The organism is Methylobacterium gossipiicola (assembly GCF_900113485.1).
Classification (GTDB): domain Bacteria; phylum Pseudomonadota; class Alphaproteobacteria; order Rhizobiales; family Beijerinckiaceae; genus Methylobacterium; species Methylobacterium gossipiicola.
In genome coordinates this window covers 57,124-170,762 of record NZ_FOPM01000001.1, presented here as the reverse complement: position 1 = coordinate 170,762, position 113,639 = coordinate 57,124, and the positions used below count along the sequence as shown (strand labels likewise).

The window sequence follows — 113,639 nt, the reverse complement described above, 5'->3', positions numbered from 1 at the left end:
TTTGTCCCGTGTCATCGTCGCTCCTGTCACGTCGAGAGCATCGTCCCGCCGAAGTGGCTTTCGGCGGGGGCGATGCGAAAATGAAAAGGGCGAGCCGCGCTCCGAATTCCCGATCCGGAACGAGGCTCTGGCGTTCGATCCGCTCATAACGGCCCGAGCTTAACCGGCCGTTGTCGGCGTAGAACCTTGTCGTGACGCCACATTCTCGCCCGGTGTTGCTCGGCGGGCATAGGCGGGGTCCGGACCCGAGCGTTAGGTTCAGGGCAGACGTCCTGCCATTCTCCGTCGAGACCTCACCCATGTTCGCCAAGCTTCTCCTGGCCGGCGCCGCAACCATCGTTGCCGTGTCCAGCGCCTCCGCTGCCGATCTGCCCCGTCGCGTCGCGCCGGCGCCGGTCTATGCCGCCGTCCCCGTGTTCACCTGGACCGGCTTCTACATCGGCACGCACACCTCCTACGCCTTCAGCGACAGCCAGAACATCCGCACCATCGGCAACAACGACGCCTCGACGGGCCTGACCAACACCCGCCTGAACGTCGCCCAGGAGCGCCGCCCGTCGAACTTCCGCTCCGAGCAGGACGGCTTCGGCAATGTCGGCGGCGGCTTCGGCTACAACTATCAGTTCACGCCGGGCTCGGGTGTCGTCGTCGGCCTCAACACCGACCTGACCTGGACCGCCATCAGCAAGAGCTACGCCTATTTCGGCCCGGTCATTCCCGGCGTGAACACCGCGCCCGATCCGAGCAATCTGCGTCAGCGCCTCGACTACCTCGGCACCGTTCAGGGCCGCCTCGGCTACGCCTTCGACCGCATCCTCGTGTACGGCACCGGCGGTTTCGCCTACGGCAACACGAACTACCGCGCCGGCTTCCTCAACCCGGCCGGTACCCTGGCGTATGCTGGCAAGTACGACGACATCTCCACCGGCTACGTCTACGGCGGCGGCATCGAGTGGGCGATCCCCACCGACAACTTCCTCAACCGCTTCAACTTCATCGGCGGCCTCCTCGGCTCGACCGGCCTGACCCTCAAGGCCGAGTACCTGCGCTACGACCTCGGCAGCCGCAACGTCCTCGTGAACGCCACGGGCTTCGCCCCGGTCACCGGCTCGTACACCTCGCGCTTCACCACCGAGGGCAGCATCGTCAAGGCCGGCTTCAACTACAAGTTCGGCAGCCTCTGAGGCTTTGGGCGGGGCGGCCTTCGGGCCGCCCCGTATGACATCGTGTCCAGAAAAAAGGCCCTGCTCTCGCGAGCAGGGCCTTTTCCGTTGGGTCTAAGCAGACCCGTTCAGGTCCGCCAGGGATGGGCCGGCAGTTCCGTCGCGCCGATGGCGCTGGCGCCCGCGAGGGCCACGGCGTGGTCGTCTTCCACCGTCGAGCCGCTGACGCCGATGGCGCCGGACATCTCACCGTCCTTGTCCACGATGGGGATACCGCCCGGGAAGGTGATGAGGCCATCGTTCGAGTGCTCGATGCCGTAGAGCGGCCCGCCGGGCTGCGACAGGGCACCGATCTGCCCCGTGGTCATGCCGAAGAACACCGAAGTCTTGGCCTTCTTCTGGGAGATGTCGATGGAGCCGACCCAGGCGCCATCCATCCGGTAGAAGGCCTTCAGGTTGCCGCCGGAATCGACGACGGCGATGCACATCTGCGTCTTCAGTTCGACGGCCTTGGCGCGGGCCGCTTCGATGGCCTTGTGGGCGTCTTCGATGGTCACGTGCATGGGGTCTCTCCGTAGATCTGGGCCGCCTCGCCCGTCCCTTCCTCGACAGGAAGACGCTGCGCCCTGTTCCCGTCGATCCGGAACGGAGGAGACGATGCAATGAGCTCAACGCGAGAACGGCCATCCCGTTCGGGACGACCGTCTCTCCGATGCTCTTTCAGAGAAGGATTTACTTCGCGCTCATGGCGTTGGCCTTCTCGATCAGCGCCTCGGCCATGCGGATCGAGGCGATGTCGATGAGGCGACCGTCGAGGGAGACTGCGCCGCGGCCGGCCTTGGCGGCCTCTTCCATGGCGACGAGGATGCGGCGGGCCTTGGTGACTTCGGCCTCGGAGGGGGTGAACACCTCGTTGGCGAGATCGATCTGGCTCGGGTGGATCGCCCACTTGCCCTCGAAGCCGAGGGCGGCGCAGCGACGGGCCGCCGAGGTGTAGCCGTCCGGATCGGAGAAATCACCGAACGGGCCGTCGATGGGACGCAGGCCGTAGGCGCGGCAGGCGACGAGCATGCGGTTCTGGGCGAACAGCCACGGGTCCTGCCAATGGGTCTGGCGGGCGCCGGCCTCGTCCTTGTCGGTGAGCACGCTGTAATCGGCGTTGACGCCACCGATGACCGTGGAGCGGGCGCGGGTGGAGGCGGCGTAATCGGCCACACCGAACGACATGGCCTCGAGGCGCGGCGAGGACTGGGCGATAGCCTCGACGTTGGCCATGCCGAGGGCCGTCTCGATGAGCACTTCGAAGCCGATCTTCTTGGTGCGCTTCTTGGCCTGCTCGATCTGCGTGGTCAGCACGTCGATGGCGTAGACGTCGGCGGCCACACCCACCTTGGGGATGAGGATCATGTCGAGGCGCGGACAGGCTTCGACGATGTCGACCACATCGCGGTACATGTAGTGGGTGTCGAGACCGTTGATGCGGATCATCATGGTCTTGGAGCCCCAATCCAGGTCGTTCAGGGCCTGGATGATGTTCTTGCGGGCCTGCTCCTTGTCGTCGGGCGCCACGGCATCCTCGAGGTCGAGGAAGATCACGTCGGCGTTCGAGGAGGCCGACTTCTCCATGAAGGTCGGGTTGGAACCCGGAACGGCGAGCTCGGAGCGGTGGAGGCGGGGCGTCGCCTGCTGGACGAGGGTGAAGCTCATGGGTGTTTCCTTCTCACGTCGGTTACGGGCGATGGGACGCCCGGTGGCGCGTCACCTTACGGCGCGCGGTGCGCGTTCGCGCGGTCCGGAGGGCGTCGCCGTCCCCCGGTATCCTGACAAACCCTCTAGCCCGTCGCGCCGAAGCCGACGGCGATGCAATTGATCGACAGAAGCAGGGCGGATTTCACCGCCTCGCGCTTGTCCTCGTCCTCCTCCGCGCGGAAGCGGCGGAGCAACTCCACCTGTTCCCGGCTGACCTGATTGATGGTCGGAAGACGACCGTTGAGGCGGTCGCGGAACAGGGGGAAGCGCTCGGCGAGTTCCGAGCCACCGCTAACGCGCAGGCACATCTCGCGGGTGAGGGCGTACTCGGCCTCGATCAGAGGGAAGATGGCATCGCGCGCGGCGGCGTCCGGCACGAGGCTGGCGTAGTCACGGGCGATCTCGAGGTCGACCATGAGCAGCGTCTTCTCGACCTCATCGAGGATGAGGCGGAATGGCTTCGATTCGGCGAACAGGCGCTTCAGCTGCGCCTCGCCCTGCGCGCCGCGCACGTCGAGGAAGCTCTTGAGACCGGAACCGACGCCATACCAGCCGGTGATGACATGCCGGTTCTGCGACCACGCGAACACCCACGGGATCGCCCGGAGATCGGACAGGGAGCGCGCGCCGAAGCGGCGGGCCGGGCGCGAGCCGATGTTCAGCAGCGCAATCTCGTCCAGCGGACTGGCCGCCCCGAAATAGGTCACGAGGTGCGGATGCTGGATGAGATTGACATAGGCCGCCCGCGAGGCGCCCGACAGGGCTTCGAGGCAATCGTCGAACTCGTTGCGCGGCAGGCCCGCAGCCTCGCGCTCGGACTTCAGGGCGTGTTCGAGGACCGATGAGGCGAGAAGCTCCATCTGGTACGCCGCCGTACCCCGGTTGGCGTATTTGAACGAGACGACCTCGCCCTGCTCCGTGGTGCGGAAGCGCCCCCGGATAGACCCGGGCGGCTGGGCCGCGATGGCCCGGGCCGTCGGCGCGCCGCCGCGGCTGACGGAGCCGCCACGGCCGTGAAAGAACGCGATGGGCACGCCCGCCGCCTTGCCGAGGGCGGTGAGCTTGTCCTGCGCCTTGTACAATTCCCAGTTCGACGCGACGAAGCCGCCGTCCTTGTTCGAATCCGAGTAGCCGATCATCACCTCCTGCACCCCGCCCTGCCAGCGGGTGGAGCGGCGCACCACGGGAATCGAGAACAATTCCTTCATGATCGCGGGGGCAGCGCGCAGGTCGTCGATGGTCTCGAACAACGGCACGATAGGCAGACAGCAGATCTCGGTGCCGGCGGCGTCGAGGAAGTTGCCGGCTTCCTTGGCGAGCAGATACGCGCCCAGGATATCCTGCACAGAACGGGTCATCGACAGGATGAACGAGCCGAAGGCCTCGCGGTCGAGCTGCTCGCGCATCTCGCCGACGAGGGCGAAGGTCTCCAGGGTCTCGCGGGCGTCGTCGGGCAGGCCCTCGAAGCTGCGCTCGCCCTTGCGGGGCTTGGCGAGTTCGTCGAGGAGCCACTTCTTCCACTCGGGCGAATCGAGCTCCGGCGGGGTGCGGTTCTGGCCGTTGGCCTCGGTCCACAGGGCGTGCAGGGTCTTCGTCGTGCGCGTGGTGTTCTCGCGCAGATCGAGGCGGACGGTGGAGAACCGAAAGATCTCGACCATGCGTCGCACCGGCCGGACGAGGTCGGTGGCGAGCGACGGGCATTTCGCGTCGATCAACCCCTGCTCGAGAACGCGCAGGTCGTTGATGAGGGTGTCGGCGCTCGGATAATCCGGCCCCGTGGAGCGCTGGCCCTGGTTGCGCTGGATCGTGGCTTCGAGCTTGCGCAGGATGCAGGTGAGGAACTGGCGGTAGGCCTCGCCGGGGTTGCGGCTCGCGATGGCGCGGCCGTCGCCGCTCTCGGCCAGCATCTGGGCGAGTTCGGCCTTGAACGAGGCCGGCACCGGCAGGGACCGCTCGGTCAGCGACAGGGTGCGGCCGAGGGCCGTGACGCCGTCGCGGTAGCGGCGCAGGGACGCCAGGGCGTTGCGCTGCAGGGTCGTGCGGGTGACGGAAGCGGTGACGTAGGGATTGCCGTCGCGGTCGCCGCCGATCCACGAGCCGAACTGGAAGAAGGCCGGCACCTCGAACTTCTCGTCCGGGTAATACTGCGAGAGGCTTTCCTCCAGGGAGTAGAGCACCTCGGGCAGCATCTCGAACAGGGTCTCGTCGAAGAAGTGCAGGCCCCAGGCGACCTCGCGCTCGACGGTGGCCTTCTCGAGATGCAGCTCGCCCGTCATCCAGACGAGTTCGATCTGGTCGCGCAGCTCGTTCATGAGGCCGTTGCGCTCGCGCTCGGTCCAGCGCGGCAGCTCCAGCTCGCGCAGCACGAGGTAGATGCGGCGGAACTTCTCCAGCACGGTGACGCGCTTGCCCTCGGTGGGGTGCGCCGTGATGGTCGGGCGAATGCGCAGGTCCTTCAGGAGCGCGTGGATCTCCGCCGCCTTGATGCCGTTCTTCGCGGCCTCGGCCAGGACGGCGTGGAAACTGCCGGAGAGCGCCTCACGGCCCTTGGTGCGCTCCACCTGCCGGCGCCGGCGCATGGCGGCGTTCTGTTCGGCGATGGACAGGAGCTGGAACCAGATGCCCTGCACCTGAAGGGCGCGGGCCAGGAGTTCGGGCGAGAATTCCGAGATGTTGGCGCGCCCGTGCAGCACGTCCTCGAGTTCGGGCTCGTGCCGGCGCGCCACTTCGAGGAGGGCATGGAACAGGATGTCGAGGGCTTCCTTCGACGACGTGCCGGTGATGACCGGCGGCGCGAAGGTGTGGTCGATGGCACCGACCGGGGCGTGCAGGGTATCCGTCATGGGCAAGGCCACCTCGAAAGGATATTTTTGCCGATCGACCGCGACGGAGGCGGGCGATGGAAGGGTAACCGCCCCGGCAGCATGAAACTCACTGCGGGGACGATCAAGTGTCGGTTCGGGACCACACGGCCTACGCGCGATTGCCGCTCCTTCGGCAGCCATGGCCGTGCCGACCCGGGATCTCGCGGGACGCACCGGTGCCCCCAGGGAGGGGGAACCGGTGCGCGTCCGGCGGCAGGATCCGCGGAGGTTACGCCGCGAGCTTGCGCATCACGCTCGCCACCGTCGAGCCGAACTCGCCCGGGCTCGGAGCGACGGTGAGGCCGTAGGAGCGCATGATCTCGGCCTTCTCGGCGGCGGAATCGCCCGTGGCCGAGATGATGGCGCCGGCGTGACCCATGCGGCGGCCCTTCGGCGCGGTGAGACCGGCCACGAAGCCGATGACCGGCTTCGTCATGTTCTCCTTGATCCAGGCGGAGGCTTCGGCCTCCTGCGGGCCGCCGATCTCACCGATCATGAGCACGGCCTTGGTCTCGGGATCCTGCTCGAACAAAGCGAGATGGTCGAGGAAGGACGAGCCGTTGATGGGGTCGCCACCGATGCCCACCGAGGTGGTGATGCCGATACCCTGCTCCTTCATCTGCGCGGCGGCCTCGTACCCGAGGGTGCCGGAGCGCGAGATCACGCCGACATTGCCCTTGAGGTAGATGTGGCCGGGCATGATGCCGAGCATGGACTTGCCGGGCGAGATGATGCCGGCGCAGTTCGGGCCCACCACCATGGTGCGCTTGTCCTTGGGGTAGCGCCGCAGGTAGCGCTTCACCCGCATCATGTCCTGGGCCGGGATGCCGTCCGTGATGGAGCAGATGAGGGCGAGGCCCGCATCGGCGCCTTCCATGATGGCATCGGCGGCAAAGGGCGGGGCCACGAAGGTGATGGAGGTGGTGGCGCCCGTGGCCTCAACGGCCTCCTTGACGGTGTTGTAAACCGGCACGCCGAGATGGGTCTTGCCGCCCTTGCCGGGGGTGACGCCGCCGACGACGTTGGAGCCGTACTCCATCATCTCACGCGCGTGGAACGTGCCCTTGTCGCCCGTGATGCCCTGGACGATGATCGGGGTCTTCTCGTCGATCAGAATGCTCATCGCGGTTCCTCCCCGGTCTCAGTTGGCGTTCTTGGCGGCCGCACAGGCCTGGACGGCCTTGGCGGCGGCGTCGGACAGGCTGTCGGCGGTGATGAGGTCGAGACCACTCTCGGCGAGGATCTTTTGGCCGGCTTCGACGTTCGTGCCGGCGAGGCGGACGATGAGCGGCACGTCGATCTTCACCTCGCGCGCCGCCTGGATCACGCCCTGCGCGACCCAGTCGCAGCGGTTGATACCGGCGAAAATGTTGACGAGGATCGCCTTGACGTTGCGGTCCGACAGGACGAGGCGGAACGCCGTGGCAACCCGGTCCGGCGAGGCGCCGCCGCCGACATCGAGGAAGTTCGCCGGCTCGCCGCCCGCGTGCTTGATCATGTCCATGGTGGCCATGGCCAGACCGGCGCCGTTGACGATGCAGCCGATCTCACCCTCGAGGCCGATATACGAGAGATTGTGCTCGGCGGCCTGGGCCTCGCGCGGGTCGCCCTGCGAGGGATCGTGCATGTCGGCGATGTTGCGCCGGCGGAACATGGCGTTGTCGTCGAACGACATCTTGGCGTCGAGGGCCAGAACCCGGTCATCCTTGGTGACGACGAGGGGGTTGATCTCCAGCATGGTGCCGTCGCAATCGCGGAACGCCCGATAGGCGTTCATGATCGTCTTCACGGCGGCCGAGACCTGGCGAATGTTGAGGCCGAGCTGGAACGCGATCTCGCGCGCCTGGAACTGCTGCAGGCCCACCGCCGGCTCGACGACCACCTGAATCAGGGCCTCGGGCTCGTTGGCGGCGATCTCTTCGATATCCATGCCGCCGCGCTGGGAGGCGATGACGCGGACGCGCTCGGCCTTCCGGTCGAGGACGTAGCCGAGGTAGAGTTCACGCTCGAACGGATCGGCGGTCTCGATGTAGACGCGCTGCACCGGCTTGCCCTCGGGGCCGGTCTGCAGGGTCACGAGGCGCTTGCCGAGGAGGTCCTTCGCCGCGTCGCGGACCTCGTTGTAGGTCCGGCACAGCTTGATGCCGCCGGCCTTGCCGCGCGCACCCGCGTGGATCTGCGCCTTCACGGCCCAGAACGATCCGCCGAGTTCGGTCGCAGCGTAGACGGCCTGATCGGGGCTGAAGGCCACCGCGCCCTTGGGAACCGCCACGCCGAAGCCCGCGAGCAACTCCTTGGCCTGATACTCGTGAACGTCCATGTACGATCTCCTCGACGTTTCCTCGGAGCGGACCTTCTCGTAAATTTCACTTCGCGAAAAGGGCCTTGCGGTTTATATTTTTTTACATTCTCGTTGAGTCTGCCTTGAAGGCAGCTGGAATGCTTCTGAATCCTGATGAATCGTCCCGCTGATCTTGGCGTTGGGTGCGGTGCGTTCACGTAAAGCTGTGGATCATTCGATCCATTTGCTTGCGGTGCGGAAAGTCATCTTCCCGCACCGCAACGGCATCAGTTCACCTTGGCCTTCACGACCTCGTAGATCGACTCGTTGAGCGGGCCGGCGGTGCCGAGCAGGCCCTCGAGTTCGGAGAGGCGCGCCTCGGCGAAGGCGCGGTCGTCGAGGCCCTTGGCGTTGACGTAGACGTTGAGGGCCGCGCTGCGCAGGCCGGCATGGGCCGACAGCACCGCGACGCCCGCATCGGAGATCACGTTGAGGTTGCCCTTGTCGGCGACCGTCTGGGCCAGGTCTATGACCTTGCGGCAGGCGCGGCAGCATTCGAGGGGCACATCCGTGGCGACCTTGAGGGCCGCCTGAATCTTCTCGGCACGGACGGCCTTCTCTTCGTCCGTGGTCTTCGGCAGCCCGTAGGCGCCCATGACCGCGTCGAAGGCCGCGACGTCGTCGGCGATCATGCCGGTCAGCTCGGCGCGGAGCGCCTCGGACTGCCCGAGGATCTCCTTCAGCTCGGCCTCGACCTCGACATACTTCTTCTTGCCGATGGTGAGGTTGCACACCATGCTGAGGAGTGCGGCGCCCATGGCACCCGAAATCGCGGCGGCACCGCCGCCGCCGGGGGTCGGGGCCGAGCTCGCGAGCCCGTCGAGGAAGGCTTGGATGGTCTCGTTCGCCGCCATGGCTCAGGCCATCTTCTTGGCGAGGGCGTAGATCTCCTCGGCGTCCAGCACCTGCTCGGTGCTGTCGAAGAGCTGGCCGACGCAGGCGCGATGCAGCTTGAGCTTCAGACCGCCGATGCCGAGCGCCCCGAACACCTTCTTGCCGTGGCGCTCCTTGCCCTTATCCATGGCGTCGATGCCGCCGAAGCCGAGCGGCGGCTGGGCGTTGTAATCGGCCACGAACTCGATGCTGGCCTCGTCCTTCCAGTCGGCTTCGGACAGCAGCTCGATGCCGATGGCGCCGGCCGAGAACACGAGGTTCTGGCCCTTGACGATGGCGGCGCGCGATGCGGCGTCTGGGGTGGCGGCGGCCGAGATCTGCACGTTGAAGCGCTTGTTGATCTGGTCGGCGGCGGCCTGCGCCTTGTCGAGGGAGCGACCGCACAGGATCACGGTGGCGCCTTCCTGGGCGAGCAGGGCGGCGGAGCGCATGCCGACGGGGCCGGTGCCGGCGAGCACGACGGCCTTCTTGCCCTCCAGGGAACCGGCGGCCTTCTGCACCAGGGCGACGCCGGCGGCGGCGGTGGTGTTGGACCCGTTGGAATCCAGCATCACCGAGACGCGGAACGGGCCGAAGAAGCGCTTCTTCACCGCCTCGAACACGGCCTCACCGGCCGCCATGCTGCCGCCGCCGACGAAGATCGCCGTGGACTTCTTCTCGGAGCCGCCGCGGGTGTAGATCGTGCCGTCGACGAGCGCCCCGACGTTCTCCGGGGTCACGTTGCCGTAGCCGGTGATGTGATCGGCGCCGCCGTCATAGCCGACGACCACGTCGAACACGCTCGGCACGGAGTCGGTGTCGAATTGGAACAGCAGTTTTTTCATTGTTCTTGATCCCTGTTATGACCGCGCCGGAGCACGGCTGGCGTTTGGTATCGTCCCGATCGCGGCTCGCACGCGGGCGTTAGACCACGTTCTGCGGCTTGCCCGCCACGAAGGCCTCGACGTTGTCCACGAGCTGGTCGGCCAGGATCTGCATGGCTTCCTTGCTCGCCCAGGCGACGTGCGGCGTGACGATGAGGTTCGGCAGGTCGAGTTCGCACAGGATGTTGCCGTTCTTGGGCGGCTCGGTCACCACCACGTCGAAGCCCGCGCCCCCGATGGTGCCGTTCTGCAGCGCCTCGGCCAGGGCCTCCTCGTCCACGAGGCCGCCGCGCGCCGTGTTGATGAGAAGCGCGTGCTTCTTCATCTTCGCGAGCTGTTCGCGGCCGATCATGTTGCGGGTCTCGGGCGTCAGGGGCGCGTGGAGCGTGATGACGTCGGACTGCGTGAGGATGGTCTCGAAATCGACGAGCCCGTCCTGCGGGAACACGTCGTAGGCGATGACCTTCATGCCGAGGGCTTCCGCCCGCTTGGCGATGGACTTGCCGAGCGCGCCATAGCCGACGATGCCCAGCGTCGAGCCGGCGATGTCGTGGATCGGGTAATCGAAGTAGCAGAACTGGGTCGATTTCGCCCAGTCGCCCCGGCGCACGGAGTTGGCGTAGGGGACGATGGCCCGGCGCAGGGCGAAAATCAGGCCGATCACGTGCTCGGGCACGGTGTTGAAGGCGTAGTTGCGGATATTGACCACGGTGATGCCGAGGTCCTTGGCCGCCGCCTTGTCGACCACGTCGGTGCCCGTCGCAGCGACGGCGATGAGCTTGAGGTCGGGCAGCTGCTTCAGGGTGTCGGCGCGCATCGGCACCTTGTTGATCAGGGCGATCTCGGCACCCTTCAGGCGCTCGACGATCTCCTCGGGCGTCCAGGTCGACTCGTACTCGACGTACTCATGCGGAAAATTGAAGTCCCGAACCTTGGCGTCGAGGGATTCGCGATCGAGGAATACGATTTTCTTCGTCATGGAAGCCCTCAAGCTCGGTCCGGCCGAACCGCCGGCAGCACACGGTGGATCGATGGTGCCACCGGGACGACGGAGCGTCCCGGTGGCGTTCAGATCAGGCCCGGCGACCGGGCCTCGACGTCTCAGGCCTTGGCGAGGGGGTTCTCGCGCAGGTAGCTCGACGCGGCGGCGACGCCGGAACCGGGCGTCACCTTCACGCCGTGGTCGAGCATGGCCATCTCGGCGCCCGCGATGGCGCCCAGCAGCGACAGCTCGTTCATGTCGCCGACGTGACCGATGCGGAACACCTTACCGGCGAGCTTGTTCAGGCCGGCGCCCAGGGCGAGGTTGTAGCGAACGAAGGCGTGCTTGATGATCGCGGCGGCGTCGACGCCCTCCGGCACCACGATGGTGGTGACGGTGTCGGAGTTCCACTTGGCCTCCTTGGCGCAGGTCTTGAGACCCCAGGCCGCCACGGCCTGGCGGGTCGCTTCGCCGAGCACGTGATGGCGATGGAAGACGTTCTCAAGACCCTCCTCGTTGAGGCAGGCCAGGGCCTCGCGCAGGCCGTACAGCAGCGGCAGCGACGGGGTGTAGGGGAAGTAACCGCCGGGGTTCTGCTTCTGGTGGTCGGCCCAGTCGAAGTAGACGTGCGCGAGGCGGTCGTTCTTGCCGGCGGAGGCTTCGGCCGCCTTGAGGGCCTTGTCGCTGACGCAGATCACGCCAAGGCCGGCGGGCAGCATCAGGCCCTTCTGAGAGCCGGCGATGGCGCAATCCACGCCCCACTCGTCCATCTTGTAGGGAAGCGAGCCGACGGAGGACACGCCGTCGACGAAGAGCAGGGCCGGGTGGCCGGCGGCGTCGATGGCCTTGCGCACGGCGCCGATATCCGAGGTCACGCCCGTGGCGGTCTCGTTATGGACGACCATGACGGCCTTGATCTCGTGGTTCTTGTCGGCCCGCAGGGCTTCGCCGATCCGCTCGGGGTTGGCGCCCGTGCCCCACTCCTCGTCCTGCACGATCACGTCGAGGCCGAGGCGCTCGGCCATGTCGACCCACAGGAGGCTGAACTGGCCGAAGCGCGAGGTCAGCACCTTGTCGCCGCGGGCGAGGGTGTTGGAAAGAGCCGATTCCCAGATGCCCGTACCGGAGGACGGGAACAGGAAGATCGTGCCCTTGGTCGAGCCGAACACCGCCTTGGTGTCCTCGAACAGGGGCTTGGTCAGGGCGGGGAAGTCCACCGAACGATGGTCCTCGGACTGCACCACCATCGCGCGCATGACGCGATCGGGGATGTTCGTCGGGCCGGGCACGAAGAGGTGGTTACGACCAGGCCGTCTCGTTGCCGCCATGATATGTCTCCCATTCTATCAAGAACCGCGCGCGCATTCGAGCGACGCGATATCGGTGACGGAAACGCGGCCCCAGGGCCGCCCTTCCGGGTTGGATCGGTGACGAGAGCCCGGCCCGACGGGGCCGCTCTCTCGGGTGGGCAGGCTCCTACGCGCTCGCGGGTCGTCCGGATACCCGGCCCGCCCACTTGCCCTCAGGGATTCGCCCCACGGTCATCCGGCAGGGGCGCCCCACGACGGAGACCCCGGTCCCACGGGGGAACGAGGCGCCGTGCTGTCGATGGGCCGCAAGGCGTTCGAGCCCCTGGCCCCGACGACGGGGCACGCGGACCGCCGTAAAACGGGGCCGAAGGTCTCAAGCCCTTCCCGCCGGGGCGCGTTCGGGAAAACCGCGCTGCCCCGGGCCGTATAGGCGCATCCTGCCGTATGTCGCTGCCCTTGTTCACCTCACAGGGCTCCGGACGCGCGATCGTCTCGCGGTCCGGCGGGGCACCTTGGAAGGGACTATGCCTTCCTTCGCGCGGGAAGGAAAACCCGAAAAACTTCGCGAAACGTCAAATAATTTTATAGTTCATAAACGCATGCGATGCGGTGCCGCACGGGCGACCGCCCGGCGTCATCAAAGTGATACGGGAATCCGGTTTGGCTCGGCCCGATGCAGCACGGGGCGGAGACCACCATGGGTGACGATTCGGAGACAGCCATCCGCGTCCGGACCCTGTTCCTCTCGGACATGCACCTCGGAACCAAGGGGTGCCAGGCCGGGCTGCTGCTCGATTTCCTGCGCGATTACGACGCCGACGAGATCTACCTCGTGGGCGACATCGTCGATGGCTGGCAACTCAAATCCGGCTGGTACTGGCCCCAGAGCCACAACGACGTGGTTCAGAAGCTCCTGCGCAAGGTCCGCAAGGGCTCGAACCTCGTCTACGTGCCGGGCAACCACGACGAATTCCTGCGTGATTACATCGGGATGACCTTCGGGGGCATCGAGGTGGCGGACCAGCGCCTGCACGTGGCGGCGGACGGCAAGCGCTACCTCGTGATCCACGGCGACCAGTTCGACATGGTGGTGCGCCATGCCCGCTGGCTCGCCTATCTCGGCGACGGGGCCTACACGGCGGCCCTGTTCGTGAACACCCACCTCAACACCCTGCGCCGCCGCCTCGGCCTCGCTTATTGGTCGCTTTCGGCCTGGGCCAAGCTGCGGGTGAAGAACGCCGTGAACTTCATCGGCAAGTTCGAGGAATTGTTGAGCGCCGAGGCCAAGCGCGTCGGTGCCGACGGGGTGATCTGCGGCCACATCCACCACGCGGCCAACCGCACCATCGGGGGCCTGACCTACCTGAACACCGGCGACTGGGTGGAATCCTGCACCGCCATCGTCGAGCATTACGACGGCACCATGGAGGTGCTGCACTATCCCAGCATCCTGCGGGCGCGGGCCGCCCGCGAGTCCGTGCCGGCCGAACCGCGGCCCGACGGCGCCAGGGCGGTGGCGTGAGGACGGGCGCGTGAGGCTCCTCATCGCCACGGACGCCTGGGCTCCGCAAGTCAACGGCGTCGTGCGCTCCCTCGAACACATGGCGGCGGCGAGCGGGGCGCTCGGCATCGAGACGGTGTTCCTCACCCACCAGGATTTCGTTTCGGTGCCCCTGCCTGGCTACCCCGAGATCCGTCTCTCTTATGCCACGCGCAGCGCCGTCGCCCGGCGGTGGGAGACCTTGCGGCCCACACACGTCCATATCGCCACGGAGGGGACCGTGGGGTACGCCACACGGCGCCACTGCCTCGCGATCGGGCGACCGTTCACCACGAGCTACCACACCCGCTTTCCCGAATACCTCGCCGCCCGGGCGCCCGTGCCGCAATCCTGGAGCTACGCCTGGCTCCGGCGTTTCCACGGAACGGCGAGCGGCACCATGGTGAGCACGCCCTCCCTCGAACGGGAACTCGCGGAGCGCGGTTTTACCAACCTCATGCGTTGGACGCGGGGGGTCGACACAGATTTGTTTCGGCCCGATGCCACCGGGGCGGATGCCCTCGCGGGCTTGCCCCGGCCGATCTCACTGTTCGTCGGGCGCCTCGCCGTGGAGAAGAACATCGCGGCCTTTCTCAGCCTCGACCTCCCCGGCTCCAAGGTTGTGGTGGGCGACGGGCCGGACAGGGCGCGCCTCGCCGCCCTCGCCCCGGAGGCGCATTTCCTCGGCACCCGCACGGGCGCGGCCCTGGCGGCGATCTATGCCGCCGCCGACGTCTTCGTGTTCCCGAGCCTGACGGACACGTTCGGCATCGTGCTGCTGGAAGCCCTCGCCTGCGGCCTGCCGGTGGCGGCCTATCCCGTGACCGGGCCCCTCGATGTCATCGGCGGCACCGATGCCGGCGTGCTCGACACGGACCTGCGCCGGGCGGTTCTCGCGGCCCTGGCGATTCCGCGCGAACGCTGCCGAGCCGAGGCCCTGCGCTACACCTGGGCCGAGAGCGCGCGCCAGTTCTTCGGCAACATCGCCCAGGCGCATGATCGGCAGAGCGCGGCGTTGCCCCAGGCCTCGACCCTGGACCCGCGAAGGGCACGCCCTTCGAACCCCGGATTTCTCCAGAACGGCGGATGACTTCGGCGGGACGGGCTGGCAGGGTCCGGCCCCGTTGTGACACCGCGTTCCCCCGCCATGCCTCCGTTCGATCCGACCCTTGCGACAGACTACCCGGCCGTCATCGGCTGCGACGAGGTCGGGCGCGGCGCCCTGTGCGGCCCCGTGGTGGTGGCGGCGGTGTGGTTCGATCCATGCGCCTTTCCCGGCGAGATCCTGGCCGCCCTCGACGATTCGAAGAAGCTCAAACGGGTCGAGCGCGAGCGCCTGACGCCCCTCATCCGCGCCCATGCCCGGGTCGCCCTGGCGGCGGGATCACGGGCGCTGGTCGATCGCATCAACGTGCGCGCCGCCACCCTCGACGCCATGGCGCGCGCCGTCCGGGGACTGGGCCTCGACACCCCGGTGCTGGTGGATGGCCGCGACCCGATTCCGGGCTTTCCCCAGTGCCGAGCGGTGGTGGGTGGCGACCGGCTGGTGCCGCAGATCGCCGCCGCCTCCATCGTCGCCAAGACCGTGCGGGACCGGGCGATGCGTGCCCTCGCTCAGCGCCACCCCGCCTATGGCTGGGACAGCAATGTCGGCTACGGCACCAAGGTGCACCTCGCGGGGCTGGCGGATCTGGGGCGTTCCGCCCACCACCGCGTCAGCTTCACCCGCGCCTATCGATCCAGCGGTGCGCTGGAGCCTTGAACATCCCCTCGCGGCCCAAGTCTCGACCCAGTCGATCTCGTCTCAACTGCTTCAGGCGGCCACTGCGGGCGTGAGCTACCTCTCCTGAAACGAGAGGGACGGAACAAGGACCCCAATCGTCGTTCCGGCTCGCGATCAGCGCCCCCTCAGAGCGACCGACCGCTCAAAATCTTGCACCCCTTCCATTTCGGTTCCCGGGTTCCGCGGCTCTGCCCCGGGATGGCATTCCGAGGGCTGTCCGACCAAAGCCGAAATCCCAGATGTCATCGCCCTGCCCTTCAGGAAGGGAGCCCGTCGCGTTTCACCGATCCGTGGCGATCGACCGGAAACAAGATGTGGAGGACGCCCGCATGACCGTGGCGGCGGACGTTCAGAACAACGACAACTGGTCCGTCGGACGGGCAAAGAGATCCGTTCGCAGCCGTAGCCGTTCTTCCGGATAGCCGAGGCGGCTGCGGGCGAGGCGCATGCGCTGCACGATGAGGTCGGCGTAAGGCCCGGCTCCGACCATGCGGCGGCCGTATTCCGCATCGTGGGCCCGGCCGCCCCGCGCCTGACGCACCAGGGACATCACGTGGGCGCGCCGCCCGGGATAATGTTCGGCGAACCAATCGTCCACGAGGGCGTCGAGTTCGTGCGGCAGGCGCAGGAGCACGTGGCTCGCCTCCCGGGCGCCGCGTGCCCGCGCTTCGCCCAGGATCGCCTCGATCTCGTGATCGTTGAGCGACGGGATCACCGGGGCGGCGATGACCATGACGGGGATGCCGGCCTCACTCAGGCGTTCGATGGCCTCCAGGCGTTTGGCCGGATGCGGTGCACGGGGTTCCAGGCGGCGGGCGAGGCCGGGATCGAGGGTGGTGACCGACACGGCGACCTTCACGAGATTGTCACGGGCCAGATCCGCGAGGAGGTCGAGGTCGCGCACCACGAGGTTCGATTTCGTGACGATCCCCACGGGATGCCGGAACCGCGCAAGGACTTCGAGGATACCCCGGGTGAGGCGGTGTTCGCGCTCGATGGGCTGGTACGGGTCGGTCGCGGTGCCGAGCGCGATGGTGGCCGGGCGGTAGCCGGGGGCCGACAATTCGGCCGTCAGGAGTTTCACCGCATCCGGCTTGTGAAACAGCCTCGTCTCGAAATCGAGGCCCGGCGACAGACCGACATAGGCGTGGTTCGGCCGGGCGAAGCAGTAGACGCAGCCGTGCTCGCAGCCGCGATAGGGATTGACCGAGCGGTCGAACGAGATGTCGGGCGAGGTGTTGCGGGTGATGAGGGTGCGGGCGCGCTCGGCCGTCACCACCGTGCGCAGGCGCGCCGGCGTGTCAGCCGCCCATCCGTCATCGAAGCTCTCTCGCCGTATCGCCTCGAACCGCCCATCCGGATTGGCCGTCGCCCCCCGGCCGCGCCGGGCCTCCGCAGGCCGGGAGGTGGCCGCAAGACGGCGGATGCCGTCTCCCTCCGCGTGTCCCATGTCGCCCCCATCGATTCATCTTTTGGAACATATCATGAACAAACTCAAACGATCCTGCCCATAATCCAAGCATCGGCAATTTTACCCGTGGCGGATCGGCTCTGAGTCCGAAACCGCACGACGAGACGGCTTCAGTCGCAGCGAAAATACGTTATGCGCGGGCATGATTTCCGCTCTCATTCATGTGGCGCGGCCGGCCGATCCCGATGCCATCGACCCACTCGCCGACACCCTCGGCGCCCTCGTGGCCGGGGTCGCCGCCGGGCTCGTGGGCGACGCGGTGATCGTGGCGCCGAGCCACGTCGCCGCCATCCATACCGTCGCGGAGGCGACGGGCGCCAAGCTCGTCCTGCGCCAGCACGGGGCATCGCCGTGGTCGGCGGGGGCGAAGGCGGCGCGGCGCGATTGGATCCTGTGCCTGGACGCCGGCGATATCCCGGCCGAGGGCTGGATCCGCATCCTCGACCGCTTCATCGGCACCGCACGACCCGACATGGCCCTGGCCCGCCTGCGCCGGCCCCATGCCGGTCTACCGACACGCCTCGTCGCCCGCAGCGAAGGCGTCATCGGTGTGGGCGCCCCGCGCGCGGGCGACCTCGTGCGCCGTGAACGCCTGCTCGCCGGCCCACGCTTCGGAAATCGCCTGAAGCCGCGTTCCCTCGGCGCCCGCCTCGAACGGTCCTGAGCGTCGGCGGCTCCGCCGTAGGATCTTCGTCGGTCTCCCGGATCACGCCCCCGCGACCATCCGCAGGCGCAGGCGTTCGACGTCGTCGTGGTTCCCGGACAGGAGATCCGTGATGTCGCCGTCGAGCAGGGCCGCGACGTGGCGGCAGCGCGTTCCGTAACGCCCGGCCATGCAGGTGCAGCGCAGGCGCAGACCCGTCGCCCGGTCTTCCAGAACAACGTCGTAGCGGTCGCCGCGCCGGCCCTTGACGGCGAAGCGCAAGGACGCCGATTCGGCGCGGGGGCGATCCGCGAAGGCACGCGGCCGCGGCGCCCGGTCCGGCCCTTCCGGTACGACGGTGACCGGCAACCGGATGGCACGGGACAATCCGAGAATATCGGGCGCCCCGGTCTGCCGCATGGCCGCGAGGGCGATCTCGGCGCAGGCATAGGCGTCCTCGCCGGCATCGTGGTGTTCGAAGCGGATGCCGAGACGGGCCGCGACCTTACCGAGGCCGCAGCCCTCTTCGGCCGGAAACACCCGGCGGGCGATCTGCAGGGTGCAGAGGTACGAGAAGGCCGGCGGGCGCAGGCCGTGCGCCTGCAGCGACGCCCGCAATACCCCCATGTCGAAGCCGGCATTGTGGGCGAGCACGAGACCGCCCGCGAGGTCGGGCAGGAACTCGGCCATCACCTCCGGGAACAGCGGCTGGGTGCGCACATCCGCCGGCACGATCCCGTGGACGCGGATGTTGCCCGGTGAGAATCGCAACTCCGGCGGCCGGATCAAGCGCGATTCGCGCCGCACCACCGCCCCGTCCGCGATCCAGGCGAGGCCGACGGCGCAGGCGGAGTCACGCCGCTCGTTGGCCGTCTCGAAGTCGAGGGCGATGATATTCGGCATGGGGCCAGGAATCCTTAACCCGCACGCCCCGCCGCCTCAAGCACTGGCCACGAGGGCCAGCCACGCCTCCTCGCTCACCACCTCGACGCCGTGCTTCTCGGCGTCCTTGAGCTTCGATCCGGCCCCAGGCCCCGCCACCACGAGGTCGGTCTTGGCCGAGACCGAGCCCGACACCTTGGCCCCGAGGCGCTCGGCCGTGGCCTTCGCTTCCGAGCGGGTCATGCGTTCGAGGGAGCCGGTGAAGACGATCGTCTTGCCGGCAAAAGCCGTCGCCGCCACGGGCGTCGCCATGGGCTCGGTGGAAACGTGCGCGAGGAGAGCGCGCACCGCCGCGTCGTTGTGCGGCTCGGCGAAGAAGGCGATGAGCGAATCCGTCGCCACCGGGCCGATCTCGCCATCGTCGGCGAAGTGACGATAGGCGTCGCCGGGGCGCTGCGCCGCCGCCCGTTCGATTCCGGCGGCGGCGGCGTCCGGATCGCCGTAATGGGCGAGCAGGCTCACCCGCTGCGGCGCCGTGAGGCGGATGCGGCCCGGCGCCTGGGACGACTCCGGCGCGGCCTCGCCCTCCTCCGCCTCGAAGGCGTCGCGGGGGTAGCCGACTTCCAGCAGGCGGTCGCGGGTGGTCGGGCCGATGCGCGGAACGGCGGAGAGTTCGAGCCAGTCCGGCCCGGCCTGGGCGGCGGACGCCGCAGCGACGCCCTCCATCAGGGCCTCCATATCGGGAAAGCGCTTCGCCAGGGCCTTGGCAGTCGATTCGCCGATCTCGGGAATCCCGAGGGCGAACAGGAAGCGGTTGAGCGGCAGGCTGCGGCGGTCCTCGACGGCAGCTAGCAGGTTGTGGATCGCCTTGTCCTCCTCCTCGCCCTTCTTCTTCGTCGGCTTCTTCGGCGGGGGCACGCCCTCGGCCCGGCGCTCGGCCGACAGGGCTTCGCGGCGGGCGACGATGGCGGCCTTCAACTCCGCGAAATCGAGGCGGAACAGGTCGGCGGGCTGGCGCACGAGACCCGCCTCGAACAGCACCTCGATATAGGTCTGGCCGAACCCTTCGAGATCGAAGCCGTTGCGCGAGACGAAATGCTTCAGACGCTCCACCCCTTGAGCCGGGCAGACGAGACCGCCGGTGCAGCGGCGCACGGCGTCGGGCTTGCCCGTGCGCGGGTTGATCTCACGGATCGCCCGGCTGCCACAGGCGGGACAGGTCTCGGGAAACACGAAGGGTTTGGATTCCGCCGGGCGCTTGTCCAGCACCACATCCATGACCTTCGGGATCACGTCGCCGGCCCGCTGCACCACCACGGTGTCGCCGATGCGGATGTCCCGCCCGTCCCGGATCGGCTCGCCGTCGCCGCCGACCCCCTGGACGTAGCCCTCGTTGTGGAGCGTCGCGTTCGACACCACGACACCACCGACCGTCACGGGCCGGAGCTTGGCGAGGGGATTGAGCGACCCCGTGCGGCCGACATTGATCTCGATGTCTTCCACCACCGTGAGGGCCTTCTGGGCGGCGAACTTATGGGCCAGCGCCCAGCGCGGCGAGCGCGAAACGAAGCCCAGCCGCCGCTGCAGCGCGAGGTCGTCGACCTTGTAGACGACGCCGTCGATGTCGTAGCCGAGGTTGGCCCGGTCGGCCTCGATGCGCCGGTAATGCGCGAGCATGTCCGCCGCTCGCGCGCAGCGGACGGTGAGCGGGTTGACGGGCAGGCCCCAGCGCCGGAACGCGTCCATCATCCCGTGCTGGGTCGGCGCCGGCTGGGCCGACATCTCGCCCCAGGCATAGGCGAAGAACTTCAACGGCCGCGAACGGGTGATCTCGGGATCGAGTTGCCGCAGCGACCCGGCCGCGGCGTTGCGGGGATTGGCGAACAGGGCCTTGCCGGCGGCCTCCTGGCGCTGGTTGATGGCGGCGAAATCCGCGTGCGAGAGGTACACCTCGCCCCGCACCTCGCAGATCTCCGGCACGTCGTCGCCGAGAAGCCTCTCGGGAATGTCGTCCACCGTGGCGGCATTGCGGGTCACGTCCTCGCCGGTCTCGCCGTCGCCCCGCGTCGCGGCGGTGACGAGGCGCCCGCCCTCGTAGCGCAGGGACAGGGACAGGCCGTCGATCTTCGGCTCGGCGGTGAAGGCCAGGGTCTCGTCCTCGGGCCAATTCAGGAACCGGCGCACCCGGGCGACGAATTCCTCGACCTCCTCGTCCGCGAAGGCGTTGCCGAGCGACAGCATCGGCACGGCGTGCCGCACCTTGGCGAATTTCTCGGACGGCTTCGCCCCGACGGACGCGCTCGCCGCACCCGTACCGGCCAAATCCGGGAACTTCGACTCAATGGTTTCGAGGCGCCGACGCAAGGCGTCATACGTGGCATCCGTGATCTCGGGCGCGTCGAGTTCATGATAGAGCCGGTCGGCTTCGGCAATCTTCTCGGAGAGGGCAGCGTGCTCGCGCCGGGCGCCTTCGGCGTCGAGGTCCTCAAGGGAGGCGGGGGACGGCTTCGATGCGGGCATGGGGAAACGCTACGCCTGTAACGGAATTTCGCCCCCCGCCATACAGCACGCCGCCGGCCGCCGCATCGTCCCCGAGGTTTCGCATCGACATCGCTGTCGTGTGCGACCACACGTCGCCCAGCGTAACTTCCGGGGCCTCTGCCACGTAGATACGCCCGAACGGTCTCGAGCCGTTTGCCGCGTTCGGACCCCGCCATGCCCGCCCTCCCCGCCGTCTCCGCGCCCTGGCGCGACCGCGCCGGCCGCCTCTCCGGCCTCAAGCTCGCGACCTTCCTGGCCGCCCTCGCGCCGGGCCTGTGGCTCGCGGCCGCCTACGCGGCGGATGCGCTGGGCGCCAAGCCGATCACGGAGCTGCTGCACGGCACCGGCGAATGGGCCGTGCGCTTCCTGCTGCTGTCGCTGGCCGTCACACCCCTGCGGCGCATCGCGAACTGGCCGAAACTCATTCTGGTGCGGCGGATGCTCGGGCTCACGGCCCTGGCCTATGCGCTGATCCACCTCGGGCTCTACGTGGTCGATCAGAATTTCGTGCTGACCAAGGTGGTCTCCGAGATCGTGAGCCGGATCTACCTCACCATCGGGTTCGTCGCCCTGTTGGGCCTCGTCGTGCTCGGCGTGACCTCGACGGACGGGATGATCCGGCGCTTGGGCAAGGCATGGCCGCGCCTGCACAAGGCCGTCTACCTCCTTACGGTGCTGGGCCTCGTCCATTACTTCCTGCAAGCCAAGATCGACGTGTCCGATCCGGTGTTCTGGACCGGTGCGTTCCTGCTCCTCATGGGTTGGCGCGCCCTCCAGGCCCGGCGCTGGCCGAGCAATCCGCTGACCCTAAGTCTGCTGGCCGTCGGCGTCGCCCTGGCGACGGCCGGTCTGGAAGCGGCGTGGTACGGTCTCGCCTCCGGTATTCCGGCCGAGCGAGTACTCCAAGCCAATCTCGCGTTTCCGACGATGATCCGCCCGGCCTGGTGGGTCCTCGCCCTCGGGCTCACGCTCCCCGCCCTGAACGCCGCCCGCCTCGCCTGGGACCGCCTCGGCCGGGGCAGCGGACCGTCGCGGGGCCGGACCCGCGATGCGGTGGCAGCCAACTGACCCCAGCTTGCGGCGTCGCGCCCGCTCCCGCATGAGGGAGCGCCGACTGAGCCGACGAGGGGACGCGACGATGAGAACGATCCTGGCCGCGGGCGCAGCGCTCCTGCTCACCCTCGGAGCGGCCGAAGCCGAGTGCCCCCGCGCCGAACCACCGCCGGCCAAGGCACGTCCGGACAAGCCGGCCTTTCCGGCCAAGCCCCCCTGCCTCGACGCCAAGGGCGGCTGTCCCGGTTGGGAAGCCTACAGCTACAACGACGCCATCAAGGCCTACAACGCCCAGATCGCCGTCTACCGTCCCCTGGCGGAAGCCTACGTGAAGGCCCTGAATGCCTACGTGAAGGCGGCGTCGGACTACGCGCAATGCGAGGTGAAGGCGCTGCAGTAGCGCGCCGGGGCGTTCCTGCGTCGCTTGACCCCCGGCAGGGGCGATGCCACAGCCCGGCCGATCCCTTCCCCCGGCCAGACTGGACGGTTTGATGCCCGACTCCCTCGACCTCCTCGTCCTCGGCAATGCCATCGTCGACCTCATCGCCCGCGCGGACGAGGATTTCCTCGCCGCGCAAGGGGTGCCGAAGGGCACCATGCAGCTCATCGACGAGGCGCGGGCGGAAGCCCTCTACGACGCCATGGGGCCGGCCACCGTGGTGTCGGGCGGCTCGGGCGCCAACACGGCGGTCGGCGCCGCGCTTCTGGGCGCCAAGACCGGCTTCATCGGCAAGGTCCGGAACGACGAACTCGGCGGCCTCTACGCCCACGATCTCAAGGCCACGGGCGTGCACTTCCCCGTGGCGGCGGCGACGGACGGCCCGGCCACGGCCCGCTGCTTCATCCTGGTGACGCCCGACGGCGAGCGCACCATGAACACCTATCTGGGCGCCTGCCAGAATCTCTCGCCGGCCGATGTCGATGAGGCGACGGTCCGCAGCGCCCGTGTGACCTACCTCGAAGGCTACCTCTGGGACCCGCCGGCCGCCAAGGACGCGTTCCGCAAGGCCGTGCAGATCGCGCATGCAGCCGGCAACGCCGTGGCCCTCACCCTCTCGGACGCCTTCTGCGTCGGCCGCTACCGCGACGAGTTCCTGGGCCTGATCCGGGACGGCAGCGTCGACATCCTGTTCGCCAATATCGGCGAATTGCAGAGCCTCTACGAAACCGACGACGCGGAGGTCGCCCTCAAGGCCCTGCGCGACGAGCGCGACGCCCGCGGCAAGCACCTCCTCGGCCTCGTGACCCGCTCGGCCGACGGCGCCCTGGTGGTCAAGGGCGGCGAGATCCGCGCCGTCGAAGCCTCGCCCGTGCGCGAAGTCGTCGACACGACGGGCGCGGGCGACCTGTTCGCGGCGGGCTTCCTCGCCGGCCATGCCCGGGGCCTCGACAACGCCGCCAGCGCCCGCCTCGGCGCCCTCGCGGCGGCCGAGGTGATCCAACACATCGGCGCCCGGCCGCAGCACGACCTCGTGGCCCTGGCGAAGGCGCAGGGGCTGCTCTGAAGCAACCCGACACGGGAGCCCGGGATACCGAAGGGATCATCCCTTCGGCGGGTGTCTGGCAGAGCCCGACGTCCTTTCCAGGGCTCCGCCCTGGACCCGCGAAGGGCATAGCTCTTCGAACCCGGCCGCGCTCACAGCCGCAGCAGCACCTTCCCCACGGCCTCGCGGCGCTTGAGGATGCCGAGCGCCTCGGCGTAGTCCTCCAAGGGATAGACCCCGTGGACCTTCGCGGTGAGGCGCCCTTCCGCCACCCAGGCGAGAAGCTGACGCTGGTTTTCCGCGTGGGCCTCCGGCTCGCGGTCGACGAAGACGCCCCAGTGCACGCCCTGGATATCGATGCCCTTGAGCAGGGCGAGGTTAAGGGGAATGCGCGGGATGTCGCCGGCGGCGAAGCCAATCACGAGGTAGCGGCCCTTCCAGCCGAGGGACCGCAGGGCCGGCTCGGCGTAGTCGCCCCCGAGGGGATCGTAGATCACGTCGATCCCTTGGCCCTCCGTCAGAGTGCGCAGGGCCTCGCGCAGGTTGTCGGCGGCGTAATCCACCGCCTCCGTCGCCCCGTGCGCGCAAGCGACCGCGAGCTTTTCCGGCGACGAGGCGCAGGCGATGACCCGCGCGCCGAGGATCGCTCCGAGTTCCACCGCCGCGAGGCCGACGCCGCCGGAGGCTCCAAGCACCGCCAGGGTCTCGCCTGGCTGTAACTTCGCCCGGTCGCGCAGGGCGTGGAGCGAGGTACCGTACGTGATGGTGAGGCCGGCGGCCTGCTCGTCGGAGACGCCCTCGGGAATCCGGGTGAGGTGGCGCGTTGCCACGGCGATGCGGGCGCGGGCGGTGCCGAATTTCTGGTGGACGATGACCCGGTCCCCGAGCGCCAAGCCCTCCGCGCCGGGGCCGAGGGCTTCGATGACACCGCTGGCCTCGCCGCCCGGCGAGAACGGCAGCTCCGGCTTCACCTGATACCGCCCGGCGATGATGAGGGTATCGAAGAAGTTGAGCGCCGCCAGGGTGATCCGCACCACGGCCTCGCCCGGTCCCGCCACGGGTTCGGCGATCTCCGCGATGGCGAGGTCCTCGGGGCCACCGAGGCGGGTGCATAGCAGGGCCTTCATGGAAACGCGTTCTCCCCGATCGTCGTCGATTTCCCGCGCCTTGCACCGGACCGGGCCTCCGGCGCAACACTGAAGGTCGGCCGAGACGGTCCTCACGTCCGCGCGTAGGTGCCCGTCAAGCTGCCCTTGGCGAGCACGTGACCGCGCATGGCCTCGATCACCGCGCTCCGGCCCGGAGAGGCATCCAGGGCGAGGGGCGCGTCGAGGGCGTAGATCTGGAACAGGTAGTTGTGCGGCCCGTGCCCCGTGGGCGGATCGGGGGGCAGCCACTGGTCCTGCAGGAAGCTGTTCCGGCCGAGATCCTGTGCCTGATGCGCGCCGCCTGGGCTCGGCAGCGCCCCCTCGGCGAGGCCCCCGGCCTCCGGCATGAGGTTCCAGGCGATGAGGTGCACGAGGGGCCGGGGCGTCGGGCTGCCCGCATCCTCCACGAGGATCACGACGCGGGCGGTGCCGGCCGGCAGATTGTCCCAGGCGAGCGGCGGCGACGTGCGCTCGCCATCCTGGGTGAATCGGGCGGGCATCGGGGTGCCGTCCGCGAAGGCCGGGCTCGTCAGCCGCACCGTCTCGGGAACATCGGCGAAGTCGGCGTGATAGGTGGTCGAAGCGAGACCGGCCTTCAGGCCCGATAGGGCCTCGCCGACGGCATGGGGAATCTTCTCGAGCATCAGGGACCTCCGGATTGACCCGGTCAACGGCGGCCGGGGGCCGGAGTTCAGTCCCGCCGAGCCGCGATCATGTAGTTCACCGCCGTGTCGCGGCTCGCCCGCCACGACCCGTCGAGGGGGTTGAACACCACGCCGGTCGTATCGGTGACGGAGAGCCCGGCGGCCTCGACGTCCGCCACGAATTCGCGCGGCTTCACGAACTTGTCCCAATCGTGGGTGCCCTTGGGCAGCCAGCCGAGCACGTACTCGGCGCCCACGATGGCCAGCGCGTAGGAGCGCAGGGTCCGGTTCAAGGTCGCGGCGAACAGGAGCCCGCCGGGCTTCACCGCCGCGCAGGCGGTGGCGACGAAGGCCGTCCGGTCGACCACGTGCTCCACCACCTCCATGGCGAGCACGATGTCGAAGCGTTCTCCTCCGGCCACCACGTCCTCGATGGTCCGCGCCCGGTAATCGACGCCGACCCCGGCGGCGTCCGCATGGGCCCGCGCCACCGCCACATTGGTGGGGGCCGGATCGAGGCCGGTGACGCGCGCGCCGAGCCGCGCCAGGGGCTCGGACAGGACGCCGCCACCGCAGCCGACATCGACGATGGTGAGGTCGCTCAAGGGAAACGGCGCCCTGGGGTCGCGGTCGAAATGCCCGCAGGCGGCGTCGCGGATATAGGCGAGCCGCACGGGATTGAAGCGATGCAGCACCGCCATGGGGCCGGCCGGGTCCCACCACGTCGCCGCGATGGCCTCGAAGCGGGCGACCTCGTCGCGGTCGATGGAGGCAGAATGGGGTCCGGTCATCGGGTCCGTCGGGCTCGGGCGCAAGGGCCAAGGCAGGGGCGAAGGATGTGGGCGCATCGCGGCGCGAAAACAGTCCCGGCAAACGGTCACGGGGCGGGGCGCCCCGATTGTTGACAGGTCCGGGCGGCCCTTGTACCCGCCGAAGCCCTATCCGGTACAGCCGCGCGGCGACGCGGGCGGTCTTCAGGCTCGCTCGATCCCGGTTTCCCTTTCCACAAGAATCGACGTGGACGCTGCATGGCCCGTTTGGTGATGAAGTTCGGCGGTACGTCCGTCGCCAATGTCGAGCGCATCCGCAACGTCGCGGCCCACGTCGCCCGCGAGGTCGCGGCCGGCTACGAGGTCGCCGTCGTGGTCTCGGCCATGTCGGGCAAGACCAACGAGCTCGTGGCCTGGGTGAAGGATGCCGCTCCCCTGTACGACGAGGCCGAATACGACGCCGTCGTGGCATCGGGCGAACTCGTCACCGCCGGGCTGCTCGCCATCGCGTTGCGCAAGGCCGGTATCCCCGCCCGCTCGTGGCAGGGCTGGCAGATCCCGATCCTCACCTCCGACGCCCACGGCTCGGCCCGCATTGAGGGCATCGACGGCGCCCGCTTGGACGCCGGCTTCAAGCGCGGCGAGGTCGCGGTCATCGCCGGGTTCCAGGGCATTCACGACGCCACCGGCCGGGTCACGACCCTCGGACGCGGCGGGTCCGACACCAGCGCGGTGGCCGTCGCGGCCGCCATCGGGGCGGAGCGCTGCGACATCTATACGGACGTGGACGGCGTCTACACCACCGATCCGCGCGTGGTCCCGAAGGCCCGGCGCATGGAGCGCGTGACCTTCGAGGAGATGCTCGAGATGGCGTCGCTCGGCGCCAAGGTGCTCCAGGTCCGCTCCGTCGAACTCGCCATGGTGCACCGGGTGCCGACCACGGTGCGCTCGAGCTTCGACCCGCCCGACAATGCCCGCCCCGGAACCCTCATCTGCGACGAGGACGAGACCATGGAACAGCAGATCATCACCGGGATCGCCTTCTCGAAGGATGAGGCGCAGATCACCCTGCGTGGGGTCAAGGACAGCCCCGGCATCGCGGCGGCGATCTTCGGCCCCCTGGCGGATGCCAATATCAACGTCGACATGATCATCCAGACCGTGTCGGGCGACCAGTCGAAGACGGACATGACCTTCACGGTCCCGTCGGCCGATTACGACCGCGCCCGCCAGATCCTGAAATCCCAGGACGGCGCCATCGAGTTCGCCCAGATCGAGGGCGCGACCGACGTGGTGAAGGTCTCGGCCATCGGCGTCGGCATGCGCAGCCACGCGGGCGTCGCCGCCAAGGCGTTTCGGGCGCTAGCCGAAAAGGGAATCAACATTCGGGCGATCACGACCTCCGAGATCAAGTTCTCGGTTCTCATCGACGCGGCCTATACGGAGCTTGCCGTGCGTACGCTCCACTCGCTATACGGCCTCGACCAGGCCTGAGCGCCGCTCTCGAAACGCCGCCGCACCGGGGTCCCCGCGGGACACCGGGAGCACGCGCCGGGTCGGGGTGGGGCTTCGAAGACGCGCCCTTGCCACGCGCACGATTCTTGCGCGGCCTTTCGTGCAAGCCGAAGCCGGATCGAGGAGACCATGCCCGCTGCGCCTGGAGGACCGCGCCTTCTGTTGCGCCGTCTCCGCGAAGCGATGGCGGAGCCGGTCAGCCCACAGGCGCGCCTCGACCGGATCGTCACCCTCATCGCCGCCAACGTCATCGCGGAGGTTTGCTCGGTCTATGTGCTGAGCAACGACAACATCCTCGAATTGTTCGCGACCGAGGGCCTGAACCGCGAGGCGGTCCACCTCACCCGGATGCGCTCCGACGAGGGCCTCGTCGGTCTCATCGCGCAGACGGCCGAACCCCTGTCGCTCTCCGACGCCCAGTCCCACCCGGCCTTCTCGTATCGCCCGGAGACGGGCGAGGAGGCGTACCACGCCTTCCTGGGCGTGCCGTTGCTGCGCGCCGGCAATACGCTCGGCGTGCTCGTCGTGCAGAACAAGACCTACCGGGTCTATTCCGAGGAGGAGATCGAGGCGCTCCAGACCACCGCCATGGTGCTGTCGGAGATGATCGCCTCGGGCGAGCTGCAGGCGCTCGCCCCCGGAAGCGGCCCGGCGACGCGGCGCGCTGTCAGCCAGCGCGGCGTGGCGCTCGCCGACGGCATCGGCCTCGGGCACGTGGTGCTGCACGAGCCGCGCATCGTCATCAAGCAGCTCATCGCCGAGAACGTCGACCGCGAGGTGGAGCGCCTGGAGCTCGCCATCGGCGAGGTCCGCTCGGCCATCGACGACCTCGTGGAGCGCGGTGACAGCATCGGCACGGGCGAATCGCGCGAGGTCCTCGAGACCGTGCGGATGTTCGCCCACGACAAGGGCTGGCTGCGCCGGATGCGCGAGGCCGTGCAATCGGGTCTGACCGCCGAGGCCGCCGTCGAGCGCGTCCAGTCGGACAACCGCGCCCGGATGATGCGCCAGAGCGACCCCTATCTGCGCGACCGTCTGCACGACCTCGACGACCTCGCCAACCGGCTCCTGCGCACCCTCATCGGCCACGAGGGCAACGGCGAGCGGGTGCTGCCCGAGAACGCGATCCTCGTCGCCCGCTCCATGGGGCCGGCCGCCCTCCTCGACTACGACCGCGCGAAGCTGCGGGGCGTCGTGCTGGAGGAAGGCGGGCCGACGAGCCACATCGCCATCGTGGCCCGGGCGCTCGGCATCCCGGCGGTGGGCGAGATCGCCAACGCCACGGCGCTCTGCGACGCGGGCGACGCCATCATCGTCGACGGCGCCACCGGCGAGATCCAGGTCCGCCCCGGGCCGGAGATCGAGGCGGCCTACGGCGAAATGGTCCGCGTCCGCGCCAAGCGCCAGGAGCAGTATCGGGCGCTGCGCGACCAGCCGGCCGTGACCCGGGACGGGGTCGCCATCGGCCTTCAGCTCAATGCCGGCCTGCTCATCGACCTCGCCCACCTCGCCGAGACGGGGGCCGAGGGCGTGGGCCTGTTCCGCACCGAGCTTCAGTTCATGGTCGCCCAGCGGATGCCGTCGGCCGCCGAACAGCAGACGCTCTACGAGGCGGTGTTCGCCGCGACGGGCGACCTGCCCGTGACGGTCCGGACCCTCGACATCGGCGGCGACAAGATCCTGCCGTACATGCCGGCGCTGGAAGAAGAGAACCCGGCGCTCGGCTGGCGTGCCATCCGGATCGGCCTCGACCGCCCGGCCTTGCTGCGGGTGCAGTTGCGCGCCCTGCTCAAGGCCGCCGGCGGGCGCCCCCTCAAGATCATGTTCCCCATGGTGGCGACGGTGGACGAGTTCACCCGCGCCAAGGCCATCGTGGAACGCGAGATGGCGCATCTGCGTAGGCACGGCCATCCCCTGCCGAGTGTCTGCCGCCTCGGCGTGATGGTGGAGGTGCCCTCCCTGCTGTTCCAGATCGACGAGATCGCCCGGGCCGCCGACTTCCTGTCGGTGGGCTCCAACGATCTCATGCAGTTCCTGTTCGCCGTCGATCGCGAGAACCGCCGAGTGGCGGGGCGCTTCGACACCCTGAGCGTACCGGCCCTGCGGGCCTTCCGGCTCATCGCCGAGCGGGCGGCGGCGGCCGGCTGCCCGGCCACCGTCTGCGGCGAGATCGGCGGCAAGCCTCTGGAGGCCATGGCCCTCATCGGCCTCGGCTTCCGCCACCTCTCCATGTCGCCCGCCGCCATCGGCCCGGTGAAGGCCATGGTGCTCAACCTCGACGCGAGCGCCGTGGCAGACCTCATCGAGACCGAGATGGCGCGGGCCGGCGACGGCGAGAGCCTGCGGCCGGCGCTCAGCGCCTTCGCCAAGGCGCACGGCGTTCCCATCTAGCGGGCTTCACGCTCCCTGGACCGACCCGCCGCCACCCCAATCCACAGTTGAGAGTACCCCACGGGCGATGACCCCCATTCCTTCCGAGCGCCTCGACGCCATCCTGACGCGTTACGACATCGTGACCGCGACCCTGAGCGCCGGCTCGGCCGATTCCGAGACGTTCGTCCAGCTCTCGCGCGAACTGTCCGAGCTGGAAGGCGTCGTGGCGGCGATCCATGCTTACCGGGCGGCGGCCTCGAACCTCGCCGATATTCAGGCGCTGATCGACGAGCCGGGGGGGGATTCCGAGATGCGGAGCCTCGCGGCCGCCGAGAAGCCCGAGGCCGAGGACGGGCTGGAGGCGGCGCACCGCGCCCTGCAACTCATCCTGCTGCCGAAGGATTCGGCGGACGAGAAATCCGCGATTCTCGAAATCCGCGCCGGGACTGGCGGCGACGAGGCGGCCCTGTTCGCCGGCGACCTATTCCGGATGTACGCCAAATACGCCGACGCCAAGGGCTGGCGGGTGGAGGTGATCTCCGAGAGCGAGGGCACCGTGGGCGGCTACCGCGAAGTCATCGCCGAGGTGAAGGGCAAGGGCGTGTTCGCCCGCCTGAAGTTCGAGAGCGGCGCCCACCGGGTGCAGCGCGTGCCCGACACCGAAACGCAGGGGCGCATCCACACCTCTGCCGCCACCGTGGCGGTGCTGCCCGAGGCCGAGGAGGTGGACATCGTCGTCAACGATGCCGACCTCAAGATCGACACCATGCGGTCGCAGGGCGCGGGCGGACAGCACGTCAATAAGACGGAATCGGCGATCCGCATCACCCACCTGCCCTCCGGTATCGTGATCTTCGTCCAGGAGGAGCGCTCGCAGCACAAGAACCGCGCGCGGGCCATGTCGCTCCTTAGGGCGAAGCTCTACGACGCCGAGCGCACGGCCAAGGATGCGGCCCGGGCCGCCGATCGCAAGTCGCAGGTGGGCTCGGGCGACCGCTCGGAGCGCATCCGCACCTACAATTTCCCGCAGGCGCGGGTGACGGACCACCGCATCAACCTCACGCTCTACAAATTGGAAGAAGTGCTGGCCGGCGAGGCCCTGGACGAACTCGTCGATGCCCTGGTGACGGAGCATCAGGCCGAACTCCTCGCCGCCGAGGGCATGGCCTGACCGCGATGACGCCCGAGACGACCCGCGCCGAGGCCCTGCGGCAGGTCACGCGGAGCTTGGCCGAGGCCGGGATCGGCGACAACGACGCGCGTTTCCTCGTCCTCGACGTGCTGCGCCTCACGGGGACGGAGCTCATCCTCGGCGGCTCCCAACCCATCGGGGCCGCCGGGGCGGAAGCCCTGACGCAGGCCCTGGCCCGGCGCCGCGCCGGTGAGCCGGTGGCACGAATCGTCGGCGCCTGGGAGTTCTGGGGCCTTCCCTTCGGCCTCTCCCCTGACACCCTCGTGCCCCGCGCCGACACCGAGACCCTCGTGGAAGCGGCCCTCGCCCGCCTGCCGGATCGAACCTGCGCGGCGACGATCCTCGACCTCGGCACCGGCTCGGGATGCATCCTCGTGGCCCTGCTGAGCGAATGTCGCCGGGCCTTCGGGGTGGGCGTCGACCGCTCGGAGGCCGCGCTGGTCCAGGCCCGCGCCAATGCCCGCGCCAACGGCGTCGGCGGCCGAGCCGGCTTCGTGCGGACCGACTGGAGTGCCGGCCTCGCGGGGGCGTTCGATCTCATCGTGTCGAACCCGCCCTACATTCCCGCCGCCACCATCGCGACCCTGGCCCCGGAGGTGCGGGACCACGATCCGATGGCGGCCCTCGACGGCGGCGCGGACGGTCTCGACGCCTATCGGCGCATCCTCGCCGAGGTCGCGGCGGGGCCGCTCCGGCTCGCGGCGGGCGGCACCCTGCTGTTCGAGGTCGGCCACGTTCAGGCGGAGGCCGTGCGCGCCCTCGGTCGCGCCTCGGGCCTCGCCCCGGGGCACATCACCCACGATCTCGCCGGGCATGCGCGCGTCGTCGCGTTCACCCAGAACTGACGGCTTTGTCCCCCGGAAACCGTCCAAACGTCACAGGACCGCGTGAAAAAACGCTTGTTGGCCCGTGCGGGAGCCGCTAGGGTCTCGGGTAGATCGAACATCGATCCGTCGTGACGGATCATGGCAGGGGCAATGCCGGCTTTTGAGCCCGCTGCGCCTCTCGGCGATCTCCCACGATCAGGCCGGCGTGCAAACGAGACGACGCGCTGGCGCTCGATCATTCAGAGCCTGAAAACCGAAGAGCGCCTGAACGCGAGTGCGAGCCTCGGTGCACCGGGACAGACAACAGGCACGGCGTATTCCGATTCCGATCGCGGACTGGACGAACCGGATCCCTCGGCCCTCATTCCAGGGCCGACCGGGCCAGGGCCGGTTTCGGCTCGAAACGGCCGGGTTCCGGATCGCCTCACCACACGTTCCCGTATGAACGAGGGTCAATCGAGACCGATGAGACCAAATCAAAATCGACGGATGCGCGGGCGCAACCGCCCCAAGGGTCCCAATCCGCTGACGCGGTCCTACGAATCGAACGGTCCGGACGTCAAGATTCGCGGCACGGCCCAGCACATCGCCGACAAATACGCCCAGTTGGCCCGCGACGCGCAGGCCAGTGGCGATCCCGTCGCGGCGGAGAACTATTTCCAGCACGGCGAGCACTATTTCCGCATCATCTCCGGCGCGCAGGAGCAGAACCGGCAGCAGGCCGGCGGCTACGCCCGCAACGGCTTCGACGATGACGGCGACGAGGATGGCGGCGACGATCAGGGCGCGCCCCTCGGCTACGCGGCCCACGCCTACAACGACGACTACACCGACCCCAGCCAGCAGGCGCAGCCAAGTGCCTATCAGCCGCAGGGCTACGAGGGGCGGCAAGATTCGCAGAGGCAAGACGGTCCGAGACAGGACGGCGCCCGCCAGGACCATCAGCGCCAGGATTACGGACGGCAGGACGGTGGCTCCGACCGGCAGAGCCGACGCGACCGCTTCAACAACCGCAACGACCGCCCGCAGCGCTTCGACAATCAGCGCCAAGATGGATCGCGCCAGGATTACAACCGGCAGGACAATCCGCGCCCCGATTACGGTCGTCAGGATCAGTCGCGCCAGGACCGCGACCGGGACCGTCAGGAGCAGCCGCGTCAGGATTACGGACGGCGCAACGGGGCGGCACGGTTCGAGAACGGCCGCGGGGCGGACCCGCAGGATCAACCGCGTCAGGATGCGTCACGTGACGAGGCACCCCGACAGGAAGCCGTTCGGCAAGAGGCGGTTCGGCAGGAACCGGTTCGACAAGAACCGATCCGACAGGAGCCCGTCCGGCAGGAGCCGGCGCGACAGGAATTCCAGGCGCCCGAACCCCGTCGTTCGGCCGACGCTCCGCCGCGTCGCAGCCGCCGTCGCGAGGAAGCCGAACGTGCCCCGGCCGAGGATGTCGGGGCCCTGCCCGCCTTCCTCATGACACCGCCCCGGCCGATCCCGGCCGAGCGCGTCGCCGAACCCCGACCAACCGAGCCCCGTGCCCCCGAAGAACCGGCCGCCCAGGGCGCTGTCCCGGCAGCGAGCGAGGAAGCCGTGGCCGCTCCCAAGCCCCGCCGCCGCCGCCGCGCCCGTTTCGAGGGAACGGAAGGGACCGAACCCGGCCCCGTGGGTGCCGCCGACACGGCGCCCGTCACCGAGTAATCGGCCCGTCTCACGAATCAGGAAAGCCGCCCCGCTGGGCGGCTTTCCGCGTTCAGGGCTGGCTCCGCGCGCAGGCAGCGTGCCAATCCCGATACCCCTGGACCCGATGAACGAGGCGACGATGCCGCGCGGTCTCGCCGAAGGGGGCGAGGTCCCAGGTCCAGGACTCGTCGGGCCGAGGCAGGATCTCGCCGTGGAGGAGGTCGAGGCGGTCGGTCTCCCGACCATCGCGATCCTCCTCCCGTTGCTCGACGTCCGTGACGAGGCAGACGCGCGCGGCGAGGCGTGACAAACCGTCGAGATGCGCGCGAACGATCCGCCCCCCGAGGTCAGGGTCGGACGCCCCGGAGCGGGCCACCGGCAGGATCGGCAGTTGTGACAGCAGATTGGCGGAGATCACAAGATCGACGCTGCCGCCCCCGCCCTCAGCCAGGACCGCGCCGGGCCGTGTCAGGTCGGCCGTCACCAGGGTGACGTTGGACCGGCCGCGGACCGCCCAGCGCGTCGGCCAGGGATGCACGACATCGACGAGGCGGATTTCAGCGAAGCGAGCGGCCAGATGCTCGAAGGGCACGTCGTCGAGGAGCCCCGAACCGAGGACCACGCAGATCCGTGTCCGGGGCAATTCCTCGCACGCTTGCGCGACCACGGCGCGGGCCTGCGCGAGATGGGGAGCCCAAGCCGCACGGCACCGGCGCGAACGCGATCGGAGCAGCACGCTTTCCCGGAGGTGGCCGCCGCGTCGATGCGCCCAGGGCGCCGGGGTGGTCAGGTAGTGGAACAGGTCGATGAGCACGGCGCCCTCCTGTCCGGAGGGGTGGAGCGGGGGACCGGACGCGTCAAGCGACCTTGGCGATCGGCTCGTTCGTGTCCGGGGCGGTGACGAACCCGACGGACCGCCGCGCCGTGGCCACGGGCAGGGCCTGAAACGCCTCGAAGGCTCCGCGCATCTCCTCGGGCTGCAGGCGGCGGCCGGGGCGGGCCTGAATCAGGTGCTTGAGGGTGCCCCATCCAAGGTCGGCGGAGCGCGTGAGAAAGAGCAGACGGTCGAGGTCCGCCCGTTGGAAGGCTTGAACCGCCCGATCCGACGGAACGCCGGCGACGCGGGCCACCACCGCGAGGGCTTCGTCGATCCGGCTTTCGGCGACGAGGGCCACGATGGCCTGCTCGTCGCGGTCGATCCCGTTCCCGAACGACAACGGCTCGGGAAAGGAGACGCGACACCCTGTCGGCAGGGTTGCCCTGAGGTCGAGGAGTGCCCGCAGGACGTTGTCGTGTTGCGCCCGCTGCATCAGGAAGCGGAAACCGGCCTCCGACAGGCGGGCGCCCTCGTTGCCGGCAATGCGCCGCACGGCCGCGATTGCCGCCCGCGTGACCAGGATTTCGGTGATTTGTTCGCTGAGAATCCGGCGCCGAGACACCGCGTCGAGGTGTTCGAGGCCGGCTCTGCGAACGATGCGGACGAGATCCTCGTCTGCGAGGCGGACGGACCTGGCGAGAATCGGTCCGGCGACGATGCTGTCCGGATCGTAGGCGAGATCCCGCACCACGCTGCGCGGCGCGTTGGCGATATCCGCGATGGCTCCGGCCAGGATCGCCCGGCTCGCCGAATCGACGCTGCGGGCGAGGTGCAGCATGATCGCTTCGAACGGCTTCATCTCGGCCTCGCCGAGGTGGCGGGCGTGATCGCCGAACAGGGTCGTGATTCGGTCCAGCATCGCGCGGCGGTGCTGGTCTGTGCCGATGGCGACGGCGTGCTCGACGTCCTTGATAAGCGTTCTGGCCATGAAAACCGGGCTGCGTTGCGCTCGGTCCAGAGCTAGACACCGAGAGGTTTAGAAACTCGAACCGGAAACCATCGAATGGGTCGCGTCGTTAGCCTCGCGCCGGTCCACGGCTGACGTCCCAGCGGAGTTCTCGTGTCGAATCTCGTTCGCATCCTGCTCGCCATCTTCCTGCCTCCCCTCGCCGTCCTGATGACCGCTGGCATCGGATTGCAGTTCCTGCTCAACATCCTCCTGACGATTCTCGGCATCGTGCCGGGCATGATCCACGCCCTGTGGATCGTGATGCGGGATCGTTGATCCGCCGGGGTCGATTGCGATGATGGAGACACCATGAGCACGCGGGGCTTCACCGGGAGACCACCGCCGGAGGCGACACGGACCCGGTTGCCGCCGGGCCAAACCCGGACGGAGGATTTCCCCGTGCTGCAGATCGGTCCCAATCCCAGGATCGACCTCGAAACATGGTGCTTCACCCTGCGGGCCGGGTCGCGGCCCTTGAAGAGCTGGAGCTGGACGGCGTTCGAACGCCTGCCGCGCACCCGCTGGGCCGGCGACATCCACTGCGTGACGCAATGGTCGAAATTCGACACCCGTTGGGAAGGCGTGAGCGTCGACGACCTTCTGGCCGATGCCGGCGTCGAGGCCCCCACCGCCTATGCCCTCGCGGAGGGCTACGACGATTACACCACCAACGTGCCGTTCGCCGATCTCACCGGGGGCCGGGCCATGGTGGCGACGCATTACGACGGCGCCCCCCTCAGCCTCGATCACGGCGGCCCGGCGCGCCTCCTCGTGCCACACCTCTACTTCTGGAAGAGTGCCAAATGGCTGAAGGGCCTGCGCTTCACCCAGAAGGACGAGGGCGGCTTCTGGGAGATGCGCGGCTATCACATGTACGGCGATCCCTGGCGCGAGCAGCGCTTCACCGGTGATTGACGCGATCCGGCTCCCCTGGCGTGAGACCACCATCGTGGGCATCGCTCCGGTCACCCGCCGGGTGAAGAGCTTTCGCCTTGCCGTGGCGTTCGACCGGCCGGTCGTGGCCGGGCAGCACGTCGATGTCCGCCTGACGGCGCCGGACGGCTATCAGGCCCGGCGCAGCTACTCCATCGCGTCGGCGCCGAGCGACGACGGCACCATCGAACTCCTGGTGGACGGTCTTCCCGACGGCGAGGTCTCGGGGTTCTTCGACGGCATCGCGGAGGTCGGTGACACATTGGAGGTGCGCGGTCCCATCGGTGGCGCCTTCGTCTGGCGCCCGGAGGATGGCGGCCCCCTCCTCCTCGTCGGGGGCGGCTCCGGCGTGGTGCCCCTGTTGGCGATGCTGCGCCACCGGGCCGTCGCCGCCCCGGAGGTTCCGGCCCTGTTGCTCTACTCCGCGCGCGCCGTGGACGAGGTTCTGGCCCATGCCGAACTCGTTCGACGGGCCGAGACCGAAGCGGGCTTCCAGCTCATGCTGCACCTCACGGGCGATGGGGGCCGGCGCATCGATGCCGCCGTGATCGCGACGGCGCTGAAACGCCTCGGCGGCCCGCGTCACACCTTCATCTGCGGCGCCAACCCGTTCGTCACGGCCGCGTCCAACCTTCTTGTCGGGGCCGGCCTCGAGCCGCGCACCATCCGTACGGAGCGATTCGGCGGCTGACGGCCATCACGCGAACAGCCGGTCGGCGACCTCGTCGGCGAGGGACAGGCTCGACGTCAGGCCGGGGCTCTCGATGCCGAACAGGTGGACGAGGCGGTCCAGCCCATGCTCGGCCGGACCGTCGATGCAAAAATCCGCCGCCGGTTCGCCCGGCCCCGTGAGCTTGGGGCGGATGCCGGCGTAATCCGGCGTGAGGGCGCCGTCGGGCAACCCAGGCCAGTAGCGCCGGATCGCGTGGGCGAAGGTCTCGGCCCGGCCGGGATCGACGGCGTAATCCTCGGCGTCGACCCATTCGACGTCGGGGCCGAACCGCATCCGCCCGGCGAGGTCGAGGGTGAGGTGGATGCCGAGTCCCCCCTCGACGGGGGCGGGATAGATCAACCGCGAAAAGGCCGGGCGACCGAGGCAGCCGAAATAACTGCCCTTGGCGAGGACGCGGCGTGGAATGCGCGTCGGCGGATAGCCTTCGACGCCCGCCGCCACGGCCTGCGCGCCGAGGCCGGCGGCGTTGACCACGGCATCGAAGGGAAGATCGTCGTCGTTCACCCGCGCGTGCCAGAAGCCATCGGTCCGGATCAGGCGCGTGACCCGGCTCTGGAACGCAATGGCCCCGCCGCGATCCCCGATGTCCCCCTGGAGGGCGAGCATCAGGGCGTGGCTGTCGACGATGCCGGTGCCGGGCGCGTGCAGGGCGGAGACGCACGCCAGGGCCGGTTCGAGGGCGCGGGCCTCGGCACCGTCGAGGAGCGTGAGACCCGCGACGCCGTTGGCGAGGCCGCGCGCGTGGATCGCCGCAATGGCGGCGTGCTCGGCGGCTTGCGTGGCGACGATGAGCTTGCCGCAGGCGCGGTGCGGCACGCCGTGGCTGGCGCAGAAGGCGTAGAGGCGTTGGGCGCCCGCGACGCAGTGGCGGGCGCGCAACGATCCGGCCGGGTAGTACATCCCACCATGGATCACTTCCGAGCTGCGGGCCGAGACGCCCATGCCGATGGCCCCCTCGGCTTCGGCCACCACGACGGCGTGGCCGCGCAGCGCCAGGGCGCGGGCGACGGCGAGGCCGACGACCCCCGCGCCGATGATGAGAACGTCGCTCACGGGGCCCTGCCGCGCTCAAGGATTCATCGGATCAACGGGCGGATGATGAACACCGGAACGGCGAAGAACACCATGGCCCGGCGCGGAGAGGAGACTTAACTGTGCGAGAGACCTCCCATGCGCGCGCGGCGATGGCGCAGCCGTTCGGTTTTGGATACAACGTCCCGCATCCGTAACCGTTCGAGGCCGGAATCACGTCTCGGGGGATCGATTCGCGCGCGGCGCGGACACCTTCACGGGATTCTCGCCTGCTGCCCCAAGGCTCCTCAGTGCCCTTTCCGACCCTGCCGGCCCCGCTCTCCCGAGCTCTGGCCGCGCGCGACTACTTGGACCCCACCCCCGTCCAGAATGCGGTGATCGAAGCGGCCGCGCAGGGGCGCGACCTCCTCGTCTCGGCTCAGACGGGCTCCGGCAAGACCGTGGCGTACGGGCTCGCCTTCGCCGAAACCCTCCTGGATGGCGAAGAGCGTTTCGGCCCGGCCGGCGCGCCGCTGGCCCTCGTCATCGCGCCGACCCGCGAACTCGCCCTTCAGGTCGAGCGCGAATTGGCGTGGCTTTATGCCGAGACCGGCGCCCGGGTCATCGCCTGTGTGGGCGGCATGGACCCGCGCCGCGAGAGCCGCCAGCTCAATGACGGCGCCCATATCGTCGTCGGCACGCCGGGTCGCCTGCGCGACCACCTCGAGCGCCGCAACCTCGCCACCCAGGATCTGCGCGTCGTCGTCCTCGACGAGGCCGACGAAATGCTCGACCTCGGGTTCCGCGACGACCTGGAGTTCATCCTCTCCGTCACGCCCAAGGAACGGCGGACGCTGCTGTTCTCCGCGACCCTCCCGAAGGCCATCGCATCGCTCGCCGAGCGCTACCAGAACGATGCCCTGCGCATCGCCGTGAAGGGCCAGGAGCGCGGCCACTCGGACATCACCTACCGGGCCGTGCGGGTGGTGCCGCGCGAGATCGAGCACGTGGTGGTCAACACCCTGCGCTTCACCGATGCGCCCACGGCCATCGTGTTCTGCAACACCCGCAACGCCGTGCGCCACCTCCAGGCGGTGCTGACGGAGCGCGGCTTCTCCGCAGTGGCGCTTTCGGGCGAACTCGGCCAGGGCGAGCGCAACGCCGCCCTCCAGGCCCTGCGCGATGGCCGCGCCAAGGTCTGCGTCGCCACCGACGTCGCTGCGCGCGGCATCGACCTGCCCACCGTCAGCCTCGTGATCCACGCCGACCTGCCGCACGATGCCGAGGTGCTGCAGCACCGCTCCGGCCGCACGGGCCGCGCCGGCCGGAAAGGCACCTCCGTCCTGCTGATCCCGGCCTCGAAGCGGCGGCGCGCCGAGCAGATGCTCATGATCGCCAAGGTCACGGCCGAATGGGTCGGCCCACCGACCGCCGACGAGATCCGCAAGCTCGACGGCGAGCGGATGTGGCAGGACCCGATCTTCACCGAGGCTCCGGCCGAGGAGGACGTCGCCATGGGCGAGATGCTGCTGTCGCAGCGCACGCCCCAGGAACTCGCCGCGGCCCTGGCCCGCATCTATCGCTCGCGCCTGCCCGAGCCCGAGGACGTCACCGATCCGGGCGCCGGCCCCGAGCGCCGGGCGCGCCCCGCTTACGACCCGGCCGATTCCGACCGTATCGAGGCGCAGGGTCCCGCCGTGTGGTTCCGGCTCAACCTTGGCCGGCGTGACAACGCCGACCCGCGCCGCCTGCTGCCGATGTTGACCCGGCGCGGCAATATCGGTCGCCAGGAAATCGGTGCCATTCGGATCTTCGACCGCGAAACCAAGTTCGAAGTCCGGGGCGGAGCCGCCTCGCGCTTCGCCCAGACCTTCGCGCAGAACGGCTCACCTGAGATTCAGGTCGAAGCGATCCTCGACGGCGGCGAGGCCGAGGCGAACGGGCCGAAGGGCTTCAAGAGCCCGCGCGGCGCCCGCCACGAGCGCGAGATGGCCAAGAAGCCGCGCCGGGCGAAGATGTAACGGCACCGCTTCGGAGGCAGACGAACAGGGGCGCGATCCTGACCGGGATCGCGCCCTTCTTCGTTGAGGCAATCGCCGGGAGCGGTCGCCCCTGATGCGGATCAGAACTGCTCGGGGAACCGCTTCACGGCGTCGCCGAGGGCTTCGACGCCCTCGACGAGCTTCCGGCCCACGGGCGCCAGCGACGGCACCTTCACGCCGAAGACCTCGGTGTCCTCGCCCTCCGGCTCGGCGGCCTGGGCGGGTTGCGCGCTCGCGACCTTCGCGGTCTCGGCGGCCGGTTTGGCCGTGGGCTTGGCCATGGGGGGCTTGGCGTGGGCCACGGCAGCGGGTTTCGGCTTCGCCGTGCTTGCTGGGGTGGCGGAGGCCGGGGGAAGCGCCGCGAAGGTGTTGTCCGGGGCGGTGCGGGCGCGGGTGGTCTCGCGGGCCGTCGGCGCGACGAGGGGGGCGGGGCGCGCCTTCTCGACGAGGGGGGCCATCGGCGCGGGCGGCACCGGAGCGGCGTTCTCGATGACCGGCAGACGCGCGGGCTTCGCTGCGGGCGTGATGCTCGCGAGCTTGGCGGCTTCGGCAGGACGCGGGACATCCACGGCCTTCGCCTCGACGGGTATAGCTTCCAGGGGCTTGGCCTCCGGGGCGCTGGCCTCGACGGGTGTGACCTCGTTCGACCTCGCTTCGAAGGGCTTCGCCTGCGGCGCTGCCCCCTCGGGTGCGACGGTGGGCTCCGAGACGATGGTCCTGACCGAGATGGGTTCGTTCGCCGTCGACGGTACCAAGTCCGTACGACCCGCCGTCGACACCAGCGCCGGAACTCCGTCGCGCAGGTCCGGCCAATCGGCGGAAACGTGGCCGATCCTCACCCCAGAGGGCGTGGGCCCGGCGAGGCCCGACAGCATCGAGTAGGCGCCGGCCGACAGGCCGACGAGACCGACACCGCCGAGAACCGTCAGGACGGCGAGACGCCCAGCCCGCGAGGACGCGCCGGTCTTCACGGGGACGCGGGTAGGCGTGCGCATTTCGGACGGATCGATGGCGATCGACATCAGCGAGGACTCATTCCGAACGCACCCCGCGACCGGACCCGGTCCTTGACGCGGTGCAACCTCCGCCAACTGATCCCGACATTGGGGCATGAAGATGTCCGACACCCGATCGACAGTCGAAGCCCGAGAATGTTCGTATCGGACCGGATTAAAGCCGGGGCTTTAAGAAGTGGTGTCGTGCCTCGACTTCGGCCCGTCCCGGGACGACGCAGCCCCGACCTTGCGCCGAGCTTCAGGACCGGCTCGAACCGCCAGTCCCTGCACGGTGGCAACCCGTGCCACGGCGCGGGCGCGGCGGTCCGCATCGCGCGGCAGGGTTTCGCCGGCGAGGAGCCGCCGCTTGAGGACGAAGCCGTCCGGGTCACCCCAGCGCATCAGGAGCGCCTGGAACGCGGCGTGGCGTGCCGTGTCGAACGGGATCGGACGCCCCCGCGCATCGCGGCACGGATGCGGCGGATGCAGGTGGGCACAGGGCACCAGACCCGGTGGAATCGGGGCCGTCGCCGCGTGCGTCCGCCCCAGCCGCAGCACGGCCGGAACCACGAAGGCGCGCGGACCGCCGGGGCAGCTGGTGTCTCGCCCGGCGAAAACCTCGATCCGCCCGAGCGGCGTCACGACCACGACATCCACCGCACGTTCGAGCAGCAGAGCCGCGACCGGCGAGCCCTGGGCAAAGGCCGAGGCACCGCACGCCGCCGAGAGGGCCGCGACCTGGTCGGACTCGCGGGTCCGCACGGCCACCCACCCCTGCGGGAGCCCGATGCCCAGGTCGAACAGGAGAGTTTCACGGTCCTGCGGGCACACGGCGCCGGCATCGGAACCGAGGGCGGTGACGCCGTCCGCGCCCCGGACCAGCCCCGTCGCCACGGGACGGCACAGGGCGACGGCGTGGCTCCAGCCATCGCGAAAACCGGTCTCGTACGCCACGGGGACGCAATCGCCCGTTCCGTCGAGACGAATGGCGCCGCGCGGGCTCGCGCGGGCGAAGGCCCCGAGCTTGGTCACGGGCTCGCCGGGGGCATGGCCGAACTCGGCTCCGGCGCCGAAGCCGCCGAGGCTCCAGCGGCTCTCCGGATCGTCGAGATACGGCATCAGCCATCCGCCGGGTTCATGGCTCGACGGGACGCCGCGCGTTCCATCGCGACGGGACTCGTCTACAAGCGAGGCACCCTCCCCTCCCATGCCGGCACCCCGACCCATGACGACGGCCCCCGCATCGAGCCCGCCCGGCTGGACCGCCCGCCCCACTGTCTGGGCACGCTGGCCGACGCGCACGCGGATGATCGTCCTCGTCCTCGCCATCGATCTCCTGGCGGCGCTCCTGTCATGCGGCGTGATCGTGCTCAACGCGCGCTCCGCCGTCGAGGTCGAGATGAAGGCGGCACTCGCCAATGTCGAGCTTCTCGTCTCCGACACCATCGATCTCGCCCAGACGGCCCCGCCCGACACCCTGCTGCAGACCCTGCGCCTGCGCGTCCAGGGACTGCGCCACGTGCGCGTCGCCGTCCTCGACGCGTCGGGGACGCCGGTTCCAGCCCCGTCCCCGCGTCCGCACCGGCACGCCTACGAGGCGCCGCCCTGGTTCGTCGCCCTCATCGCCCCCGAGGCGCGGCAGCACGATCTGCCCATCGAGGTCCAGGGCCGGCGCATCGGCACGGCGCGGATCACCACCCAGCCGCGCGACGAAATCGACGAGGTCTGGGGCTATGCCGTGTTCCTGTCCCTCGCGAGCCTGTTCGTCAGCCTCGGGTTACTCGCCGCCCTCTACGTGGCGTTCGGCCGGGTGCTCGCCCCCCTGACTCAACTCGCCGAGGGCCTAACCCAACTCGAACGTCAGGATTACACCGCCCGCCTCGCGCCCCCCGCCTCGCGGGAACTCGCCGTCATCGCCGCCCGGTTCAACAGCGTCGCCCAGGCGCTTGCCGAAACCCGGGCGGCCAACCGCCGGCTCAACCGCCAGCTGCTCTCGGCCCAGGACGACGAACGCCGGGCCACGGCGCTGGAACTCCACGACGAGTTCGGCCCCTGCCTGTTCGCCCTCGAAGCCAACGCAGCCTCGGTGGTCCGCATGGCCAAGGCCGAGTCGGAACCCGACCGAACCAAGCTCGCCCAGCGCGCCGGCGAGATCAGCGCCATCGTCGGACAGGTTCAGACCCTGAACCGCGACCTCCTCAACCGCCTGCGCCCGCACGCCCTGGGCCAAGTACCCTTGCCGGATTGCCTCGTGCTGCTCCTGCGCGATTTCACCCGGCGGCATTCGGGCACGACGTTCACCGGCACCTTCGACGGCCTCGGCGCCGGCTACGGCGACGTCACCGACCTCACGGTGTTCCGCTGCATCCAGGAGAGCATGACCAACGCCGTGCGGCACGGCCGCGCCCGGAACGTCACCGTCGAGGCGCGCGAGGCGCACGACGAAACCGGTGCGCACCTCACCGTCAGCATCCGGGACGATGGCGGCGGCATTGCCCCCGATCACCGTATCGGACTCGGTTTGTCGGGGATGCGCGAACGCGTGGAGGCCCTCGGCGGCACTTTGACGCTTGACAACGGGTCGCCCGGAACGGTTGTCCGGATCAGGATTCCGTTCGATCTCGAACGGCACGAGGACACGAGCGCGATTCCCCCCGCATGAACGCGATTCCCACCATCCAGACGCAGGCGCCAGTCCTCGTCATCGACGATCACCCGATCGTGCTCCAGGGCTGCCGCCGAGTGCTGGAGGATGCGGGCGTCGAGCGCATCGCCGAGGCCACCACGGTGGTGGCCGGCTACCGCGCCTTCCACCGCCTGAAGCCCGCCATGGTGATCTGCGACCTCACCTTCCAGGGCAGCGGCCTCGCTGGCCTCGCCCTCGTGCGGCGGATGCGCGACGTCGATCCGAAGGTGCGGATCCTCGTCTTCTCCATGCACAACGATCCCGTCATCGTCGCCCGTGCCCTGGAGGCCGGGGCCCTCGGCTACGTGCTCAAGGACCATGCGTCGGGCGAGCTGTTCGAGGCGTTCGACCGGGTGCGCGCGGGACAGGTCTACCTCGACCGGCGCCTCGCCACGGAGGTCGCCATGCTGCGCACGGACCCGCGCCGCACGCCCGAAGCCCAGCTGACCCCGCGGGAGCAGCAGATCCTGGCGCGTTTGGCCCAGGGCAAGTCCTACGGCGCCATCGCGAGCGACCTGTCGGTAAGCTACAAGACAGTCACCAACGCCTGTTCGCAGATGCGCCAGAAGCTCGGCGTCCGCACACTCGCCGAACTTATCCACGTGGCCGTGACCCAGGCCCAGCGGCAGGGGTAGGTTCACCCTCAGGCGAGCCCGCCCATCGCCCGGACGATGGCCCATTCCTCCTCCGTCACCGGCTGGACCGACAGGCGCGAGTTGTTGACGAGCACCATGGCGGCAAGGCGCGGCTCGGCCTTGATGGCGTCGAGGGTGACGGGCCGGGGGAAGGCTTCCACGGCGCGCAGGTCCACCATGCCGAAGCGGCCCGTGGCATCGGAATCGTCCGGATAGTAGGGGCGGATCACCTCGACGATCCCCACCACGGCCTTGCCCTCGTTGGAATGGTAGAAGAACCCGAGGTCGCCGACCTCCATGGCCTGGAGGTTCTTCTTCGCCACGTGGTTGCGCACGCCGTTCCAGTGGGTGCCGGCGGCGCCCGCCGCCACCTGCTGGTCCCACGACCACGTGACGGGTTCGGACTTGTAGAGCCAATGGGCCATGGGGATCTCCGGGACGCGGCCGGTGGCTTATCATCGGGGAAGCGTGGCCGTCAGTCCCCCGCCAGGGCCTTTGCCCAATAGTCCAGGGTGTTCGCGTTCACCGGTCCGCCGGCCTCGGCATTGCGGTCGCGCACGAAGGCGTGGAAGGCCCGGGCCTCCTCCGGTCCGAGGAGATGTCTCAAAGCGTGGAGGATGCGGGTGATGCGCAGGTGGTTGTGGTCGTGGGCGCGCAACCAGCTCGTCGTCGTCGCGTAGAACCACATCATCCTGTCCCGCCCGGCAAGCAAACCGGCGCGGGCGACCGGGTCGGCCCGGATGGCCTCGGCCTCGGCGCGGGTCAGGACCGGGGCGCCCGCCACGGCCCGGCTCGCCTCACGGAGCGGAAAGCACCATTGGATGAAATCGTGCACGCCTTCGATCCGCGCCTCGTCGAAGGCGAGCACGTCGGAGAGCCGCCGCCCGGCTCCGTCGCGGCCGATGCCGGCCAAAAAGGCGTGGATCGGCCCCGCGGTCATTCGGCCTCCCCCCGCAGGGGCCGCGCCAGGAGCGCCGCGATGACGGTCTCGACGCTGGCCTCCCCGGCCACGATGGCGGCCACGGCCTCGGCCACGGGCATCTCGACGGAGCGGGCGCGGGCGAGGGCCACCAGGGCGGCGGCGGTGTGGGCGCCTTCCGCGAGCTTGCCGCCGGCGGCCTCCTCCGGCACTGCGCCGCCCCCCAGGGCGAGGCCGAAGGCGAAGTTGCGCGATTGCGGCGAGGACGCCGTGAGCACGAGGTCGCCGAGGCCCGACAGCCCCATGAGGGTCTCGGGCCGACCGCCATAGGCGCGGGCGAAGCGCATGAGTTCGGCGAAGGCCCGGGCGATGAGGGCGGCCCGGGCCGATTCGCCCAAACCCCGCCCGGCGACGATGCCCGACGCGATGGCCAGCACGTTCTTGCCCGCCCCGCCGACCTCGACGCCGCGCACGTCGTCGGTGTGGTAGACCCGCAGGGTCGGCCCCGAGAGGGTGGCGGCGAGGCGCGCGGCCAGGGTCGCATCGTCCGCCGCCAGGGTGACGGCGGTGGGCAGATTGCGGGCGACATCCGCCGCGAAGCTCGGGCCGGACAGCACCGCGATGGGCGTGCCGGGAAGGCACTCTGCGGCGACCGCGCTCATGAAGCTGTCGCTGCCCCGCTCGATGCCCTTGGCGCAGAGCACGACGGCGGCGCCCGGCGCGAACGCCCGCTTCAGGTCGGCGAGGACGCCCCGGACGGTCTGGGCCGGCACCACGAGGAGGATCGTTGCGGCCGCCCCGAGGGCATCGGCCTCGCCCGTCGCCGCGATGCGGCGGTGGAGCGGCACGCCGGGTAGGTAGCGGGCATTCTCGCGGGCTTCCTGCAGCCTCCGGGCCGCCTCACGATCGCGCAGCCATAGGGTGACGTCGTGCCCCGCCGCCGCCGCCGCGTTGGCCAGCGCCGTCCCCCAGGCGCCGCCACCGACGACGCCGACCCGTGCGTCCGAGGGATGAGTGGTGGTCACGCGTCAAGCCTTCCGGATTCGAACGATGCCGCCGTGAGACGGTACAGCAGATGGGTTCGCAAGGGATGCCCCGGCGGCAGGGCGGGATGCTCGAACCTGCCGTCCGCAATCATGCCGAGGCGTTCCATCACCCGGCGGGAGGGCGCGTTGTCCGCCGCCGTGAAGGCGACGACGACGGCGATTCCGCAGCGCCCGAACAGATCGTGCAGGGCGAGGCGGGCCGCACGGGTGGCGAGGCCCCGTCCCCAGGCCGGGCGGGCGAGGCGCCATTCCAACTCCACGGTTTCACCGGGGCGCTCGCCGCCGGGAAACGGCATCACCCGCATCACCCGGGCGCCGCCGACCAGGCCGACGCAGCCCTCGCCCGCCACCGTCACGGCCCAAGGGCCGAAACCATCGACCCGGAAGCGATGCGCGAAGCTGCGCGCCTCGGCCCTGCTCTCCTGCGCGTCGTGGGTCGAGGGAAAATAGCGCATCACGTCGCGATCGGCGCTCAAAGCCGCGAGGGCGGCCTCATCCTCCGCCTGCCACGGCCGGAGAACGAGGTCGCCGTCGCGCAGACCTTCCGGCGACGGGGCGACCGGCCCCGATCCCCGCAGCTTGCCGCGCAGGGCCAGGGATCGGCGGTTCAGCCAGCCCAAATCGGCCCGGCCCGCGAGCACCGCCTCGCCGAGCCCCATGGCGGCATCGAGCCCGTTCAGGGTCAGATTCGCCCAGGCCGGCGCCGGGACGCTCTCGCGCCAGGGGCCGCCGCAGGTGTTGTCGAGGAGGATGCGGGCAAAGCAATGGTCGCGGTGGACCGGCCAATCCGGTCGGGCAGCTTGCGGCAATCGGCGCTCCACGAGGTCGCGCCAGTGCTCCCGCGCGGCATCAGGCAACCGCTTTCGGCTCCGCGAAGGGCCAGCGGGCGCGGGCCGGGGCGGTGATGTCGTCGACGAGGCCGAGGCGCAGGCGCTCGATGCCGGCCCAGGCGATCATCGCGCCGTTATCGCCGCAGAGGGAGAGGGGTGGCGCCACGAAGGCGAGGCCCGCTTCGCCGGCCTGGGCGCTGAGCGCCCGCCGGATGGCACCGTTGGCGGCGACGCCCCCGGCGGCCACCAGGGCGGTGGGATGACCGGCGACCTCTGCGAAATCCCGCATGGCCACCCGCAAGCGATCCACGATGACATCGACCACCGCCGCCTGGAAGCTCGCGCAGAGATCGGCGACATCGACGCTCGACAGGGGCGCGAGCTTCTCCGCCTCGATCCGCAGGGCGGTCTTCAGGCCCGACAGGGAGAAGTTGGCCTCGCGCCGTCCCAGCATGGGGCGCGGCAGGGCGAACCGCTCGGGATCGCCGGTCTCGGCCAGGCGCTCGACTTCCGGGCCGCCGGGGTAGCCGAGGCCGAGGAGCTTGGCGACCTTGTCGAAAGCCTCGCCGATGGCGTCGTCGATGGTGGTGCCGAGCCGCACATAGTCCCCGACGCCCTTCACCGCCACGAGCTGGGTGTGGCCGCCGGACGCCAGGAGCAGCAGGTACGGGAAGCCGATCCCATCCGTGAGCCGGGCCGTGAGGGCATGGGCCTCGAGATGGTTCACGGCGATGAGGGGTTTGCGTGCCACCAGCGCCAGGGTCTTGGCGGTGACGAGGCCGATGAGCACGCCGCCGATGAGGCCAGGCCCGGCCGCGACCGCGATACCGTCGATGTCGGCCAGACGCAGGCCGGCCTGATCGAGGGAACGCTGGATCAACCGGTCCAGCACCTCGACATGGGCGCGGGCGGCGATCTCCGGCACCACGCCGCCATAGGCCGCGTGCTCGGCGATCTGGCTCAGGACCTCGTTGGAGAGGATGCGTCCACGCCCCCCCTCGCCGGGCGCGACCACGGCGGCGGCGGTCTCGTCACAGGTGGTTTCGATGCCGAGGACGTTCATGGGGCGACAACACTCATGCGCGGACGGGCATCCGGACCGAAGACAGGGTGAGGATGGAAGATCACTGCATCCGCCGTGTGAAGAAACCGCCAAGGCTTCCCCGGGCGGGTGAACGCGACCGGTGCATCCTAGCCGGCCCGGCGGTATCAGGGCAACGACGGGACACGGGATGGAACCGCATGCGGATCTGGGTGGCGCGGCCGGAGCCGGGGGCGACGCGGACGGGACAGCGCCTCAGCGCCCTCGGGCACGATCCCCTGGTGGCCCCGGTGCTCCAGATCCGTCCGACGGGAGCGGCCCTGCCCGAGGGGCGGTTCGCCGGCCTCCTGCTCACCAGCGCCAACGGCGTCGCGGCCCTGACGGAGGCCGACCGGATACGGTTCGCCAGCCTGCCGACCTTCGTGGTGGGAGGCCGCACGGCCGCCCTGGCGCGCCGCGCCGACTTGACGGACGTGCGCGAGGCCGGCGGCGATGCCGTCCGTCTCGCCGCCCTTGTCCGGGCGAGCCTGCCGGCGGGCAGCGCCCTCCTCCATGTCGCGGGCGCCGAGGGCAAAGCCGAACCGGCCCGCTCCCTCCGGGCGGCGGGATACGCCGTGACCCCCCTCGTCGCCTATGCGGCCGAGGCCGTTCCGGTCCTGCCCCCCACAGTGGCGACGGCCCTGGGAACGGAGCCCCCGACACTCGACGCCGTGTTGCATTATTCGAGGCGCAGCACCGCCACCGCCCTTCGTCTGGCGGGGGATGCGGACCGAAGCGGAGCTTTCGGCGCCCTCAAGCATTACTGCTTGTCTGACGACGTGGCCGCGCCCTTGGTGGAGGCGGGGCTGAGGCCCTATGTCGTGGCCGCGCGTCCCGACGAGGAGGCTCTTCTCGCAGGTTTGATGGCGGGAACCTGACGGAAGGGCCTCGCTCAGGCGCGGGCCGTGGTGCTAGGACGAATTCAACAAGCTGGGCTGCGATCGCCGAGACCCGAGGGTGCCAACCCGGTGCAGGCGACAACGGCAGCGTCCGGAAGGGAGCAACGAGCCGTGAAACCACCCAACAGCGACGCCAACCGGCCGGGCAACAATCCCGGACCGCGCGCGCCCGAGGCCGCGAAGCCGCCCGCCTCTCCCACGACGCCGACCGCGACGGGGCCGAAGACCGACGCGAGTCCGGGCAAGCCCGACCCCGCCGGGGGCAAGCCCGCAGGTCTTCCCGGTGAAGGCGCCAAGCCGGCGACCCCGGGGACGATCCAGCCGGGCGCCGCGAAGCCCGGGGATTCGGCCAAGGCCGCCGACACCCCGAAATCCGCCGAGGGTCTCAAACCCGGCGAGGCCCCCAAGGTGGTCGAGATCGGCAAGCCGTCCGACGCGAAGCCCGGCGCGGTGAATCCGGGTCAGCCCGGCAAGCAGCCCGATCCCGTCAAGGATGCGAAGGTCGAGCCGGGCAAACCCGACGCGATCAAGGACGCCCCCAAGGATAGCCCGAAGACCGCGACCTTCCCGGGCAGCGGCCCGACGCCGGCCAAGCCGGCCGGCGCGGTGACGGATGGTCCGATCATCGACCTGAAGGCCAAGCGCCTGCCCGATCCGCCTCCGGCCCAGAAAGCCGCCCCGATGGGCGCGGGTCCCACGCCGAACGCGGCGCCGAAACCGGGCGACGCGAAGGCTTCGGACGCGAAGACCTCTCCCCTTGGTTCGATGGGTGACTCGACCAAAGCCGCGAGCGGCACGACGCCCAAGATTTCTCCGACGCCGGCCGCCGCCCCCGCCGCGCGCGGTCCGGGCTTCGGCTCCGTCGCCACCGCCGGCCTCCTCGGCGGCGTCATCGGCGCCGGCCTGCTGTTCGGCATCGAACGCGCGGGCCTCCTGCCGCCGGGCGATGACGGCCGCCTCGCCGCCCTCGACCAGCGGATCGCGGCCCTCGCTCCCAAGGACGAGGTCGCGCGCCTCTCGCAGCGCGTCGCCGCCAACGAGACGGCCGTGAAGGCGGTGCCGGAGGCCGTCTCCACCGCCCGCGAGGCCCTGAAGAAGGCCAGTGCGGCGCCGGCCCCCACCGAGGGTGCCGCGCCACGGGACGCCACCGTACCGGCCGACCTCGTCGCCCGCCTCGACAGCCTCGACCAGCGGGTCTCGGCCCTGCAGGAGGAGCCGGGCCAGCAGGGCGGCGACGCCCGCATGGCGGTGGCGCCCACGAACACCGAGGTGACGGCCTTGGCCGACCGCCTCAAGGCCCTGGAAACCAAGGCCGCCGCCACCGGCAAGCCCGCTGAGCAACCCGACCTCGCGCCGAAGCTCGCGGCCCTCCAGACGGCCCTCGACGCCCGCGCGAAGGCCAATGCCGATGCGATCCAGGGCCTCGGTCAGAAGCTCACCGAGACCCAGCAGAGCCTCGACGCCAAGGTCCAGGCGGCCACCCAGGCGAGCCAGCAGGCGGCCGAGACCGCCAGGACGCAAGCCGCGGAAGCCGCCAAGGGCATCGAACGGCAGGTCGAAACCCAGATCCAGGCCCAGGGCGAGAAGATCGCGGGCCTCGACAAGGCGGTGTCGACCCGGGCCGAAACCGCCACCGTCCAGGCGGCCCTGCGGGTGGTGGCGGCGGACCGGATCGTCACGGCCCTGAACACTGGCGCGCCCTATGCCGACGCCCTGACGGCCCTGCGCAATTACGAGCCCGGCGACCCCGCGCGCCTCACGGCCCTGGCGGTCTTCGCCGATCGCGGCGCGCCGACGGCCCGCGCCCTCGCGGCGGAGTTCCGCACGGTGGCGGACAAGATCGCGGCGAGCCGCCGGGCCGCCCAGGTCCGGTCCGTGGCGGAAACCGGGGATTTCAGCCAGAAACTCCTGAGCATGGCCGAGTCCATCGTCCAGGTCCGCAAGGTCGATACCCCCGCGCCGTCCGGCCAGGGCGCGGCCCCCGCCGCCGATCCGCTGCCGAAGATCCAGGATGCCCTCGATCGAGGCGCGATCGGCGATGCCGCCCAGGCCTTCGCCGTCCTGCCGGAGACCATCCGTGCCGAGGCGGGCGACTTCGGCACCCGGCTGAAGTCCCGCGCGGCCGCAGGCGAGGCGGCCCAGGCCCTGCTGGCTGAGGCCTTCAAGGGGCTGCCGACGGCGAGCGCCCCCCGTTGAACGCCGCCCCACAAACGTTGCATCGACGGGAGCGCCGGTCGCTCCCATTCCCGGATTACGGCGCCGTCGGCATGACCGGCGACACGCCCAGGAGTTTCTGATCCCATGTGGCGCGCTCTCGCCTTCCTGGCTCTCCTCGCCGTCGCCGCCTACGGCGCGACGTGGATCGCCGACCACCCCGGTACCGTCACCATCGTGTGGAGCGGCTACGAGGTCGTCATCAGCCTTGCCATCGCGCTCATCGGTGTGCTCATCGCGGCCATCGTGGTGGGCTTCATTTGGGCCATCGTGCGTGGGTTCATCACCCTGCCCGAGACCCTGGTGCGCGGTTCGCGCGAGCGGCGTCGGGCCAAGGGCTACTCCGCCCTATCGCGCGGCATGGTCGCGGTGGGCTCCGGCGATCCCATGGCCGCCCGCCGCCACGCCAACGACGCCGAGCGCCTGCTCGGTTCCGAACCCCTCGCCCTGCTCCTGAAGGCGCAGGCCGCGCAGATCTCGGGCGACCGCGAGGCAGCCGAATCCGCCTTCCAGCGCATGGTCGACGATCCCGAGACCCGGGTGCTCGGCCTGCGCGGCCTGTTCGTCGAGGCCCGCCGCCGCGAGGACGACGTCTCCGCCCGTGCCTATGCCGCCGAGGCCGCCCGCCTCGCCCCGAGCGTCACCTGGGCCAACGAGGCCGTTCTCGAGGCGCAATGCGCGGATGGCGACTGGACCGGCGCCACGGAGACCGTGGAGCGCCGCGCCTCCCTCGGCCTCATCGAGAAGAGCGTCTCCCGGCGCCAGCGCGCTGTCCTGCTCACCGCCGCCGCCCAGGAGCGCGAGGCCGGCGAGCCGGAGGCCGCCACCGAGCGGGTGATGCGCGCCGTCAAGCTCGCCCCCGACCTCGTGCCGGCGGCGGTTCTGGCCGGGCGCCTCCTCGCCCGCCGGGGCGACCTGCGCCGGGCCGGCAAGGTGCTCGAAGCTGCCTGGCGCGCCGGACCGCATCCGGACGTGGCCAAGACCTACATCACCCTGCGCACGGGCGATTCCGTCCGCGACCGCCTCGCCAAGGCCGAGAATCTGGCGCGGATCTCGTCGTGGCATCCGGAAGCCCGTCTCGCCCTGGCGCAAACGGCCTACGACGCCCGCGACTTCGCCAAGGCCCGCGAGGTTCTGGCACCGCTCCTGAACGACCGCCCCTCCGTCCGCACCTGCCTCGCCATGGCCCGCCTGGAGGAGACCGAGCACGGCTCCGGCTCGGCCCGCGCCCGCGAGTGGCTCGCCCGCGCCGCCCACGCCCCGCGCGATCCCTTGTGGATCGCCGACGGCATCGCCTCCGAGACCTGGGCGCCGATCTCGCCCGTCACCGGCCGTCTCGACGCCTTCGTTTGGAAGGCGCCGACGGAGGTTCTGGCCGGTCCCTCCGAGGCCGCCCCGGAGGACACCAAGGCACCGGACGCCCCTGCGGTTCTGCCCCTCGATACGGCGAAGTCGGGCATCCCCGCCGCCAATCACGGGGCGAAACCCCAGGCGAACGGCGCAGCCTCCGTGGTCCCGAGCGCGATTCCCGCCACCCCGATGCCGGCCGGAACGGCGAGCCCTGTGGTGCTGCCCCTGCCCAAATCTGTGGACAAGACCGCCGAGGCGGGCAGCGGAAAAGTCCGTCCGCTCCACTGAGCGCGGTCACACCATGCGTCGTCTCCCCGGGTCCGGCACGGATACCGGGGAGCGCGACGCCCAGGGCGGGCGGACATTTCCTCCGCCCGCCCCCCGGCTTGGGCCGCGCCTGTGATTTGCGGGGATGGCGCAAGCTGAGACGGACGGCCTTCGGAGGGTTAAAGCCTGATTCACGCAAACTCGCTAAGTCTTTTGATAGCGAGTTCTGCGTAATCGAAGTGCCATGCACCCATCTGTCGACGATGCGCCGGACCTTTCCGGCCTGATCGAGTTGTCGCGCCTCGACACCCTCGATCTTAAACCCGTGATCCTGCGGGTGCAGACGGACCTGTTTTTGTCGGCTCCGTTCCGCGACCGAAAGACCGTCGAGGCTTTCGAGGCGCTGGCGGGTGGGCTCATCCCCATCGTCGACGAGGAAACGGCCGAGATCGTCGCCCACAAGCTCGCGGGATTCGCCGAAACGCCTCCCGGCCTGCTGGCGGCGCTGGCCGCGCGCGGCGGCAAGATTCGCGATGTCGTCGTGGCCCAGGCTCCCCGTCTCACGCCCTCCATCATCGAAGCGGCCCTGGCCGACGGGGCCGATCTCGGCGCCGCCCTCGCCGGACGGGCCGACCTCAACCGGGCCACCGCCAATGCCCTGGCGGCGCGCGATGTGCCCGAGGTCGACATGGCGCTGGCGCACAACACCCGCATCACGTTCAGCGCCGAAGCCCTCACGCGTCTCGTCGGCCGTGGCCGCCGCTCGGCCGAACTCGGTCGAGCACTCCTCGCCCGCACCGATCTGGCGCCCGCCGACCTATCCCCCCTGTTCCTCCTCGCCGACGAGGACCATCGCGACGCCATCGCCGAGGCCGTGGCGGGGACGGCGAACCTGCGCCCCTGCCCGGCCCCGCCCCGCGAAGCCGGCGCGGTCCTGATGGGCTTCTCCGGACGCGGCGACGTCGCCGGCTTCATCGGTGCGCTCGCCGAGATGCTCGGCCTGCGCCGGGACTTCCTCGCGACGACACCGGACCCCCATGTCCGCTACGATCTCCTCACCCTCGCCCTGCGCGCCGCCGGGCTGCACGAGGAGGAAGCCGTCTACGTCTTCCTCACCCTGAACGAGGCCGTGGCGCGTTCCGTCGACCGGGTGTTCACGTTGGTCAAGCTGTTCCGCAAGGTCGAGCGCCCGGCCGCCCGAGACCTCCTCGGCGCCATCCTGGGCACCGCCCTCCCCGACCGCGCGGGCGATCCACGGGCGCACCAGCCCTACAACGCGCCGGATGCCGCCCGGCCTCGCGTCTCGCCAAGCGCCGTCGAGCGGGCCCCGGCGCGCCCCGCTCTTCCGGGCCGCGCGCGGCAGACGTCCTGAGCGCGACGATCTCGGGGCGCTTTCGCCCTACTCGGCGAGATCGAGGAGATGGCGACCCGCGCGGTCGTCGATCTCGATGATCCAGAGGTCGTCGTCGAAGCGCAATTCCTTGCCGAGGCGGATCTCGACGTCGGGCGGCTCCGCCGCCTGCATCAGGGCGACGAAGCGGCGGTCCGAATCGGATTCCGCATCGACGAGGGATTGCGGCGCCGGTCCGTAGAGGTCGGCCCGTCCGTCGAGGCGATCGACCTTGACGAAGATCGCGCCCGCCTCCGCCGCGCCGCGCCGTCGCTGCACGGCCGCGATCCCCTCGACGCCGAGGCGGCGCAAATGTGCCGAGACCCAGAAATCCGAACGCAAGCGTGCCATCGGCCGGCTATAGCCGACTTTTCAGACGAACGCCGTTCGATTCCACGGCATGACGGATGTCGCTTGTCCGCAAGCGCCGGATAAGCTTCGCGGGACAGTCGTCCCTTCCATCGAGCCGACACCGTATCGGCCGAGGGAGATGCCGTGAATTCCGTCACCCCGGCGCGTTGGCGGCGCGGGCGGCGAGTTCGCGCAAGGTCCGCCCCGTGGGCTCGCCCTTCACCGGAAGCTTGCGGTCGCGCTCGAACCGCTCGATGGCCGCGCGGGTGCCCGTGCCGAGGATGCCGTCGGCCTTGAGGGGGCCGTAACCGAGTTTAACCAGGGCACGCTGGGCTTTCGCCACGGCCGGATCGGATTTCGGCGTCACCGACGAGGTGGTCTCGCCCGCGCGGGCGATTTCGCCGAGGGTGTCCCGCGAGATCGGACGTGGCGTCGGCTGGATCAGGGCGATCCGGGGCGTGTCGGCCTTCGCGGCCTCCGGCTTCGGCACCTCGACCCTGGCGATCTCGGTCTTCGCCGCGTCGGTCTTGATCGGGTCCGTTTTCGCCGCCTCGACCTTCGGCGCCTCGACGCGGCGGGGGCTCGGCTTCTCGGCCGTCTGGCGTGGCGGAAGCTTCGGAAAAATCGGCGCCGGATGACGGCCGGCCTGATAGCCCAGGGCATTGAGGGAGATGAAGGCGGCGGCGCCCACCACCACGACGAAGCCGGCCACGTCGCCAGGCCGGTTCATCAAGAGGCGCCCGGCCCAACCACCGATGGCGCCGAGATCGGCGAGCCAGCCCCGGGGGTGCTCGTCGGCGGCGGCACGCTGGCGCCGGGTGGCGGCATCCGCCCGGGGGCCACGCGGCTGGGGCGGAACGATGATCTCGCGCTGATCGCGCATGGCGGCTTCCTCAGGACGGTTGCACGGGCGACGCCATCGGCCGCGTCGCCCCGCGGCGACGGAACGATGAGACGCGCCGGCTCGCCCCCTCCTTGCGGAAGGGGCGAGCCGGGGGAGCGGCGACGGGCCGCCGAAGTTCAGGGCACGGGCTCATCCGGCCCGCCGCAGGGGCGAGACCGCGCCGGGCACGTAGCTTTCGCGGACGGGCTCGGGCGACGCGTCGAACAGGCCGATGGGTCGCCGGCTCGTCGCGACCGACCGGTCGGCCACGGTGCCGGGCGCCCGCGATGCCGTGCGGATGGGCGCCGGGCCGGCGAGGTTCGCCTCCGCGCGGCACTCCGCCGGCAGGGTGACGATGACGCTGGTGCCCTGCCCCGGCACGCTCTCGATGGCGATGGCCCCGCCATGCAGGCCGACGAGCCCCTGCACCACCGACAAGCCGAGCCCGGTCCCCTCATGCGAGCGATGCGTGTCGCTCTGCGCCTGGAAGAAGGGGTCTCCGACCCGGGGCAGGTCGGCGGCGGCGATACCGATGCCCGTATCGCTGACGATGAGATCGAGCTGCGTGCCGACCCGTCGCACGGCGATCTCCACGCGGCCCCCGGGCGGCGTGAACTTCACGGCGTTCGACAGCAGATTGATCATCATCTGCCGGCAGGCGCGCAGGTCGGCCGTGATCGGGATCGGCCCCGCATCCATGGCGCGGACGAGGACGACTTTCGCCTTCTCGGCCCGAAGCTGCATGAGATCGCAGCAGGTCCGCACCAGGGCGTCGAGGTCGAAGGTCTCCGGCGCGTAGTCGAAATGCCCGCTCTGGATGCGCGACATGTCGAGGAGGGTGTTGACCACGTCGAGGAGGTGCTTGCCCGAATCACCGATGATGCCGGCGTATTCCCGGCTGCGCTCCGGCGCGATGGTCATGGCGCCCTCACCCGCCAGCACTTCGGAAAAGCCGATGATGGCGTTGAGCGGCGTGCGCAGCTCGTGGCTCACGGTGGCGAGGAAACGGCTCTTCACCTCGTCGGCGCGCTCGGCCTCGGCGCGGGCGCGCTCCAACTCCTCGGCGTGGCGATGATGCTCCGAGACGTCGCGGGTGACGGCCACGACGCTCGACCCGGCATCGGACAGGCCCGTGCGGGCGCCGTCGATGCGGTGGGCGCGCATCTCGGCGAAGATCATGCGCGGTGCGCCCTCGGCCCGCACGGCGGCGGCATCGAGTTGGAGGCGGAACTGGACGGTGGCGGGCTGGCCGTGAGCAGCGACATCGCTGAGGGTCTGCAGCAGGGCCGGCCGATCGCCGATATGGACGCGGTCGAGCAGCCCATGGCCGCGCAGGCGGCTCGCCTCGGCGCCGACGAACCGGGCCGACGACGCGCTGGCCTCGATGACCCGGCCGTTGCGGTCGTGCCAGGTCACGAGGTCGTCGATGGCCGATAGAAGCGTCCGGTCGCGCAATTCGTTGTCGCGCAGCTTGGCCAGCCACCGACCCTCATGGCGGAAATGCTCGATGGCCTGGGCGGCGATATGGCCGATGGCCGTGATGGCGAAGACCGGCATGGCGAGGCTGCGCGACCAGTCCATCATGATCCCGCTACCCCCGAGGGGCGGCAGGAAGGCGACGGCGAGGGCCCCGGCGGCGGCGATGAGGGCGGCGGCCAGGGTCGCCCGGCGCGATCCCGAGACCACGGCTTCGAGGGGAATCGCCACGAGCCAGATGGCGGCGGCGGAGTTTGCCCCGCCGGTCAGCATGGCGAGGCACACCACGAGGCCGGTGAGGCCCACCGACGAGATGGCGTGGGCGACCCACAGGACACCCGTGCGCGACAGGAGGACGGCGGCGAAGACCGGCAGAAGCAGGCTCGCGATGGCCAGCGATTCCACGCCGCTCGGCACGCCGCGCAGGAGCCAGTAGGGCGGCAGGGCCAGCATCATCACGAGGCCGGTGGCGAGCCGCGAGACGAGGAAACGTTCGTGGCGAAACCGCACGGCGGCATCGTCCGCGACCGATTCGTGAACGAGGCCCGCCAGGCGGGCATCGATGAGGGAAACCAGGGCACCGTAGATACGCAACACCGACACGCACAGCGCGGATGGAGCCCGACATGGCCCGTCCGACGCCCCTTGGCTCGACTAGAACTCGACTGTTCGAACCGTCGCAGACCGGACTTAAGCGAGTGTTGCGGCTGTGGGGCGGCCTGTTTGCGTATGCTTTCCGGAAGGTAACCACATTTGCGCAGAGGGCTGCATCTTGGATCGGTGCAACCGGACGATTGGATCTCGTGCCGGTGCCGAGGCATAAAACAGGTGGGTCAGCACCGGAACGGCGCCGATAAATCACCATTCACCATTGTGGAGAGTCGTTCCGCCAGGATCATGTCCGCTTTACCGTTCGCGTGCGTTGCTGACGATCACCCCCCTGGCCCTTCGGGGACGGACCCGGACCGATCCATGCTGTTTCCCCTTCGCGCCGCCCTGGTGATCGGCGGTCTCACCTACCTCGCCATCCTGAAAGACAGGCCGGACGACGCCCCCGCCCAGCCGGCGGCGTCGCTGCGGGCCGCCGCCCAGCAGGTCTCGCCCCTCCAGGCACTGCCCGTCCAAAGTCTCACAGCGGCCTGGGACGCCATGGCGCCGGAGGTCCGCGAGCGGATCGCCCGCGAAGGCGCCGACGTGTTCGCCCGTCACCTCGTGTCCCAGCCCGCCGTCTCCGGCGATACCCTGGACGAGGCGGACCGGCGCCCCGCCTGGCGCGGCGTCGTCGCCCGATAGGGAAACGACAGCGACATCGACCTCTGAGCACCGAACCGGGGGCATCGACTCCACGACCCCGCCTGGGTGTTCCACAACGAGGTCGCGCGCGACATCGAGCAACGACACTCCGGATCACCCCAGGCGAACCGAAACGCACCGGAAGCGGCCCGCGCGCCCCATGGTTCGTGGTCCCTTGCGACATGGGCCTCGCCGACGTCGTGGCCTGATCTTCACCCTTCGCTTCGTCGTAAGCGACCGATGGCACTCGTGTCCCGTCCACTCGTCGAGGGCTTCGAACCCGTACCCCCGGGAAGGCACTCGTCGCGGAGTCCGGTGCGCCGGTCGAATTCGACAATAGCCCGCCGGAACCGACGCATTACGAGCTTGTATCCGCATTTGAATACAAACGTTTGTTATTGAGGCGCTGCTAAAAAAATGGATGCCCGCCTCAGTGTTAATTTGTCCGTGATGATTTTAGATTAGCAACACGGCTGAGATCCGAGGTGTTGCGTGCAGACTGGTCAACACGCCCTGATGCGAACCCTCCGCTCGGCGAAGACCTGGATCGTCCTGGGTATCCTGGCGCCGATCGGCATGCTGCTCGTCTCGGCCCTCATGCTCCTCGACCTGCGGCGCGACGCCTGGACCAAGGCGGAATTGAACGCCAGCAACCTGCTTCAACTCCTCGACCGCGACATCGCGCGCAATGTCGAGATCATCGATCTCACACTCCAGGGCCTCATCGAGAGCCTCGCGCAGCCCGGCGTCGCGCAGATGAATCCCGAACTTCGGCAAACGCTCCTCTTCGATCGGGCCACCTCCGCGCGTGACATGGGAGCGATCGTGGTCTTCGACGAGCATGGGAGCAGCGTCATCGAGAGCGGCGCGCTGCCGCCCCGTCAAATTCCCGGGATCGCGGAGCGCCATTATTTCAAGGCGCATCGGGACCAGGCAAACCTCGGCCTGCATATCAGCCGGCCCATCGTCACGATCCTCACCGGGACGTCAGCACTCATCCTGAGCCGGCGGGTCGATAAACCGGATGGTTCGTTCGGCGGTGTCGCCGTCGCCAGTCTTCGGCTCAGCTATTTCAGTCGTTTGTTCCGGGATATCGGCCTCGGGCATCTCGGCCTGATCAACCTCTACCAAGCGGATGGAACGCGCGTCATGCGCTATCCTTACGACGATTCCCTGATCGGTAAGAGTTCCGCCGAGACGCCCAACTTTCAGCGGTTCCTCCGGGACGGGAAGGGCACGTTCGTCAGTCCGACCTTCAGCGACGGGATCGTGCGGCACCATACCTTCGGGCGCGTCGGCGAGTTGCCCTTCATCCTGAGCATCGCCCTGTCGGCGGACGCGGTCGAAGCGGAATGGCGCGAGAAGGCCCTGGTCATCAGCTCCATCGTGCTCGTGCTGTGCGGCCTCACCGTCGGGCTGTCGTTGCTGTTCGGGCGAGAGTTGCAGCGACGCTCCGAGGCTCAAGCGACGCTGGCGCGCCTCTCCGACACGGATGCCCTCACGGGCCTGTCGAACCGACGCCGGTTCGAGACGGCGTTCGATGAAGCCTGGAAGGTCGCCGTCGAGACGGGGGAAATCCTGTCGCTGCTCGTGGTCGATGCCGATCACTTCAAGCGCTTCAACGATCGCTACGGCCATGCCGTCGGCGACGCGGTGCTGGTTGGCCTCGGACTGCGCCTCGCGGCAAGCGTCCATCGATCGGAGGACGTGGTGTTCCGCGTTGGCGGAGAGGAGTTCGTCCTGCTCCTCAGGGACACGGATCAGGCGGGTGCCCTGCACGTCGCGCAGCGAATCCACGCGGAGGTGGCCAAGCTCACCGTGGCCTCGGCCTCCCTGCCGGCGGGCTCCGTGACGGTGAGCATCGGCCTCGCGAGCGCCACGGCCGCTTCGGACGAGGCCGGCACGGCGAGCGACCTCTACCGGCGCGCCGACGGCGCCCTCTACGAAGCCAAGGCCGGGGGCCGCAACCAGACCCGATGCGCCCTCGAACCGGTGCGCCGGCGCTCCGCCACGACGGACTTCGCGGTGGTTTCGTAGGTCGCCGCCTATCCCCACAGGTCCGGGGTCGGCGGGTGCACGGTGCTGCCCGCGAACACCAGGGCGGGATCGCGGTCGCGGGCGAGGAGCAGCGGACCGTCGAGGTCGACATAGTCGGCCTGGGACGCGAGCAGCATGGCCGGCGCCATAGCCAGGGAGGTCCCGACCATGCAGCCGATCATCAACGAAAATCCGCGCGCGCGCGCCTCCCGCGCCAGCATCACCGCTTCCGTGAGCCCGCCGGCCTTGTCGAGCTTGATGTTGATGGCGTCGTAGCGCCGGGCCAGGGCATCGAGGCCGGCACGGTCGTGCAGGCTCTCGTCGGCGCAGATCGGGATCGGTCGGGCGATGGTGGCGAGGAGATCGTCCTCACCGGCCGGAAGGGGCTGCTCGATGAGTTCGACGCCCGCCGCGACGCAGGCCGCGAGATTGGCCTCCAGGGTCTCGGGCCGCCACGCCTCGTTGGCATCGACGATGAGACGGGCCTCGGGCGCGCCGCGTCGCACGGCGGCGATGCGCTCCGGATCACCCGCGCCCCCGAGCTTGACCTTGAGCAGAGGACGGGCGGCGGCCTTCCGGGCGGCGGCCTCCATGCCGTCCGGATCGCCGAGGCTCAGGGTGTAGGCGGTCACGGCGGCCCGGGGGGCTTCGAGCCCGGCGATCTCCCAGGCCGGACGGCCGAGGCGCTTCGCCTCGAGGTCGAACAGGGCGCAGTCGAGGGCGTTGCGGGCCGCCCCCGGCGTCATGAGGGTGAGGAGATCGGCGCGCGTGGCGCCGTCCGCCACGGCATCCCCCTGTTCGAGGATGTGCTCGCACACGCTCTCCACGGTCTCGCCGTAGCGGGCATAGGGCACGCATTCGCCACGCCCGATCGAACCGTCCGCCTGGCGAACGGTTGCCACCACCACGACGGCCTCCGTGCGGCTGCCGCGCGCGATGGTGAAGGCCCCCGCGATGGGGAAGCGTTCGATGGCGGCTTCGAGAATCCGGGTCATGCGGCAGCCTTCGGGAACTCGGCCACGAGGCGATCGACGATGGCGTCGACGCCGAAGCGCACCGGGTCCGTGGCCGGTAGGCCGTGCTCGTGCGCGAGATCGGCCAGGAGCGCGCGGGCGGCCCCCTCCTCCAGGCTCTGGGTGTTGACCGCGATCCCAACCGGCCGGATGTCGGGATTGGTCAGGCGCCCGAGCTGCACCGTGAGGTCGATCACCTGCCGAATGGTCGGCAACGGGTGCTGAACGCCCCGCATGGTGGTGCGGCTCGGCTCGTGGCAGACCACGAAGGCATCGGCCTGGGCGCCGTGCAGCAGGCCGAGGCTGACCCCGGCGAAGGACGGGTGGAACAGCGAGCCCTGGCCTTCCAAAAGGTCCCAATGATCGGGATCGGCCGCGGGCGCGATCCACTCGACGGCGCCGGAAATGAAATCGGCCACCACGGCGTCGATGGCGACGCCGCGCCCGGAGATGAACACCCCGGTCTGCCCCGTGGCCCGGAAATCGGCGTCGAGGCCGCGCTCGCGCATCCCACGCTCCAGGGCGAGCACGGTGTATTTCTTGCCCACCGAGCAGTCGGTGCCGACACTGAGCAGGCGCTTGCCGGGGCGCTTCGTGCCCTTGCCGGTGGCGAAGGTCTCGTGGGTGTGGCGCACGTCGTGGAGCTGGCGCCCGTTGGCCTTCGCCGCCGCCGCGATCTCCGGCACGGCGCCGAGCCGCGCATGCAGACCGCTGGCGATGTCGAGGCCGGCATTGAGCGCCGCGACGATCTCCGAAACCCAATGCCCGGGCAGGATGCCGCCCGCGTTCGCGACGCCGATGACCAGGGTGCGGCAGCCCTTCGCCATCGCTTCGTCCAGGGTCAGATCGGGAATGCCGAGATCGGCGGCGCAGCCGGGGAGGCGCATCTGGCCGACGCACCATTCGGGCCGCCAGTCCTTGATGCCATAGGCGGTCTTGGCCGCCAGGGTGTCGGGCACATCGCCGAGAAACATGAGATAGGGTGTTTCGATCTGCATGTCCGTCCCTCCATCGGGCATCGAGCCCGGGATTGCGCCACCACGTCGCTATGCGCGAGGAATCGGGTCCTGCCAATTCCGCACACCGACAAGCAGGATCACCGTCACGGCGTCGGTTTCAAGACAGGGACGACACGGGCGGGGCTTGCGGCGGGCGCGGATGTCGGGTGTGGTCGGCCGCGCAACGGAGACCTCGGCCACGTGAAGATGTACGGCAACTGGCGCTCGGCCGCCGCGTTCCGGGTGCGGATCGCCCTCAACCTCAAGGGCATTCCGTGCGAGGAGACGTTCATCGACCTCGATGCGGGCGACCAGTTCAAGCCCGACTTCCTCGCCATCAATCCGCAGGGCGCCGTGCCGGCCTTCTTCGACGGCGACGGACCGCCCCTCACCCAATCCCTCGCGATCCTCGACTACCTCGAGGATGTGCACCCCGCCGTGCCGCTGCTGCCGGCCGATCCTCGCGCACGGGCGAGGGCCCGGTCACTGGCCCAGGTGGTGGCCTGCGATACCCATCCGCTCTACGTGCCACGGGTCCGCAATTACCTCATGCAGACCTACGGTCTCCCGAAGGAGGCGATGATGGAGTTCGTGCGCCACTGGTTCGAGACCGGTCTCAGAACCCTCGAGACCCGCCTCGTCGATGAGCCCGGCACCGGGCGCTACGCGCAAGGGGATGCGTTAAGCCACGCCGATCTCTGCCTGGTCAGCCTCTGGGTCGGCACCGGGATCTTCGGCGTCGAGACGGCGCCCTACCCGACGGTTCGGCGCATCGCAGAAGATTGCCTGACGCAGGACGCGTTCGCGCGCGCCCATCCCCTGCGCCAACCCGGTGCCCCGACCTGAGCGGGCGTGGACAATTTTGTTGACCCGGACGGGGCCGACCACAAAATAAAGACGTTCCAAGGTAAGGCGGAACGGACGGGCCCGCCGCGGCCTTCGCGATGGTGCCTCCTCCGGCACCCGCCCCTTCCAACGACGAGACGCAGGACGACAAGCGCATGGTACCGGGCGAATCCGTGGACAACCTGCACCGCATCGTGGTCGTCGGCGGCGGTGCCGCCGGCCTGCAACTGGCGACGAAGCTCGGCGATTCGCTGGGCAAGTCCGGCAAGGCCCACGTCACCCTCGTCGACCGGGCGCGCACGCATATCTGGAAGCCGCTGCTCCACGAGGTCGCGGCCGGCAGCCTCGATGTCGGCCACCACGCCGTGGATTACCTCCACCACGCCCACCGCCACCATTTCCGCTACCGCATCGGCGAGATGACCGGCCTCGACCGGCAGGCGCGGACGATTCAGCTCGCCGCGAGCCACGATGCCGAGGGGCGCGAGGTCACGCCCGTGCGCTCCATCGGATATGACACCCTGGTGCTGGCGGTGGGCTCGACCACCAACGATTTCGGTACACCGGGGGTGAAGGAGAACGCCATCGCCCTCGACACCCAGGATCAGGCGATCCGCTTCCACCAGCGCCTCATCAACGGCATGCTGCGAGCCCACACCCAGGTTGGCCCCGTGCGGCCGGGCCAGCTCCACGTCACGGTGATCGGCGCGGGCGCCACGGGCACGGAACTCACGGCCGAACTCCACCGCACCACCCGCGATGTCGCCTCCACGGGTCTCGACCGGATCGACCCCGACAAGGACCTCAAGATCACCCTGGTGGAAGCGGCCTCGCGCATCCTGCCGGCGGTGCCCGAGCGCATGTCGCAGGACGTGATGCGCCTGCTGAACAAGATCGGCGTCGAAGTCCGCACCAACGCCCGCGTCACGGAAGTGCGACCCGATGGGGTTCAGCTCGCCGATGGCGGCTTCATCCCCTCCGAACTCGTCGTCTGGGCCGCCGGCGTGAAGGCGCCGCCGTTCCTCCAGGGCATCGGCGGTCTCGAGACCACGCGCAACAACCAGCTCGTGGTGACGCCGACCCTGCAGACCACCCGCGATCCGGACATCTTCGCCATCGGCGACAACGCCTATCTGGTCGAGCCGGGTTCGGAGACGCCGATCCCGCCCCGTGCCCAGGCGGCGCACCAGCAGGCGAGCTACCTCATCAAGGCGATTCCGCTCAAGATGGCGGGCAAGCCGTTGAAGCCGTTCAAGTACCGCGATTTCGGCTCCCTGGTATCCCTCGGCGAATACTCCACCGTCGGCAGCCTGATGGGATTCGTGCGCGGCAAGAACATGTTCATCGCCGGCCTGTTCGCCCGGATGATGTACCGCTCGCTCTACAAGATGCACGAGCAGGCCCTGCACGGCACGGTGAAGACCGCGCTTGATGCCTTCGCGCGCGCCCTGACCCGCCGCACGGAGTCGCGGGTGAAACTGCACTGAGGTCGGGACTCGCCGAGTATCGGCAGCGATTCGCAAACCACGACGCTTGTGACATGGACCGCGACGGACGTCCTCTTCTGTAAGGAGAGGAAGCCCGCGCCAACCGCAATGTCCTGGCACGGAGCCCCGGCGGCCTCTCCTGAACGGCTCAGCGCTCACGGAACACATCATGATCGACATCATCCAGGCCCTGCAGCAGCGCAATCCGACGCTCGGACCCTACGTCCTCGTGCTGCGGGCGGATTCGCGCGCCCGCGATGCCGCCGACCCGACCCGTCTCACGCCTGAGGCCGAGGCCTGGATCGCCGAGAAGACGCCCGGCGCCAAGTTCTCCCAGGAAACCGTGCTGCTGGCACCCTACCCCGGCGGGATGCCGGCCGAACGTCAGGTCGCCGTGATGGCCTTCGCCGATGCGCGCCATCTCGCGGCCTTCGCCACCCACTGGACGGCCGATCCCGAGCCCGAGAATGAAGCGTCAGAAGTGGCTGAAGGAGCCGACCCCGAAGCTCTGTCGTAGGCCGTCCGCCGAGACGAAGACCGGCGGCCCCTCGCCGCCCGTCACCATCCCGATGGGCTGGAGCGGCAGGCCGAGGGCCAGGGCTTCCGCGCGGCAGGCGGCGAGGGCTTCCGGCGGAACGGCGCAGAGGATCTCGTAATCGTCGCCGCCGGTGAGGACCGTCTCCATGAGGTCGGGCCGTAGACCCAGGGCACGGGCGGCAGCGGGCGACAGGGGGATGTCGGCGACACGCACCTCGGCGGAGCGCCCCTCTCCCTTCAGCATCTTGGCGAGATCGCCGGCGAGGCCGTCCGAGATGTCCATGGCGGCCCGGGCGTGCCGCCGGAGCAGCGGCGCCAAGCCGAGCCGGGGCCGTGGATGCCGGTAGCGGTCGATGAGGGCGGCCCGCTCTTGCGCGCCGAGGGAATCCGCCCAATCCGCCGGCGGCGAACGGCGCAGGGCCAGCCCGAGGGCGGCGTCGCCGATGCTGCCGCTGACGCAGAGCACATCACCGATGCGAGCCGTCATCCGCCGCACCAGGGTACCGGTGGGAACCTCGCCGAGCGCCGTGACCCCGAGACTCAGGGGGCCGGCGGCCCGCACGGTGTCGCCCCCGAGGAGTTCGCCCCCGAACTCCGCTAGCCCGTCGCCGAGACCGGCCGCGAAGGCGGCGAGCCAGCATTCCGTCCAGTCGTCGGGCAGCGCCAGGGTGAGGAGGATGCCGCGCGGGATCGCGCCCTTGGCGGCGAGATCCGAGAAATTCACCCCCAGCGCCTTGCGGGCGATGGCGGCCGGCGGGTCGTCGGGGAAGAAGTGCACCCCGGCCACGATGGCATCGGTGGTCAGGACGAGGTCGCAACCGGGGCTCGGCGTCAGGGTGGCGGCGTCGTCGCGCATCCCGTCGGCACCGGGGCCGGCGAGCGGCGCGAAGTAGCGCGCGATGAGGCCGTCCTCGGTGGGACGGTCGGAGCTCACGCCCGGCCCGAGCCCGGCAGGCCCGAACCCGGAAGACCCGCGAATTCCTGGCCCCGGACCTCGCGCGCCACCTTGTCGAGCACGGCGTTGACCATGCCGGGTTCGTCGCCGGCATAGAAGCTGTGGGCGACGTCGACGTATTCGGAAATCGCGGCCTTCGCGGGCACGTCCCGGCGATGCATGAGTTCGTAGGCGCCCGCCCGCAGGATGGCGCGCAGCACCGCCTCGATGCGCTTCAGGGGCCAGCCCTGCGCCAGGGCGGCGTCGAGCTTCGGGTCGATGGCCCGCTGCTCGTCGACGACGCCGCGCAGGAGATCGCGGAAGAACGCGGTCTCGGCCGGCGGATGCTCGATCCCGTCGATGGTCTGGCCGATCCAGAAGGTCTCGAATTCGGCCACCGCCTCGATGACGCCCTTGCCGGCGATCTCCATCTCGTAGAGGGCCTGCACCACGGCGAGACGGGCGCCGCTGCGCTCGATGATCTTGGCCATGGCGCTCAATCCTCTCCGACGGGGGCGGCGGAGGCGGCGCGCTTCAGGGCGAGCACCGCCAGAGCCGCCTCGGCGGCGCCGCCACCCTTGTTCATCTCGGAGACGCGGGCGCGGGCGAAGGCCTGAGCCTCGGTCTCCACCGTCAAGATGCCGTTGCCGAGCGGCAGCAGGCCGGCGACGGACAGATCCATCAGGGCGCGGGCGCTCTCGCCGGCGACGATATCGTAATGTCCCGTCTCGCCCCGGATGACGCAGCCCAGCGCCACGGCGGCGTCGTAGGGCTGACCGGCGCGGGCGGCGGCCTCGGTCAGGATCGCGATGGCGGCGGGAATCTCCAGGGCGCCCGGCACGGTCACCACCGTCGTCTCCGCCTCGGCGGCGTCGAGGGCCGCCCGCGCGCCGGCCAGGAGCTCATCGGCCAGTTCCTCGTAGTAGCGCGCTTCGACCACGAGGACGCGCGCCCCCTTCACGATGGCGGGCGAGGGACGGGAAGCGGGTGGGGTCGAAACCATTCTGGGGCCTTCTAAGATGCGGCGATGTGGGTTTTCCGCCCGTGCGCCGCCCTGGACCGGCCGGGCGGTCGCGGCTCACGCCGCGCCCGGATCGGTCCGATCGGAAGGGGCGAGCGATAGACCGAAGGCGCAGGACGGACAAGTCGGCGGGAGAGGGCGGCTCAGCGCGCCAACGCCGCCTGAGCCTGTGTGAGGCGGGCGGCATAGCGGGCGATGAGATCGACCTCGAGGTTGAGGGCGTCGCCCGCGCGGCGCTGCCCCCAGGTCGTCACCGCCAGGGTATGGGGAATGAGGAGCACGGAGAACAGGTCGTCCGCCACGCTGTTCACCGTGAGCGACGTGCCGTCGAGGCAGACGGACCCCTTCTGGGCGATGAAGGCCGTGAGGTCTTTCGGAGCCCGGAGGGTGAAGCGGTCGCTCGGCGCCCATTGCGGATCGCCCTCCCCGCCGGTGACGGGATCGCGGGCGACGATCTCCGCCCGCCCGTCGACATGTCCCGTGACGAGGTGGCCACCGAGTTCGTCGCCGATCTTGAGGGAGCGTTCGAGGTTGACCCGCGTGCCCTGCCCCCACGTGCCCACGGTGGTGAGCGCCAGGGTCTCGGCGGCGGCGTCGACATCGAAGATACAGCCGCCCGCGACGGGCTCCACCGCGACGGCCGTGAGGCAGGGGCCGGAGCAGGCGATGGAGGCGCCCAGCGCGATGGTGGCGGGATCGTAGGCGGAGCGGATGCGGATGCGGCGCAGGCGGTCGTCGCCCTGCACGCCCACGACCTGTCCGACATCCGTGACGAGACCGGTGAACATCTAGACGCTCCGCTCATACGTGACCGCGCGGTCGGGGCCATAGTCGCGCGTCTCGACGGGTTTGAGATGGCCCCGCGACAGGCTGGCGTCGAGGTATGGGCCGATGGCCGGCAGGCCGCTGCTGCCAAGGGGGGCGGGGCCGGTGATGACGGTGCAGAGATCCACGAGATCCGCCTGCGCCAGGGCATCGGCGAGGCGGGGGCCGCCCTCGCAGCAGATGCGGGTGAGCCCGCGCTCGCCCAGGGCCGCCAGGGCGGCGGAAAGATCGATCCGGCCGGTGGAATCGGCGGCCACGGACAGCACCTCGACGCCGAACGAGGCGAGCATTCGTTTCGGGTGAGCGGGCGCGTTGCGGGTGGTGATCACCAGGGTGGGAATGTCGCAGGCCCCCCGTACGAGGTGGGTAGAGGGCTGAAGACGCAGGTTCGAATCGAGGACGATCCGCAGGGGAGAACGCGCCGACAGGCCGGGCAACCGCACGGTGAGGGATGGGTCGTCGGCCCGGGCTGTGCCGATCCCGACCAGGATGGCGTCGGCATGGGCCCGCCAGAGATGCACGGCGCCGTCCGCGATGGGGCCGGTGATGCGCAAGCGCTGATCGGGTGCCCCGGCGGCGAAGCCGTCGGGCGTGCGGGCGAGCTTCAGGTGCAGGCTCGGGCGCCCCCGCGTGACCCGCGTGACGTGGCCGAGGTTGTCGCGGGCGGCGTCCTCGCGCGCCACATCGGTCTCGACGGCGATCCCGGCCTCGCGCAGGCGGGCATGGCCGCGCCCGGCGACGCGGGGGTCCGGGTCCTCCAGGGCGGTGACGACGCGGGCGATTCCGGCCGCCACGATGGCGTCGGAGCAGGGCGGCGTACGACCGTGATGCGAGCACGGTTCCAGGGTCACATAAAGGGTGGCGCCGCGGGCGGCTTCGCCCGCCATGGCGAGGGCCTGCGGCTCGGCATGGGGTCGCCCCCCGATCGCGGTCACCCCCTGGCCGACGATGCAGCCATCTTTCACCACCACGGCCCCGACGGACGGGTTGGGCCAGGTTCGCCCGAGGTTGCGGGCGCCGAGCGCCAGGGCGAGGCGCATGAAGCGGGCATCGGTGTCGCTCATGTCGGTGTCGCTCATGGGCGCGACCGGGGCTTGGCGCGCAGGGGCGTCACGGTGTCGTCCGTCTCCGGCGGCGGCTCGGGCGGGGCTTCGCCGAGGGTGCCGAGCAGGGCCTTGAAGTCGCTGGCCTCGCGGAAATTTTTGTAGACGGAAGCGAAGCGCACGTAGGCGACGTCGTCGAGCCCCTTGAGCCCCTCCATCACCAATTCGCCGATGGCTTCGCTGGCGATCTCGGCCTCGCCGCTGCTCTCGAGCTGTCGGGTGATGCCGCTGACGAGGCGTTCGATCCGCTCCGGATCGACGGCGCGCTTGCGCAGGGCCACACCGATGGAGCGCTGAAGCTTGTCGCGGTCGAACGGCACGCGCTTGCCCGAGCGCTTGAGCACGGTGAGTTCGCGCAGCTGCACCCGCTCGAAGGTGGTGAAGCGCCCGCCGCAATCCGGGCAGACGCGGCGGCGCCGGATGGCGTCGTCGGTGGGGCGCGAGTCCTTCACCTGGGTGTCGGGACCGCTGCAATAGGGACAGCGCATCGGGCGGCCACCTGTGGGATCGAGACGTGAAAACGGCCACGGACCTGAACGATCCGTGGCCGTTTGCTTAGCGTGTTGCGGTGCACGCGTTAAGCGCGAACACCGCAGGCAACTCATGCGTAGATCGGGAACCGGTCCGTGAGGGCGTGGACCTTCTGCTTCACGGCGGCCTCGACCTCCGGATCACCCGCCTCGCCCTTCGCCACGAGGGCGTCGAGCACTTCCACGATCAGGCCGCCGATCTGCTTGAACTCGGCGACGCCGAAGCCGCGCGAGGTGCCGGCCGGGGTGCCGAGGCGGATGCCCGACGTGATGGTGGGCTTCTGCGGATCGAACGGCACGCCGTTCTTGTTGCAGGTGATGTCGGCGCGGCCGAGGGCGGCTTCCGCCGCCTTGCCGGTCAGGCCCTTCTTCTGCAGATCGACGAGCATCAGGTGGTTGTCGGTGCCGCCCGACGTGATGTCGTAGCCACCCGAGATCAGGGTGTCGGCGAGCGCCTTGGCGTTCTCGATGACCTGACGGGCGTAGATCTTGAACTCGGGCTTGAGGGCCTCACCGAATGCCACGGCCTTGCCGGCGATGACGTGCATGAGCGGGCCGCCCTGGAGACCGGGGAAGATCGCCGAGTTGAACTTCTTGGCCAGAGCCTCGTCGTTCGTCAGGATCATGCCGCCGCGCGGACCGCGCAGGGTCTTGTGGGTGGTGGTGGTGGCGACATGCGCGTGCGGGAATGGCGACGGGTGCACACCGGCGGCGACGAGGCCGGCGAAGTGGGCCATGTCGACGAAGAAGTAGGCGCCGACGGCATCGGCGATCTCACGGAACTTCGCGAAGTCCCAGTGACGGGGATAGCCGGAGCCGCCCGCGATGATGACCTTCGGCTTGTGCTCGTGGGCGAGGCGCTCGACCTGCTCCATATCGATGCGCTGATCGTCGCGGCGCACGGTGTAGGAGACGGGCTTGAACCACTTGCCCGAGACGTTCGGGGGGGCGCCGTGGGTGAGGTGGCCGCCGGCCGCGAGGTCGAGACCGAGGAAGGTGTCGCCCGGCTGCATGAGGGCCATGAACACGCCCTGGTTCGCCTGGGAGCCGGAATTCGGCTGCACGTTGGCGAAGCCGCAATCGAACAGGCGCTTGGCGCGCTCGATGGCGAGGTTCTCAGCGATGTCGACGAACTGACAGCCGCCGTAATAGCGACGACCCGGGTAACCCTCGGCGTACTTGTTGGTCAGGACCGAGCCCTGGGCTTCCAGAACGGCCTTGGAGACGATGTTCTCGGAGGCGATGAGCTCGATCTCGTGCTGCTGACGCCCGAGTTCCTGGCCGACGGCGGCCGCCACTTCCGGATCGACGTCGGCGAGCGACGCGCTGAAGAACGAATTGGAGAAGTGCTTGTCGGCAGCAGTACCGGCGCTCATGGAAAGCCTCGATTGTTGAACGGGCGAAGGCGTCCGTTCTCCGCTGGCGTTAGGGCGGACGGACGCTCGATGGGCATTTTATTACACGGGCGGCGGAACGAGTCCAAGGCACACGAATTTGGTGTGCCGTTCGAAAAAATTTGAGTTTCGACCACCCGGGGCAGCCGAATCGCGCTGCCGCGCCGCCCTGCGGGCGCGTCCGATCGGAGACGTCGCCCCTCCGGCGGACCGGCTTCGGCGGGCGAACCGCGACGCGATGCCACCGCCATGGAAATCGGCCGCCACGACAAGTTCGGCCCGATGCCTGCCGAACGCGAAAACGGCGGACGATTGCTCGCCCGCCGCCGGTCTTGGTCTACCGTGGAGAAACGGCGCCCGGCGCGCCTCGTCGGGCGAACTCCGCCTGATTCCTTCGGAATGGTGGAGTTCGGCCAAGCTCGAGCGCCGCGCGGGTTTTGATGGCTTCCGCTTCGATCGAGCGGAAGCCCTATCAATTCTCCTCGTCGCCCGGCTCGAAGCTCGGCACCTGCTCGGCGCTGGCCACGGGGGTCGGGGCCGAGAGGGTGGACGGCACGTTCACACCGTCGCGCTTGTAGATGTCGTCGCGGAACTGCACGGCCCCGTCGGGGGTCGCCCAGGCGGTGATGTAGGTCCAGTAGACCGGCACGGGGGTGGCGAGGGTGGCGTCGACGCGCTTGCCGCTCTCGATGGCCTGCTCGACTTGCTCGCGGCCCCAGCCGGGCGTGTCCTTCAAGAGCCACGTGATGTATTCGCGCACGTTCTGGACACGGACGCAGCCCGACGAGATGAAGCGGAAGTCGTCGCCGAACACGCCCTTGGTGTTGGTGTCGTGCATGAACACGCCGTAGGGGTTCGGGATGTTGATGCGCACGATGCCCATGGAGTTGAAGTCGGCGCCCGAATCCTGACGGTAGCGGTAGCGCGTGCCCTCGTCCGAGTTCCAGTTCACGGAAGCCGGCGAAATCTCGGTCTCGCCCGAGAAGATGCGGATCTTGTTTTCCGTGAGGTAGGTCGGATCCTTCTGCATCTTGGGGATGAGGTCCTTCTTCACGATGGAAGCCGGGACCGTCCAGAAGGGGTTGAAGTTGATCTGCGTCGCCTTGGTGTTCATGATCGGCGACTGACGGTCGATCTTGCCGACGCCGGCCGCATGCAGGGTGACGACCTGGCCGTTCTCCACCGTCTGCACCAGGGCGGCGGGGATGTTGGTGATGACGAACCGGTTGCCGAGGTTGCCCGCGTAGGAACGCAGGCGAACGACGTTGATCTCGAGCTGGTGCAGGCGCACGTCCGCCGTCACGTTCATGGCCGCCTGGGTCGCGGGGCTCATGGCGCCGGTCTGGCTCAAGCCGTGGCGGGCCTGGAACCGCTTCACCCCGGCCGACACGTAGGAATCGTACACGCCCGAACCGCCCGAGGCCGAATCGAGGTCTCCCGACACGATGAGGCGCTGGCGCAGGGCGGCGACGGCAGGCCCCTTGGAGCCGATGCGCAGGCGGTCCGCCCCGCTGATCGGCCTCCAGCCGCCACGGTTCACGATGTCGCGGTAACGCTCGATCATCTGCTCCGTCGCCGCGATGGTCTGGGGCGACAGGATCGGCGTCGTGGAGCGATGCACCTGCATGGTGGTCGGCGCGGCATAATCCTGCGCCCACTCGGCCTGGGCGAACCCCCCGGCTTCGCGCGCCGTGGCGGTGCCGCCGGCGAGGGCGACGGATGCGGCCACGAGGAGGGACCGGGTGGCGAGAGACCGGGCGGAAAGGGCCTGTTTCAGCATCGGGTGAACTCTGGGCTGACGTTGGGTGCGGCGTGAGGACCGGACACCGATGGGAGACATCGGCTTCGGAACGCCCCTTGCCGCGAACGTGTCGGGGTGCGGTTAAGAACTCATGGCGTCCGGGCCACAATATGGCGCCCTCGGCCGTCGCGATGACTTCCCCGCGACCGTGCCGCCAGGGCCACAGCACAGTCGGATGCAACGACCGGACCGACGAAGACCTCGATCACGCCGGCCGCGCGGGATTCGAGGATGGCGAAACCGACCGCGCACAGGGTTGCCGGGAATGATCTAACCCACGGGTAAAGAACCTCTATTTCCGCCCCCCGCACCACCGCCGCGATCGTCCCTCGTTCGTGCCCTCCGATGACGCCGCCCCGGGGCGCACGGCGCGACGAGATCGGCACCGGATTGGGCAGGCCTCCAGTCCCAGAACCCGCGACCGCGCGACGGCGTGCCCTTGCGCACGACGGATTTGCGGGCATGGTCCTCGAGCGCCGGTCGATCTTCGTCCGTCGCCCCCTTCGATACCACCGGATCGTCCGATGCTTCAGCGCCACCGCACCGCCCTTCGTTTCGCCGTCTCGACCGTCGCCGCCCTCGGCTTCGCCGCTCTCGCGCATGCGGGTGAGATCACGACGGCGGGAGACCTGCGCATCGAGACCCCGTGGATGCGGGCGACGCCGGGTGGAGCAAAGGTCGCGGGTGGTTATGTCCGCGTCACCAACACCGGTACCCAGGCCGACCGGCTCACGGGCGCGGCCGTCGCCATCGCGGGCCGGGGGGCGATCCATTCCATGACCATGGCGGGCGGCGTCATGAAGATGGCGGCGGTGCCGGAAGGGCTCGCCATCGCGCCGGGCCAGACCGTGGACCTGAAACCCGGCGGCTTCCACCTCATGTTCGAAGACCTCAAATCCGCTCCCAAGGTCGGCGAGCCGGTCTCCGGAACCCTGACGTTCGAGCGGGCCGGCACGGTGCCGGTGACGTTCGCGGTGGCCCCCATCGGCGCCATGAGCCCGAACGCCGCCGCCGCGGCCGCCCCCGCCGGTCATACCCATCACTGAGGGCAACGCGCCCGCGATCCGCCCGTGAGGGTGCGTCGCCGCGTCGGGCCGGCTACAGAACGGGCATGATCCCCCGTCCCGAAGAACGCCATCCGTCCGAGCATCCCGATGTCCATGTCGGCCGGGACGGCTGGTTGTTTCTTGTCGGCGGCAGCAACGCCGTCGCGGCGCAATACGACAGGCCGGGGGTTCCCCGCGCCACGTTCTGGCTCTGGCGGCGCCTCCTCGAAGAGCGGGCCCGGCGTCTGGCGAAACGCGGCATCCGCTACGCGCATGTGGTGGCGCCGGAGAAGCTGGCGATCCATGATCACGGCTTCAGCGGGCTTGGCCTCGATCCCGCCCGGTCGCCGGCCCTGCGCCTGGAACGCTGGCTGAGATTCTCACCCGCACGGGCTTCCCTCGTCGATCTGGTACGCCCCTTCCGGGCACGGGCGGGGGACACGGCGCTCTACCGGCACACGGACACGCACTGGACCTTCGCGGGCGGCTGGCTCGCCTATGCGGAGATCTGCCGCCATCTCGGCGTGCGCCCGCGCTACGACTTTGCCGCGCGCCGCATCGGCTCGCCGGCAGTCTATGCCGGCGACCTCGGCGCGAAGTTCGACCCCGAACGCTGCGAGGTCGCCGAACCCTGCCTGTTCGCGAGCCCGGCGCGGCGTGTCCATGCCAACGCGCTGATCACCGCCTTCGAGGCGGAGGGACGCGGCCGCGACGCGCATATCGGCGCCTACGCGGTGTTCCGCAACGAGGCCCCCGGCCTCGATCCGCGATGCCTCGTCCTGTTCGGCGATTCCTATGCCCACCACACCCCGAACGGCGGCACCGGAACCCTGACGCCGTTCTTCGCCGACACCTTCCGGGAGGTGCACTTCCTCTGGTCGACGAGCATCGACTGGAACCTTATCGCGCGGGTCCGACCGGATTTCGTCATTTCGGAGATCGCCGAGCGCTTCATGGTCGAGGTGCCGCAAACCGGCTTCGACATCGACAAGCTCGCGGCCCTCGCCCTCGCCCGGAAGGGCCCCTGAAAAACAGGATACCGAAGGGATCAGCCCTTCGGGGGGCGGGCAGAGCCCGACGAAAGCCCAGGGCTCTGTCCTGGACCCGCGAAGGGCTAAGCCCTTCGAACCCCTCAGTACAACCCTCCGGCCTGGGCGGCGCGGTCGGCATCCGGCGGCGGGCTGGCCGCGGGGGCCGGCGCGGCCGGCGCCACGTAGGCGTCGGGCGGCGCTGTGCCGGGCTTGAACGCCTCGAGGATGGTGCCGGCGCCCTCGCCCGACCCCGCACGCATGCCCGTGGACGCCGAGACACGGATGAGCTTGATGCCGGGCGGCACCCGGAACGGAGTCGGCGGCTTGTCCTTCAGGGCCTGCTTCAGGAAGTCGAGGGCAATGGGCGCCGAGAGGCCGCCACCCGTGGCCCGGTCGCCGAGGGATCGCGGCTTGTCGAAGCCGAGATAGACGCCGACGGCGAGATCCGGCGAAAAGCCGACGAACCACGCATCCTTGGCGTCGTTGGTGGTGCCGGTCTTGCCCGCGAGCGGCTTACCGACCTGCTTCAGGATCGTCGCGGTGCCGCGCTGGACCACACCTTCCATGATCGAGACCATCTGGTAGGCGGTGAGCGGGTCGAGGACCTGCTCGGAATCGTCCACGAGCTTGGGCTCATCCTGGCCCGACCATTTCTCGGCGTCGCAGCCGAGGCATTTGCGGGCATCGTGCTTGTAGATGGTCTCGCCGACCCGGTCCTGAATGCGGTCGATGAGGGTCGGGCGGATGCGTCGGCCGCCATTGGCGAGCATCGAGTAGGCGGTGACCATGCGCATCACCGTGGTCTCGCCCGCTCCCAGTGACATGGGCAGCACCGGCAGCATGTCGTCGTAGACACCGAAGCGACGGGCGTATTCGGCGATGAGCGGCATGCCGACATCCTTGGCGAGCCGCACGGTCATCAGGTTCTTCGAGTGCTCGATGCCGTACCGCAGGGTGTGCGGGCCGCCGGACTTGCCATCGTAGTTCGAGGGCGTCCACGCCTCCTGGCCCGGACCCGCCTCGATGGTGATGGGCGAATCCTGCACGATGGAGGACGGGGTGTAGCCGTTGTCCAGCGCCGCCGAATACACGATCGGCTTGAACGAGGAGCCGGGCTGACGCATCGCCTGGGTGGCGCGGTTGAACTGGCTCTCGTCGTACGAGAACCCGCCCACCATGGCGTGGACGCGACCCGTATAGGGGTCCATGGCCACGATGGCGCCGGAGATTTCCGGACGCTGGCGCAGGCGGTACTGGCCCCGTCCGCCATCCATGGCCTCGACGTAGACCACGTCACCGGGATTCAGGGCAGCGGCCGGAGAGCGGCCGGTCCAGCGGGTGCCGTCCGGTCCGATGGTGCCGGTCTCGCGATCCTTAGAGACGTGACCGGACGCTTCGCGGCGCGGCTGCAGGCCGATCTGGGCGGAGCCGCCGGTGGTGCTCAGGACCACGGCGAGACGCCAGGGCTGCACGTCGCCCAAGGCGGGAACCTCGGCCACGGCCAGGCCCCAATCGCGGCCGGTGAGGTCGACCTTGGCCTGCGCTCCGCGCCAGCCATGGGACTGGTCGTAGCGGACGAGGCCGTCGACGAGAGCCTTGCGCGCCCAGGCCTGCATCTTCGGATCGAGGGTGGCGCGCACGGACAGGCCGCCCTCGTAGAGCTTCTTCTCGCCGTAGCGCTCGGCGATCTCGCGGCGAACCTCTTCGGTGAAGTAGTTGGCGTTGGCGGCGTTGGCGAAGGCGACGCGCGGATTGACGCCGAGCGGCATCTTGCGGGCGGCCTCGGCCTCCTCCTTCGTGATGTACCCGTTCTGGGCCATCAGGCCGATGATCTCGTTGCGGCGATCGAGGGCCTTCTGGGTCTGGCGATAGGGATGGTAGTTGTTCGGCCCCTTCGGCAGGGCGGCGAGGTAGGCCGCCTCGTTGATGGTCAGCTCGTGAACGGACTTGCCGAAATAATCGAGGGCCGCCGCCGCGACGCCGTGCAGATTGCGGCCGGGCACGAGGGTGCCGAGGAAGATCTCGTTGAGGTAGAGTTCGAGAATCTTGTCCTTCGAATAGGTGGCCTCGATCCGGAAGGCGATGAGCGCCTCCTTGATCTTGCGCTCGAAGGTCTGTTCCGGGCTGAGGAGGAAGTTCTTGGCCACCTGCTGGGTGATGGTCGAGGCGCCCTGCTTCTTGCCGCTCTTGAAGTTGGTGAGCGCCGCGCGCACGAGCCCCTCGGGATCGACGCCGCCATGCTTGTAGAAGTTCTTGTCCTCGGCCGACAGGAAGGCCGCGACCACGATCTTGGGCATGGCCTGGATCGGCAGATAGAGCCGGCGCTCCGTGGCGTATTCGGCGAGCAGCGACCCGTCGGCGGCGTGCACGCGGCTCATCACCGGCGGCTCGTAATTGGCGAGTGCGGCGTGATCCGGCAGATCCTGGCTGTACTTCCAGTAGAAGAACGCCGCGGCGGCCGAGGCGACCACGAACAGCATCGCGCCGATGCTGAACAGGAAGCCGAAGAAACGAAGGACGAGGCGCATCCGGGTTCCGTTCGTCGCTGAATTGGCCGCCGGCCCGGCAAGGGGCCGCGCACCGCCTCATCGAGGCGGCAGGCATGGAAAAGGGCGGCGTTCGCTCAGGAGCTTCCCGCGCGGCCGTTCCCATCGAACTCGCGAGACCGGACGAGCCGGGGCTTCGCGAGCCCCGGTTTCACTCTCATTCTATGGTGAAACTGGGGCGATTGCCGCGGAGCGGCGGGGCGGGTTCGGCCGGGTGAGCGAGGTGCGGTTGCCGAAGAAGGCGTCGATGGCCTTCGCCATGCCGCCGGTGACCTCGGCGCGCCAGCCTTCCGATTGCAGAAGATCGAGGTCGTGCTTGCTCGACAGGTAGCCGAGTTCGACGAGCACGGAGGGCACGTCGGGCGAGCGCAGAACGACGAAGCCGGCCTCGCGATGAGGCTTCGGGCTCATCTCCATCACCGGGCCGAGCTGGGCCATCAGGCCCTTGGCGAAGCCGGACGAGAAGGTGCGGGTCTCGCGCAGCGTCAATTCCTGCAGGATATCGGCGACATGTCCCGGCCCCTCGTTCGACTCGGTGCCGGCGGCGGCATCCGCCCGGTTCTCGCGCTCGGCGAGGCGCGCCGATTCGGCGTCCGTCGCCTTTTCCGACCCCGTATAGATGGTGGCACCGCGCACCTGGGGGGCGGACTGGATCGAATCGGCGTGGATCGAGACGAACAGGTCGGCCTTAGCCTCGCGGGCGATCCGGACGCGCTCGGACAGGGGCACGAACACGTCGCGGTCGCGGGTCATCCGCACCCGATAGCGCCCACTCGCCTCGAGGCGGGCGACGAGGGATTGGGCGAAGCCGAAGACGATGTCCTTCTCGAACACCCCCGTGGCCGCGATGGCGCCCGGATCGGTGCCGCCATGGCCGGCATCCACCATGATGAGCGGCCGGGTATCGCTGGCGGCATCGGGAGAAACGGCCTTGCGGGCCTGGGGCGCCGGATCGCTCGCCACGGCGGCGCGGCGGAAGCTCTCGCGGTCCGTGCGCTTGAATTCGACGGTGAGAAGCACGGCGCCGTCCCGCGCCCGGGTGGTCGTTGCGATGGCCCCCACGGCGGCGGGCTGGGCGAGGTCGACGACGATGCGCGAGCGGCCGGGAGCGAACAGGCCGTAGCGGAACGACTGCACGACGCCTTCGCGCTTGCGCCCCGTCTCCGCGCCGAGTTGGAAGTTGACCTCGGCCAGATCGATCACCGCGCGGTCGGGGCGCTCCATGACGAAGGCCCGCGCCTCGATGGCCTTCGACAGGGTGAGGGTCAGCCGGGTGATTCCGGCGCCGCCGCTCGACAGTTCCGCCGCGATGGCGACGGCGGCGGGCGCGCGGCCCGTCCTGTCGCCGTCCTGGGCGGCGAGGCCCGTCGCGAAAGCGAGGCTCGCGGCGAGGACGAGCGACCGGAGCAGGCGATGGGATGCGAGCATGGTCCGGCGTTCCGGTTCCGAGGGCGTCCGGTTAAGCGATACGGCCGGTGTGGTTAACTGTTCCTTGCGTCGCAGCCGGTGTTTCGGAGCTGTCGTGGCCGGTGGGCGACAGGTGGCCGGATGCGGAAGCGGGCGCCCGGTGGCGATGCACGCGGCGAGCCGGACAGTCCACGGGCCCGCCGAAATCCGGTCCATCCCGCGCTCGAGCAAGGACTTCCCCTTGGATAGCCGTGTTTATACCTTGCCAAATCCCTGCGACGATCTGTAATGAAGCTGTACCCTTCCCGGTGCCGTGCGGTGTGCTCCGCGGCCCGCGGACGTTTCGAGGCTTTCCTCGACCGTCTTCGCCGTCGGTTCCCGCGACACGCCAGCCGGCGCTTCATCGAGCCGGGCGGGAGACGGTCAACGCTGCGGCCTCACGGCCCGTGGCGTACTTCGAAATCCGAGGCCGGCGGTATCCGGTCCAAAGAGTCTTCGCGAGGTCAGGGAGAGAGATGGGAGGACACACAGCATCGGTCGCCGTTGCCTGTGTTCGACGCGCACGCGTTTCGCGTGGCGCCTCAGTCCCGTCTGCCCTGGCCAGGATCAACCCCACGCGCGCCGATCACCGGCGCCCAACGGCGGTTGACGGCAATCCCTTCCCCACTGCTCCGGCGATCCGCATCGGGTCGTCGCGCGCGTCCCTCGTCCGGCCCGATGGGCCGGGACGGGGCGGCACGCCACCGGAGCCGCTCGGTTCGAGGAGGACGTCGCCCGCCCTGTCGAAAGTTCGTCATGGCCAACAACAACAAGATGCTCATCGACGCGATGCACCCGGAAGAGACCCGGGTCGTCACGGTCCACGGTTCTAGGGTCGAGGAATTCGATTTCGAAGCCGCCAACCGGCGCCAGCTTCGGGGCAACATTTACCTCGCCAAGGTGACGCGGGTGGAGCCTTCGCTCCAGGCGGCCTTCATCGAGTACGGCGGCAACCGCCACGGCTTCCTCGCCTTCAGCGAGATCCACCCCGATTACTACCAGATTCCCCTGGCCGACCGGCAGGCCCTGCTGGAAGACGAGGCGCGCGAGGCCGAGGAGCACCGCGAGCGCGAGGAGCGCAAGCCCCGCCGCCGCTCGCGTGGGCGCCGTGCCGAAGCCGCCGCCAAGGCGGCCGAGACCGCCGAGACCGTGAGCGTGGAGGATTCCACCGCCGAGGCCGACGCCTCCGCCGGTGAGACTTCGGCCGTGGATAGCCCTGCCGACGTCGCATCCCACGAGGGCGAGGGGATCGAGGCGGCTCCCATCGCGACCGGCAGCGATGCATCGGCAGACCTGCCCGTGTCCGAACCCGCCACCGGATCCGACGCGACCGTCGACGCCGAGGCTGCCGCCGTCTTGACGCCGGAAGCCGCAAGCGAGGCCGAGGACCGGGCTCCCCAGGAGACCGTCGCCGAAACGGCGGACGTCCCGGAGGCCGAGCTCGCCATCGAGGCGGCCCCCATGGCAGCCTCGCCCGATCCCGTCGCGGTCGCGGACGTCACCGAGGAGGAATCCGACGCCGACGCCGACGAGTCCGAGGAGGAGGACGAGGACGACGACGAATCCGAGGACGAGGATGACGACGACTCGGACGAGGACGACGACGAGGATCACGAGGGCGAGGACGGCGAGCGCGAGCCCAAGATCGCCCAGATCGGCGGCAACGGCGACGCCCTCGCCGAGATCCCCGAGCGTCCGCGCACCTACCGCCGACACTACAAGATCCAGGAGGTGATCAAGCGCCGCCAGATCATTCTGGTGCAGGTCGTCAAGGAAGAGCGCGGCACCAAGGGCGCGGCGCTGACCACATACCTGTCGCTGGCCGGCCGCTACTCCGTGCTCATGCCCAACACCGGCCGGGGCGGCGGAATCTCGCGAAAGATCACGTCGGCCGCCGACCGCAAGCGCCTGAAGGAAGTCGCCCAGGATCTGGAGGTGCCGGAAGGCATGGGCGTCATCCTGCGCACGGCCGGCGCGTCACGCACGAAGCCCGAGATCAAGCGCGACTTCGAATACCTCATGCGCCTGTGGGAAAGCGTGCGCGAGTTGACGCTCTCGTCCTCCGCGCCGGCCCTGGTCTACGAGGAAGGCTCGCTCATCAAGCGCGCCATCCGCGACCTCTACAACAAGGACATTGACGACATCCTGGTGGCGGGCGACGCGGCGTACCGCGAGGCGCGCGACTTCATGCGCATGCTCATGCCCGGCCAGTCGAAGGTGGTGCAGCCCTACCGCGACCCGACGCCGATCTTCGCGCGCCATGGGGTCGAGCAGCAGCTCGACGCCATGTTCTCGACCCACGTCACCCTGAAGTCCGGCGGCTACCTCGTCATCAACCCGACGGAAGCCCTCGTCTCCATCGACGTGAACTCGGGTCGCTCGACCCGCGAGCACGATATCGAGGACACGGCCCTGCGCACGAATCTGGAGGCGGCCGAGGAGGTCGCCCGCCAGCTGCGCCTGCGTGATCTCGCCGGCCTCGTGGTCATCGACTTCATCGACATGGAGGAGAAGCGCAACAACCGCGCCGTCGAGAAGAAGCTCAACGAGTGCCTGAAGAACGACCGCGCCCGCATCCAGGTCGGCCGCATCTCGCCCTTCGGCCTCCTCGAGATGAGCCGCCAGCGCATCCGTACGGGTATGCTCGAGAGCTCGTCGCTCCCCTGCCCCCATTGCGGCGGCTCGGGCTTTGTGCGCGCCACCGCGTCGGTGGCCCTCCAGATCCTGCGCGCCATCGAGGAGTCTCTGCTTAAGAGCGCCTCGCACAACCTCATCCTGCGCACCCACACCGAGGCGGCGCTCTACATCCTGAACCAGAAGCGCGGCCATCTGCACGAGTTGGAGGTGCGCTTCGGCGTCACCATCACCATCGCGGCCGATGAGCGCCTTGCCGCCACGTCGGCGTTCCAGCTCGACCGGGGCGAGCCGGCCGTGCGCGCCGAGGGCGCCGTGACGGGCGTGCGCGCCATCGCCATCAATCCCGCGATGGAGACCGAGGACGACGAGGAGTTCGAGGACGAGGTCGTCGAGGCCGAAGCCGAGACCGACGTCGAAGCCCAAGCCCCCGAGGGTGAGGAAGCCCGTGAGGGCGCGAGCGAGGGCGGGGAAGGTCGCGGCCGTCGCCGGCGCCGGCGCCGCCGGGGTGGACGTCAGGATACCGGTGTCCAGGCAGGCGGCGAGGACGAGGGCCGTTCGGACACCGACGAGGATGAGACGGACGGCGCCGGGGAGCGGAGCGAAAGCGACGCGTCCGAGGTCGAAAGCTCCATCGAAATCGTCACCACCGGCGAGGATGACGGCTCCGGCCGCCGTCGTCGTCGGGGCCGTCGCGGCGGCCGTGGCCGCGACCGTGACAACCGTTCGCGTGAGACGGCGAGCGAATCCGACGAGGCCGCCGTCGATGCTGCCGAACCCGCAACGGAGACGGCCGCCACGGAGGCGGATGCCCCCACGGTCCTCGCGGGTGGCGAAGAACCGGTGAGCGTCGAAGCCGTGAACGAGGTTCGGGAAGCGGCGGCCGAGTCGACGGCCGTCGACCTGCCGGTGGTGCCGGTCGATGCCCCGGCGGCTCCCGCGCCGGATGCGGCCGTGGTCGATGTCGCTCCGGCCGCCCCCGAGGCGTCCGCGCGGCAGGAATCCGAGGCCGCCGTCGAGGCGCCGGCCCCGCGGGTGCCCGCTCCCGAGCCCGTCGCCGTGGTGCTGACGCCCCTCGATCCCGATCGCCCCAAGCGTGCCGGCTGGTGGTCGCGCACCAAGGCCGCCCTCTCGGGCGAGTGACACGGTCTCCGCTCGCTCGGAGCGGAGACCATTTCCAAAGCCAGCGTGGCGCGTGAGCGAAGCCGAACTCCGCAGTTCCGAAGCAATCGAACGGAGTTCGGAAGAGACGAAACGCCGATCCCGTTCGACATCTTGGGATCGACGCTCTCCGGCCTCGAATGCGCGACGTCGGACGCAACTCACAAAAAAGGCCGGATCGGGACATCCCGATCCGGCCTTTTCACTGTCGACGGATGGGCGGACGCAAAGCCCGTCCGCCCGGGATGGCGTTACTTGGCGCCGAGCAGCTCGACGTCGAAGATCAGGGTGGCGTTGGGCGGGATCACGCCACCGGCGCCACGGGGGCCGTAGCCCATGTCGGGCGGGATGATGAGGGTGCGCTTGCCGCCGGTCTTCATGGTGGCGACGCCCGCATCCCAGCCGGCGATGACCTGACCGGCCCCGAGGGTGAAGGTGAACGGGGTGCCGCGATCCTTCGAGGAATCGAATTTCTTGCCCGGCTTGCCGTTGTCGTCGAGCCAGCCGGTGTAATGCACGCTGACCTTCTGGCCGGCCTTCGGCTCGGGGCCGGTGCCCACGACTTCGTCGCGGTACTGGAGCCCGGAGGGCAGGGACACGGTCTCGGCGGCGGACGACGCTGTGGTCATGGCGAGGAACAAGGCTCCGGTAAGGGCAAGGGTCGAGCGGAACATTCGGCGCTTCCTATCTGGCGAACCGATCTGGGCCAGTCGCAGGCCCCGATGTGGGGCATCAGCGCCGGCCCATCAACCTCTGAACCACACCACGTCCCGCCAAACACAGTTTGGCCTCGGCCCGGGCGGCGTGCTCGAAGCGCGCGAGACGGATACGCCGATCCAGGGAGACGATGCCGCCCGCCGGCACCGCCACGACCTCGGCGATGGTTTCCCGCTCGGGATAAAGGCTTTCCAGGGCCGAGCCGGCCAGGGTCGCCGAATCGAGCCGGTCGGCGAAGGCGGTCTCGTGCAGGGCGCGCACGATCTCGGCCTCGAGGACGAGGCCCGGCGCCCCGGCTCGCTCGGCCTCGTCATACGCGGTCTTGAGAAGGCAGGCGGTCCCGCCCGCCACGAGGGCGAGGCTGATGGCGAGGGGGCGCCCATTCCGCATCAAGACGTCGGCGCGCGCCCCCACCGGCCCGCCCCCCTCGGCGAACAGCGCCCGCGCGAAGGCGGCATGCGGGCCGCGACAGGCCATGGCGCTGCCCGCCGCACCCTTCCACCCGGCTTTCTCCAGGGCGAGAAAGGCGTCGACGGCGGCCCGCAGGGGCTCGCCCCCGGTGGCGGCTTCCAGGGTGACGGAGCCGGCCTCCGACAAACGGCGCTGGCGGCGGCGCAGGTCCTTCAGGCGGGCGCGGTTGGGATGGCCGGCGACGAACGCGTCATGGCTCGCGCGCCGGTCGAGGATCGGGCGCGCGAAGGCGGCGACCTTGCCGAGTGCCCATCCCTCGTCCTTCAGGGCGGCGCGGAGGGCCTGGCCCAACCGGGTGTCCGTCGCCAGGAGTGGCCAACGCCACGGTCGCCCCTCGGAGGCTGCGCGCAGGCCCGCCGCCAGGGCCGCGAGGGTGGCGGGCAGGTCCGGCCCATCGGCGACGAGGGGCAGGGCCGCGGTGACGAAGGGCGACGCAAACGGACGGGCGACGGGGCGGCCGAGGCCGCAGAGGTCGTAGGTCAGGCGAAACGGCATGACCGCGTCGAGGCGCGCCCCGGAGCGCACGACGACGATCCGCAGGTCGGCGGCGGCAAGACCCGCCCGGCGATGGGCCGACAGGGTATGGCGGGTGTAGTGCGGATGCAGGTCGACGGCCCGGTCGGCGAGGACGTCCCAGGCGGCGCCGTCCCGTTCGAGATCGGCGAGGGTAAGGATGGCGAAGGCCGGGGCGCGGGATGCGGCGGGGCTGCGGCGCGGGACGCTCATCGCGGGGCTTTCCGGAGGTGGCCGAGGGAGACGGGCGTCACGAGCCCGTGGATCATCCAGGCAGCCACCGCCATGGCGAGGCCCCGGGCCGTGGCGGCCACCGCCATGGCGAGGGCGGCGCCGATGACGCCGTACGGTGGAACGAGCATCCAGCAGAGTCCGGCGGCGAGACCCAGCATGGCGACGGTGATGGCCGCGCAGATTCCCTCGCCGCCGAGCATCGTCAGGAGATCCTCGCCCGGACCGAACAGGCTCGCGGCGACGCTTCCGGCGATCAGGACGGCGAGGATCGGCAGGCTGTCGCGAAAGTCCGGCCCGAACAGACCCAGCAGCAGGGGCGCGGCGAGGAGGAGACCGGCGCCGATGGCGAGGGTCGCCGCCAGGGTCAGCGCCGCCTGCATCCGCACCAGGGCGGCAAGGCCGTCACGGTCCCCGGCGGCCTGAAGCGCGGTGAAGCGCTGCGCCGTGGCGGCGGAGGCGGCGAAATGCACGAAGGCGACGAATTGCTGGATGCGAGTGGCGGCGAAATACAGCCCCACCGTGGCCGGCGGCACGAGGAAGCCGAGGATCACCACGTCGACGACGTTGAACCCGGCGCCGGCGAGGTCCGTCAGGGCGATGGGCAGGCAGGCCCGCAGCCACGTTCGCCAGTGATAGGCGCGCGGGCCGGCAAGACGCAGGCGCGCGATCAGCCATCCCGCCTGCAGCGTCGCGGCGAGCGCCGTGGCGAGGAGGGTACAGGCGACGGCGACCCATGCCTCGGTCGGGGCACCGAACCCCACCGCCGCCAGCATGGCGGCCATGATCAGGCCCTGGCGCAGAAGGTAGGGCGGCGCGATGGCGAGAACCGCCCAGTTCTGGCTGCGGGCGACGCCCTCGCAAAAGTCCTGGAGGGCGAACAGGGGCAGGATGGCGGCGGCGAGGAAGATGGGAGCACCGTAGGGACCCGCGAGGAGAGAGCCCTCGGCAGATAGTACCAGGAGTCCGAGGCCCGCGACCGCCCCGGCGCCCACGATGGTGACGGCGGCACCGCCAACGAGAAATCCCCGCACGGCGTCGTCCCGCCCCAAAGCCGCATCCGCCGGAAGGAAGCGGCAGGCCCCCTGGGACAGGCCGAGGGTCGCGGAATGCCCCAGAATCCCGATCCAGACCCAGACGGCGGCGAAGATCCCGTACTCGGCACCGCCCATGAGCCGGGCCATGAGCACCTGAGCACCATAGGCGAAGACCGCCGCGGCGATGCGGATGGCGAAGACGTCGAGGGCGGCGCGCGCGGGTCCGGTGCGTATGGCCAGAAGGCGCGCCAACGCCCGTTCGGGGATGGCGCCGATGCGATCCGTTGCCATTCTCATCCGCAGGGTCCCGACCGATGGCGTCGGGTCTAGCGCGGCGGCCTTGAGACCCGGTTAAGTGGCCGCGAACGGCCCGCTGCCGCCGGTCAGTCCCCCGGCCGCACGAAGATGGATGGCGGCGGCGAAGCCGCCTTCACCGCCGCATCGCGGGGCGGCGCCATCGCGGGGGCGGGTGCCCCGGGATCGGTCTGAAGCAGCGACAGGGTGATGGCACGGGTGACGTGCTCGGCCATGCAGCGCATGCCGAGTTCGTTGAGGCGGAACTGCGAACCGAGGAGATGCCCCTCCCCCTTCTGGCCCAACCCCGAGAGGTAGCGCATGGCCTCGTAGCGCTGCACCAGGGGCACGCCCTCGCGCGACGCCACGTCCTGCACCGTGCGCACGAGGCTATTGTAATACTCGTCGGCCGCGAGACTGGCGGTGTAGACGGGATTGACCAGGACGACGTCGATCTCGTGGCTCTTGATCCACTGCACCGTCTCGGCCAGCGCCGTGGCGAACACCTCGACATCCACCCGCGCGAGGGCGTCGTGGGTCCCCACCTGCCAGATCACGAGATCGGGCTCGACCTCGGCAACCATGTTGCGCAGGCGCTCGGCGGCCCCCGAGGCGATCTCGCCCTGCATGCCCCGGCTCTCCACCACCACGTCGACGTCGGGCAGGGAGCGCTCCAGGGCGGTTTCGAGCTTGACCGGATAGGTGGTCGCGGCCCCGAGGCCGGCGGAGGAGCCGCCGATCGTGAGCACTCGAACCGCCCGCTTCTCCTTCAGGGCGAGCTTGACCGCTCCGAGCCGGGCCAGGGAATAGAGCTGTGAGCCCGGCACCCGACATTCGGGCGACAGGCTGACGTCGAGGGCCTCGGAGCCGCTCGACACGGTCTTGGGCGGCGATACCACCGTAGGGGGGCCGGACAGGCCCGACGGCGCGGACGATGCCACCAGGGGCTCGGCCAGGGCCAACGCGCCGGACGCGGCGAGCGTCAGGCTTGCGGCGAGGAAGGCCGCGGCTTGCGGGAGCGCCATTCGACGAACCATGCGGTGAAACCCAGTGCGATCAGGCCCGATCCTACGACGGAAACGTCAACGAGGACACCGCCACCCGCCCGGAAGCGGATGAGTTGGCCGGCGAGGCTGAGGAGCGATCCGATGGAGAAGACGGCGAGGGAATTACGACCGAGGCTCGCGAGGTACCCCGTCACGGGGCCGAGGCGCGGCGCCAGCACGCCGTAGAGGGTCTGGAACGCCAGGAGCACGCCGACGAAGTGGATGAGCCGGGCCGGTGTCAGGTAGGTCTTGTCGAAGGTGAAGAACAGGCGCGGCTCGGGGGCGAGCACCGGATCGGGCCGGATGTCGTAGACCGCCAGGATCACGCCCGTGGCGACGATGGCGATGCCGAGGGGCACGAGGCGCTGCGCCCACGACCGCAGCCAGGGCGAGCGGCGGTTGAGATCCTCGCCGACGAAGCCCAGGACGAGGAGGAGTTGCCAGCACAGGGGATCGAAGAACCAGTCCCCCTCCCCCGGCCAGGACGGCAAGTTCCACTCAAAGACGAGGCTCGTGGCGTAGAGGCCGAAGGAGAGGGCCAGGGCCGCGACGCGGCTCACGCGGGCGAGGAGGACGAAGACGGGCGCGATGCCGATGAGCACCACGTAGAGCGGCAGGATGTTGAAGAAGCCGAGTTGGTGGGTCAGCAGCACGAAGCCCACGACGGTCTGGATCGGATCGGCGAAGAATCCCCCGGCATTGTGCCATTCGAGGAGCAGGGGATTGTCGAGGACGAGGGCGGTGCCGGCGATGATCGCCAGGGCCAGGGTCATGATGGTGAGCTGCGCCCGGTAGACCTCGATGGTCCGCGACAGCAGCCGCAGCACGGTCTTCAGGCGCGGCTCCGGCCGTCCGTCCCGGCCCCGCGTGGCGATGCCGATGGACCATCCGGCGAGGAACACGAACAGCTCGGCGGCATCCGAGATGCCGTATTGCGAGTAGGTGTAGCGCTCGAAGGTGTTGCCCGGAATGTGATTGATGAAGATCGTGACGAGGGCGAGCCCGCGCCAAAAATCGATCGCGTTCGGTTCGCGCATCGGTGGATCCGGGCTCCGTCGGCTCGAAAGGGCTTCGCGGGCGTGGCCGACCCGGACGGACCGCCCCACGCGGTCGAGGTGGCCGTGATACGGCGCTCGCACGCTTCTGCAAAGGGCGGACCGCCCAGAGGCAAAGGGCGAACCCGCCGCAAGCAAAGAGTGCACCGACGAAGCGCCTCGGCCACGCGAGGGCGAAAAGCTGTGGGCGGCGACGGCCTGGGCGGAACCGCGCCCGCTCCCACCCGTTCAACGGCCCCGAGGGCGGTGGCCCGATGCTGGCCTCGCGCGTTAAGGGTCGAGACGGCCGACCCGGTTCGTCCCTATGATGCGTGAAGGGCCCATGGACAGAATTCCCGCATGACCGCCACCATCACCGACGCCGAGCCCATTGCCTCCGGCGTGCCGGGCCTCGATCACATCCTCAACGGAGGCTATGCCGCCCAGCGGGCCCACCTCATCGAGGGGAGACCGGGCAGCGGCAAGACCACCCTCGGCCTGCAATTCCTCATGGCCGGCGCGCGCCTCGGCGAACGGACCCTCTACATCACCCTCTCGGAGAGCCGTCGCGAGCTTCTCTCCGTGGCCGAGCGCCACGGCTGGTCCCTCGACGGCATCGACATCTACGAACTCGTGCCGCCCGAGCTCAGCCGCGACGCGGAGCTGCAGCAGAGCCTCGTGCACTCGTCCGATCTCGAACTCGGCGAGACCGTGCGGATGGCGCTCGTTGAAATCGAGCGCGTGAGCCCGACGCGGGTGGTGTTCGACAGCCTGTCGGACATCCGCCTGCTGTCGCAAGGGTCCCTCCGCTACCGGCGCCAGGTGCTGGCGTTGAAGAGCTATTTTCTCCTCAACGACGCCACCGTGCTGATGCTCGACGATCTCAGCGCGCGGGACGACAACCTCAATCTGCATTCCTTGAGCCACTCGGTGATCCGGCTCGAGCAGGTGACGCCGGATTACGGTGCCGGGCGACGGCGCCTGAACGTCATCAAGATGCGCGGGACGCGATACCTCGGCGGCTACCACGATTTCACCATCGAGAAGGGCGGGATGCGGGCGTTTCCGCGCCTCGTGGCCGCCGGGCAGCATACGGTGTTCACCCCCGAGACCGTGCCCGGCAAGGTGCCGGAACTCGACCGGCTCCTTGGGGGCGGCCTCGACCGAGGCACCACCACCCTGCTGATGGGGCCATCGGGCGTCGGCAAATCGACCCTCGCCCTCAGCTACCTCGTGGCTGGGCTCGAACGGGGCGAGCGCGCCCTCGTCCTGTCCTTCGACGAGACGGTGGGCATCTTCATGCGCCGGGCGGCCGGCGTCGGCATGGCGCTCGAGGGGCACGTCGCGGATGGCCGCCTCAAGATCACGCAGATCGATCCGGCCGACGTCTCGCAGGGGGATTTCGGCGCGCGCATCCGCGATGCCGTCGAAAATGAGGGCTGCCGAATCGTCGTCGTCGACAGCCTCACGGGCTACATGAGCGCGATGACGGGCCAGCCCGCCCTTTTGCTCCAGACCCACGAACTGGTGACCTACCTGAACCAGCATGGCGTGGTGACCATCCTGATCCTCGCCCAGCACGGCATGGTGGCCCGGATGGATACCCCCGTCGACGTCACCTATGTCAGCGACACGGTGGTGATGCTGCGGTTCTTCGAGACCTCCGGCCGGGTGCGCCGGGCGCTCTCGGTGCTCAAGAAGCGCACGGGACCGCACGAGGACACGATCCGGGAATACCGGATCGACCGGGGCGGTCTGCGCGTCGGCGCGGCACTGACGGGGTTTCGCGGCGTCCTCACCGGGGTTCCGACCTTCGCGGGGGACCGTAGCGATCTCCTGACGGAGAAGCCCGAGGCCGGTGCATCTCTCACCGGTGAAACCCATGCCGGATCGTGAGGCCGTCGTCCTCGTCCTCGCCCCCGTCGGACGGGACGGCAAGGTCGCCGAGGCGATCCTGCGCGAGGTCGGCGTCGCGTCGCGCGTGGAGACCAGCCTCGCGGATCTCGTGGCCGGCCTCGACAAGGCCGCCTGCGCGGTCATCACAGAGGAAGCGCTCCTGAAATCGGACCGTCGCGGCATCGCCGAATGGGTCGAGGGCCAGCCGGCCTGGTCGGACTTTCCGTTCGTGCTCCTCACCCTTCGCGGGGCAACGCCCGACGAGCGGCTCACGGAACTCCTCGGCAACGTCACGGTCCTCGAACGACCGTTCCACCCGTCGATCCTCGCCAGTGCCGTGCGCGCGGCCCTGCGGGCGCGTCGCCGGCAATGGGAAGTGGAAGCCCACCTCGCCGAACGGCAGAAGACCCACGAGCGGCAGGCACTCCTCATCCGCGAACTGCATCACCGGGTGAAGAACACCCTGGCGACGGTGCAGGGTCTGCTCGGCGCCACGGCGCGCAGCACGAAGAACGTCGAGACGTTCTATCAGTCGTTCTCCGACCGCATCGTTTCCCTCGGCAAGACCCACACCCTCCTGACGGAGGATTACTGGCAGACGGCGCCGCTGCACGAATTGCTGCAGAACGAACTCGGCCCCTACGGCGTCGCGGGCAGCCGCCGCATCGTCCTCGACGGTCCGTCCGTCGAACTCGCCGCCGATCTCGCGGTGCCGGCCGGCATGGCGTTCCATGAACTCACTACCAACGCGACGAAGCACGGCGCCCTGTCGCAAGCCAATGGCCGGATCACCGTGACGTGGTCGGTCACACAAGGGGAAGCCGGCCGCACCCTCGTCCTCGACTGGGTGGAGACGGGGGGGCCACGGGTTTCCGTCCCGGAGCGGAAGGGCTTCGGATCGACCCTTCTGCAGCGCGTCCTCGCCCAGCAATGCAACGCCGTCGTCGCCATCGACTACGATCCGGCGGGCCTGCGCTTCCACTTCGAGGCGCCGATGCCGGGTGAACGGCTGGTGCCGAGCTACTGATCCGGCGCGGTGTTCGAGGCAAGCCGAACCCCACCCATGCGAGGACGACGAACGGCGTCTGGTGGAGGCGCGGCTACTTCACGATCCGGTCGAGGCGGTTGTTGACGAAGAAGTACAACTCCTTGGCGCCGGGCTCGGTGTAGAGCACCTGCACCTCACGGCCCGCGCGGCCTTCGCCCACGAGCACGTCCGTGGGCGGTTTGCCCTTCAGGCGCACGAGGTCGCATTCACCGATGCCGGGCTCGATGGCGGCGGCGACCGTCGGCACAGGACCGGAGCAGGCCCCATCGCCGTTGAGCACCGGGCCGGTGAAGGTCGCGACGGGCTTCGGCTTCGGGGCCGGCGCGACGACGGCCGCAGGCTCGGGCACGAGGGTCTCCGAGCCGGCACAGGCGGACAATCCCCAGGCGGCCAGGGCCAGAACCGGCAACCGAGCGAGGGACGTTACGATCACGGCAGGTCCTTGCGAGTGGTCTGGTCTTCCGGCGGCTTGCCCCGCGCGGCGAGGGCCCGTGCGAACAGGTCCGCCGCATCGGCGTGAAACGCCGCGCGCGAATCGGGGCGGGAGTAGAACATATGCCCACCCGGATACACGGCGAGGCTCAAACGTCCTCCGCCGAAGGCCGGCATCTGGTCGATGAGAAGCTTCGAGGCGAAGTAGGGCGTGACCAGATCGGTGAAGCCATGGGCCACGAGCACCCGCAGGTTTCCGTCGAGGGCGAGCGCCCCACGCAGGGCACCGAGGGCTTCGGGGGCCATGCGCCCGCCGCCCCAGGTCCAGCCGCGATTGACCGCCCCGTTGAGGAGTTCGTAGCGGAGATCCGGCACCTTCCAGTTCAGGCGCTCGGTGTAGAGGGCGATCATCGCGCTCGTGAGTGGCGCCTGAAGCCCCGTGAGCAACGGGTCCTCGAAGCCCGACGACAGGGCGGTGGGGTCCGGGTCCCAGCCGGTGACACCCGTGTCGTAGGCGCTCGCGACCCGTCCGGTGTCGCGGCCGATCTCGCGCTGGACGCCGCTCGCCGAGAGCCGCCCGGCCTGACGCCGCACGAAGTCCGGATCGAGACCTGCGAGCGCTCCGACCCGGTCGGCGAGGCGCGCGACGGCGGCCGTGTCGGACGGGCCTTTGAGGAGATCGGCCAGATACGGGCCGGTGGCGTAGGCTTCCGCGTCGGCCAAGGCTGCCCGCGTCGGGGTGCCGCCCGCGCGCTCGATGGCGGCGGCGGCGAAGGAGGGCAGTTTCAGCACATGCCCCCAGGGCGTCGTGCGCGGCGTCTGCAGCCAGCCGAAATCGAGGACCGGCGACAGGAGGACGAGGCCCGAGAGGCCGACCCCGATCTCCTCCTGGAGTTTGCCCGCGATGAGCGGCCCCCGGAAGCCGCCATAACTCTCGCCGACGAAGAATTTCGGGGACGCCATGCGCTCGTTGGTGCGCAGCCAGCGGGCGATGGCGGAGGCCAGGACCGAGGCGTCGGCGTCGATGCTCCAGTATTTCTTGGCGTCACCGTCCGCCGCCCGGCTGTAGCCCGTGCCCACGGGATCGATGAACACGAGATCGGTGAAATCGAGCCAGGTGCCGTCGTTGGGTACCAGTCCGATGGGGGCGGAAGGGCTGATGCTCGCCCCCTCCACCGGCAGGCGCCACGGCCCGATGGCCCCGATGTTGAGGTAGGCCGAGGCCGCGCCCGGGCCGCCGTTCAGGGCGAAGGTGACGGGCCGCGGGGCGCCTTCGCGGTTCGGCATCGTATATGCGATGAAGGCGATCTCGGCCTGGAGCTTGCCGGATTCGTCGACAAGGGGGAGGCTGCCCGCCCGCGCGGTGAACGCCAGGGTCCGCCCGTCCGGCAGGGTGACGCTGTGCTCGGTCACTGCGTCGGCCGGGAGCTTGCGTCCCTCCGGCGCCCGCGCCTCCGGGGGGCGGCGCGCCTCGCCGGCCGGGCGCTCGCCGTGGGACGCGGATTGCGCGAGGGGCGGCGTCGTGGCGATGAGCAGGGCCGCGAGGCCGAGGGCGAGGCGTTTCATGGGATGTCCTCTCGGGGGCCGCATCAGGCCTTCTTCTGCCAGCGGCCGTCCTCGTCCTGCTGCCAGTACGCGATGGCATGGCCGGCGGCCTTGGCCTCGCGCCACTGCTCGCGGGCGCGCAGCAACGCCTCCTGATCGGTGCCGTCGAACAGCACGCAGAGGCGTTCGTAACCGCCGGCATCCGCCGGCAGCGGCGCGCCCTCGACGAGGAAGCGGATGGCGGCGCCGTTGGGATTGGTGTCCTTGAGGGTCAGCACGACGGGCTGGGTCGCGTGGTCGGGCTCCCGGTCGGTACCGTGGGGCAGGAAACTGTCGTCGGAATAGGTCCACAATCCATCGTCGAGGGCCTGAAGGCGCTCCTCCGTCACCGGCTGGATCGCCGCCCGCCATCGCCGCTCGAGGGACCGCTCGACGAGGCTCGGCAGCACGCGTTCGAGGGGCTGGTGCTGCAGATGGTAGAACAGGATCTCGGTCAAACGGGACACCCTCTCTGCCGCGTCGAACGCCGACGGTCGGTGTCTGATACCACGCCCGATCCAGATAGGTCCGACATCCCGGTTCGAAAGCGGCGCCGCAATGTCACACGGGCTCGATGAAATGCGGGACGAACAGGGCCGCGTCGGTGGTCACGGCCTCCCGCCCCTCCCGCACGCAGAGGCCCGCCGGGGCATCGCCGACGATCCACGACCCGATGACGGGGCGCCACCCGTCGAGGTCGGGCAACTCCGCCAACCCCTGGCGAACGAACCCCTCGGCGCCGTAGGGACCGCCGGCACGGGAGAGAACCTGCCCGTCCCGGACGAGGAGGACGTTGCCCCCCTCGCGCGCATACAAGGGCTTGCGGGCGAAGGACCGTCCGAGGCGGGCTTTCTCCGGATCGGCCTCGAAGAACGCCGGCAACAGGTTGGGGTGGCCGGGCTCGCGGGCATGGAGGTGGGCGAGCAAGCCCTTGTTGGAGAGAACCGCCTTCCAGGGCGGTTCGAGAAGCCGCGACGGGGTGTCCCGCAGAGCCGGGCCGAACCGATCCGCGAACGCCCATTCGTACGGGTAGAGCTTGAACAGGAGCAGGATGGGACTCAGCACGCGGTCGACGAGGCCGCCATCCGGCCCGAGCCCAAGATCGCCGAGGTCGAGGAACCGCGTCGCAAGACCCGCCTGACGGGCGCAATCCTCGAGATACGCGACCGTGCCCCGGTCCTCCGGCACATCCGCATAGGCTGTGAACGCGATGTCGCCGCCGGGCGCGATGCTGCGAAACCGGGCGATCAGCGCTTCACGGACGGTGTTGAACTGATCAGCTCCGGATGGAAGTCGGCCCGAGACCAGGCATTCCTCCAGCCACAGCCATTGAAACACCCCGGTCTCGTAGAGGGCGGTCGGCGTATCGGCGTTGTATTCAAGGAGCTTGGCCGGGCCGCGTCCATCATAGGCGAAGTCGAGGCGTCCATAGAGGGAGGGATCGCCGCGCCGCCAACTCGTCCGGATCGTGTCCCAGGCGTGCTCGGGCAGAGCCAGGGACGCGAGGATGCGCTCATCCTCCACGGCGTCCGATACGAAGGCAAGGCAGAGGGCGTGAAGCTCGGCGCTGACCGCTTCGATATCGCGTTCGATCTGCTCCAGGGTGAAGGCGTAGGCATGCCCTTCGGACCAGTATTCCGCCCCATCGGCGCCGCTGAAGCTGAAGCCGTTGGCGCGGGCCGTGTCGCGCCAATCGGGCCGGGCGCCGAGGAAAACGCGGCGCATCAGCCGCCACCCCCACGGCTCGTTCCGCCCGCATGGGCCGATGAAAACCCGCGCCCGGTGGCCCCGAAGCCGCCGAACCCCGCCTGCCGGACGGCGGCCGAAGCGACACGCCCGCTCGACGCGGTGCCGCCGCTCCCGGTGACGACGCGGCCGCCCCAGCCGGTGCAGTAGCCGCCGCCACCATGGGCGGTTCCCCCGGACGCTTCGCCCGGGCGGTGGTCGTAGACCGGCTGCGGCGGGAGATCCTGTTCGGGTCGACGACCGACGAGGAACGCCGCCATCATGGGCACGAATTTCCCCGTGGCATTCGGTGCGACGAGGCGGCCCGGAAGGCAATGAAAGCGACCGTGGTGGGCTTCGCACTGCGCTTCCGTGGCGTAGCGCGGCGCGCCTTCGGGATAGGCGGCCCGGGCCAGGGCATAGTCCCGCCGGCAATCGGCCTCCGTGCGGATACCGGCCGCACTGCAGGCGTCCGGGTTGGGATAGACCAGGACGTCCTCCTCGCGCTGGGATCGATCGATCTGCGCCAAACCGAGGGCGGTCGCACCGGCACCGGCCATCAGCACCAGGGTCACGGAGTGCGAACGCTTCGTGGGGGGCGTCGTGGTTTCGGGGGAGACGGTCATCCTCGATCCGGCGCGCCGCGCACGGCCCTCCAACGAAGCGACCGGTTGTCGCGTCCGCGAAAGCTAAGCATTGACGCAACCCCGGAGAAGAACCGGGCGGCGAAATCCGTCCCGCCGCGAATCGCAGTGTCCGTCAGTAGGTCATCGACGCCGCATCGACGAGGCCACCCGCCAGGGAGAAGGCCGCGAGCAGAATGGCGGCCGAGGCTTGGTCCTCGTCGATTCGCCGCGACAGGTCGGGCAGGATCAGGCGCACCGCGAAGTAGATCGCAATCTGGACCAGAAGGGCCACGAGACCCCAGATGATGCAATCGAGGAGCGTCTGGGCGTTGTAGATCGCCACCGCGAGGGGGAGCGTGTAGCCGACGAGGCTGCCACCGAGGGCCAGGGCGGCCGCGCCGTTGCCCGCCCGGATGAGGGCGATCTCGCGATGGGCCGTCGCCGAAAGGTAGACCCCGAGATAGAGCGCGATGAGTCCCGAAGCCGTCGCCATGTAGGCGAGGAAGGCCGGTAGCCCCGAGATCGAGACCATCGCGTCTCTCAGACCAGCCGGCTCTGCACGATGGCGGCGCCGACGAAGCTCTCGAACAGGGGATGCGGCTCGAACGGGCGGGACTTCAGCTCCGGGTGGAACTGCACGCCGATGAACCACGGGTGGCCGACATGCTCCACGGTCTCGGGCAGCAATCCGTCCGGCGACAGGCCGGAGAAGCGCAGGCCCTTCGCTTCCAGGCACTCGCGATAGGCCATGTTGACCTCGTAGCGGTGGCGGTGGCGCTCGGAGATGGTGGTGGTGCCGTAGATTTCGGCGATCTTGGTGTCGGGGCGGAGCGTCGCGTCGTAAGCGCCGAGCCGCATGGTGCCGCCGAGGTCGCCGGCGGCCGCCCGCTGCTCCAGCTCGTTGCCGCGCAGCCACTCGGTGAGGAGGCCGACCACGGGCTCCGCCGTCTCGCCAAATTCCGTGGAATTGGCCGCCGGCACGCCCGCCAGGGAACGCGCCGCTTCGATCACCGCCATCTGCATGCCGAAGCAGATGCCGAAATACGGGATCTTGCGCTCGCGGGCGTAGCGGGCCGCCCGGATCTTGCCCTCGGCGCCGCGCTGGCCAAAGCCGCCAGGCACCAGGATGCCGTTGATGCCCTCCAGGAACGGCGCGGGGTCCTCGCGCTCGAACACCTCGGCCTCGATCCATTCGAGGTTGACCTTGACCCGGTGGGCGATGCCGCCGTGCGTCAGGGCCTCGGTGAGGGACTTATAGGCGTCCTTGAGGCCGGTGTACTTGCCCACGATGGCGATGGAGACTTCGCCCTCGGGATTGCGGACCCGCTCGGAGATCGACTGCCAACGCGTGAGATCCGGCTCGCCCTTCGGCTCCAGGCCGAAATGCGCCAGAACCTCGCGGTCGAGACCGGCCTCGCGGTAAGAGAGCGGCACGTCGTAGATGGAGGCGACGTCGCGTGCCTCGATGACGGCCGTCTCACGGACGTTGCAGAACAGGGCGAGCTTGCGGCGCTCGTCGACGGGAATCGGCCGGTCGCAGCGGCACAGCAGCATGTCGGGCTGGATGCCGATGGAGCGCAGCTCCTTCACCGAGTGCTGCGTCGGCTTCGTCTTCAGCTCGCCGGCCGACGGGATATAGGGCAGCAGGGTGAGGTGCACGAAGGCCGTGGCGCCGCGTGGCAATTCCTGGCCGAGCTGGCGGATCGCCTCGAAGAACGGCAGACCCTCGATGTCACCCACCGTGCCGCCGATCTCGACGAGTACGAAATCGAACGCCTCGTTCCCCTCGAGCACGAACGCCTTGATGGCGTTGGTGACGTGCGGGATCACCTGGATGGTGGCGCCGAGATAGTCGCCGCGCCGCTCCTTGGTGATGATGTCGAGGTAGATCCGGCCGGTGGTGATGTTGTCGGCCCGCGTCGCCGGCAGACCGGTGAAGCGCTCGTAATGGCCGAGATCGAGGTCCGTCTCGGCGCCGTCGTCGGTGACGAACACCTCGCCGTGCTGCGTCGGGCTCATCGTGCCCGGATCGACGTTGAGGTATGGGTCGAGCTTGCGCAGGCGGACCGTGTGGCCGCGCGCCTGGAGCAGGGCCGCGAGGGCGGCCGATGCGAGACCCTTGCCGAGCGAGGAGACCACGCCGCCGGTGATGAAAACGTACCGCGTCATGGGCCTCGGTCCATAAACAAGGGTGGGCGATTCGCCAAACCGCAAAACGCTTATCCCCCGCGCAAGCGGATCATGCGCGAAGTCTCGGCGGAACGGGGGCGTCGATCTGGAACGTCCGTCCGGGCAGCCGAGGGACGGCCGTCCGGCGGATACGGGCGACTCGAGTCCGCGATGATTGCGGGGCGGGAGACCGCCCCGAGCGGGATCAGCGCGACTGCGGCGCCTCGGGGGCGGCCGGTGCCGCGGGTGCTGCCGGCGCGGCGGGGGCCTGGGCGCCGCCCTGGTTCTGCCGCAGGGTGTCGAGGAGGTTGCCGGCGTTCGGCTGCGCGGCGGGCTGGGCATTGCCGGCGCCGTCGAGGATCGAGCGCGGGGCGGCGGAGCGGTGCGCCATGACGCCGAGGGTCATGCTGGTGGCGAAGAACAGGGCCGCCAGGATCGCCGTCGCCCGGGTCAGGGCATTGGCCTGGCCGCGTCCGGTCATGAAACCGGAGACACCGCCGCCGCCGCCACCGCCGAGACCGAGGCCCCCTTCGGACCGCTGCAGCAGGACCACGGCGATGAGGCCGAGGACGACGATGAGGTGGATCGAGATCAGGACGGTCTGCATCGTTTATCCAGGGGCGTCACCAATTCGGGCACGCGCGGGAGGGGCCGGGCACGGCGCCGCATCCGCGCCGGCCACATATTTGGTCGGCTGTTACACGAGAATGCCCGCGAACGCCAACCGGCAGCCGCCTCAAGGGGCGTAAGCGTTGACGATCCCCAGGAAGTCGTCCGCCACGAGGCTGGCGCCACCCACGAGGGCGCCATCGACGTTCTCGACGGCCATCAGTTCGCGGGCGTTGCTCGGCTTGACCGAGCCGCCATACAGGATGCGGACCTTCTCGGCCTCCGGGCCGATGAGCCGGCCGAGCATCTCGCGCAACGAGGCGTGGACCTCGGCGACATCCGTCGGCGTCGGGGTGAGGCCGGTGCCGATGGCCCAGACCGGCTCGTAGGCGATCACCGTGTCGGCGGCCGTCGCGCCCTTCGGGACACCGATGGCGAGTTGGGCCCGCACGATGTCGAGGGTGCGCCCCTCCTCGCGCTCGTCCCGCGTCTCGCCGACGCAGATGATGCCGCAGAGGCCGGCGCGGCGCGCCCCGAGCGCCTTGGCGTGGACGCCGTCATCGGTCTCGTAGTGGTAGGCGCGGCGCTCGGAATGGCCGACGATAACGTAGGAGGCGCCGAGGTCGGCCAGCATCTCGGCCGAGATGCTACCCGTGAAAGCGCCGCTCGGCTTGGCGTGCAGGTTTTGGCCGCCGATGGCGATGGGCGACCCGTAGGTCGCCGCCACGCAGGACGAGATGAGGGTGGAGGGCGGGCAGATCAGCACGTCGACGGCGTCGTGGATGGCCGGGGTGAGGCCGTTGCGCACCGCCTCCACCACGGAGACCGAACTGCGCAGACCGTTCATCTTCCAGTTGCCCGCAACCAGAGGCCGTCGCCCCGCCTTGGTCATGAATCTCCGCTCCGCATCTCATCTGGGTCAAGCTTCACGCCGCCCCTACCAGATTGGCCGGGCAGCGCCAAACCCGAGCGTGCCGGGGCCGGCCTTTGCGGCGGCGCCCGGATGGTCTATCGCGGACGGCCTTCAGGATGATCGCGGCCCGGCCGCTCCCATCCGCCGAGACGAAGAACCGGAACCCGATGCTGACGAATATGCGCAAGGCGAGCCAGCACTGGCTCGGCAAGATCATCCTCTCCGTCGTGTTCGTGTTCCTGATCGCGGGCGTCGCGATCTTCGGCGTCGAGGAGTTTTTCCGCGCGGGTTCGACGTCCAGCGTCGCCACGGTGGGCAAGACCTCGATCTCGGCGGAAGCCGTGCGCAGCGCCTACCAGAATCAGCTCCAGCGTTATCAGAGCCAGACCCGTCGCAGCCTGACGCCGGACCAGGCGCGGGCCTTGGGGATCGACCGCCAAGTTCTGGCCCAGCTCGTGAGCGAAGCATCCCTCGATCAACAGACCGCGACCCTCGGCCTCAGCATCCCGGACGCCGCCGTCCTGCGCGCCATCCGCGAGGAGAAGAGCTTCCAGGGCGCCAACGGCCAGTTCGATCCGGCCCTGTTCTTCCAGACCCTGCAGCGCGCCGGCATCAACGAGACCACCTTCGTGCGCGAGCAGCGCGCCGTCGCCGCCCGCCTCCAGCTCGCCGAGGCCGTGGCGTCCGATCTCCACGTGCCGGAGGCTCTGCGCGAGGCGGTCCACCGCTACACGACGGAGCGGCGCGCCGTTGCCGCCGTGATGCTGCCCCCCTCCGTCGTCGGCGCGATCCCGGCGCCCACGGACGAGGCCCTGAAGGCCTATTACGACGAGAACAAATACGCGTTCCGCGCCGCTGAGACCCGGGCGGTGAACCTCCTGGTCCTCGATCCTCAAGCCATGGCCAAGCCCGATGCCGTGAGCCAGGAGGACATCGCCAAGCGCTACGAGGCCGACAAGGCGAAGTACGGCACGCCGGAGCGCCGCACGATCCAGCAGATCGTGTTTCCCGACGAAGCCTCGGCCGAGGCGGCCCGCAAGACGATCGAGGCCAACGAAGCGCCCTTCGAAGCCGTGGCGGCCCAGAACGGCGCGGACGCGAAGAACCTCACCCTCGGCACCCTCACCAAGGCCGAACTGTTCGACAAACCCGTGGCCGATGCCGCCTTCGCCCTGCCGAAGGACACGGTCAGCCAGCCCGTGAAGGGCCGCTTCGGCACCGTGCTCCTGCGCGTCACCGCCATCGAGCCCGAGACCCTGAAGCCCCTGGCCGACGTCCAGGCCGACATCGCCAAGACCATCGCCCTCGAGCGGGCCACGGACGGCATCGAGGCCGCCCACGACGCCATCGAGGACGCCCGCGCCAACACCAAGCCCCTCGCCGACATCGCCAAGGAGCGAAACCTTCCCCTCGTCTCGTCCGCGAGCATGAGCGCGCAAGGCATCGACGCCGAAGGCAAGCTCGTCGAGGGCATTCCCGACCGGGACACCACCCTGGCGGCCCTGTTCCGGGCCGAGGTCGGCGGCGACAACGAGGCCCTGCGCACGAAGTCCGGCGGTTACGTCTGGTACGACGTGACGAATATCGACCGCGCCCACGACAAGCCGTTCGACAGCGTCCGCGACGAAGTCGCGGCCCGCTGGAAGACCGCCGAGACGGAACGGCTTCTGGCCGCGAAGGCCAAGGAACTGACCGACCGCCTCGATAAGGGCGAGACCCTCGAGGCCGTGGCGCAGTCGGCCGGCCTCACCGTTGAGACCGTGTCCGACATCGCCCGCAACCAGCCCAAGGGCGATCTCACCGCCGACGTGGTGAACCGCATTTTCGCCACCCCCGTGGACAAGTCGGCCTCCGCGGAAGCCGGCGAGCGCCGTGCCGTGTTCAAGGTCACGGCCGCCACCATGCCGGCCTACGTCTCGGGTTCCCCGGCCGATGCCGCCATCGCCAAACGCTTCGAGGCGGCTTTGGCAGACGACGTCCTCGGCGAGTATATCGGCGAGGTGCAGAAGTCCGTGGGGATCACCGTCAACCAGACGGCCTTCCGCCGGGCCATCGGCGGCGAGTATTGATCGACCGATGACCCACGCCCCGGACGATGCGGCCTTCACGGAGGCTTACGAGGCGGGCCGCCCGACCCTCCTCAACCTCACCCTGGTGGCGGACCTGGAGACGCCCGTCGCCGCGTTCCTGAAGCTGCGGGCCCGCCATTCCGGGCCGGCCTTCCTGCTCGAATCCGTTGAGGGCGGCGCCGTGCGCGGGCGCTACTCGATGATCGGCCTCGATCCCGATCTGGCCTGGCGCTGCCGCGACGGGCGCCCCGAGATCGCCCGCGATCCCGGCCTGTCGGACTTCGTGGCGCAGGATCTGGCGCCGCTCGCCGGTCTACGCGCCGTCATCGCCGAGAGCGCCATCGGGGCCGATGGCGACGCCGAGACCTTGCCGCCCATGGCGGCGGGCCTGTTCGGCTATCTCGGCTACGACATGGTGCGGGCCATGGAGAACCTCGGCGCCCCGAACCCCGACCCCCTCGGGGTGCCGGACGCGATCCTGGTGCGTCCGCGCGTGATGGTGGTGTTCGATTCCGTGCGGGACGTCATCACCGTGGTCGGCCCCGTGCGGCCCGAACCCGGAATCTCCGCCCGCGCCGCCTACGAGACCGTGCTCGCCCGTCTGGAGCGGGTGGCCGACGCCCTTGAAGGCCCCCTGCCCGTCGAGGCCCGCCTCGACCCGCGCACCCTCGCCCACCCCGAGCCCGTCTCGAACACCACGGCCGAGGCGTATCTCGGCATGGTGGCGCGGGCAAAGGAGTACATCGTCGCCGGGGACGTGTTCCAGGTGGTGCTGTCCCAGCGCTTCGAGGCGCCCTTCACCCTGCCGGCCATGGCGCTCTATCGCTCCCTGCGCCGCACCAACCCGGCCCCGTTCCTGTGCTACCTCGATTTCGAGGCGTTCCAGGTGGTGTGCTCGTCGCCCGAAATCCTGGTGCGGGTGCGCGATCAGCGCGTCACCATCCGGCCCATCGCCGGCACGCGGCGGCGCGGCGCCACCCCGGCCGAGGACAAGGCTTTGGCCACCGAACTCTTGGCCGATCCGAAGGAACGCTCCGAGCATCTCATGCTGCTCGACCTCGGCCGCAACGATGTCGGTCGGGTCGCGAAGATCGGCTCCGTCACCGTCACGGGGTCGTTCTTCCTCGAGTATTACAGCCAGGTGATGCACATCGTTTCCAACGTCGAGGGCGAGCTCGACCCGCGCCACGACACCCTCGACGCCCTGGCGGCGGGCTTTCCCGCCGGCACGGTCTCGGGCGCTCCGAAGGTACGCGCCATGGAGATCATCGACGAGTTGGAGCGCGAGAAGCGTGGCCCCTATGGCGGCTGCATCGGCTATTTCGGAGCGCGCGGCGAGATGGACACCTGCATCGTCCTGCGCACCGCCATCGTGAAGGACGGGCGCATGCACGTGCAGGCCGGCGCCGGCATCGTCTACGATTCCGATCCGGCCTCCGAGCAGCAGGAATGCGTCAACAAGGCGAAAGCCCTGTTCCGCGCGGCGGAGGACGCCGTGATGTATGCGAGCCGGGCGCGGCGGGGGCAGTAGGCGGCGCGATTGACCGAGCCGGCCCGGACGGCCAAACCACCGTCCATGACCAGTGAGCGACCGATGTCCAACGTCCTCGTCATCGACAATTACGACTCGTTCACGTGGAACCTCGTCCACCTGATCGGCCCCCTGTGCGGCACCATCGACGTGGTACGCAACGACGCCCTCACGGTGGCCGACATCCGCGAGCGGGCGCCCGACGCCGTGGTGCTGTCGCCGGGGCCGTGTTCGCCCAACGAGGCCGGCATCTGCCTCGACGTGGTGCGCGACCTTTCGGCCGAGATTCCGATCTTCGGCGTCTGCCTCGGGCTCCAGGCCATCGGGCAGGCGTTCGGCGGCGACGTGGTGCGGGCGCCCTCCCCCATGCACGGCAAGGTCTCCAGCATCGAACACCGGGCGTCGGGCATCTTTCGCGGGCTCAACGGCCCGTTCGACGCGACGCGTTATCATTCGCTGGTGGTCGAGCGTTCGAATTGCCCGGAAACCCTTGCGGTGACGGCGGAAGCCGACGGGCTCATCATGGGGTTGCAACACACGACCCTGCCCGTACACGGCGTGCAGTTCCATCCGGAAAGCATCCTGTCGCATCATGGGTCGCAGATGCTGCGGAATTTCCTGGACATCGCGGCGGCCTGGAACGCGGCGCGTGACAAGGGCCGGGCCGGCGTGCATTGAACGAACCATCAGAACCGATTGGTCTCGTTCCAAACGGCCCCGGATCCGGTCCCGTGAATTCGTTCAAGCCGCTCCTCGCGAAAGTCACCGCCGGCACCAGCCTCGACCGCGTCGAGGCGCGGCGCGCCTTCGACGATCTCCTGTCCGGCGAGGTCACGCCGGTCCAGGCCGGAGCCTTCCTCGTCGCCCTCAAGGTGCGGGGCGAGACACCCGACGAGATCATCGGCGCCGTCGAGGCCATGCGGGCGCGGATGCTGCCCGTGGCCGCCGTGCCGGGCGCCATCGACGTCGTCGGCACCGGTGGCGATCACTCGGGCAGCTACAACGTCTCGACCCTCGCCGCGCTGATCGCGGCATCCTGCGGCGTGCCGGTGGCGAAGCACGGCAATCGCGCCGCCACCTCGCGCTCGGGTGCTGCGGACGTCCTCGCGGCTTTGGGTGTCCGCATCGGCCTCGACCCGGACGGCCTCGCCCGCTGCCTCGCCCAAGCCGGCCTGTGCTTCATGTTCGCCCAGACCCACCACGGCGCCATGCGGCACGTGGCTCCGGTACGCGCCGAGTTGCCGACCCGTACGATCTTCAACCTCCTCGGGCCCCTCGCCAACCCGGCCGGGGTCAAGCACCAGCTGTTCGGCGTGTCCGCTCCGGCCTGGGCCGAGCCCTTGACGCGGGTGCTCGCCGAACTCGGCAGCGAGCGCGTCTGGACGGTCCACGGCTCCGACGGCCTCGACGAGATCACCGTCACGGGCCCCACGGCCGTCGTGACCCTGGACGGCGGCCACCTGTCCCACGCCACCCTCGATCCCCGCGAGGTGGGTTTGACGCTCCACAGCCTCGACGACCTGCGCGGCGGCGATCCGGACCACAACGCCGCGGCCCTGCACGGCGTGCTGGAAGGGGCTCGCAACGCCTACCGCGACATCGGGGTGATCAATGCCGGCGCCGCCCTGGTGGTGGCCGGCGCCGCCACGACGCTCCACGAGGGCGTCGAACGGGCGCAGCACGCCCTCGATTCCGGCGCGGCCCGCGCGACGCTCTCTGCCCTCGTCACCGTCTCGAACGCCTGAAGGCCGTTTCATGTCCGATCCCGCGACCGACGACACGGCGGCCCCCTCCCGCGCCGACGTGCTCGCCCGCATCGAGGCCTACAAGCGCCGCGAGATCGCCGAGGCGAAGCTGCGGCTGCCGCAGACGAAGCTCGAGAAGCGCGTCGCCGGGATGGAGCCGACACGCGGCTTCGCCGATGCCATCGCGGCTCATATCGGAGCAGGTCGCCCGGCCCTCATCGCCGAAGTGAAGAAGGCGTCGCCGTCGAAGGGCCTCATCCGCGCCGATTTCGATCCCGTCGCCATCGCCAAGGCCTACGAGGCGGGGGGCGCCACCTGCCTCTCGGTGCTCACCGACACGCCCTCGTTCCAGGGCAAACCCGATTACCTCACCCAGGCCCGCGACGCCTGTTCGCTGCCGGTCCTGCGCAAGGATTTCCTGTTCGAGCCCTATCAGGTGTTCGAGGCTCGGGCCTGGGGCGCCGACTGCATCCTCGTCATCATGGCCTGCCTCGACGACGACGAAGCGCAGGCCCTCGTCGAAACGGCGCACGACCTCGGGATGGACGTCCTCGTCGAGGTCCACGACGAGGACGAACTCACCCGTGCGATCCCCCTGGGCACCCGGCTCGTCGGCATCAACAACCGCAACCTGAAGACCTTCGAAGTTTCGTTCGAGACGGCGATCCGCCTCGGCCACGGCGTGCCGGAAGACCGCATCGCGGTGGCCGAGAGCGGCATCTCGGGCCACGCCGACGTGGTGCGCTTGGGGCAGAACGGCTTGCGCACGGTTCTGGTCGGCGAGAGCCTGATGCGGCAGGACGACGTTACGGCGGCGACCCGGCACCTGCTGTTCGGGGACGCGTGAGGACACCACGATGGCGGAACTGACCCACCTCGACGCGGCGGGCGCCGCCAATATGGTCGACGTCTCCGACAAAGCCGCCACCACGCGCACGGCTCGCGCCGTCGGCACCGTGGTGATGCTACCCGAAACCCTGGCGCTGATCCGCGAGGGCGACGCCAAGAAGGGCGACGTCATCGGCACGGCGCGGCTGGCCGGCATCATGGCGGCCAAGCGCACCCACGAACTCATTCCCCTCTGCCATCCCCTGCTGATCTCCAAGGTCCGGGTCGATTGCGAGGTGGACGACACCCTGCCGGGCCTCGTCGTCACCGCCGAGGTGAAGGTGCTCGGCCCGACGGGCGTCGAGATGGAGGCGCTGACCGCCGTCTCGGTGGCGTGTCTCACCATCTACGACATGGTGAAGGCCGCCGACCGGGGTATGCGCATCGAGGGCATCCGGTTACTGGCCAAGGATGGCGGGCGTTCGGGCGCCTACCTCGCGGAGGATGCCGGTTGAGTGGGCCGATTCCCGTCGCGGAGGCCCTGGCCAGAATCCTCGCGGGCTTCCCGGGTCCCGTCGCGCCCGAGACCGTCGCCATCGCGGAGGCCGCCGGGCGAACCCTCGCCGAAGCCGTGCGGGCGACCCGCACCCAACCGCCCTTTCCCGCCTCCGCCATGGACGGCTACGCCGTGCGCGCAGCGGACATCGCCACCTGCCCGGCGACGCTGCGGATCGTCGGCACCAGTGCCGCCGGCCACGGCTTCACGGGAAGGCTCGAAGCCGGCGAAGCCGTGCGGATCTTCACCGGCGCCCCGGTGCCGGACGGCTCCGACGCGATCCTGATCCAGGAGAATGCTGAGGCCGAAGATGGGCGGGTCGTGGCCCGCGAATCCGTCGCGGCCGGTCGCTTCGTCCGACCGAGCGGCCTCGATTTTCGCGCGGGCGACACACTCCTGCATCCGGGCGAGACCCTGGACGCGCGCCGCACCGCCCTGGCGGCTGCCGCCGGCCACGCCCGGCTCACCGTGCGGCGACGCCCGCGCGTGGCGATCCTGGCCACGGGCGACGAACTCGTGGCGCCGGGCGAGCCGGCGCGCTGGGACCAGATCGTCGCCTCCAACGCCCTGGCGGTGGCGGCGCTCGCCCGCGAAGCCGGGGCGGAGACCCTGGACCTCGGCATCGTCGGCGACACCCTGGAGGCTCTGGAAGAGGCACTGACCCGCGCCGTCGCGGCCCGCGCCGACATCCTCGTCACCCTGGGCGGCGCCTCGGTGGGCGACCACGACCTCGTGCAATCGGCCCTGACCCGGCAAGGACTCGAACTCGGATTCTGGCGGGTGGCCCTGCGCCCCGGCAAGCCCCTCATGCACGGGCGCCTCGGGGCCACGACGGTGATCGGCCTCCCCGGCAATCCGGTTTCCTCCATCGTGTGCGGATTGCTGTTCGTGGTGCCGGCGATCCGGGCGCTGCTCGGCGACCCGCGTGCCGGCGAGGATCGCAGCGAGCCCGCGACCCTCGGCCAGGACATGCCGGCCAATGACGGCCGCCAGGATTATCTCCGCGCCCGCCTCGACACGGCGCCCGACCGGCTGCCGATCGTCCATCCGGAGAACCGACAGGATTCCTCCATGCTCTCCGTCCTCGGTCAGGCCGAGGCCCTGTTGATCCGCGCGCCGCACGCTCCGGCCGCAGCCGCCGGCGCCCCCTGCCGCATCCTGCGCCTCGATCGCCGCATCGTCTGATCCGGTTCCGCCGGATGCCTGGACGAAGGCGGCCGATCAGTTCAGGATCATGGCTCCGGGCGCCGCCCGACGCGCCCATGCCGGGGTTTCGTCCTTGCCGCATTTCGAAGACTTCTACGCCGACAAGCTTCGCGGGTCCCTCGGTGTCACCGATGCCGAATCCGTGCTCGATTTGCGCGGCGCCAATCGGCCGACCGCCGAGGCGTCCTTGAACGAGATGCTGGAGCGCAGTCGCTTCGGCAAAGGCAAGACCGTGGCGGTGCGCCTCGATCCGCCACCCGAGGGTGGGGGCGAGACCCTATTCCAGCCCACCGGACGCCTGCTGCTGGACGCCAAGCGCAAGGGGCTGGTCGACCGCCTCCAGACCCTGCCGGCCGGCGACGGACTCGGATTTTACGTGGCACTGTCGGGCAAGGTCGCGCGTTCGGGGGAGTAAGCGTCGCGACACCCTGAAGGATTCCCGTGCAGTACCTCGGCCGGAACGTCATCGAACGCCTTGCCCGGTTCGGCTACGGCGCACGCGGCATCGTCTACTGCATCGTCGGCGGCCTCGCGCTTCTGGCCGCCCTCGGGCGCGGCGGACGGGCCGATGACAGTGAGAGTGCCATCCGCTGGGTGCTCGCCGGCCCGTTCGGCCCCGTCCTCGTCGGACTCATCGCCGTCGGCTTGTTCGGCTTCGCCCTGTGGCGGTTCGTCGAGGGTCTGACCGATGCCGACCGACGCGGCACGTCGCCGAAGGGCCTCGTGGTGCGGGCCGCCCATATCGGCAGCGCGGCGATCTACACCGGCCTCACCGTCACGGCCGGCGGTCTCGCGCTCGGCCTCGGTCAGGCACGCAGCGGCGACGGCATGCAGGACTGGACCGCGTGGCTCCTCGCCAAACCCTTCGGCCTCTGGCTCGTCGCCCTCGTCGGCCTCGGGGTGATGGCGGGCGGCGTCGCCTTCCTGGTCAAGGCCGCTACCGGCAAGGTCACGGACCGCCTGAAGCTCGGCCCGGAACAGTGCCGCTGGGCGAAGCCCGTGGGGCAGTTTGGCTACGCGGCGCGCGGCATCGCCTTCCTCATCATCGGCGGATTCTTCCTGGCGGCGGCGTGGCATCAGGCATCATCCGAGGTGAAAGGCTTGGCCGGCGCCTTCGCGGCTCTCAGGGCGCAGCCATACGGCTGGGCTCTGCTCGCCGTGGTGGCGGCGGGCCACTTCGCCTTTGGGGCTTTCGGCCTGATCCAGGCCCGGTTTCGCCACATCGATGCCCCCGACATCGACGAGACCGACGACGCGGTCCTGAAGGCACTGCGGCCCAGCCCCTGACGCCGCGTTGACAGGGCGCGGCGGGGCGCCGATACCCGCCACGGCCGGGGCCCGTTCGGGCCGGAGTTCATGAACCAGCGCACCCTCAAGCACGCCGTCATGGTGGTCCACGATTGCGTGGCGACCGCCCTGGCCGTGATCCTCACCTTCGTGTTCCGCTTCAACGGCGACTTGCTCGCAGAGCGACTGCACGCCCTGCCCCTGCTGCTGCCGCCCTTCGTGGTGTTCGCCGCCCTCGTCTACGGCCGGTTCAAACTGTACCGGACGAAGTGGCGCTTCGCGTCCCTGCCCGACCTCGCCGGCATCGTCCGCGCCGCCAGCGTCCTGGCGCTGACTCTCCTCGTCCTCGATTACGTCCTCGTCTCCTCGACGATGTACGGCTTCTACTTTTTCGGTAAGATCGCCATCGGCCTCTACTGGGTGCTGCAGATCTTCCTGCTCGGCGGGCCTCGCCTCGCCTTCCGCTACCTCAAATACGCCCGCTCGCGGCAGAGCCAGGCCCGGGCGGCGACCACGCCGACCCTGCTGCTCGGACGCGGCACCGACATCGACATCCTCGTCCGGGCCATCGAGTCCGGCGCCATTCGCCGCATCGCCCCGAAGGGCATCCTGTCGCCACGCATCGACGAGACCGGCCAGACCATGCGGGGCATCCCCGTGCTGGGCGCCTTCGCCGACCTCGAACGGGTGGTGGCTGACCTCGCCCGCGACGGCACCCCCGTGCGCCGCCTCGTCGCCGTGCCGAGCGCGCTGGCGCCCGAGGCCGAGCCCGACGACCTCATCGCCCGCGCCCGCCGCCTCGGCTTGCCCCTGTCGCGGGTGACGAGCCTCGGCGAGAACATGCGCGATGCCGGGCTCGCCCCCCTGGAGATCGAGGACCTGCTCCTGCGCCCCACCGTCACCATCGATCGGACGCGCCTGGAGCGGCTGCTGACGGCCAAGCGGGTCATCGTGACCGGCGGCGGCGGCTCCATCGGATCGGAGATCTGCGCCCGCGCCGTGGCCTTCGGCGCCGCCGCCGTTCTGGTGATCGAAAGTTCGGAGCCCGCCCTCCATGGCATCCTGAGCCGCCCGGATCTGGCCGAGGCCAACGTCACCGGTGTCCTCGCCGATATCCGCGACGCGGACCGGCTCCACACCGTTTTCGCGGAGTTCCGGCCCGACTACGTGTTCCATGCCGCCGCCCTCAAGCAGGTGCCCTACCTCGAGCGCGACTGGACCGAGGGCGTGAAGACCAACGTCTTCGGCTCCATCAACGTCGCGGACGCCACCCTGGCCGTGCGGGCGCGTGCCCTCGTGATGATCTCCACCGACAAGGCCATCGAGCCCGTGTCGCAGCTCGGCGCCACGAAGCGCTTCGCCGAAATGGTGGCGCAGGCGCACGACGCCGCCCAAGACTGCACCGAGGGGGAGACGCCGACCCGGCTCATCGCCGTGCGTTTCGGCAATGTCCTCGGCTCCGTCGGGTCCGTGGTGCCGGTGTTCAAGGCCCAGATCGCCCGCGGCGGGCCGGTCACCGTGACGGATCCCGCCATGGTGCGCTATTTCATGACCGTCCGGGAAGCCGCCGACCTCGTACTCACCGCCGCCTCGCATGCCGACCGCGAGGCCCGAACCGTCGCCTGCGCCGACGGGGCCGACCAGCGCGCGGCCGTCTACGTCCTCAAGATGGGCCAGCCCGTGCGCATCGGCGACCTCGCCGAGCGAATGATCCGGCTGGCAGGCTTCGAACCGGGGGTCGATATCGAGATCGTCCACACCGGTTCACGGCCGGGCGAGCGCCTGAACGAAATTCTGTTCGCCCGCGAGGAGCCCCGCGTCGCCCTCGACGGCATCGACGGGGTGATGGCAGCGCGCCCGATCTTCGCCGACCGCACGGTCCTCGACGGCTGGATCGCCCGGCTGCGCACGGCGGTGGCGGAGAACGACCGGGCGGCGGCCGAGGCCGTGTTCGGCGAAGCGATCCCCGATTTTCACAATCGCCCCACGGCGCCGCTCTGCTCCGAAACTCCCCCCACCGCTTCGGCAATGGCCCCGCAAGAATCCCGGGAACCAACGGCCGCGCTTGGTCATTGAGGTCCCGACCCTAATGTAGGTGAAGGAACCGACCGGCCTCGCCCGGTCGTATCGGACGATCCGAGGAGACGATCTTGCAGAGTGTTTCGAAGCTTCTGGTGGGGAGCGCGTTCGCCATGGCCCTCGGCCTTGCCGCAGCTCCGGCTTTCGCGCAGGGCATCTCCATCGGGCCGGGCGGCGTTCAGGTCGATCCGGGCTATCGCCGTGGTTACGACGACCGCGGTCCGCCGCGCAGCGAACTGACCCGCGGCGAGGCCACCCGGATCGCTCGGCGCGAGGGCCTCGCGGATGTCGACGGCGTCGAACGGCGTGGCCCCCGGATGATCGTGCGCGGTTCCGACCGTCGCGGCGACGACATCTCCGTGGTGATCGACAGCCGCTCGGGTGATGTGATCGACGTGCGACGCTAAAGATTCGGCAGCGGAACGGTGTTCAGGGGCTCGGCGCCAGGCGCCGGGCCTTTTTCATGCCGCCTCGGCACGGGCGAAGACCGCGAGCCCCTCACGCGTGGTTTTTTCGCAGCGCCAGCCGAGGGCCGTCAGCCCCTCGGCTTCGGCGACGAGATTCGTCGAGAGCCGCGCGTAGGCTTCCTCCCGCCCGGCGAGGCGGCAAGCGAGGCCGATGAGGCCCGGGGGCACGGCAATGAGCTTCGGGGCCTGACCGAGGCCCTGGCGCAGGGCGGCGATCATATCGGGCAGGGTGAGCGGATCCGGCTCGGCCACCACGAAGGCGCGTCCGAGGGGGCCTGGGGCGCCGAGCGCCGTGGCGACGGCGCCCGCGAGGTTCTCCACCGACACGAGGGACCGGCGCGCTCCGAACCCGGCAAGCGGCAGCGGATAAGGCGTGCGGGCCAAGCGCAGGAGGGCGGCCATGTTGCCCTTCACCCCGGCGCCATAGACGAGGACGGGCCGCAAGGCGACCCAATCGAGGTCGATCCCCGCGAGCGCCTGCTCGGCCGCCAGCTTCGAGCGGCCGTAAGCGTCCGTCGGCTGGGCCGGATCGGTTTCGCGCAGAACCCCCATGGCACCGGGGCCGCTCTGAGCCCGGATCGAGGACAGGAACACGAACCGGCGCACCCGCGCCCGGGCGGCGCATTCGGCGAGATTGCGCGTGGCGTCGAGGTTCGAGGCCCGGTAGTCGTCCTCGGGCGTCCCCGACATGGCGTGGGCGAGGCCCGCCGAGTGCACGACGGCGTCGACCCCCGCCAGGGCGGCCGCCATATTCATCGGCCGGCTGAGGTCGCCCACCACGGCGCTGCTCGCCCCCTCCGGCACCGCGACGGGCCGGCGCAGCAGGACGCGCACCCGGTAGCCCCGCGCCGTGAGGGATGTGAGCAGATGACGGCCGATGAAGCCCGTGGCTCCCGTCAACGCGATGAGCTCTCCGCTCATGGTCCCCCCTGGATCTTCCAGGGCTCCGCCCTGGACCCGCGAAGGGCTCGCCCTTCGAACCCTGATTTCATCAGGCTGGCCGGGCGAAACCATGCAGGATGCCGGCCACCAGGGCAGCACCTGCCCCGCAGGCCAGGACGGTGACCGGCCAGGACGGCCAAAACAAGGTGGCCCCGGCGAGGAGCGCCAGAGCGACGTTGAGGAGGAAGACCCGCCGGATCACACCGGGAACCGTAAGACCGTTGTCGGTGGCGCGCTGGTAGAAATGCGAGCGGTGCGCCTGCCACACCGGTTCACGCCGCGCGGCCCGGCGGATCAGGGTCAGGGTCGCGTCCGCGAGGTAATACAAGGGCAGCAGCAGGGCGGCGACGAGGCCCCCTTCGACGGCGAGGCGGTGGAGCAGCCACGCCCCCAGCAGGCCGATGGGCAGGGAGCCGACATCCCCCAGGAACAGCTTGGCCACCGGCCGATTGAACGGCGCGAAGCCGAGCAACGCTCCCAGGAGCGCCGCCGCGACCAGCATGGGCAGGAACGGCAGGCCGCCGGCCGCACCGAGGAAGACGAGGGCCGCCGTGAGAGGCACGAACTCGGCCACGCTCATCCAGTCGAGCCCGTCCATGAAATTCACGAGATTGACGAACCACACCCCGGCGAGGATCGCGCCGGCCCGCTCGACGGCAAAGGGCAGGCCCGGCGCCAATCGGCCGCCCACCGCGAAGACGAGGCCGGCGACCACGAGGGCCTGCACACCGAGACGGAGGGTTGCCGGCAGGGGTCTGAGGTCGTCGACGGCGCCGAGCACGGTGAGTGCCACGACCGCATGGGCGAGGATCAGGGCCTCCAGTGCGTCGTAACCGGCCCCGCGCACGGCCAGCACTGCGCCGACGCTCGCCAGGACGGCCCCCACGATGGCGATGCCGCCGCCCTGCGGCGTCGGCACCGTATGGCTGGAGCGGGCATTGGGCCGGGCCAGGGCATAGCGCTGGAGCAGCGGCCGCAACGCGAGGATCAGCCCGGCGCTCACCCCGGCGGCGAGGGGGACGGCAACCAGCGGGGCAAGGAACATGATGTGTCCGTGATGCGCAGATCGTCCCCGAAACGTCCCGGGTCTCGAAGGGCAAGCCCTTCGCGGGTCCAGGCAAGGCTTCTTGAGAAACTGGCCCTGCGAAGATGTCGGGCTCTGCCCGACACCCGCCGAAGGGATGATCCCTTCGGAAACCTGGGGGATGGGAGATTCAGGGTCGCCTCAGAACACCTGCTCGGCGGCGTTCCGTCGTCCGACACCGTCCGCCCTGTCTGCGGCCTGCTTGTCCAGGGAGCGATTCACCACGTTGGCGATGCCGACCATGATGGTGTCGAGGACGTAGTCCTTCGGTGTGTAGACCGCCGTGACGCCCATGTTCTTCAGGACCAGTTCGTCCTCGGGCGAGATGATGCCGCCCACCACCACGGGGATGTGGTCGAGGCCGGCTTCCCGCATCTTCGCCTTCACGTCGCGCACGAGAGGAACGTGACTGCCGGAGAGGATCGACAGTCCGACGACGTGGGCGCCCGTCTCCTTCGCCTTGGCGACGATCTCGGTCGGGGTCTGACGGATGCCGTCATAGGTGACGTCGAACCCGACATCGCGGGCGCGCAGCGCA

Annotated in this window: 101 protein-coding genes and 1 pseudogene (2 of these 102 only partly in view); 44 read left to right on the top strand and 58 right to left on the bottom strand. The window is 69.8% G+C overall.

Annotation, left to right across the window (positions count from 1 at the left end):
• On the bottom strand, positions 1 to 15 hold the start of the coding sequence (locus tag BM249_RS00760; RefSeq protein ID WP_091967858.1) for a hypothetical protein. 165 nt of this gene lie to the left of the window's left edge; the window shows 15 of its 180 coding nt (coding positions 1-15); it begins with the start codon at positions 13 to 15; its stop codon lies off the left edge, out of view.
• A 284-nt stretch (positions 16 to 299) separates the two neighbouring features.
• Here BM249_RS00760 and BM249_RS00755 point away from each other — a divergent pair, with 284 nt between their 5' ends.
• The gene (locus tag BM249_RS00755) at positions 300 to 1,184 is read left to right on the top strand and encodes an outer membrane protein (RefSeq protein WP_091967855.1); all 885 of its coding nucleotides are present in this window, start codon (positions 300 to 302) and stop codon (positions 1,182 to 1,184) included.
• A 107-nt stretch (positions 1,185 to 1,291) separates the two neighbouring features.
• Here the strand turns inward: BM249_RS00755 and BM249_RS00750 are convergent, their stop codons facing one another.
• The 9 genes from BM249_RS00750 to BM249_RS00710 form a co-directional block, all read right to left on the bottom strand.
• Positions 1,292 to 1,726, bottom strand: a complete 435-nt coding sequence (locus tag BM249_RS00750) for a GlcG/HbpS family heme-binding protein (protein WP_091967851.1) — start codon at positions 1,724 to 1,726, stop codon at positions 1,292 to 1,294.
• A 169-nt stretch (positions 1,727 to 1,895) separates the two neighbouring features.
• A complete protein-coding gene (locus tag BM249_RS00745; RefSeq protein WP_091967849.1) occupies positions 1,896 to 2,870 on the bottom strand; it encodes an HpcH/HpaI aldolase/citrate lyase family protein in 975 nt (324 codons plus the stop codon).
• A 125-nt stretch (positions 2,871 to 2,995) separates the two neighbouring features.
• Positions 2,996 to 5,755: a phosphoenolpyruvate carboxylase gene (locus BM249_RS00740; protein ID WP_091967846.1), complete on the bottom strand. Its 2,760-nt coding sequence runs from the start codon at positions 5,753 to 5,755 to the stop codon at positions 2,996 to 2,998.
• A gap of 250 nt (positions 5,756 to 6,005) precedes the next feature.
• The gene (gene sucD / locus BM249_RS00735; RefSeq protein ID WP_091967843.1) at positions 6,006 to 6,899 is read right to left on the bottom strand and encodes a succinate--CoA ligase subunit alpha; all 894 of its coding nucleotides are present in this window, start codon (positions 6,897 to 6,899) and stop codon (positions 6,006 to 6,008) included.
• An 18-nt stretch (positions 6,900 to 6,917) separates the two neighbouring features.
• Positions 6,918 to 8,096 carry a malate--CoA ligase subunit beta gene (locus BM249_RS00730; RefSeq protein ID WP_091967840.1) on the bottom strand — a complete coding sequence of 393 codons (1,179 nt, stop codon included), beginning with the start codon at positions 8,094 to 8,096 and terminating at the stop codon, positions 6,918 to 6,920.
• Between the two features lie 248 nt (positions 8,097 to 8,344).
• Entirely contained in the window at positions 8,345 to 8,971 is a 627-nt protein-coding gene (gene fchA / locus BM249_RS00725) for a methenyltetrahydrofolate cyclohydrolase (protein WP_091967838.1), read from the bottom strand.
• Between the two features lie 3 nt (positions 8,972 to 8,974).
• On the bottom strand, positions 8,975 to 9,835 hold the full coding sequence (locus tag BM249_RS00720) for an NADP-dependent methylenetetrahydromethanopterin/methylenetetrahydrofolate dehydrogenase (protein WP_091967835.1): 861 nt from the start codon (positions 9,833 to 9,835) through the stop codon (positions 8,975 to 8,977).
• A gap of 79 nt (positions 9,836 to 9,914) precedes the next feature.
• A complete protein-coding gene (locus tag BM249_RS00715; protein WP_091967832.1) occupies positions 9,915 to 10,853 on the bottom strand; it encodes a D-2-hydroxyacid dehydrogenase in 939 nt (312 codons plus the stop codon).
• 122 nt (positions 10,854 to 10,975) lie between these two features.
• Positions 10,976 to 12,184 carry an aminotransferase class V-fold PLP-dependent enzyme gene (locus tag BM249_RS00710; RefSeq protein WP_091967826.1) on the bottom strand — a complete coding sequence of 403 codons (1,209 nt, stop codon included), beginning with the start codon at positions 12,182 to 12,184 and terminating at the stop codon, positions 10,976 to 10,978.
• A 679-nt stretch (positions 12,185 to 12,863) separates the two neighbouring features.
• Here BM249_RS00710 and BM249_RS00705 point away from each other — a divergent pair.
• Genes BM249_RS00705 through BM249_RS00695 form a run of 3 tightly spaced genes read left to right on the top strand, consistent with a single transcriptional unit; the run spans position 12,864 to position 15,468 of the window.
• A complete protein-coding gene (locus tag BM249_RS00705; protein WP_091968284.1) occupies positions 12,864 to 13,688 on the top strand; it encodes a UDP-2,3-diacylglucosamine diphosphatase in 825 nt (274 codons plus the stop codon).
• A 10-nt stretch (positions 13,689 to 13,698) separates the two neighbouring features.
• On the top strand, positions 13,699 to 14,796 hold the full coding sequence (locus BM249_RS00700) for a glycosyltransferase family 4 protein (protein ID WP_091967823.1): 1,098 nt from the start codon (positions 13,699 to 13,701) through the stop codon (positions 14,794 to 14,796).
• A 57-nt stretch (positions 14,797 to 14,853) separates the two neighbouring features.
• Positions 14,854 to 15,468, top strand: coding sequence for a ribonuclease HII (locus BM249_RS00695; RefSeq protein WP_091967820.1), 615 nt, complete (start codon positions 14,854 to 14,856; stop codon positions 15,466 to 15,468).
• 370 nt (positions 15,469 to 15,838) lie between these two features.
• Here the strand turns inward: BM249_RS00695 and BM249_RS00690 are convergent, their stop codons facing one another.
• Positions 15,839 to 16,939, bottom strand: a complete 1,101-nt coding sequence (locus tag BM249_RS00690) for a PA0069 family radical SAM protein (protein WP_091967817.1) — start codon at positions 16,937 to 16,939, stop codon at positions 15,839 to 15,841.
• Between the two features lie 163 nt (positions 16,940 to 17,102).
• Between BM249_RS00690 and BM249_RS00685 the strand changes: the two genes are divergently transcribed.
• Positions 17,103 to 17,624 (top strand): hypothetical protein, encoded by a 522-nt coding sequence (locus tag BM249_RS00685; RefSeq protein WP_091967814.1) that lies wholly within the window; start codon positions 17,103 to 17,105, stop codon positions 17,622 to 17,624.
• A 42-nt stretch (positions 17,625 to 17,666) separates the two neighbouring features.
• On the opposite strand, the gene BM249_RS00680 is transcribed toward BM249_RS00685, so the two are convergent.
• Both BM249_RS00680 and ligA read right to left on the bottom strand, forming a co-directional pair.
• Positions 17,667 to 18,506, bottom strand: a complete 840-nt coding sequence (locus tag BM249_RS00680) for a 3'-5' exonuclease (RefSeq protein WP_091967811.1) — start codon at positions 18,504 to 18,506, stop codon at positions 17,667 to 17,669.
• Between the two features lie 36 nt (positions 18,507 to 18,542).
• Entirely contained in the window at positions 18,543 to 21,005 is a 2,463-nt protein-coding gene (gene ligA, locus BM249_RS00675) for an NAD-dependent DNA ligase LigA (protein ID WP_091967808.1), read from the bottom strand.
• Between the two features lie 195 nt (positions 21,006 to 21,200).
• Here ligA and BM249_RS00670 point away from each other — a divergent pair, with 195 nt between their 5' ends.
• From BM249_RS00670 to BM249_RS00660, 3 genes are all read left to right on the top strand, one after another.
• On the top strand, positions 21,201 to 22,094 hold the full coding sequence (locus tag BM249_RS00670; protein WP_091967805.1) for a protein-methionine-sulfoxide reductase heme-binding subunit MsrQ: 894 nt from the start codon (positions 21,201 to 21,203) through the stop codon (positions 22,092 to 22,094).
• A 70-nt stretch (positions 22,095 to 22,164) separates the two neighbouring features.
• Positions 22,165 to 22,479, top strand: a complete 315-nt coding sequence (locus BM249_RS00665) for a hypothetical protein (RefSeq protein WP_091967802.1) — start codon at positions 22,165 to 22,167, stop codon at positions 22,477 to 22,479.
• 91 nt (positions 22,480 to 22,570) lie between these two features.
• Positions 22,571 to 23,584 (top strand): adenosine kinase, encoded by a 1,014-nt coding sequence (locus tag BM249_RS00660; RefSeq protein ID WP_091967798.1) that lies wholly within the window; start codon positions 22,571 to 22,573, stop codon positions 23,582 to 23,584.
• 131 nt (positions 23,585 to 23,715) lie between these two features.
• Here the strand turns inward: BM249_RS00660 and BM249_RS00655 are convergent, their stop codons facing one another.
• The 3 genes from BM249_RS00655 to ubiG all read right to left on the bottom strand — a co-directional run bounded on the left by BM249_RS00655 (position 23,716) and on the right by ubiG (position 26,146).
• On the bottom strand, positions 23,716 to 24,690 hold the full coding sequence (locus BM249_RS00655; protein ID WP_091967795.1) for an NADPH:quinone oxidoreductase family protein: 975 nt from the start codon (positions 24,688 to 24,690) through the stop codon (positions 23,716 to 23,718).
• A gap of 92 nt (positions 24,691 to 24,782) precedes the next feature.
• Positions 24,783 to 25,355 carry a YbhB/YbcL family Raf kinase inhibitor-like protein gene (locus tag BM249_RS00650; RefSeq protein WP_091967792.1) on the bottom strand — a complete coding sequence of 191 codons (573 nt, stop codon included), beginning with the start codon at positions 25,353 to 25,355 and terminating at the stop codon, positions 24,783 to 24,785.
• A 47-nt stretch (positions 25,356 to 25,402) separates the two neighbouring features.
• Positions 25,403 to 26,146 carry a bifunctional 2-polyprenyl-6-hydroxyphenol methylase/3-demethylubiquinol 3-O-methyltransferase UbiG gene (gene ubiG, locus BM249_RS00645; protein ID WP_091967789.1) on the bottom strand — a complete coding sequence of 248 codons (744 nt, stop codon included), beginning with the start codon at positions 26,144 to 26,146 and terminating at the stop codon, positions 25,403 to 25,405.
• Between the two features lie 237 nt (positions 26,147 to 26,383).
• Between ubiG and BM249_RS00640 the strand changes: the two genes are divergently transcribed.
• The 5 genes from BM249_RS00640 (at position 26,384) to BM249_RS00620 (ending at position 33,730) form a co-directional block, all read left to right on the top strand.
• On the top strand, positions 26,384 to 27,619 hold the full coding sequence (locus BM249_RS00640; protein ID WP_091967786.1) for an aspartate kinase: 1,236 nt from the start codon (positions 26,384 to 26,386) through the stop codon (positions 27,617 to 27,619).
• A gap of 150 nt (positions 27,620 to 27,769) precedes the next feature.
• Positions 27,770 to 30,031, top strand: a complete 2,262-nt coding sequence (gene ptsP / locus BM249_RS00635; protein WP_091967783.1) for a phosphoenolpyruvate--protein phosphotransferase — start codon at positions 27,770 to 27,772, stop codon at positions 30,029 to 30,031.
• 67 nt (positions 30,032 to 30,098) lie between these two features.
• Positions 30,099 to 31,184 carry a peptide chain release factor 1 gene (gene prfA, locus BM249_RS00630; RefSeq protein WP_091967780.1) on the top strand — a complete coding sequence of 362 codons (1,086 nt, stop codon included), beginning with the start codon at positions 30,099 to 30,101 and terminating at the stop codon, positions 31,182 to 31,184.
• Between the two features lie 5 nt (positions 31,185 to 31,189).
• Positions 31,190 to 32,050, top strand: coding sequence for a peptide chain release factor N(5)-glutamine methyltransferase (gene prmC / locus BM249_RS00625; RefSeq protein ID WP_091967778.1), 861 nt, complete (start codon positions 31,190 to 31,192; stop codon positions 32,048 to 32,050).
• Positions 32,051 to 32,521: 471 nt separating this feature from the next.
• A complete protein-coding gene (locus BM249_RS00620; RefSeq protein ID WP_091967775.1) occupies positions 32,522 to 33,730 on the top strand; it encodes a DUF4167 domain-containing protein in 1,209 nt (402 codons plus the stop codon).
• A gap of 52 nt (positions 33,731 to 33,782) precedes the next feature.
• On the opposite strand, the gene BM249_RS00615 is transcribed toward BM249_RS00620, so the two are convergent.
• Entirely contained in the window at positions 33,783 to 34,526 is a 744-nt protein-coding gene (locus BM249_RS00615) for a hypothetical protein (RefSeq protein ID WP_091967772.1), read from the bottom strand.
• 43 nt (positions 34,527 to 34,569) lie between these two features.
• Positions 34,570 to 35,517: a DUF2336 domain-containing protein gene (locus tag BM249_RS00610; protein WP_091967769.1), complete on the bottom strand. Its 948-nt coding sequence runs from the start codon at positions 35,515 to 35,517 to the stop codon at positions 34,570 to 34,572.
• A 132-nt stretch (positions 35,518 to 35,649) separates the two neighbouring features.
• Between BM249_RS00610 and BM249_RS00605 the strand changes: the two genes are divergently transcribed.
• The 3 genes from BM249_RS00605 to BM249_RS00595 are packed head-to-tail and all read left to right on the top strand — an operon-like array spanning position 35,650 to position 37,162.
• Entirely contained in the window at positions 35,650 to 35,814 is a 165-nt protein-coding gene (locus BM249_RS00605; protein WP_091967767.1) for a YqaE/Pmp3 family membrane protein, read from the top strand.
• A gap of 33 nt (positions 35,815 to 35,847) precedes the next feature.
• Positions 35,848 to 36,453 (top strand): sulfite oxidase-like oxidoreductase, encoded by a 606-nt coding sequence (locus BM249_RS00600; protein WP_091967763.1) that lies wholly within the window; start codon positions 35,848 to 35,850, stop codon positions 36,451 to 36,453.
• Positions 36,446 to 37,162 (top strand): FAD-binding oxidoreductase, encoded by a 717-nt coding sequence (locus BM249_RS00595; RefSeq protein WP_244528513.1) that lies wholly within the window; start codon positions 36,446 to 36,448, stop codon positions 37,160 to 37,162. The genes BM249_RS00600 and BM249_RS00595 overlap by 8 nt, the downstream gene beginning before the upstream one ends.
• Before the next feature lie 6 nt (positions 37,163 to 37,168).
• Here the strand turns inward: BM249_RS00595 and BM249_RS00590 are convergent, their stop codons facing one another.
• Complete coding sequence (locus tag BM249_RS00590; protein ID WP_091967760.1) at positions 37,169 to 38,257, bottom strand: NAD(P)/FAD-dependent oxidoreductase; 1,089 nt, start codon at positions 38,255 to 38,257, stop codon at positions 37,169 to 37,171.
• A 269-nt stretch (positions 38,258 to 38,526) separates the two neighbouring features.
• Between BM249_RS00590 and BM249_RS00585 the strand changes: the two genes are divergently transcribed.
• Positions 38,527 to 40,236 (top strand): DEAD/DEAH box helicase, encoded by a 1,710-nt coding sequence (locus tag BM249_RS00585; RefSeq protein ID WP_091967757.1) that lies wholly within the window; start codon positions 38,527 to 38,529, stop codon positions 40,234 to 40,236.
• A 101-nt stretch (positions 40,237 to 40,337) separates the two neighbouring features.
• Here BM249_RS00585 and BM249_RS00580 read toward each other — a convergent pair whose 3' ends face one another.
• Both BM249_RS00580 and BM249_RS00575 read right to left on the bottom strand, forming a co-directional pair.
• Positions 40,338 to 41,279 carry a hypothetical protein gene (locus BM249_RS00580; protein ID WP_091967754.1) on the bottom strand — a complete coding sequence of 314 codons (942 nt, stop codon included), beginning with the start codon at positions 41,277 to 41,279 and terminating at the stop codon, positions 40,338 to 40,340.
• 162 nt (positions 41,280 to 41,441) lie between these two features.
• Positions 41,442 to 42,371, bottom strand: a complete 930-nt coding sequence (locus BM249_RS00575; protein ID WP_091967752.1) for a DUF6925 family protein — start codon at positions 42,369 to 42,371, stop codon at positions 41,442 to 41,444.
• 88 nt (positions 42,372 to 42,459) lie between these two features.
• Here BM249_RS00575 and BM249_RS00570 point away from each other — a divergent pair, with 88 nt between their 5' ends.
• Positions 42,460 to 43,914, top strand: a complete 1,455-nt coding sequence (locus BM249_RS00570) for an ATP-binding protein (RefSeq protein WP_091967749.1) — start codon at positions 42,460 to 42,462, stop codon at positions 43,912 to 43,914.
• Complete coding sequence (locus tag BM249_RS00565; protein WP_091967747.1) at positions 43,911 to 44,573, top strand: response regulator; 663 nt, start codon at positions 43,911 to 43,913, stop codon at positions 44,571 to 44,573. The genes BM249_RS00570 and BM249_RS00565 overlap by 4 nt, the downstream gene beginning before the upstream one ends.
• An 8-nt stretch (positions 44,574 to 44,581) precedes the next feature.
• Here the strand turns inward: BM249_RS00565 and BM249_RS00560 are convergent, their stop codons facing one another.
• Genes BM249_RS00560 through tsaD form a run of 5 tightly spaced genes read right to left on the bottom strand, consistent with a single transcriptional unit; the run spans position 44,582 to position 48,431 of the window.
• A complete protein-coding gene (locus BM249_RS00560) occupies positions 44,582 to 44,998 on the bottom strand; it encodes an EVE domain-containing protein (protein WP_091967744.1) in 417 nt (138 codons plus the stop codon).
• Positions 44,999 to 45,048: 50 nt separating this feature from the next.
• The gene (locus BM249_RS00555) at positions 45,049 to 45,513 is read right to left on the bottom strand and encodes an opioid growth factor receptor-related protein (protein WP_091967741.1); all 465 of its coding nucleotides are present in this window, start codon (positions 45,511 to 45,513) and stop codon (positions 45,049 to 45,051) included.
• Positions 45,510 to 46,517 carry an NAD(P)H-dependent glycerol-3-phosphate dehydrogenase gene (locus BM249_RS00550; protein WP_091967738.1) on the bottom strand — a complete coding sequence of 336 codons (1,008 nt, stop codon included), beginning with the start codon at positions 46,515 to 46,517 and terminating at the stop codon, positions 45,510 to 45,512. Before BM249_RS00550 ends, BM249_RS00555 begins: the two co-directional genes overlap by 4 nt.
• Positions 46,514 to 47,395 (bottom strand): GNAT family N-acetyltransferase, encoded by an 882-nt coding sequence (locus BM249_RS00545; protein WP_091967735.1) that lies wholly within the window; start codon positions 47,393 to 47,395, stop codon positions 46,514 to 46,516. Before BM249_RS00545 ends, BM249_RS00550 begins: the two co-directional genes overlap by 4 nt.
• The gene (gene tsaD, locus BM249_RS00540; RefSeq protein WP_091967732.1) at positions 47,388 to 48,431 is read right to left on the bottom strand and encodes a tRNA (adenosine(37)-N6)-threonylcarbamoyltransferase complex transferase subunit TsaD; all 1,044 of its coding nucleotides are present in this window, start codon (positions 48,429 to 48,431) and stop codon (positions 47,388 to 47,390) included. Before tsaD ends, BM249_RS00545 begins: the two co-directional genes overlap by 8 nt.
• A 179-nt stretch (positions 48,432 to 48,610) precedes the next feature.
• Between tsaD and BM249_RS00535 the strand changes: the two genes are divergently transcribed.
• From BM249_RS00535 to BM249_RS00520, 4 genes are all read left to right on the top strand, one after another.
• Complete coding sequence (locus BM249_RS00535) at positions 48,611 to 49,327, top strand: uroporphyrinogen-III synthase (RefSeq protein ID WP_091967729.1); 717 nt, start codon at positions 48,611 to 48,613, stop codon at positions 49,325 to 49,327.
• Between the two features lie 132 nt (positions 49,328 to 49,459).
• Complete coding sequence (locus BM249_RS00530; protein ID WP_091967726.1) at positions 49,460 to 51,544, top strand: COG4223 family protein; 2,085 nt, start codon at positions 49,460 to 49,462, stop codon at positions 51,542 to 51,544.
• A gap of 105 nt (positions 51,545 to 51,649) precedes the next feature.
• Positions 51,650 to 53,200: a heme biosynthesis protein HemY gene (locus tag BM249_RS00525; protein ID WP_091967723.1), complete on the top strand. Its 1,551-nt coding sequence runs from the start codon at positions 51,650 to 51,652 to the stop codon at positions 53,198 to 53,200.
• 223 nt (positions 53,201 to 53,423) lie between these two features.
• Positions 53,424 to 54,551 (top strand): DUF2336 domain-containing protein, encoded by a 1,128-nt coding sequence (locus BM249_RS00520; RefSeq protein ID WP_091967720.1) that lies wholly within the window; start codon positions 53,424 to 53,426, stop codon positions 54,549 to 54,551.
• Between the two features lie 27 nt (positions 54,552 to 54,578).
• On the opposite strand, the gene BM249_RS00515 is transcribed toward BM249_RS00520, so the two are convergent.
• The 3 genes from BM249_RS00515 to BM249_RS00505 form a co-directional block, all read right to left on the bottom strand.
• Complete coding sequence (locus BM249_RS00515) at positions 54,579 to 54,920, bottom strand: DUF1491 family protein (RefSeq protein ID WP_091967718.1); 342 nt, start codon at positions 54,918 to 54,920, stop codon at positions 54,579 to 54,581.
• 154 nt (positions 54,921 to 55,074) lie between these two features.
• A complete protein-coding gene (locus BM249_RS00510) occupies positions 55,075 to 55,803 on the bottom strand; it encodes a peptidoglycan-binding domain-containing protein (RefSeq protein WP_091967715.1) in 729 nt (242 codons plus the stop codon).
• Positions 55,804 to 55,953: 150 nt separating this feature from the next.
• Positions 55,954 to 57,882: a sensor histidine kinase gene (locus BM249_RS00505; protein WP_091967712.1), complete on the bottom strand. Its 1,929-nt coding sequence runs from the start codon at positions 57,880 to 57,882 to the stop codon at positions 55,954 to 55,956.
• Positions 57,883 to 58,251: 369 nt separating this feature from the next.
• Between BM249_RS00505 and BM249_RS00500 the strand changes: the two genes are divergently transcribed.
• Positions 58,252 to 58,572, top strand: a complete 321-nt coding sequence (locus BM249_RS00500) for a hypothetical protein (RefSeq protein WP_091967709.1) — start codon at positions 58,252 to 58,254, stop codon at positions 58,570 to 58,572.
• A gap of 492 nt (positions 58,573 to 59,064) precedes the next feature.
• Entirely contained in the window at positions 59,065 to 60,609 is a 1,545-nt protein-coding gene (locus BM249_RS00495; protein ID WP_244528511.1) for a GGDEF domain-containing protein, read from the top strand.
• A gap of 8 nt (positions 60,610 to 60,617) precedes the next feature.
• Here BM249_RS00495 and dgcA read toward each other — a convergent pair whose 3' ends face one another.
• A complete protein-coding gene (gene dgcA / locus BM249_RS00490; RefSeq protein WP_091967705.1) occupies positions 60,618 to 61,604 on the bottom strand; it encodes an N-acetyl-D-Glu racemase DgcA in 987 nt (328 codons plus the stop codon).
• Positions 61,601 to 62,620 (bottom strand): N-acetyltransferase DgcN, encoded by a 1,020-nt coding sequence (gene dgcN, locus BM249_RS00485; protein WP_091967703.1) that lies wholly within the window; start codon positions 62,618 to 62,620, stop codon positions 61,601 to 61,603. Before dgcN ends, dgcA begins: the two co-directional genes overlap by 4 nt.
• 201 nt (positions 62,621 to 62,821) lie before the next feature.
• Between dgcN and maiA the strand changes: the two genes are divergently transcribed.
• From maiA to BM249_RS00470, 3 genes are all read left to right on the top strand, one after another.
• The gene (gene maiA / locus BM249_RS00480; protein ID WP_091967701.1) at positions 62,822 to 63,466 is read left to right on the top strand and encodes a maleylacetoacetate isomerase; all 645 of its coding nucleotides are present in this window, start codon (positions 62,822 to 62,824) and stop codon (positions 63,464 to 63,466) included.
• A gap of 155 nt (positions 63,467 to 63,621) precedes the next feature.
• Positions 63,622 to 64,953, top strand: a complete 1,332-nt coding sequence (locus BM249_RS00475) for an NAD(P)/FAD-dependent oxidoreductase (RefSeq protein WP_091968281.1) — start codon at positions 63,622 to 63,624, stop codon at positions 64,951 to 64,953.
• A 169-nt stretch (positions 64,954 to 65,122) separates the two neighbouring features.
• Positions 65,123 to 65,470 (top strand): hypothetical protein, encoded by a 348-nt coding sequence (locus BM249_RS00470; protein ID WP_091967700.1) that lies wholly within the window; start codon positions 65,123 to 65,125, stop codon positions 65,468 to 65,470.
• Here BM249_RS00470 and thiL read toward each other — a convergent pair.
• The 8 genes from thiL to BM249_RS00430 all read right to left on the bottom strand — a co-directional run bounded on the left by thiL (position 65,429) and on the right by BM249_RS00430 (position 73,077).
• Positions 65,429 to 66,424, bottom strand: a complete 996-nt coding sequence (thiL, locus tag BM249_RS00465; protein ID WP_091967698.1) for a thiamine-phosphate kinase — start codon at positions 66,422 to 66,424, stop codon at positions 65,429 to 65,431. The two genes, BM249_RS00470 and thiL, sit on opposite strands and share 42 nt — an antisense overlap.
• Positions 66,421 to 66,915 (bottom strand): transcription antitermination factor NusB, encoded by a 495-nt coding sequence (nusB, locus tag BM249_RS00460; protein WP_091967695.1) that lies wholly within the window; start codon positions 66,913 to 66,915, stop codon positions 66,421 to 66,423. The genes thiL and nusB overlap by 4 nt, the downstream gene beginning before the upstream one ends.
• Positions 66,916 to 66,920: 5 nt before the next feature.
• Positions 66,921 to 67,427 (bottom strand): 6,7-dimethyl-8-ribityllumazine synthase, encoded by a 507-nt coding sequence (gene ribH / locus BM249_RS00455; RefSeq protein ID WP_091967693.1) that lies wholly within the window; start codon positions 67,425 to 67,427, stop codon positions 66,921 to 66,923.
• A 161-nt stretch (positions 67,428 to 67,588) separates the two neighbouring features.
• Positions 67,589 to 68,233 (bottom strand): riboflavin synthase, encoded by a 645-nt coding sequence (locus BM249_RS00450; protein ID WP_091967690.1) that lies wholly within the window; start codon positions 68,231 to 68,233, stop codon positions 67,589 to 67,591.
• On the bottom strand, positions 68,234 to 69,349 hold the full coding sequence (ribD, locus tag BM249_RS00445) for a bifunctional diaminohydroxyphosphoribosylaminopyrimidine deaminase/5-amino-6-(5-phosphoribosylamino)uracil reductase RibD (protein ID WP_244528510.1): 1,116 nt from the start codon (positions 69,347 to 69,349) through the stop codon (positions 68,234 to 68,236). It abuts the gene before it with no gap.
• Positions 69,346 to 69,861, bottom strand: coding sequence for a transcriptional regulator NrdR (gene nrdR / locus BM249_RS00440; RefSeq protein WP_091967687.1), 516 nt, complete (start codon positions 69,859 to 69,861; stop codon positions 69,346 to 69,348). The genes ribD and nrdR overlap by 4 nt, the downstream gene beginning before the upstream one ends.
• Before the next feature lie 113 nt (positions 69,862 to 69,974).
• The gene (glyA, locus tag BM249_RS00435; protein WP_091967684.1) at positions 69,975 to 71,279 is read right to left on the bottom strand and encodes a serine hydroxymethyltransferase; all 1,305 of its coding nucleotides are present in this window, start codon (positions 71,277 to 71,279) and stop codon (positions 69,975 to 69,977) included.
• 490 nt (positions 71,280 to 71,769) lie between these two features.
• Positions 71,770 to 73,077 (bottom strand): L,D-transpeptidase family protein, encoded by a 1,308-nt coding sequence (locus tag BM249_RS00430; RefSeq protein ID WP_091967680.1) that lies wholly within the window; start codon positions 73,075 to 73,077, stop codon positions 71,770 to 71,772.
• 590 nt (positions 73,078 to 73,667) lie between these two features.
• Here BM249_RS00430 and BM249_RS00425 point away from each other — a divergent pair.
• Positions 73,668 to 74,144 (top strand): annotated as a pseudogene (locus tag BM249_RS00425) (copper chaperone PCu(A)C); the annotation flags it as partial.
• A 65-nt stretch (positions 74,145 to 74,209) separates the two neighbouring features.
• Positions 74,210 to 75,172, top strand: coding sequence for an alginate O-acetyltransferase AlgX-related protein (locus BM249_RS00420; RefSeq protein ID WP_091967674.1), 963 nt, complete (start codon positions 74,210 to 74,212; stop codon positions 75,170 to 75,172).
• A gap of 104 nt (positions 75,173 to 75,276) precedes the next feature.
• On the opposite strand, the gene BM249_RS00415 is transcribed toward BM249_RS00420, so the two are convergent.
• Both BM249_RS00415 and BM249_RS00410 read right to left on the bottom strand, forming a co-directional pair.
• On the bottom strand, positions 75,277 to 77,703 hold the full coding sequence (locus BM249_RS00415; protein ID WP_091967672.1) for a penicillin-binding protein 1A: 2,427 nt from the start codon (positions 77,701 to 77,703) through the stop codon (positions 75,277 to 75,279).
• A 180-nt stretch (positions 77,704 to 77,883) separates the two neighbouring features.
• A complete protein-coding gene (locus BM249_RS00410; protein WP_091967670.1) occupies positions 77,884 to 79,149 on the bottom strand; it encodes an N-acetylmuramoyl-L-alanine amidase in 1,266 nt (421 codons plus the stop codon).
• Between the two features lie 774 nt (positions 79,150 to 79,923).
• On the opposite strand from BM249_RS00410, the gene BM249_RS00405 reads away from it, so the two are divergent.
• Positions 79,924 to 82,944, top strand: coding sequence for an Rne/Rng family ribonuclease (locus BM249_RS00405; RefSeq protein ID WP_091967669.1), 3,021 nt, complete (start codon positions 79,924 to 79,926; stop codon positions 82,942 to 82,944).
• 269 nt (positions 82,945 to 83,213) lie between these two features.
• Here the strand turns inward: BM249_RS00405 and BM249_RS00400 are convergent, their stop codons facing one another.
• The 5 genes from BM249_RS00400 to BM249_RS00380 form a co-directional block, all read right to left on the bottom strand.
• Entirely contained in the window at positions 83,214 to 83,636 is a 423-nt protein-coding gene (locus BM249_RS00400; protein ID WP_091967667.1) for an FKBP-type peptidyl-prolyl cis-trans isomerase, read from the bottom strand.
• Positions 83,637 to 83,694: 58 nt separating this feature from the next.
• Positions 83,695 to 84,876 (bottom strand): GNAT family N-acetyltransferase, encoded by a 1,182-nt coding sequence (locus tag BM249_RS00395; RefSeq protein ID WP_091967665.1) that lies wholly within the window; start codon positions 84,874 to 84,876, stop codon positions 83,695 to 83,697.
• Complete coding sequence (locus BM249_RS00390; RefSeq protein ID WP_091967663.1) at positions 84,873 to 86,222, bottom strand: lipopolysaccharide biosynthesis protein; 1,350 nt, start codon at positions 86,220 to 86,222, stop codon at positions 84,873 to 84,875. Before BM249_RS00390 ends, BM249_RS00395 begins: the two co-directional genes overlap by 4 nt.
• A gap of 92 nt (positions 86,223 to 86,314) precedes the next feature.
• Entirely contained in the window at positions 86,315 to 87,250 is a 936-nt protein-coding gene (locus tag BM249_RS00385) for an SGNH/GDSL hydrolase family protein (protein ID WP_091967661.1), read from the bottom strand.
• Complete coding sequence (locus BM249_RS00380) at positions 87,208 to 88,308, bottom strand: OpgC family protein (RefSeq protein WP_091967659.1); 1,101 nt, start codon at positions 88,306 to 88,308, stop codon at positions 87,208 to 87,210. The genes BM249_RS00385 and BM249_RS00380 overlap by 43 nt, the downstream gene beginning before the upstream one ends.
• Positions 88,309 to 88,665: 357 nt before the next feature.
• Between BM249_RS00380 and BM249_RS00375 the strand changes: the two genes are divergently transcribed.
• The gene (locus BM249_RS00375) at positions 88,666 to 90,201 is read left to right on the top strand and encodes an ATPase domain-containing protein (protein WP_091967657.1); all 1,536 of its coding nucleotides are present in this window, start codon (positions 88,666 to 88,668) and stop codon (positions 90,199 to 90,201) included.
• Entirely contained in the window at positions 90,188 to 91,228 is a 1,041-nt protein-coding gene (locus BM249_RS00370) for a sensor histidine kinase (protein ID WP_091967654.1), read from the top strand. The genes BM249_RS00375 and BM249_RS00370 overlap by 14 nt, the downstream gene beginning before the upstream one ends.
• Positions 91,229 to 91,301: 73 nt before the next feature.
• On the opposite strand, the gene BM249_RS00365 is transcribed toward BM249_RS00370, so the two are convergent.
• The 9 genes from BM249_RS00365 to tpiA form a co-directional block, all read right to left on the bottom strand.
• Positions 91,302 to 91,679, bottom strand: a complete 378-nt coding sequence (locus BM249_RS00365) for a hypothetical protein (RefSeq protein ID WP_425284772.1) — start codon at positions 91,677 to 91,679, stop codon at positions 91,302 to 91,304.
• Complete coding sequence (locus tag BM249_RS00360) at positions 91,679 to 93,247, bottom strand: S10 family peptidase (RefSeq protein ID WP_244528509.1); 1,569 nt, start codon at positions 93,245 to 93,247, stop codon at positions 91,679 to 91,681. Before BM249_RS00360 ends, BM249_RS00365 begins: the two co-directional genes overlap by 1 nt.
• Positions 93,248 to 93,270: 23 nt before the next feature.
• Positions 93,271 to 93,723, bottom strand: a complete 453-nt coding sequence (locus BM249_RS00355; RefSeq protein ID WP_091967645.1) for a DNA polymerase III subunit chi — start codon at positions 93,721 to 93,723, stop codon at positions 93,271 to 93,273.
• Positions 93,724 to 93,826: 103 nt separating this feature from the next.
• A complete protein-coding gene (locus tag BM249_RS00350) occupies positions 93,827 to 94,990 on the bottom strand; it encodes a glutathionylspermidine synthase family protein (protein ID WP_091967642.1) in 1,164 nt (387 codons plus the stop codon).
• Positions 94,990 to 95,616, bottom strand: a complete 627-nt coding sequence (locus tag BM249_RS00345; protein ID WP_091967639.1) for a DUF1190 domain-containing protein — start codon at positions 95,614 to 95,616, stop codon at positions 94,990 to 94,992. Before BM249_RS00345 ends, BM249_RS00350 begins: the two co-directional genes overlap by 1 nt.
• A gap of 133 nt (positions 95,617 to 95,749) precedes the next feature.
• Positions 95,750 to 96,148, bottom strand: coding sequence for a DUF350 domain-containing protein (locus tag BM249_RS00340; protein ID WP_091967636.1), 399 nt, complete (start codon positions 96,146 to 96,148; stop codon positions 95,750 to 95,752).
• 8 nt (positions 96,149 to 96,156) lie between these two features.
• Complete coding sequence (locus tag BM249_RS00335) at positions 96,157 to 97,785, bottom strand: CTP synthase (RefSeq protein WP_091967632.1); 1,629 nt, start codon at positions 97,783 to 97,785, stop codon at positions 96,157 to 96,159.
• Positions 97,786 to 97,990: 205 nt separating this feature from the next.
• Complete coding sequence (secG, locus tag BM249_RS00330; RefSeq protein ID WP_091967630.1) at positions 97,991 to 98,392, bottom strand: preprotein translocase subunit SecG; 402 nt, start codon at positions 98,390 to 98,392, stop codon at positions 97,991 to 97,993.
• A gap of 129 nt (positions 98,393 to 98,521) precedes the next feature.
• A complete protein-coding gene (tpiA, locus tag BM249_RS00325; RefSeq protein WP_091967627.1) occupies positions 98,522 to 99,286 on the bottom strand; it encodes a triose-phosphate isomerase in 765 nt (254 codons plus the stop codon).
• A 188-nt stretch (positions 99,287 to 99,474) separates the two neighbouring features.
• On the opposite strand from tpiA, the gene BM249_RS00320 reads away from it, so the two are divergent.
• The 11 genes from BM249_RS00320 to BM249_RS00270 all read left to right on the top strand — a co-directional run bounded on the left by BM249_RS00320 (position 99,475) and on the right by BM249_RS00270 (position 111,015).
• A complete protein-coding gene (locus BM249_RS00320) occupies positions 99,475 to 101,376 on the top strand; it encodes a SurA N-terminal domain-containing protein (protein ID WP_091968279.1) in 1,902 nt (633 codons plus the stop codon).
• A gap of 7 nt (positions 101,377 to 101,383) precedes the next feature.
• Positions 101,384 to 102,907 (top strand): anthranilate synthase component I, encoded by a 1,524-nt coding sequence (gene trpE / locus BM249_RS00315; RefSeq protein WP_091967624.1) that lies wholly within the window; start codon positions 101,384 to 101,386, stop codon positions 102,905 to 102,907.
• A 63-nt stretch (positions 102,908 to 102,970) separates the two neighbouring features.
• Positions 102,971 to 103,585: an anthranilate synthase component II gene (locus BM249_RS00310; protein WP_091967622.1), complete on the top strand. Its 615-nt coding sequence runs from the start codon at positions 102,971 to 102,973 to the stop codon at positions 103,583 to 103,585.
• 53 nt (positions 103,586 to 103,638) lie between these two features.
• A complete protein-coding gene (gene trpD, locus BM249_RS00305; protein ID WP_091967619.1) occupies positions 103,639 to 104,652 on the top strand; it encodes an anthranilate phosphoribosyltransferase in 1,014 nt (337 codons plus the stop codon).
• A 10-nt stretch (positions 104,653 to 104,662) separates the two neighbouring features.
• Positions 104,663 to 105,499, top strand: coding sequence for an indole-3-glycerol phosphate synthase TrpC (gene trpC / locus BM249_RS00300; RefSeq protein WP_091967616.1), 837 nt, complete (start codon positions 104,663 to 104,665; stop codon positions 105,497 to 105,499).
• Positions 105,500 to 105,509: 10 nt separating this feature from the next.
• Complete coding sequence (gene moaC / locus BM249_RS00295) at positions 105,510 to 105,995, top strand: cyclic pyranopterin monophosphate synthase MoaC (protein WP_091967613.1); 486 nt, start codon at positions 105,510 to 105,512, stop codon at positions 105,993 to 105,995.
• The gene (locus tag BM249_RS00290) at positions 105,992 to 107,221 is read left to right on the top strand and encodes a molybdopterin molybdotransferase MoeA (protein WP_091967610.1); all 1,230 of its coding nucleotides are present in this window, start codon (positions 105,992 to 105,994) and stop codon (positions 107,219 to 107,221) included. The genes moaC and BM249_RS00290 overlap by 4 nt, the downstream gene beginning before the upstream one ends.
• A gap of 94 nt (positions 107,222 to 107,315) precedes the next feature.
• Positions 107,316 to 107,657, top strand: a complete 342-nt coding sequence (locus BM249_RS00285) for a hypothetical protein (RefSeq protein ID WP_091968278.1) — start codon at positions 107,316 to 107,318, stop codon at positions 107,655 to 107,657.
• 26 nt (positions 107,658 to 107,683) lie between these two features.
• Positions 107,684 to 108,529, top strand: a complete 846-nt coding sequence (locus tag BM249_RS00280) for a DUF1206 domain-containing protein (RefSeq protein ID WP_091967608.1) — start codon at positions 107,684 to 107,686, stop codon at positions 108,527 to 108,529.
• Positions 108,530 to 108,598: 69 nt separating this feature from the next.
• Positions 108,599 to 110,605 carry an SDR family NAD(P)-dependent oxidoreductase gene (locus tag BM249_RS00275; RefSeq protein WP_091967605.1) on the top strand — a complete coding sequence of 669 codons (2,007 nt, stop codon included), beginning with the start codon at positions 108,599 to 108,601 and terminating at the stop codon, positions 110,603 to 110,605.
• A gap of 74 nt (positions 110,606 to 110,679) precedes the next feature.
• Complete coding sequence (locus BM249_RS00270) at positions 110,680 to 111,015, top strand: PepSY domain-containing protein (RefSeq protein WP_244528508.1); 336 nt, start codon at positions 110,680 to 110,682, stop codon at positions 111,013 to 111,015.
• A gap of 54 nt (positions 111,016 to 111,069) precedes the next feature.
• Here the strand turns inward: BM249_RS00270 and BM249_RS00265 are convergent, their stop codons facing one another.
• From BM249_RS00265 to BM249_RS00255, 3 genes are all read right to left on the bottom strand, one after another.
• Positions 111,070 to 111,996, bottom strand: a complete 927-nt coding sequence (locus BM249_RS00265) for an NAD-dependent epimerase/dehydratase family protein (RefSeq protein ID WP_091967601.1) — start codon at positions 111,994 to 111,996, stop codon at positions 111,070 to 111,072.
• 70 nt (positions 111,997 to 112,066) lie between these two features.
• Positions 112,067 to 113,062: an MraY family glycosyltransferase gene (locus BM249_RS00260; RefSeq protein ID WP_177232287.1), complete on the bottom strand. Its 996-nt coding sequence runs from the start codon at positions 113,060 to 113,062 to the stop codon at positions 112,067 to 112,069.
• Between the two features lie 180 nt (positions 113,063 to 113,242).
• On the bottom strand, positions 113,243 to 113,639 hold the final stretch of the coding sequence (locus BM249_RS00255; protein ID WP_091967595.1) for a protein meaA. 1,649 nt of this gene lie beyond the right edge of the window; the window shows 397 of its 2,046 coding nt (coding positions 1,650-2,046); its start codon lies beyond the right edge, outside the window; it ends in the stop codon at positions 113,243 to 113,245.

Coding starts and splice junctions, on each gene's coding strand:
- dgcA (WP_091967705.1), bottom strand. CDS start 61,604: ATGACCCGGATTCTCGAAGCCGCCATCGAACGCTTCCCCATCGCGGGG.
- ligA (WP_091967808.1), bottom strand. CDS start 21,005: ATGCCCGCATCGAAGCCGTCCCCCGCCTCCCTTGAGGACCTCGACGCC.
- BM249_RS00385 (WP_091967661.1), bottom strand. CDS start 87,250: ATGGCGCTCCCGCAAGCCGCGGCCTTCCTCGCCGCAAGCCTGACGCTC.
- BM249_RS00560 (WP_091967744.1), bottom strand. CDS start 44,998: ATGGCCCATTGGCTCTACAAGTCCGAACCCGTCACGTGGTCGTGGGAC.
- tsaD (WP_091967732.1), bottom strand. CDS start 48,431: ATGAACGTCCTCGGCATCGAAACCACCTGTGACGAGACCGCCGCCGCC.
- BM249_RS00745 (WP_091967849.1), bottom strand. CDS start 2,870: ATGAGCTTCACCCTCGTCCAGCAGGCGACGCCCCGCCTCCACCGCTCC.
- glyA (WP_091967684.1), bottom strand. CDS start 71,279: ATGAGCGCCGGTACTGCTGCCGACAAGCACTTCTCCAATTCGTTCTTC.
- BM249_RS00705 (WP_091968284.1), top strand. CDS start 12,864: ATGGGTGACGATTCGGAGACAGCCATCCGCGTCCGGACCCTGTTCCTC.
- ribD (WP_244528510.1), bottom strand. CDS start 69,349: ATGAGCGACACCGACATGAGCGACACCGATGCCCGCTTCATGCGCCTC.
- BM249_RS00415 (WP_091967672.1), bottom strand. CDS start 77,703: ATGCGCCTCGTCCTTCGTTTCTTCGGCTTCCTGTTCAGCATCGGCGCG.
- BM249_RS00350 (WP_091967642.1), bottom strand. CDS start 94,990: ATGCGCCGCGTTTTCCTCGGCGCCCGGCCCGATTGGCGCGACACGGCC.
- ubiG (WP_091967789.1), bottom strand. CDS start 26,146: ATGACCGGACCCCATTCTGCCTCCATCGACCGCGACGAGGTCGCCCGC.
- BM249_RS00695 (WP_091967820.1), top strand. CDS start 14,854: ATGCCTCCGTTCGATCCGACCCTTGCGACAGACTACCCGGCCGTCATC.
- BM249_RS00520 (WP_091967720.1), top strand. CDS start 53,424: ATGCACCCATCTGTCGACGATGCGCCGGACCTTTCCGGCCTGATCGAG.
- dgcN (WP_091967703.1), bottom strand. CDS start 62,620: ATGCAGATCGAAACACCCTATCTCATGTTTCTCGGCGATGTGCCCGAC.
- BM249_RS00525 (WP_091967723.1), top strand. CDS start 51,650: ATGTGGCGCGCTCTCGCCTTCCTGGCTCTCCTCGCCGTCGCCGCCTAC.
- tpiA (WP_091967627.1), bottom strand. CDS start 99,286: ATGACCAAGGCGGGGCGACGGCCTCTGGTTGCGGGCAACTGGAAGATG.
- BM249_RS00650 (WP_091967792.1), bottom strand. CDS start 25,355: ATGCTCGAGAAGATTCCCCATGCCGTCGGCGAGGCCCTATCGGGCCTG.
- nusB (WP_091967695.1), bottom strand. CDS start 66,915: ATGGCCAAGATCATCGAGCGCAGCGGCGCCCGTCTCGCCGTGGTGCAG.
- BM249_RS00420 (WP_091967674.1), top strand. CDS start 74,210: ATGATCCCCCGTCCCGAAGAACGCCATCCGTCCGAGCATCCCGATGTC.
- BM249_RS00395 (WP_091967665.1), bottom strand. CDS start 84,876: ATGAGCGTCCCGCGCCGCAGCCCCGCCGCATCCCGCGCCCCGGCCTTC.
- trpC (WP_091967616.1), top strand. CDS start 104,663: ATGTCCGATCCCGCGACCGACGACACGGCGGCCCCCTCCCGCGCCGAC.
- BM249_RS00310 (WP_091967622.1), top strand. CDS start 102,971: ATGTCCAACGTCCTCGTCATCGACAATTACGACTCGTTCACGTGGAAC.
- BM249_RS00660 (WP_091967798.1), top strand. CDS start 22,571: ATGCCCGACTCCCTCGACCTCCTCGTCCTCGGCAATGCCATCGTCGAC.
- BM249_RS00655 (WP_091967795.1), bottom strand. CDS start 24,690: ATGAAGGCCCTGCTATGCACCCGCCTCGGTGGCCCCGAGGACCTCGCC.
- BM249_RS00710 (WP_091967826.1), bottom strand. CDS start 12,184: ATGGCGGCAACGAGACGGCCTGGTCGTAACCACCTCTTCGTGCCCGGC.
- BM249_RS00400 (WP_091967667.1), bottom strand. CDS start 83,636: ATGTTCCGCTCGACCCTTGCCCTTACCGGAGCCTTGTTCCTCGCCATG.
- BM249_RS00360 (WP_244528509.1), bottom strand. CDS start 93,247: ATGAAACGCCTCGCCCTCGGCCTCGCGGCCCTGCTCATCGCCACGACG.
- BM249_RS00430 (WP_091967680.1), bottom strand. CDS start 73,077: ATGCTGAAACAGGCCCTTTCCGCCCGGTCTCTCGCCACCCGGTCCCTC.
- BM249_RS00335 (WP_091967632.1), bottom strand. CDS start 97,785: ATGACGCGGTACGTTTTCATCACCGGCGGCGTGGTCTCCTCGCTCGGC.
- BM249_RS00750 (WP_091967851.1), bottom strand. CDS start 1,726: ATGCACGTGACCATCGAAGACGCCCACAAGGCCATCGAAGCGGCCCGC.
- ribH (WP_091967693.1), bottom strand. CDS start 67,427: ATGGTTTCGACCCCACCCGCTTCCCGTCCCTCGCCCGCCATCGTGAAG.
- BM249_RS00640 (WP_091967786.1), top strand. CDS start 26,384: ATGGCCCGTTTGGTGATGAAGTTCGGCGGTACGTCCGTCGCCAATGTC.
- BM249_RS00475 (WP_091968281.1), top strand. CDS start 63,622: ATGGTACCGGGCGAATCCGTGGACAACCTGCACCGCATCGTGGTCGTC.
- BM249_RS00740 (WP_091967846.1), bottom strand. CDS start 5,755: ATGACGGATACCCTGCACGCCCCGGTCGGTGCCATCGACCACACCTTC.
- BM249_RS00320 (WP_091968279.1), top strand. CDS start 99,475: ATGCTGACGAATATGCGCAAGGCGAGCCAGCACTGGCTCGGCAAGATC.
- BM249_RS00720 (WP_091967835.1), bottom strand. CDS start 9,835: ATGAAAAAACTGCTGTTCCAATTCGACACCGACTCCGTGCCGAGCGTG.
- moaC (WP_091967613.1), top strand. CDS start 105,510: ATGGCGGAACTGACCCACCTCGACGCGGCGGGCGCCGCCAATATGGTC.
- BM249_RS00600 (WP_091967763.1), top strand. CDS start 35,848: ATGAGCACGCGGGGCTTCACCGGGAGACCACCGCCGGAGGCGACACGG.
- BM249_RS00575 (WP_091967752.1), bottom strand. CDS start 42,371: ATGCCGTATCTCGACGATCCGGAGAGCCGCTGGAGCCTCGGCGGCTTC.
- prmC (WP_091967778.1), top strand. CDS start 31,190: ATGACGCCCGAGACGACCCGCGCCGAGGCCCTGCGGCAGGTCACGCGG.
- BM249_RS00665 (WP_091967802.1), top strand. CDS start 22,165: ATGAGAACGATCCTGGCCGCGGGCGCAGCGCTCCTGCTCACCCTCGGA.
- trpE (WP_091967624.1), top strand. CDS start 101,384: ATGACCCACGCCCCGGACGATGCGGCCTTCACGGAGGCTTACGAGGCG.
- BM249_RS00610 (WP_091967769.1), bottom strand. CDS start 35,517: ATGGCCAGAACGCTTATCAAGGACGTCGAGCACGCCGTCGCCATCGGC.
- BM249_RS00260 (WP_177232287.1), bottom strand. CDS start 113,062: ATGTTCCTTGCCCCGCTGGTTGCCGTCCCCCTCGCCGCCGGGGTGAGC.
- BM249_RS00570 (WP_091967749.1), top strand. CDS start 42,460: ATGCCGGCACCCCGACCCATGACGACGGCCCCCGCATCGAGCCCGCCC.
- BM249_RS00555 (WP_091967741.1), bottom strand. CDS start 45,513: ATGACCGCGGGGCCGATCCACGCCTTTTTGGCCGGCATCGGCCGCGAC.
- BM249_RS00275 (WP_091967605.1), top strand. CDS start 108,599: ATGAACCAGCGCACCCTCAAGCACGCCGTCATGGTGGTCCACGATTGC.
- BM249_RS00410 (WP_091967670.1), bottom strand. CDS start 79,149: ATGCTCGCATCCCATCGCCTGCTCCGGTCGCTCGTCCTCGCCGCGAGC.
- BM249_RS00680 (WP_091967811.1), bottom strand. CDS start 18,506: ATGCCGAATATCATCGCCCTCGACTTCGAGACGGCCAACGAGCGGCGT.
- sucD (WP_091967843.1), bottom strand. CDS start 6,899: ATGAGCATTCTGATCGACGAGAAGACCCCGATCATCGTCCAGGGCATC.
- BM249_RS00620 (WP_091967775.1), top strand. CDS start 32,522: ATGCGCGGGCGCAACCGCCCCAAGGGTCCCAATCCGCTGACGCGGTCC.
- ptsP (WP_091967783.1), top strand. CDS start 27,770: ATGCCCGCTGCGCCTGGAGGACCGCGCCTTCTGTTGCGCCGTCTCCGC.
- BM249_RS00755 (WP_091967855.1), top strand. CDS start 300: ATGTTCGCCAAGCTTCTCCTGGCCGGCGCCGCAACCATCGTTGCCGTG.
- BM249_RS00510 (WP_091967715.1), bottom strand. CDS start 55,803: ATGCGCGATCAGCGCGAGATCATCGTTCCGCCCCAGCCGCGTGGCCCC.
- BM249_RS00690 (WP_091967817.1), bottom strand. CDS start 16,939: ATGGGACACGCGGAGGGAGACGGCATCCGCCGTCTTGCGGCCACCTCC.
- nrdR (WP_091967687.1), bottom strand. CDS start 69,861: ATGCGCTGTCCCTATTGCAGCGGTCCCGACACCCAGGTGAAGGACTCG.
- BM249_RS00375 (WP_091967657.1), top strand. CDS start 88,666: ATGACCGCCACCATCACCGACGCCGAGCCCATTGCCTCCGGCGTGCCG.
- BM249_RS00345 (WP_091967639.1), bottom strand. CDS start 95,616: ATGACCGTCTCCCCCGAAACCACGACGCCCCCCACGAAGCGTTCGCAC.
- BM249_RS00565 (WP_091967747.1), top strand. CDS start 43,911: ATGAACGCGATTCCCACCATCCAGACGCAGGCGCCAGTCCTCGTCATC.
- prfA (WP_091967780.1), top strand. CDS start 30,099: ATGACCCCCATTCCTTCCGAGCGCCTCGACGCCATCCTGACGCGTTAC.
- BM249_RS00380 (WP_091967659.1), bottom strand. CDS start 88,308: ATGCGCGAACCGAACGCGATCGATTTTTGGCGCGGGCTCGCCCTCGTC.
- BM249_RS00340 (WP_091967636.1), bottom strand. CDS start 96,148: ATGGTCTCGATCTCGGGGCTACCGGCCTTCCTCGCCTACATGGCGACG.
- BM249_RS00470 (WP_091967700.1), top strand. CDS start 65,123: ATGATCGACATCATCCAGGCCCTGCAGCAGCGCAATCCGACGCTCGGA.
- BM249_RS00515 (WP_091967718.1), bottom strand. CDS start 54,920: ATGGCACGCTTGCGTTCGGATTTCTGGGTCTCGGCACATTTGCGCCGC.
- BM249_RS00670 (WP_091967805.1), top strand. CDS start 21,201: ATGCCCGCCCTCCCCGCCGTCTCCGCGCCCTGGCGCGACCGCGCCGGC.
- BM249_RS00450 (WP_091967690.1), bottom strand. CDS start 68,233: ATGTTCACCGGTCTCGTCACGGATGTCGGACAGGTCGTGGGCGTGCAG.
- BM249_RS00715 (WP_091967832.1), bottom strand. CDS start 10,853: ATGACGAAGAAAATCGTATTCCTCGATCGCGAATCCCTCGACGCCAAG.
- BM249_RS00730 (WP_091967840.1), bottom strand. CDS start 8,096: ATGGACGTTCACGAGTATCAGGCCAAGGAGTTGCTCGCGGGCTTCGGC.
- BM249_RS00685 (WP_091967814.1), top strand. CDS start 17,103: ATGATTTCCGCTCTCATTCATGTGGCGCGGCCGGCCGATCCCGATGCC.
- secG (WP_091967630.1), bottom strand. CDS start 98,392: ATGCAGACCGTCCTGATCTCGATCCACCTCATCGTCGTCCTCGGCCTC.
- BM249_RS00535 (WP_091967729.1), top strand. CDS start 48,611: ATGCGGATCTGGGTGGCGCGGCCGGAGCCGGGGGCGACGCGGACGGGA.
- BM249_RS00390 (WP_091967663.1), bottom strand. CDS start 86,222: ATGGCAACGGATCGCATCGGCGCCATCCCCGAACGGGCGTTGGCGCGC.
- BM249_RS00370 (WP_091967654.1), top strand. CDS start 90,188: ATGCCGGATCGTGAGGCCGTCGTCCTCGTCCTCGCCCCCGTCGGACGG.
- BM249_RS00580 (WP_091967754.1), bottom strand. CDS start 41,279: ATGTCGATCGCCATCGATCCGTCCGAAATGCGCACGCCTACCCGCGTC.
- fchA (WP_091967838.1), bottom strand. CDS start 8,971: ATGGCGGCGAACGAGACCATCCAAGCCTTCCTCGACGGGCTCGCGAGC.
- BM249_RS00405 (WP_091967669.1), top strand. CDS start 79,924: ATGGCCAACAACAACAAGATGCTCATCGACGCGATGCACCCGGAAGAG.
- BM249_RS00265 (WP_091967601.1), bottom strand. CDS start 111,996: ATGAGCGGAGAGCTCATCGCGTTGACGGGAGCCACGGGCTTCATCGGC.
- BM249_RS00500 (WP_091967709.1), top strand. CDS start 58,252: ATGCTGTTTCCCCTTCGCGCCGCCCTGGTGATCGGCGGTCTCACCTAC.